The organism is Methylobacterium sp. E-066 (genome assembly GCF_022829635.1).
GTDB lineage: Bacteria > Pseudomonadota > Alphaproteobacteria > Rhizobiales > Beijerinckiaceae > Methylobacterium.
Window position 1 is genome coordinate 57672 of sequence record NZ_JAKSYO010000089.1, and the last position, 86901, is coordinate 144572.

The window sequence follows — 86901 nt, forward strand, 5'->3', positions numbered from 1 at the left end:
CGGGCGATCAGGTCGGCGCGAGCCGACGCATCGGGCAGGCTCGCGGCCTGGGCGAGCAGGGCCGCCACGGCTTTCGGCATCCCGAAGGTCGGGTGCGCGGTGAACACCACCGCGAAGGCGGTGCGGTGGATGAAGGCCGCGAAGGCCGAGAGACCCTCCGGTCCGTCCTTGGCCGCGGCCACGAGGCTGGCGGGAATCGCGGAGTGGGGATCGGACGGCCCGGCCTCCAACCCGACATAGCTGCGCAGCCGCTCCGCCCGGGCCGCGAGCGCCGCGGCGCGCAGCCGCGCGAACAGGCCGTCGAGGTCGCCCGCGGAAATCTCGTTCCGGTCGAACCGACGGGTGATCGCGAGCGTCACGGCCAGGACCGGATTGCGGAACGGGTCCTCCCGCGCCTGCTCCCGGGCATTCTCGATCAGGCCGAGGAGATGGCTCTCCAGCTCTTCGGGCTCGCGGCTCGGCTCGTGCTGCATGGATCCGTCCCGGCTCCGATCGTCTCGCCTCTACTGTTATAGGCAAGGCGTGTTCCACGCGTGACGGGGTGACGGCGCCGCCGCGGGCGGCTAGAGCTTGCCGCCTCATGGAGCGCCTGCTGATCATCCTGGCCGTGCTGATCTGTGCCGTGGCCGGGGTCGCGGTCATCGCCATGGCCGCCCGCGGCCGGCGCAAGCCGCTGCGCATGGGCTCCGAACTCGACGCCGAGGACGAGCACCTGTTGATCGGTCCGGTCGGCCCGTCGCCGAGCCTGATCGACCGGCAGGCCGAGGTGCTCGACCCGCGTCTTCTGGATGTGGAGTCGTTCGAGCTGAAACCGATCCCAGCCCCCGAGCGCACGCAGCGGATCGAGCCGCCGCGGCCCGGAACCCCGGACGCCGCGCGATGAGGCGTATCGGTCCCGGCGCGGCCCGGCTGATCCTCGCCCTCCTGGCCTGCCAGACGGCCGCCGTGGCGGCGCCGGCGCAGCAGCCTCCGGCCCAGAAAGCGCCCGTCGCCGAGCCGCCCCGGGCGCCCGACCCGTCGGCGCCCCCGGCGCCGAATCCCACGCCCGCCGCCGCGCCGACCCCGGTGCAGCCCTGCGGTGCCCGGGCGGCCCGCTACGAGAGCGGCAAGGGCTTCACCATGGTGATCACCCGGGCCGGGCAGGTGAAGACGACGAACCCGCTCCGGCCGCTGACGCCGGAGGTGAACGAGGTGTTGCAGGTGGTGATCGCCGGCAAGGTCGCGACCGCCTACGGGCCCGATTTCACCACGCTGCGGCGCGGCACGGCCCCGGCGGCGATCGAGGCGATGCTCGGTGGGCCGATCCGCTGGGAGCCGACGCTGCCGACCCTGGCGGATCCGATCGCCATCGTCACGGAGGAGGGGTCGACCCTGGCGCAGCTCACGTTCCGCACCTGCGAGGATCCCCCGGCGGTCAAGGCGCCGCCGAAGGCCCAGGCCAAGAAGAAGGCCCCAGCCAAGCGCCCGGCCCCGAAGGCCGCCGAGAAGGCGCCCCCGGGCTTCTCCATGCCCCAGGGGGCGATCGCCGAGTAGGCGGGGCAGGCTCCTGCCGCGACGCGTTCACTCCTTCGGGCGCGCAGGGGATACACAGAACGAAGTTCGGATCGTTTTCCGCGGGACGAGAAGCTGGTTGCAGCAGACACGCGCCCTCCCTCCCCCCTCTGCGGGGGAGGGAGGGCCCCGGAGGGGGTCGGGAGAGGGGAGCGACGGCGCAGGATAGGGCTTTGCCCGTTTTGCCGGTCGCGCCCTCGTCTGAACCCGGGTTCCCCTCTCCCGACCCTCGCTGACGCGAGGCCCACCCTCCCCCGCAAAGGGGGGAGGGAGACGCGCTTGGGGCCGGCCTTTGCCCTTATCCGGCACCGATATGTGAACCGCTCGCGAGCGGCAGCCCGTCGCCGCCCCCGATAAAAATCATTTCTGCTTGGCGATCACTTTGTCCTTGATCCCGTCATAGACGCTCTGCGGGATGATCTTCTTGGAGACGAGGTCGTCCTTGCCGCGATAGGGCCGGCCCTTGATGATCGCGGCGGAGCGGGCGGCGCCGATGCCCGGCAGGGCGTCGAGTTCGGCGGCGCTGGCGCTGTTGAGGTCGATCAGGGCGCCCTTGGCGGCGTTGGGCGGCCCGGCGACCGGCGCGCTCGGGGCCGCCGGCTTGGCGGGGGCGGTCGGGGTCGCGGGGCTCGAGGTCTGGGGCGACTGCGCCCAGGCGGGCGCCGCCATCAGGCTCGAGAGCAGGGCGAGGACGGCAAAGGTCGTTTTGGAGGAAGCCATGGCGTGTCTCCCGAGGGGCCGGCCCGCTCCGCGGCGCCGTCTCACCAGATGTGGTTCCGGCGACTTGAACCCGGGCTTAACGGTTGTGGTGCCGCGCCTCTAGCCAGAGGCGGGCGCCGACGCTATAAGCGCGCCCTCATCCGTATCCCGCGGTGTGCGAGGCGATCCTCGATCGAGGAGCCGCCCGCGCGCCGCTTTGCCCGCGGCATCACGAAGGATTTTTGCCATGGCCGTTCCGAAGCGCAAGACTTCCCCCTCCCGCCGCGGCATGCGCCGCTCGGCCGACGCCCTCAAGGCGCCGACCTATGTCGAGGACAAGGATTCGGGCGAGCTGCGCCGTCCCCACCACATCGACCTGAAGACCGGCATGTATCGCGGCCGTCAGGTGCTGAAGGTGAAGTCGGCCGAGGCGTAAGCTTCGGAGTCGGTTCGAGACCCAGGGAATCCCGGTCTCGGCCTCATCCTGAGATGCGCGCGCAAAGCGGGCGCCTCGATGGAGCCTTCCGGAAGCCGCAGAGATCCCTGGCCCCCTCCTTCGAGGCCCGCTGACGCGGTCACCTCAGGATGAGGGGAGGGAATAGGATGCGCGTTCAGGCTCGCATCCCGCACACCGTCATTGCGAGCGCAGCGAAGCAACCTAGGGCAGCGCGCGCTCTGCGGACGTGGCGAATCCCTGGGTTGCTTCGCTGCGCTCGCAATGACGGTGCGGGTAACCAAAAACCATCAGGCCAGCCGGCGCGCGGTCTCCGCGTAGCGCGCCGCGGCGGCACGGGTACGCTCCAGCCGCGACGGCCTGAGGGTTGGGTCGGTGGCGACCAGCAGATGGGCCACGAAGCTCGAGCAGGCCCGGCCCCCATCGAATCGGTCCACGGACACGATCGTGGCGCGCGCCTCGCGCCGTCCCCCATCCAGCACCACCAGCGCCCGGACCGGGGGGATCTCCTCGACGGACCCGACCGGCCCTGCGGCAGCCCCCGCCGGTCGCGCGGGTCTGCTCCAGGTTGCACCGGTCCGGCCGACTGTCCCGATCCGCGCCATTGCGACACCCTCCGCACGTTGCCGTGCCTGTGTTGCAAACGTGGGACCGCCGTTAAGGGTTCGTCAACTTATCGAAAACGCGTAGTCGCACCCGCCGTGATTGGTTTTGGCACAGCCAATGTCACTTTTTGGCGAGGGCCTCGAGCCGCTGCTGCATCTCCAGCATCTGCCGCTTGAGGTCGTCGAGCTCGCCGCCGGCATAGGAAGCCGGAGCGGCCGGCGGGGCAGGGGGCTGCGTCCCGACGGCGGGCGGCGCGAAGCCGGTGAACATCTTCATGGCGTCGCCGAAGAAGGTCATGTTGGTCCGCACCGACTGCTCGATCGCGTTCTGGAACGCGGCCGGCCCGAAGCTGTGGGCGAATTTTTCGCGCAGGCCGTCCTGGTCCTTGGCGAAGTTCGCCATCGAGAATTCCAGGAAACTCGGCACCATGGTGCGCATGCTGTCGCCGTAGAAGCGGATCAGCTGGCGCAGGAACGCCACCGGCAGAAGGTTCTCGGCGCCGGCCTTGTTCTCCTGCTCGAAGATGATCTGCGTCAGCACCGAGCGGGTGATGTCGTCCCCCGCGCGGGCGTCGTAGACGACGAAATCCTCGCCGTTCTGGACCATCGTGGCGAGGTCCTCCAGCGTCACGTAGGTCGACGTGCCCGTGTGATACAGGCGCCGATTGGCGTATTTCTTGATGACGGTCTGGGTGGCCTTGACGGTATCCGCCATCGGGAACGGCCTTTCTGGACTCGGGACTCAAGGGGCGTCGCAGGCACACGCGATGCGGCCCGGCGGGGATCGTCTTCGCGCCCGCAGCACGATCCTTAAAGCCTTACACGGGCGCAGAAAACAGCAAACTGCGCCTCTTCAACGCAGAATAATGCCGGGTGCCGGCCTGCACACAGGCCATTTCAGTCACTCGGCGGCGTCATGGCAGCGTTTTCAGGCTGGAACGTCGATCCTTGACTTCGCCGACCTCAGGCCCTTCATCGCGGGACAGGCTTTAGAGCGCGCCCGGACCGAGGAGGCGCGCCGGCTCGTGAGAGGAGAACGTTCACATGGCAGGCAGCGAAGAGATCGTCATCGTCGGGGCCGCGCGCACGGCGGTCGGCTCGTTCGGCGGCGCCTTCGGGGCGGTGCCGGCCCACGAACTCGGCGCCACCGCGATCAAGGCCGCCCTGGAGCGCGCCAACGTGTCCCCCGATGACGTGGACGAGGTGATCTTCGGCCAAGTGCTCACCGCGGGCGCCGGCCAGAACCCCGCCCGCCAGGCCGCGATCAAGGCCGGCATCCCCGAGAAGGCCACCGCCTGGGGCCTCAACCAGGTCTGCGGCTCTGGGCTCCGCACGGTCGCCATCGGCATGCAGCAGATCGCCAACGGCGACGCCACCGTGATCGTGGCCGGCGGCCAGGAATCGATGTCGCTCTCGCCCCACGCCCAGTACCTGCGCGGCGGCCAGAAGATGGGCGACATCAAGCTCGTCGACACGATGATCAAGGACGGGCTCTGGGACGCCTTTAACGGCTACCACATGGGCCAGACCGCCGAGAACGTCGCTCAGGCCTTCCAGCTCACCCGGGAGCAGCAGGACCAGTTCGCCACCCGATCGCAGAACAAGGCCGAGGCCGCCCGCAACGAGGGCCGGTTCAAGGACGAGATCGTCCCTGTGACGATCCCCGGCAAGAAGGGCGACACGGTCGTCGACACCGACGAGTACATCCGCGACGGCGCCACCATCGAGGCGATGGCCAAGCTGAAGCCGGCCTTCTCCAAGGAGGGCACGGTGACGGCCGCAAATGCCTCCGGCCTGAACGACGGCGCCGCGGCGCTGGTGCTGATGTCGGCCTCCGAGGCTGAGCGGCGCGGGCTGACCCCGCTCGCCAAGATCAAGTCCTGGGCGACCGCCGGCGTCGATCCGAAGGTGATGGGCACCGGCCCGATCCCGGCCTCCCGCAAGGCCCTGGAGAAGGCCGGCTGGAAGCCCTCCGACCTCGACCTGATCGAGGCCAACGAGGCCTTCGCGGCTCAGGCGCTGGCGGTGAACAAGGACATGGGCTGGGACGATGCGAAGGTGAACGTCAACGGCGGCGCCATCGCCATCGGTCACCCGATCGGTGCCTCGGGCGCCCGGGTGCTCGTTACCCTGTTGCACGAGATGAAGCGGCGCGACGCCAAGAAGGGCCTCGCCACCCTGTGCATCGGCGGCGGCATGGGCGTCGCGATGTGCCTTGAGCGGCCGTGATCGTTTTGTAACGCCAGGTTCTCCACCAATATAGACTTGAGACTGAACTCAGAAAAAATCGCGTGCGGACGCCATCCGCACGCGGCATCAGGTGATGCGAAACAGGAGGAAACAACAATGGCTCAAGGACGCGTCGCACTCGTCACGGGCGGCACGCGCGGCATCGGCGCCGCGATCTCGAAGGGCTTGCAGGCCAAGGGCTACCGGGTTGCGGCCAATTATGCCGGCAACGACGAAGCGGCCCAGGCCTTCAAGGCCGAGACCGGCATCCCGGTCTTCAAGTTCGACGTGGGTGATTACGAGAGCTGCCAGGCCGGCATCGCGGCGGTCGAGGCCGAACTCGGCCCGGTCGAGGTGCTGGTCAACAATGCCGGCATCACCCGCGACGGCGCCTTCCACAAGATGGACTTCGCCAAGTGGCAGGCGGTCATCAAGACCAATCTGGACTCGGTGTTCACCTGCACCCGGCCGGTGATCGAGGGCATGCGCAACCGCGGCTTCGGCCGGATCATCATCATCTCGTCGATCAACGGCCAGAAGGGCCAGGCCGGCCAGACCAACTACTCGGCCGCCAAGGCCGGCGTGATCGGCTTCGCCAAGGCGCTCGCCCAGGAAAGCGCCTCCAAGGGCATCACGGTCAACGTGATCGCGCCGGGCTACATCGCGACCGACATGGTGATGGCGGTGGCCGAGGACATCCGCAACAAGATCATCGCGACGATCCCCACCGGCCGCCTCGGCAAGTCGGAAGAGATCGCCCACGCGGTGGAATACCTGGCGAGCGACGAGGCGGGCTTCATCAACGGCTCGACGCTGACCGTGAACGGCGGCCAGCACTTCGTCTGATTTTTTTTCGGGTGTGATCAGCGCCCGGCTCCACTCCGACGCCGCGCCGCCCTGCCGGGCCGTGCGGCGTTTTTTGTGACCGGCGCCGGACGCCGCTTCGATCGGGGGGCCTGTTAGACGGCGCGATCGCCGTCGAAGGACGGTTCTGATCGACGGAGATCCTGATCTCTCCCCTCATCCTGAGGTGCTGCGCAGCAGCCTCGAAGGAGCCCTCCAGGGATCGCGCGGCTGGCTGGAGGGCTCCTTCGAGGGCTCCGCTTCGCTACGCCACCTCAGGATGAGGGCGAGGATGGGAATGACCGGAATTGGTTTTTCTGACTGACGCTGTCGTGCTTCACGCCGTCATTGCGAGCGCAGCGAAGCAACCCAGGGCAGCGCGCGATCCCAAACCGCGCCCCGACGCTCGCAAAACCTCTGCACGCCATCCGGCTCGGCAAGGATTTCGATCGACGAAGACTTCGCAGGCCGGGAAATCCTGACGAATCCTTTTCTGCGACGCGGATTCATCGAGTCCGCATGTGGATCTGTGCATTGCGGGTGCGGGCGCGCGAAATCGCACACGTGTTCCGACACACGAACAATTTGAGCGGACCGGGATAGCTCTCGTTTCAGCCGGACGTGGTTGTTCGCGCCAGCAAAAACGAAGGCCCCGACACGATGAACACCGCATTCACCACGCGCCGGACCGGTGAAATTCTTGCTACGGACCGGACCGTCAAGGCGCGTGGCGTCTCGATGCTCGCCAAGCTCGGTCTCGCCGCGGCTTGCACGCTGGGGCTTGCCGCCTGCGTCACCCCGCAGGAGCGGCACGCGATGGATAACGGCCAGTGCTACGAATTCGGGTTCGAGCCCGGCACCGACGCCTTCGCGCACTGCATGATGGACCTCCATGAGCAGCGCGCGCTCACCCAGGCCAACCGGGATCTGTATTGGCAGTCCCACTTCGCCGAGCAGACCCGCCGCCGCGAGGCCCAGCAGGATCTCTTCAAGCAGATGAGCCTGCAGCGCAGCGGCGACCCGCGCTTTCCCGTCTGCGGCGCCGCCTCGGATGGCGGCCTGGACCGCCGGACCATGACCTGGTTCGGCCCGAACTGCCGCGCCCGCTGATCCGGATCGAGAGGGACCCCCGATGTCCGATGTCATCACCCGCGGCCCGCGGAATCCGAGCCGGCTCATCTTCGTCATCACCGCCCTGGTCGGCGCCGCGACCGGATTCGCGACCGGCAACTTCGGATTGTTCTGCCTGGCCGTTCTCGGCTGCGCGACCCTGTTGTGCGCGAGCTACGCGCTGGTCCGGCGCTGGTTCGGTTGGGCGCCGCTGAAGGTCGACGATCTGTTCGAAATGGTGCGGCTCCTGTCGCCGCACTGAACCGCCGCTTCGAAGTCTGCGCGAAGGCAACCCGAAAGACGCCGCGCCTTTCTTCGAAGTCCAGCCCGAACCATCCCCCGCACCCGTCGCAGTTTCTACGCCCCCGAGGCCGCCATGACGCTCGCCCTGATCCTCGCCTGCATCCTCCTGGTCAATTTCTTGATGGCCGGCCTGTTCTCGCTCGTCGCCCTCTGGGCCGACTGAGCTACGGCGCGCCGACGCAATTGGCGTAGAAGGTCGTGGTCGCCGGCCAGTCGGAGAACACGCCGAGCACGCCGACCTGCCCGTGCAGCACGTCGAGCAGCCGGAGGATGTCGCCGTCGCCGGTCACCACCGGCTTGATCGACTGGTAATAATAGCCGCCGCCCTCCTTCAGCGGGCCCGAACGCTCCAGCGACCAGGCGATCAGGCCGAGCCCGGCCTTCTTCGCCTCCCGGGCGTAGGTCGAGGGCTCGATGGCGCCGTCGGGACCGGGGCGGACCAGCATCCACAGGGGCGGCGCCAGGATCTTCACGCCCTTGGCGGCGAGCTCGGCCATGCCGGGCTTCCAGGTCTCGGGCTTCTCCGGATCGAAGCCCTTGGTGGTCTCGTCGCGGTCGTCGAGGAAGATCGCCTTGCGGCCGAAATCCGGGTCCTTCTCCAGCCAGTACAGGATGTCCCGGAGCTGGAAGCTCTGCGGATAAACGTCCGAGGCCGGGATCCCGGCCTGCTTGTACTCGTCGATCAGCTGCTGAGCGTATTGGTCCTGGGTGTAGCTGCCCTCGAACGGCATCGGGACCTGGGGCGCCTTCAGCTCGGGGGTGAACTTGCGCCCCATCGCCTTCACCAGGGCGATGTATTCCTTGTGGGATAGCAGCGTGCCGGTGGTGGCGTAGAGGTCGGTCCGCCAGTGCGGCGTGGCGTTCATGTAGGCGACGACATTGGTGGCATCCGGGTCGGCCGCATCCATCTTGCCGTTGAGCGACTTGAACTCGTCCAAGGTCAGGTCGCTGGTGCAGCACGTGGCCGAGGCCTTGCGGCCGGTGGCCGGATCGGCCGGCTCGAACCCCTTGGTGCATTTGGCCGCGAGGTTCGGCCGGGCCAGGATGTCGGTGGTGGTGTGCAGGTCGCACTGGCTGTGCCGGCAGACCAGCTGGCGGTCCTTGGTGAAGGCGACATCGCACTCGATGATCCCGGCGCCCATCCGATAGGCGGCGAGCAGCCCCTCGCGGGTATGCTCCGGGAACATCATCGGTGCGCCCCGGTGCGAGATCGAGAAGGTTCGCGGCGTGTAGGGCCGGTCGACTCCGCAGGCGGCCAGGTGCTCCTTCAGCGGCCCGGGCTTCAGCTGGTCGACCAGGTAGAACGGCCGCGGCCCGAGTTGCACGCCCTCGCCGGCCAGCGCCGACCCTCCCGCCAGCAGCAGCCCGAGGACGGCCAGGATCGCGCGCATCGACAGAACTCCCACTTCGAGCTGCCCTTAGAGCGCGACGATGACAGGGTCGTGACCCCCTCTCGCCGACTCAACCGCCCGCGTGATAGCGGCGATCCATGAGCGCGACAGCCACATCTTCCAGCCGAGCCACCACACGCTCGGCCGCCACCCTGGCGGGGTTCGGGGCGATCCTGCTGTGGTCGCTGCTGGCCCTGTTCACCGCCGCCTCCGGGACGGTGCCGCCGTTCCAGCTCGCCGCCATGACGTTCGGGGTCGGCGGCCTGTGCGGCTGCGCCACCTGGATTGCTCGGCCGGCCCGGGCGCGGGCGCTGCTCCAGCCCTGGCCGGTCTGGCTGCTGGGGGTCGGCGGGCTGTTCGGCTACCACGCCCTGTATTTCAGCGCCCTGCGCCTGGCACCGCCGGCCGAGGCCGGGCTGATCAGCTATCTCTGGCCGCTGCTGATCGTCCTGTTCTCCGCCCGGCTGCCGGGCTCGGGCGGATTACGCGCCGGGCATCTCGCCGGGGCGGCTCTGGGGCTCGCCGGCGTCGCCGCTCTGTTCGTCGGCCGAGGCGAGCTCGGTTTCACCGCGGGCGCGCTCCCCGGCTACGCGGCCTCCCTGGCGGCGGCCTTCGTGTGGTCCGGCTATTCGGTGCTGTCGGCCCGGGTCGGCCAGGTGCCGACCGACGCGGTCGCGGGGTTCTGCCTGGTCACGGCGGTGCTGAGCCTGGCCTGTCATCTCGCCTTCGAGACGACGATCTGGCCCGCCGATGCCATGCAATGGGGCGCGGTGCTGTTCCTCGGGATCGGGCCGGTCGGGGGCGCCTTCTATCTCTGGGATATCGGCTGCAAGCGCGGCGATGTCCGCCTGCTCGGCGTCACCGCCTATGCGGCGCCGGTTCTCTCGACGCTGATCCTGGTGGCGACCGGCTATGCCAGCCCCGGTCCGGCGCTCGCGCTCGCCTGCCTGCTGATCGTGGCCGGCGCGCTGACGGCGGTGCGGGCCTCGCGGGCGGCGCCGACGGGGATCTAGCTTCGCGGCGTCGGCCGCCAGTCGGGCGGCGCCATCTCGAAGCCCGCGAAGTCGAAGCCCGGCGAGACCGTGCAGCCGACGAGCGTCCAGGCGCCGAGGCTGGTGGCCGTCTGCCAATGTCCGGCCGGCACCACGCATTGCGGGCGCTGGCCGGCCGCGAGGTCCGGTCCAAGGTGTTGGGCGGTGGCGTCGTGGCCGTTCGGGCTGGTGGTGATCACCAGCGGCGCGCCGGCATGCCAGTGCCAGATCTCGGTGGCGTCCACCCGGTGCCAGGCCGAGGCCTCGCCGATGTCGAGCAAAAAATAGATCGCGGTGCCGACCGAGCGGCCGTCCACGGTGCGTGGGTCGCGGAACGTCTCGCGATAATGCCCGCCCTCCGGATGAGGCTTCAGCCCCAGCGTCGCGATCACCTCGGCTGCCGTCATCATTCGCTTCTCCGTCGTTCGCTTGCCGCCACTCGACGCCGATGGTACCGGCGCAACACCCTTAAGGTCCCAAAAAAATGCCGAGCCCGATCGTACGCCTCCACCGTGGCGACCTGCCCGCCGATTACGAGGCGGGCCGGGCTGTGGCTATCGACACCGAGACGCTCGGGCTCAACCCGCATCGGGACCGGCTCTGCGTGGTGCAAATCTCCACCGGCGACGGCACGGCCGACGTGGTCCAGATTCCCCAGGATGGCCCGGAGCCGGTCGTGCTCAAGCGCGTCCTGGCGGATCCCGACGTGCTCAAGATCTTTCACTTCGCCCGGTTCGACGTGGCGGTGCTGTTCAAGGCGTTCGGAGTGATGCCGGGGCCGGTCTATTGCACCAAGATCGCCTCGAAGCTCGCGCGCACCTACACCGACCGGCACGGGCTCAAGGACGTGGTCCGCGAGCTCGTGGGCGTCGACCTGTCGAAGCAGCAGCAATCCTCCGACTGGGGCGCCGAGACCCTGACGCAGGCGCAGCAGGATTACGCGGCCTCCGACGTGCTCTACCTCCACGCCGCCCGGGAGCGGCTCGACGCCATGCTGGCCCGCGAGGGCCGCACCGATCTCGCCGCCGCCTGCTTCGCCTTCCTGCCCACCCGCGCCCGCCTCGACCTCGACGGCTGGCCGGAGTCCGACATCTTCGCGCATACCTGAGCCATGGCGCGGGACGCCGCGCGATTCCTGTGCGCTAGAAACGTATCGGCAACCGCAGCGTGATGGACCCCTGCTAGGTTGCCCGCGCCGGGGCTCGCGAGTCCTGGCCAGGCCCTCCGCGCCGGTCACCCACCCGATCAGGCCGGCACGGAGGGCCCGTCCTCAGGTCAGCACGCGCGAGCCGGAGGGCGTCGCGAATCTGGCAGTGTAGCGCAGCGCTGGGCCGGGCTCGATCCGTGGCGGGTCGGTCAGGTCGAGGCTGGCGTAGAGCGCGGCCACAGCCTCCGGCTCCGGATGGGTCAGCCGAAACTCTTCGAGCCGTGCCCCGAGATCCGGCATCGCCCTGGCCGGGTGCGGGCGGTCGCCCCAATCCATCGCGCAGGGCGCGGCGCCGTCCGCCGGCCAAGTCCCGTCCGGGCGGAGACCGAAGCGCCACGACAGCGTGCCCCGGGTCATCGTCGCCGCCGTGCCGAGCAGGTCGGGATGGGCCGCGAGCAGGGTGTCGAGATCGTCGGTGCGGGCGACGAAGCCGCGCAGCCGCCGGCCGGCCTCCCAATCCGTCCGCACCCGTGCCGCATCGCCGAGGCCGAACCAGCGGTCGCGCGCCGGCGGCGCTGCCTCGGGATCGACGGCGATCACTTCGAGGAACGTGGATGCGCCGAGGCGGAGCAGGTGGTTGCGGGTGCCCATCTCAGGATGGCGCCCGCCCTCCGGCATGTCGAGGCCGAGGCAGTCGCGGACATGGGCCACGCCCTCCGCGAGATCGGGGGCCACGACGACGAGGTGGTCGAGGGTGAGCATGGGAGGTGTCCCTAGGCGACGCCTGAACGGCGTGCCCGGCTCTGTTCCATCATAGAGCGCCGTACCGCACGAATTCGAGTGGGTTCGGATTCATCTCGTAGCGCCACGCTGCGGTCGATTGCGGCCTGATGAGCGCATCGATCGAGTCGTCGGCGATCATGTGCCTTCTTGAAAGAACCGTCAATCCTGATCGAGGCTTGCGAATGCCTCGTGCAAACGGTCGCGGCCATGTATGATTGCGAACATGCTTAGATAGGGTTGCGTCGACATCGAGCAAAATACTTTATGACGGCGCTCGGAATACAATAAAATGCTCAATCTAGATTTCAACAAAACTAATCGATTGCCAATAAAAATGTTTAAAGAATCGAATATATCTGATTTTTCCGACATGTATAGCATTCTTGGCCGCATAGCCGAACGCTGGCAGATGTATTCCTCGGTTCCGATAGATCTCACGATCACGGAACACGATGATATGCGGCATCAGTCGGATCTAAATCTCGAAGAATATCTAAATGTCGGCCTTTCAGCGGTAAAAATAATTACCGAAGCTATGATGCTGGCGGGCCGATGCGAATTCGATTCGGTGCTCGACCTGCCCTGCGGAGGCGGTCGGGTCACAAGACATTTGCGAACTTTCTTTCCTGAAAGTACATTATTTGTCGCGGACATCGACGAAAACAAAGAGCAATTCGCCGTCCGCCAATTCGGCGCCGAAAAGTTTTCTTTCCATAGGAATTATATTGGCAATCCGGGGCGAAAATTCGACTTGCTGTTTTCTGGATCTCTGCTGACGCATTTCGATCTGCCGATGTTCGACCGGGCATTGCAGTATTTCGTTGAGGCGTTGAATCACGGGGGGCTCGCGATCTTGACGCTGCATGGGCGGAACTGCGCCCGTCATGCCATGGCGCAGCATGCAGAGGCGAAAAGCCTATTTTCTACGCGGCGCAGAGCAATCAGAATTAAGAATCTTTTGTTTAGGTTTAAGTACAGCGCAAATCTTGACCCTGATATAGCTCTGAACAAACATTTTATGCGCCGCGGATTCGGATATTTTGCCTGCCCTTTGTGGACGGCCATGTATGGTCAGAGCTACGGGGGCTCATTTACGGCGCCATCCTGGGCCATCAACAGAATTGAATCCCGAGCGGACTGTCGAATTTTGGGTTATAAGGAAATGAGCTTTGCCAACTACCAAGACGTTGTAATCATTCAGAAAATTTGACCGCGTGTCGAGAAGGCGCATCGCTCCGTCTCCGTCGAGCGTAGGCTTCGCCCGGTCGCCATCCACGGAAGCGGCTGCCCCCTCCCAAGCAATCGGATTCCGGCAGCTCGCCCTCGGCTCAGCGGACCAAACCTTGGATCGCCGGAGCCTTTCGCAAGACCCCGGCGTCGTGAGTTCCAGCCGGGGCCGGGCTCCACGCCCGGCCCCTCTCACATCACAGCGAGTAATACTGCACGAACTCGATCGGGTGCGGGGTCATCTCGTAGCGCAGCACCTCGGTCATCTTCAGCTCGATGAACGAGTCGATCTGGTCGTCCGTGAACACGCCGCCCTCCTTGAGGAAGGTGCGGTCCTTGTCGAGGTTGGTCAGCGCCTCGCGGAGCGACCCGCACACGGTCGGGATCTTCTTCAGCTCCCGCGGCGGCAGCTCGTAGAGATCCTTGTCCATGGCCGGGCCCGGATCGATCTTGTTGCGGATGCCGTCGAGGCCGGCCATCAGCAGAGCCGAGAAGGCCAGGTACGGGTTGGCCATCGGGTCGGGGAAGCGGACCTCGACGCGCTTGGCGTTCGGGCTCTTGGTCCACGGGATCCGGCACGAGGCCGAGCGGTTGCGTGCCGAGTAGGCGAGCAGGACCGGCGCCTCGTAGCCCGGCACCAGCCGCTTGTAGGAATTGGTCGACGGGTTGGTGAAGGCGTTGAGCGCCTTGGCGTGCCGGATGATGCCGCCGATGTACCAGAGGCATTCCTGGCTGAGGCCAGCATATTTGTCGCCGGCGAAGACCGGCTTGCCGTCCTTCCAGATCGACTGGTGGACGTGCATCCCTGAGCCGTTATCGCCGAAGACGGGCTTGGGCATGAACGTCGCCGACTTGCCATAGCTCTGCGCCACATTGTGGATGCAGTACTTGTAGATCTGCATGTGGTCGGCGAGCTTGGTCAGCACGTCGAACTTCATGCCGAGTTCGTGCTGGGCCGAGGCCACCTCGTGGTGGTGCTTCTCGACCTTCACGCCCATGGACTGCATCGCGGCCAACATCTCGCCGCGCATGTCCTGGGCCGAATCCTGCGGCGGGACCGGGAAGTAGCCGCCCTTGGTCTGGACCCGGTGGCCGAGGTTGCCGCCCTCGTAATCGGTGAAGCCGTTGGTCGGCAACTCGGTCGAGTCGAGCTCGAAGCCGGTGCGGTAGGGGTCGGCGGCGAATTTCACGTCGTCGAACACGAAGAACTCGGCCTCGGGGCCGACATAGATCGTGTCGCCGATCCCGGTCTGCTGCAGGTAGGCCTCGGCGCGCTTGGCGGTGCCGCGGGGATCGCGCGAATAGGGCTCGCCGGTGGCGGGCTCGAGCACGTCGCAGACGATCGACAGGGTCGAGGCGGAGAAGAACGGATCGAGGCAGGCGGTGGACGGATCCGGCATCAGCAGCATGTCGGACTCGTTGATCGCCTTCCAGCCGGCGATCGAGGAGCCGTCGAACATCGTGCCCTCGGCGAAGATCTCGTCGTCGATGAGCGACACGTCGAACGTCACGTGCTGCCACTTGCCGCGCGGGTCGGTGAACCGGAAGTCCACGTAGCGTACGTCGTTGTCCCGGATATTCTTCAGAACGTCGGCCGCAGTCGTCATCGTGGGCATCCTCCAGGAAGTTCGTCGGGGATTCTCGCGCGGGGCGGGCACTTTAGGGTCGGGCCGCACCGGCCGCGCCGCTTGATATCCGCCGCGAGGCCGCCTTGCCACCCGCGGAACGGTGGAATCGCGCGCGGCGCGGGACGTTTGGCCCACAATGGCGGCCGCTCTCATATCCGTGAACGCTAGAGAACAGGAATCTCCCCCGGCCGCCGACGGGCGAAGACAGTTCTGGCATGCTCCATGCAAAGGCGGCAGCGGCCGTCGAAACGGCGGCAAGCCGTTCGCGTCGCCCGGGGGTTGACCAGGTCGCGCATCGACAACGGACGAGAGAACCGGAATGACGAAATATAAGCTCGAGTATATATGGCTCGACGGGTATACGCCGGTCCCGAATCTGCGCGGTAAGACGCAGATCAAGGAATTCGACAGCTTCCCGACCCTCGACCAACTGCCGATGTGGGGCTTCGACGGCTCGTCCACGAAGCAGGCCGAGGGCGGCAGCTCCGACTGCATGCTCAAGCCCGTGCGCCACTTCCCCGATCCGGCCCGCAAGAACGGCGTCCTGGTCCTGTGCGAAGTGATGATGCCGGACGGCAAGACCCCGCACGAGTCCAACAAGCGCGCCACCATCCTGGACGATGCCGGCGCCTGGTTCGGCTTCGAGCAGGAGTACTTCCTGTACAAGGACGGCCGCCCGCTCGGCTTCCCGGCCAGCGGCTTCCCCGCTCCGCAGGGCCCGTATTACACCGGCGTCGGCTACTCGAATGTCGGCGACGTCGCCCGCAAGATCGTCGAGGAGCATCTCGACCTCTGCCTGGACGCCGGCATCAACCACGAGGGCATCAACGCCGAGGTGGCCAAGGGCCAGTGGGAATTCCAGATCTTCGGCAAGGGCTCCAAGAAGGCCGCCGACGAGATGTGGATGGCCCGCTACCTGCTGCAGCGCCTATGCGAATCCTACGGCATCGACGTCGAGTACCACTGCAAGCCGCTCGGCGACACCGACTGGAACGGCTCGGGCATGCACTGCAACTTCTCGACCGCGTTCCTGCGGGAGCACGGCGGCAAGGCCTATTTCGAGGCGCTCATGGAGGCGTTCAAGAACAACCGCGAGGATCACATCGCCGTCTACGGTCCAGACAACCACATGCGGCTGACCGGCAAGCACGAGACCGCCTCGATCCACGAATTCTCGTACGGCATTGCCGATCGCGGCGCTTCGATCCGTGTGCCCCACTCCTTCGCCAATAACGGCTACAAGGGGTATTTGGAGGATCGCCGCCCGAACTCGCAGGGCGACCCCTACCAGATCGCCTCGCAGGTGCTGAAGACGATCTCTTCGGTGCCGACCGAGGCCGCTGTCGCCGCGTAATGCGGGTCGGGAGCCGCAAGCTCCCGCCATCGATCAACCGGAGCCGGGCTCGCGTGCCCGGCTTCTTCGCGTTTCAGGTCCGGCGCGGGCGCTCGTCGTCGCGGATTGCGGCCTCGTGGTACCAGGCGCCGCCGCCGATGCTGGGCACGGGCGCCGTCTTGATCGTCTCGATCGCCCGCGGCGTCAGTCGGGGGCGCCGAAACGCCGACAATTCGTAGATCTTGGCGGTCTCACGCCCGTCGGTACCGGCCATTATAGGGTCCTCCTGAGTGGATCAAAGCGGCCATTCCGACCGTCCGTTCCCGAGGATGTGGTGTTGCCGGCCCAGCACTCCATGGCCCGACACGCAGATGCCGGACATTCGTGCAGCGTGAATTCTTAGGCAGATCGGGAAAAGCGCCGACTTTCGGCGCGAGAATGCTGGTCATGCTCGGGATGAAGTCCCGCGATCCACAGACGCAAAGATGCGCGGATCCTCGTTCAAAGCCTGCTTGAACGCGCGAATGCCATCACATGACGGAGGCTCTGAAGTCCGTTCGCGTCACGCCGACATCGCGGGCGCTGCAACGCGACCCGAGGGGGCGCCACGGTCCGAGATCGGGTGCTTCGCTGAGCCCGCCATGACGGTGAAGCTGCGGAGAGGCCCGGAGATGTCCGAGCCTCGAAAAGCTCAGATCGCGTCCGTGCCGGTCTCGCCGGTGCGGATGCGGATCGCCTCCTCGATGGTCGAGACAAAAATCTTGCCGTCGCCGATGCGGCCGGTCTGGGCCGACTTGCGGATCGCCTCGACGGCGCCCTCGACCAGCGCGTCCGACAGTACGATCTCGAGCTTCACCTTGGGGAGGAAGTCGACCACGTATTCGGCGCCGCGATACAGTTCGGTATGGCCCTTCTGACGGCCGAAACCCTTCGCCTCGATGACGGTGATGCCCTGGAGGCCGACCTCCTGGAGCGCCTCCTTCACCTCGTCGAGCTTGAAAGGCTTGATGATCGCTTCGATCTTCTTCATGCCGCTCGGGCCTGCGCTACGCTGCCGGATATTTCTAACATCGTCGATAAGACTCCGCCACGCCGTTTTCGCGGCGGGCGCCACGTTAGTGCTCATTCGGAGCGCAGGCTACGCACATCCTTCGGGCTTTCGATGAATTTGTGGCGCTTTTTTAATCAGCGTTGTTCGGTGCACGGGCAGACGTGGAGACGAGCATGCGAGTGCTGACGGTCGCGGCGATGCGCCGGGTCGATGCGGCAGCTATCGACGGAGGGATACCGGGTATTCGCCTGATGGAGGCGGCCGGGGCCGCGGTCGCCGAGCGTGCCCGGGCCCGGCTGCCCGAGGGTGGTCGGGTCCTGATCCTGTGCGGTTCCGGCAACAATGGCGGCGACGGGTTCGTGGCCGCGCGGCTGCTGGTGGAGCGCGGCTACACGGTCGATATCCGCCTGCTCGGCGAGCGCGGAGCGCTCACGGGCGATGCCGCTCTGGCGGCCGAGGCCTGGACCGGACCGGTGCAACCGGCTGACGCCGATGCTCTGCCGCTCTGCGACCTCGTGATCGACGCGCTGTTCGGCGCCGGCCTATCGCGCGATCTCGACGGCACCGCCCGCGCCCTGGTCGAGGCGGTGAATGCCGCCGGCCGTCCGGTGCTCGCTGTGGACGTCCCGAGCGGGGTCGACGGCGATACCGGCGCCGTGCGCGGCATCGCGATCAAGGCTGTGGAGACCGTGACCTTCGTGGCGTTCAAGCCGGGACACCTGCTCCAGCCCGGCCGGAGCCTGTGCGGCCATCGCCATCTGGCCGATATCGGGGCGGGCAAGGCGGCGCTGGAGTCCGGCCTCGCCGCGGCCACCCCGCCGCTCTTCCGCAACGGACCGGATCTGTGGGCCAAAACCTTTCCCCGGCTGACCAGTGAGAGCCACAAATACACCCGCGGCCACGCCCTGGTCCTGTCGGGGCCGGCCACCAAGACCGGCGCGGCCCGGCTCGCCGCCCGGGGCGCCCTGCGGGTCGGGGCCGGGCTGGTCACCCTGGCCTCGCCCCAGGCGGCGCTGGCCGAAAACGCCGCCCAGCTCACCGCGATCATGCTGCGCCCCTGCGAGACGGCGGACGATCTCGACGACCTGCTCACCGACGAGCGCCTCAACGTCGTCCTGGCGGGACCGGGTCTGGGCACCGGCGAGCCGACTCGCGAGCGCGTCGCGGTGGCGGCTGCCGCCGGCCGCAGTCTCGTGCTCGATGCCGATGCGCTGACGAGTTTTTCAGGCCAGGCGCCGCTGCTGGCCGCCCATCTCGCCGACGGCGACGCGCATGCGGTGCTCACGCCGCATGAGGGTGAGTTCGCGCGGCTGTTCAAAGAGACGGAGGCCACCGCCGAGGGCTCCGACAAGGTCGCGCGGACCCGCTCTGCAGCCGCGCTCACCGGCGCCGTCGTGGTCCTCAAGGGGGCCGACACCGTGATCGCGAGCCCCGACGGGCGTGCGGCGATCAACGATCACGGCAGCCCCTATCTCGGCACCGCTGGCTCGGGCGACGTGCTCGGCGGCCTGATCGCCGGGCTGCTGGCGCAGGGCATGCCGCCCTTCGAGGCGGCGGCGGCCGGCGTCTGGCTTCACGGCGATGCCGGCCTGCGCCACGGCCCGGGCCTGATCGCCGAGGACATCCCGGAGCTGATGCCCGCTGTCCTGAGAGATCTTGTCGAAGCCGGGCTTATGTGACCTCGAACATCGTCCAGAGGCCGGTATCGAACCGTTCCAGCACCGTGGCGCTGATCAACCAGCGCCCCGGATTGTCGGCCAGAAAGCCGATGCGGGCGGTCCGGCCCTCCAGCAACTGGAACGTGTCGAGCCAGTAGGGCTCCCAGCCGTCGTCTAGGGGATGAAGCAGGCGGAAGCAGTGGCCGTGCAGGTGCAGGGCCTGCGGGAAGGCGGTCTCGTTGCGCAGGGCCAGCACCACCACCTGCCCGCGCTTCACCGTGAAGATCGGCTGGAGGCCCGTACTCGCGCTGGTGCCGTTCACCGCCCAGATCTTTTGGGGATCCCCCGTGTAGACCGGCTCCGGGGCTGGCTTATCCTTCGGCGCATCCTTGGCGGTCTTCGGCACGAAGGCACCGCCGGTGATCACCACGTCCCGCCGCAGGGCGTTCTGGAGCTTGATCTCCGCGGGCAGGCGCTTGTTCTCGCCGATCGGGCCGATGGGCGGCCGCGTGTCAGTGATCTTGGCGCCCTTGGTGGTCACGGTCGCCAGGGTCAGGCCCTGGCCGACGAGCGCGATGATCGAGCAGGTGGCGCCTTCCTGCTCGGGCAAGTCGACCATCAGGTCGTAGCGGGTGCCCGGGGGGAACGGCAGGGTCGCGCGCAAGGGCTCGAACGTGTCGGTCGGCTGCCCGTCCACCGCCGCCACGTAGACCTTCACGCCCTCGAACCGGAGCCGCGTGCCGCGGGCGTTGCAGGCATTGCCGAGGCGCAGGCGGACGCGCGCGCCCGGGCGCGCCTCGAACGTGTCCGGCACCGGCTTGCCGTTGACGGTCACGAGGTTGCCGAGGCGCCCGTTCGTGGCGGCGAACAGCGGCTGGCCGAACGGCATCAGGCCGGCATCGTCCTCGAGCCGCCAATCCTGCATCACCAGGCCGACATCGGCATCGACCAGCGGCGGGTTTGCCTCCTCGACGATCAGCATGCCGGCCAGACCCCGGCCGGACGGCTCGCTCGCCCCGCCGACCACGAGGGGGCGGATCAGGTAGGTCCCGGCATCCGGAGGCGTGAACTGGTACAGGAAGTCGGTACCCGGCTGGATCGGCGCCTGGGTCACGCCGCCAACGCCGTCCATCGCGTTGACGTTGCGCACCCCGTGCCAGTGCAGCGACAGCGGCTTGTCGGTGCGATTCGCGATCTTGAGCCGGACCGGCTGGCCGAGCTTGATCCGCACCAGGGGCGGCAGGGCCTTGCCGTCGAAGCACCAGACCGGGGTCTCCGCCGCGGGCTCGGGCCGCAGCCGGGCCTTTCCGGGGGCGGCCGGCAGGGCGGAAGCCGGGGCGGTGGCGTCCGCCGCCGCCGGGGTCGGCGTGGCCGCCGGCTTCTCGGAGGCCGTCCCCTGCGCCAGACCCGTCTCCGGCATCAGCCCGAACGCGGCCGCCGTGGCGAGCAGGGTCCGGCGCGACGGCGTGCCGGCGCGCGGATCGGTCGGCGGCACGGGGCGGGATGGGGGCATGGGATCTCGACGGCGGCTCGCGAAGGGCCTCGGTAGATAGCCGCGTGCCCAGGCGTGCGCCACCGCCGGCACGGGAGGTTAAGTTTTTTGCTGCGAGCCGTGCGGCCCATGCTATAGGGCGCGCTTCCGGCGGCCGGCGACGCGCCGGGTGTCGGCGCGCGCGGGCGTGGCGGAACTGGTAGACGCGCTGGATTTAGGTTCCAGTGTCGCAAGACGTGGGGGTTCGAGCCCCTCCGCCCGCACCAGGACGCTTCGAGATGGCGCGGCCCCGCTCGGGGCCGCCTCATCCCCGTATCCGACACCGTCGTATCCCGGACCGCGCGACCAAGCCGCACGACGCCGGCCCGGCCGGCGACCACAAGGTCTTTTGAAGAGCGACGACGACGATGCAGGTGACCGAGATCAACGCCCAGGGTCTGAAGCGCGAGTTTCAGGTGCTGCTGGCCGCCCAGGAACTCGAGGAGCGCCTGACGACCGAGCTCTCCGGCATGAAGGACAAGGTCCAGCTCAAGGGCTTCCGCCCCGGCAAGGTCCCGGTCGCGCACCTGCGCAAGGTCTATGGCCGCTCGGTCATGGCCGAGGTGGTGCAGAACGCCGTCAACGAGGCCAACCGCAAGATCGTGGCTGACAATGGCCTCAAGCTGGCCCTGGAGCCGCAGGTCGAGTTCCCGACCGACCAGGCCGAGGTCGAGAAGGCGCTCGATGCCAAGGCCGACCTGGCCTTCAAGGTCGCCCTCGAGGTGATGCCGAGCTTCGAGCTGGCCGACCTCTCCGACGTCAGCCTCAAGAAGCTGGTGGCCAAGCCCGAGGAATCCGAGGTTGACGAGGCCCTGCAGCGCATGGCCGGCCAGAGCCGTCCGTTCACCGAGCGTGAGGACGGCGCCGAGGCCCAGAACGGCGACCGCGTCACCATCGATTTCGCCGGCCGCATCGACGGCGAGGAATTTCAGGGCGGCAAGGGCGAGGGCATCGACCTGGAGCTCGGCTCCGGCTCGTTCATCCCGGGCTTCGAGGAGCAGCTCGTCGGCGCCAAGGTCGGCGACAAGCGGGTCGTGAAGGCGACTTTCCCGGAGGCCTACGGCGCCGAGCACCTCGCCGGCAAGGATGCCGAGTTCGACGTGACCGTCACCAAGATCCAGGCCCCGGGCGAGGCCAAGATCGACGACGAGTTCGCCAAGTCGCTCGGCATGGACTCCCTCGAGAAGCTGCGCGAGGCGATCGCCAAGGCGATCGGCGGCGACTTCGAGGCGGCCTCACGCCGCAAGCTCAAGAAGGACCTCCTGGACGCGCTAGACGGAAAGTACGCTTTCGAGCTGCCGCCGACCCTGGTCGCGCAGGAATTCGCCAGCGTCTGGGCGCAGGTGGAGCAGGACCTCAAGACCCGCGGCAAGAGCTTCGAGGACGAGGACACCACCGAGGAGAAGGCCCAGGCCGACTACCGGAAGATCGCCGAGCGTCGCGTCCGGCTCGGACTCGTGCTTGCACAGGTCGGCGAGAGCGCCGATATCAAGGTTTCCGACGAGGAGGTGAACCAGGCCCTCATCGCTCGGGTCCGGCAGTTCCCGGGCCAGGAGCAGCAGGTGTGGGACTTCTACCGCAAGAACCCGCAGGCGCTCGCCGAGCTTCGGGCGCCGCTGTTCGAGGAGAAGGTGGTTGACCACGTCCTCGGTCAGGTCAAACTCGTCGAAGAGCCGGTCTCGAAAGAGACGCTTTTCGCCGATGAGGATGACGACGACACGACCGGCGAGAAGCCGGCAGACAAGGCCGAAGCCAAGACCGAGGCAACGGCCGACTGAGCCCCGCACTGTCCCAGGACGGCGGGCATAGGGTTAGGCGATGGTTAAGCATCGCCGGTGTTCGCTGACATGCCCGGGCTGCCCTGATTCGCGGCAGCCCCGGGCCTCACTCTGGGCAGGACGAGATGAGAGATCCGATCGACGTCTACAACAACGCACTCGTGCCGATGGTCGTCGAGCAGTCGAGCCGCGGCGAGCGCGCCTTCGACATCTACTCCCGCCTCCTGCGCGAGCGCATTATCTTCCTCACCGGTCCCGTGGAGGATTACGGTGCGTCGCTGATCGTGGCGCAGCTGCTGTTTCTCGAGGCCGAGAACCCCAAGAAGGAAATTTCCTTCTATATCAATTCCCCCGGCGGCGTCGTGACCTCGGGCCTGTCGATCTACGACACGATGCAGTTCATCCGCTGCCCGGTGACGACCCTCTGCGTCGGCCAGGCCGCCTCGATGGGCTCGCTGCTGCTCACCGCTGGTGAGCCCGGCCACCGCTTCGCCCTGCCGAACGCCCGGATCATGGTCCACCAGCCCTCCGGCGGCTTCCAGGGCCAGGCCACGGACATCCTGATCCATGCCCGCGAGATCGAGGCGCTGAAGCGGCGCCTGAACGAGATCTACGTGAAGCATACCGGCCGTGACTACGCAGCCATTGAGAACGCGCTGGAGCGCGACAACTTCATGACGGCGGATGCGGCCAAGGAGTTCGGCCTCATCGACGAGGTCATCCAGAAGCGTCCCGAGCCCGCCGCCGCCTGACGGTTGCGTCGCCTGACCGCCGCGGCGTGGCCTTGATCCCGCCGCGGCAGCGTGTTTGCATCCGATGACAGGGCCCATCGGTCAAAGGCGCGCAGCATACTGTTTCTTTAAACGGGCCCCCTTACGTTGAAGCGATGCGCGTGCGCCCTTAGCCGGCTGCGTACGCGACGAATCGGAGACCGATATGAGCAAGACTGGCGGCAACGACTCCAAGAGCACGCTGTATTGCTCGTTCTGCGGCAAGAGCCAGCACGAGGTCCGCAAGCTGATCGCCGGCCCGACCGTGTTCATCTGCGACGAGTGCGTCGAGCTGTGCATGGACATCATCCGCGAGGAATCGAAATCCTCGCTGGTGAAGAGCCGCGACGGCGTCCCGACCCCGAAGGAGATCCGGCGCGTCCTCGACGATTACGTCATCGGCCAGGACTTCGCCAAGAAGGTCCTCTCGGTCGCGGTGCACAACCACTACAAGCGGCTCGCGCACGCGACGAAGCACAACGACGTCGAGTTGGCGAAGTCCAACATCATGCTGATCGGGCCGACCGGCTCGGGCAAGACGCTGCTCGCGCAGACGCTCGCTCGAATCCTCGACGTGCCGTTCACCATGGCGGACGCCACGACCCTGACCGAGGCGGGCTATGTCGGCGAGGATGTGGAAAACATCATCCTCAAGCTGCTCCAGGCCTCGGACTACAACGTCGAGCGGGCGCAGCGCGGCATCGTCTACATCGACGAGATCGACAAGATCTCGCGCAAGTCCGACAACCCCTCGATCACCCGCGACGTGTCGGGCGAGGGCGTGCAGCAGGCGCTCCTGAAGATCATGGAGGGCACCGTCGCTTCCGTGCCGCCGCAGGGCGGCCGCAAGCACCCGCAGCAGGAATTCCTGCAGGTCGACACCACCAACATCCTGTTCATCTGCGGCGGCGCCTTCGCGGGGCTGGAGCGGATCATCTCCCAGCGTGGCAAGGGCACCTCGATCGGCTTCGGTGCCAGCGTGCAGGCCCCGGACGACCGCCGCACCGGCGAGATCTTCCGCTCGGTGGAGCCCGAGGATCTGCTGAAGTTCGGCCTCATCCCCGAGTTCGTCGGCCGCCTGCCGGTCCTGGCGACCCTTGAGGATCTCGACGAGGCCGCGCTGAAGAAGATCCTTCAGGAGCCGAAGAACGCCCTGGTGAAGCAGTACCAGCGGCTGTTCGAGATGGAGAACGTCGACCTGACGTTCCAGGACGACGCGCTGTCGTTGGTTGCCCGCAAGGCGATCGAGCGCAAGACCGGTGCCCGCGGCCTGCGGTCGATCCTGGAGACGATCCTGCTCGACACGATGTACGACCTGCCGGGTCTCGAATCCGTGGAGCAGGTTGTGATCGGTCCCGAGGTGGTCGAGGGCAAGTCGCGTCCGCTCTACATCCACGGCGACCGCAACAAGGAAGCGCCCGCCAGCGTGAGCGCGTAAGCGCTTGGTAGGGTTGCGTTAAGCGCCCGGCTCCGGCCGGGCGCGCTGCGGGGAACATCTTGAAAACGCTGCCCCCCGCAGCCACCTCAGGCTCATCGCGGTGGCCGCTCGCTCCTTCGAGGAACGGTCCGCGTCGCCAGCCGCAAAGTTCACGACCATCCCGACCCTCGCGGCCCGGTCGGCCCCTGGCAGTCGGTTCGCCCCATCGCCGGGGGGACCGAAGCTGGGCGTCCCTGAGAGGAAGTCTCCTATGACACAATCGAAATCGCGCCAGCCGGTCGTCCCGGGCTCGACGGGCTCCTACGCTGTTCTCCCCCTGCGCGACATCGTCGTTTTCCCGCACATGATCGTGCCGCTGTTCGTCGGCCGTGAGAAGTCGATCCGCGCCCTCGAAGAGGCCGTGCGCACCGATCGCCACATCCTGCTCGCCACCCAGATCAACGCGGGCGACGACGATCCGGCCACCGACGCGATCTACAAGATCGGCACCCTCGCCTCGGTGCTGCAGCTCCTGAAGCTGCCCGACGGCACCGTGAAGGTGCTGGTCGAGGGCATCGGCCGCGCCAAGGTGACGGGCTTCACCCGCTCCGACGAGTATTACGAGGCCACCGCCGAGGCTCTGCACGACGAGCTCGGGGACCGCGTCGAGGCCGAGGCGCTCGCGCGCTCGGTGCTCTCGGAGTTCGAGAACTACGTCAAGCTCAACAAGAAGATCTCGCCCGAAGTCGTCTCGGCCGTGACCCAGATCGACGAGCCCTCGAAGCTCGCCGACACGATCGGCTCGCACCTGCTGGTCAAGATCTCCGACAAGCAGGGCATCCTGGAGACGCCCACGGTGGCGCAGCGCCTTGAGCGCGTGCTGTCGCTGATGGAGAGCGAGATCTCCGTGTTGCAGGTGGAGAAGCGCATCCGGACCCGCGTCAAGCGGCAGATGGAGAAGACCCAGCGCGAGTACTACCTCAACGAGCAGATGAAGGCGATCCAGAAGGAGTTGGGCGACTCCGAGGACGGCCGCGACGAGCTGGCCGAGCTCGAGGAGAAGATCGAGAAGACCAAGTTCACCAAGGAAGCCCGCGACAAGGCCACCGCCGAGCTGAAGAAGCTCCGGCAGATGTCGCCGATGTCCGCCGAGGCGACGGTGGTGCGCAACTATCTGGACTGGATGCTCGGAATCCCGTGGGGCAAGCGCTCGAAGATCAAGAAGGATCTGCTCGGCGCCCAGGTCCTTTTGGACAACGACCATTTCGGCCTGGACAAGGTCAAGGAGCGGATCGTCGAGTACCTCGCCGTGCAGCAGCGGGCGAACAAGCTCACCGGCCCGATCCTGTGCCTCGTCGGCCCCCCCGGCGTCGGCAAGACCTCGCTGGGCAAGTCCATCGCCCGGGCGACGGGTCGCGAGTTCGTGCGCATGTCGCTTGGCGGCGTGCGTGACGAGGCCGAGATCCGCGGTCACCGTCGGACCTATATCGGTTCGATGCCGGGCAAGATCGTCCAGTCGATGCGCAAGGCCAAGACCTCGAACCCGCTCATCCTGCTCGACGAGATCGACAAGATGGGCATGGATTTCCGCGGCGATCCGTCCGCGGCGCTCCTCGAGGTGCTGGATCCGGAGCAGAACGCCACCTTCAACGACCACTACCTGGAGGTGGATTACGACCTCTCGAACGTGATGTTCGTGACCACGGCCAACACCCTCAACATCCCCGGCCCGCTGATGGACCGGATGGAGGTGATCCGCATCGCCGGGTACACCGAGGAGGAGAAGGTCGAGATCGCGCGCAAGCACTTGATCCCGAATGCCCTGAAGAAGCACGGCCTCGGGACTCACGAGTGGTCGATCGATGACGACGGGTTGATGATGCTGGTCCGCCGCTACACGCGGGAGGCCGGCGTCCGTAACTTGGAGCGCGAGCTGTCCAACCTGATCCGCAAGGCGGTGAAGGAGATCCTGATCACCAAGACCAAGTCGGTCGCGGTGAACGTGGAGACTCTTCCTGTCTTCCTTGGCCCGCCGAAGTTCCGCTACGGCGAGATCGACGCCGACGATCAGGTCGGCGTGGTCACGGGTCTGGCCTGGACCGAGGTCGGTGGCGAGTTGCTGACGATCGAGGGGGTCATGATGCCCGGCAAGGGCAAGATGACCGTCACAGGCAACCTGAAGGACGTGATGAAGGAGTCGATCTCGGCGGCCGCATCCTATGTGCGCTCGCGGGCGATCGATTTCGGGATCGAGCCGCCGCTGTTCGAGCGTCGCGACATCCACGTCCACGTGCCGGAGGGTGCGACCCCGAAGGACGGGCCGTCCGCCGGCATCGCCATGGCCACCGCCATCGTCTCGACGCTGACCGGCATCGCCGTCCGCCGCGACATCGCGATGACCGGCGAGGTGACGCTGCGTGGTCGGGTCCTGCCGATCGGTGGCCTGAAGGAGAAGCTGCTGGCAGCGCTCCGCGGCGGCATCAAGACGGTGCTGATCCCCGAGGAGAACGCCAAGGACATCGCCGAGGTGCCCGACAGCGTGAAGAACGGGCTGGAGATCATCCCGGTCTCCCGGATGGATCAAGTGCTGGAGAAGGCCCTGGTGCGCGTGCCGGTCGCCATCGAGTGGGAGGAGCCCCTGCCGGTGGCTGCTAAGCCCGCCCGGACGGACGAGGAAGGCGCGGCGTTCATCGCCCACTGACCGACCCGTGACGTGACGATCGTAGCCCCCGGAGCCTGCTCCGGGGGCTTTTTCGTGGGGAGAGCCTGGTGAAGAAGCGCATCCTGCTGATCAACCCGAACACCAGCCAGGCGGTGACCGACCTCGTCGCCGGGCATGTGCGAAGTCAGATCGGGGATCGAGCGGAGCTGCGGGCGGTGACGGGTCGCTTCGGGGCCCGTTACATCGCGAGCCGCGCGGCCTCGGTGATCGCAGGCCACGCCGCCCTCGACGCCCTGGCCGAGCACGGCGACGGTTGCGATGCGGTCTACCTCGCCTGCTTCGGGGATCCCGGCCTGTTCGCCCTGCGGGAGCTGTCCCCGGTCCCGGTGATCGGCATGGCCGAGGCCGCTTGCCGCGAGGCCGCCGCCGCGGGCCGATTCGGCATCGTCACCGGCGGTGCGGCCTGGGAGCCGATGCTCCGGGAATTCGTCGGCACGCTCGGCCTGTCCAACCGCCTCGCGGCGATCAGGACGGTCGCCCCGAGCGGCGGTGCGATCGCCGAAGACCCGGACCGCGCCCTCTCCGCCCTAGCTCAGGCATGCCGCGACTGCCACGAAGCCGGCGCGGCCAAGGTGATCCTCGGCGGCGCGGGCCTCGCGGGCCTCGCCCAGCGTCTCACTTCGCAGGTCCCGTGCCCGTTGATCTGCTCGGTGGAAGCCGGCACCCGCGCGGTTCTCGCCGCCGCCGCTGCTCCTCCGGAGCCGTCGGCGCGCCCGACCCCCATGGAGAGCATCGGCCTTGCGCCCACGCTCACCCGCCGGCTCGCCGCCCCTGACGGAGCCCTCTTGCCTCACACCGACCCCATGCCGTAACGGTCGGCCGCCGGGCGGTTAGCTCAGTTGGTAGAGCGTCTCCTTTACACGGAGAGGGTCGGGGGTTCGAGTCCCTCACCGCCCACCAGCGCTGGCCGAAATCTGATCCGGGGCGAGGTCGCATCGGGAACCGGCGTAGACGGCGTGCTTCACCCGAGTTTCTGACGCTCGCGATCGATCCGCGCTGCCCTCACACTACATACCCGCGTCTGAGTGATGTGCCCGGAGATGTCGTGTGCCTGTGCGTCTGTTGAACAACGGCAATAACAAGATCCAGATCGCGCAGGATTTCCTGGACAAGTCCGATGGGACGATCACCATCAACGGCGATGGCAGCCATGTGTTGATCGGGGATGGGGCCAATGCGTTCGAGCGGATGTCGCTCACCTGCGGGCCGAGCTCCACCGTCCATATCGGGCACGGCGTGCGCTTGGCGTCCGTGCAGATCTATGTCTGCCCGCATTCGAAGCTGCTGATCGGGCATCACAGCGCGTTTGCCAACGAGGGTCAGGTCTTCGTCCATGAGACGAAGCCGATCACCATCGGGCACAATTGCCTGATCTCGGAGGGCGTCAATTTCTGGGTGAGCGACGCCCATTCGATCATCGATCTGGATTCCGGCCGGCGGATCAACCCGTCCCGGCCGATCCATGTCGGCCACCGGGTCTGGCTCGGCCGCAATGTCAGCGTGTTCAAGGGCGCGCATATCGGCGATGGCGCGATCATCGGGGCTCAGTCGATCGTCAGCGGCGTGATCCCGGGCAACACCCTGGCCTACGGGTCGCCAGCCCGGGTCGTGCGCGAGAACGTCAGCTGGGACATCAACCTGCTCCCCGATGACGGGTCCGATCCCGGCCTGTCACGCGAGAAGCCGCGGCCGGCCGATGGCTCGTCCCGGGCAGCGGATGGTCAACTCGCCCTGGCCGAGGCGAACTACCGGACGGAGGCGGTCCAGACCGTGCTGGCGGCGGTCCTCGCCTGCCAGAGCTGGCGCGGTTTGAACCGCAAGAAGTTCCGGCGGTTGATCGGCGAGGCCAGCAGCGCGATTCCTGACGAGGGACCGGCCTCGGTGCAGCACGCGGTCCTGCTCGCCGAAGCCCGCAAGGTCCTGTGGCTTGGGTGAGCGCCCCTCCGCACCGTCGGTCCACTATGTCGGCTTCCGGGACGACCGCTACTGGAACGCGGTTCGCATTTTCGGCGGCCCGCGGGTGATCCATCGGCGCTGGGATTTCTACGCCAGCCGCGATGTCGGGCCGGGCGACGTGGTGATCTTCGCCGAGGGCGACGAGACCCAGCCACTGGCCGATCGCAACGCCACCGATATCGACGAGCGCTGGCTGCTCGGGCCTCGCCCGGATCCACGCGGGGACGACTAACGCCCGATCGACAGGGCCGCGCGCACGACCGCGTCGGAGTGGGTATGCGGGAACATGTGCCCGGCCCCGGGCAGCATCTCCAGCGTCGCCGTCGGGATCATCCGGGCGGCTGCGGCCCCGTGGAGGTAGGAATTCACCACGATGTCGGCGCCGCCGCACAGGATGCGCGTGGGAGCCCGGAGGTTCGGGTAGCGCATTGCGCTGCGGGACAGCGCCGGCCAGAGCCAGGCGGCATCCTCGCCCTCGGCGGTGATCTGCGCGGCGCGGCCGGCCAGCGCGAACGGAAAATTCTGGCGGAAGCGCTGCGGCATCGCCTGGGGCAGGAACATGGCGTGCCAGAGCAGGGGCAGCAGCGCCGGATCGCTCGATGCATGCAGGATGCGGGTCAGGAGATCGCCGCCCGGCGGCAGCGCCCGCGGCCCGAACAGCAGGTGCTCCAGACGCAGCTCCGGGAAGCAGATTGGCGCCAGGGCGACGATGCCGGCGATCTCGTCCGGGTAGAGCATCCCGTAGGCCAGCGCGACCGCGCCGCCGAACGAATGGCCGAGGATCACTGGACGCTTCAAACCCAAGCGCTGGACCGCGTCTCGGATGCGCGCGGCCTGGTCCCAGATGTCGGCGCCGCGTCCCCGCGGTCGCAGGCTGAAGCCGTGGCCGGGCCGGTCGACGGCGACCACCCGAAAATGCCCGGCCAGGGCCGGCACCGGCCCGAGCCATTGGTCCTCCAGGCACATCAGCGTGCCGTGGATCGCCACGAGATCGGGGCCAGAGCCGGTCTCGGCATACGCGATGGTCCGGTCGTCCGGCAGGTGGACGAACCGGCGCGGAACGATGCGGGAATCGGCCTGCTCGTCCCGCGTCGGCTGGGCCGGACCCGGGAGGGTACGCGCGGCGAGGGCCAATTACAGGCGCTTCCTGCGGCTGGGCGCGGTCCCGATCAGCGCCAGGGCCGCCACCGTGCCGACTCCGAGCAGCCCGGCCGCCGTGGCGAGCGGGTGCAGGCTCGCCCGGGTGTAGGCGCTGGTGCGCATCACGTAGACGGGCGGGTCGCCGCGGGTGGCACCGGCCGAGACCGGCGCGTGCAAGGCTCCGGCCGGGTCGCGGGGCGGGATCCCGCGCTTCTGCATCGCGATGATCGCCGGACCCATGTAATCGTAGGCGCCCGGGGCGAATTCCTTGCCGGCGACGAAGGCCTTGCCGGCGCCGCCGACGAAGATGTCGCGCTGCGGATGCACCGCCGCGTGCAGGATCGCGTTGGCGACCTCCTCGGGCGGGTAGATCGGCGGCGGCAGGCTCGGCTCGCGGTCCATGTAGTTGCGGGCGCGCTGCGGCAGCGGCGTGTCGATCGAGGCCGGCTTGACCAGCGTCACGGAGATCGGCGCATCCTCGACCATCAGCTCCATGCGCAAAGCGTCGGTGAAGCCCTTCACCGCGTGCTTCGAGGCCGCGTACATGCCCTGGAACGGGAAGGCGAGGTCGGAGGCGATGCTGCCGACATTGATCAGCGCGCCGCCCTGCTGGTGCAGATGCTCCACGGCGACCAGCGACCCGTAGATCGTGCCCCAGAGATTGGTCTGGATCAGGCGCTGATGGTCTTCGTCGCTGATCTCGCGCAGGCGGCCGTAGATCGAGGCGCCCGCGACGTTGACCCAGGTGTCGAAGCCACCGAACGTCGCGATCGCCCGGTCGGCGATGGCCTGGACGTCGGCGCGGTTGCCGACATCGGCGACTACGTGGAGCGCTTTGCCGCCGACGCCCTCGATCTCAGCTTGAATTTTGGCCAAGGCGTCGCCGCTGCGGGCGGCCAGTACGACCCGGGCGCCGCGCTCCGCCGCCATCCGGGCGGTCGCGAGGCCGATCCCGGACGACGCGCCGGTGATCACCACGACCTGCTCGCTGAGCGGCTTATGCTTCATCGGTCTTCCCCGTCCGCGTCCACGCTCAGGGGTAGTCGCCCGACGGGCTGCCTGGTTCCGGATCGGCCACGGGTGATCGCGTCGCAGGCGCTAGAGCCGGCTGCTGGGACAGTCCGGTGCAGTAGAGACATCATCTCTCAGCCAGCCGGGCCCAACAGCCTGACCGACCGGCCGCCCGGTGCCAATCCTGCGGGGATCGCACCCCGAGCCGGGCTGGTCCTGCGCGCGGGCGTCGTTATCTCTCTGCGCTACATGACACGCTCCGCAGCACCCCGACCGACCCTCGAAGACGCCGCGGAGGCCCCGCGCCGGATCCCCTCCGTGGAGCGCCTCGTCGGCGGGGCCCCGGACGAAATTCTCGCCGCCTTTGGGCGCACGGCCGTCACGGAGGCGGTGCGCACCATCCTCGCCGGGATCCGCTCGGAGGGCGGCCCGGTGCCGGACGAGGCGGCGATCCGGTCCGCGGCGTCGGAAAAACTTGCGGCGGAACGGCAGTCGTCGCTGCGGCCGGTCTTCAACCTCACCGGCACGGTGCTGCACACCAATCTCGGCCGGGCGCTCCTCCCGCGCTCCGCCGCGGAGGCGGTGGCCGCCGTGATGGTGCAGGCGAGCAACCTCGAATTCGATCTCGCCACCGGCTCCCGGGGCGAGCGCGACGACCATGTGGAAGGGCTGATCTGCCGCCTGACCGGGGCCGAGGCCGCTATCGTCGTCAACAACAACGCCGCCGCGGTCCTGCTGGTGCTGAACGCGCTCGCCATGCGCAAGGAGGTGGTGGTCTCCCGCGGCGAACTCGTGGAGATCGGCGGCTCGTTCCGGGTGCCCGACGTGATGGCCCGGGCCGGCTGCCGGCTGCGCGAGGTCGGTACCACCAACCGCACCCATCTGCGCGACTTCGCCGAGGCGATCGGCCCGCGCACCGGCCTCGTCATGAAGGTGCATCCGAGCAATTACGCGATCACCGGCTTCACCGCCGAGGCGGAGCCGATGGCGCTCCACGCCCTCTGCCGCGAGCACGGCGTGCCGCTGGCGGAGGATCTTGGCAGTGGCAGCCTGGTCGACCTCGCCGCCTACGGCCTGCCGCCCGAGCCCACCGTTCGGGCGGCCCTGGCCCGGGCGGATGTGGTCACCTTCAGCGGCGACAAGCTGCTCGGCGCCGTCCAGTGCGGGATCGTGGCCGGGCGCAAGGACCTGATCGCCCGGGTCCGCAAGAACCCACTGAAGAGGGCCCTGCGGGTCGACAAGATGACCTACGCCGCCCTGGAGGCGGTGCTGCGCCTCTACCTCTACCCCGAGCGGCTGGCGGAGGAACTGCCGACCCTGCGCCTGCTCACTCGCCCACGGGCGGCGATCGACGCGCAGGCTCGGGCCATGGCGCCCGCGGTCGCCGAGCGGGTTGCCGGCTGGGCCAATGTCTCGGTGGCGGAGTGCATCAGCCAGATCGGCTCCGGCGCGCTGCCGGTGGAGACCCTGCCCAGCGCCGCCCTGGTGCTGGCGCCGGAGGGCGAGGGCGGGCGCCGCGGCGCCGGGGGGCGCTGCAAGCGCTTGGCCGAACGCCTGCGCGGATTGCCGGTGCCGGTGATCGGCCGCATCAGCGGCGATGCCATCGTGCTCGACCTGCGTACGCTGGAGGACGAAGCCGGGTTCTTGAACAGCCTATCGAACTTGTCATCGCCAGGTGACGGAGCGTCCGGGCGCCGTGGTTGTTGAGAAAGGGCTGGTCGCGCAGGAGCTTGCGCGCGTGGTGAGCGTGTTATGCTAGGATGACCAACCCGCGGTCGCGGTGCGAGACAAGCGGCACTCGGACCGCGATGGGCGAGACACATGTCGTATACAGTGGACACGGTCGAGACGGAGCACGTGACGGATCCGCTCCTGCTCGACAACCAGCTTTGCTACGCGCTCTACGCGGCCGCGCACCGGATGACGAAGTCTTACCGCCCGCTCCTGGAGCGGCTCGGCCTGACCTATCCGCAATATCTCGTCCTACTGGTGCTGTGGGAGCAGGACGGCGTGACGGTCTCGGAGATCGGCCGGCGGCTGCGGCTCGATTCCGGGACGCTCACGCCGGTTCTGAAGCGGCTGGAGAGCGCGGGCTTCCTGGTCCGGACCCGGCGTCAATCCGACGAGCGCGAGGTCGAGATCGCGTTGACCCCGCAGGGCGCTGCTCTGCGCTCAGAGGCCGTGACGGTGCGCGAGAGCGTGATGTGCCAGCTGGAACTCAGCGAGCCGGAGATCCAGGCCCTGCGCAAGGATCTCGGAATCCTGATCGAGCGGCTGAACGGCAACGGCAACGACTGACGGATTTCACCGGCGCAGGCGGTTGCCCAGCACGAAGCCGTAGAGCCCCATCAGGATGATGCCGACCGCGCCTTCCAGGCCGACCAGCAGGTTGGTGACCCGCCCGGTCGGCTTGAGGCCGATGTCCGGCGGGTTGGCGGTCATCATGTTGAGCGCACTGTAGCTCATCAGGTCGATGGGGTTGTAGGTCGGCCCCGCCTCAGGACCCTCCAGCACGATCAGGCCGCCCGTGAGCCCATAGAGGCCGGCGAACACGACGATCAGGAGCGCGAAGGCTCGGGCGATGCGCGACAGGCTCTCGCCGTAATCGCACAGCCATTCGACGAAGCGGTCGGCGGTCCAGCGGTAGCCGTGGCGCAGGATTCCGGCCCCGTCGCGCCCGGCCCAGGCGGCGCGCGCCTGCGCTCCGGCATGGAAGCGGCCCATCCGGCGGCCGCGCTTGTAGGCCCAGCTCGCCGCATCGTGGTTGCCGATGCTCTTCCAGTTCTGCTCCAGGGCGAGGTAGCTCGCCTGCGCCAGCTCGTAGGCGCCCGCCACTTCTTCGCCCACGGCGCCGCCGAGCTGCTCGACACTCATCCGGGTGCCGTTGAGCCAGGCGCCGGCGAAGCGGGCATGCCGCAGCCGGCAGGTGGCAAGGTTGAGCCGGACGAGGTCGGTATCCGACAGATCCGCGCCGGACAGGTCGGCGCCGTCGAGCTTCGCCCCGGTGAACTTGGCGCCGCGCAGGCGCGAGCCCGCCAGCGACGCCTTGGTCAGGCTGGCGCCCTCGAAATCGGCATGGGTCAGGTTGGCATCGGCGAGCTTGGCTTCGTCGAGCCGCGCGTCGCGGAACACGGTGTCGTCCGCGTCAGCGCCGGAGAAATCCGCGCCCCAGAGGTCGGCCTCGGTAAAATTCGCCCCGTCCAGAAGCGCCCCCGACAGGTCGGCGAAGCGCATCGCCGCCTGGCCGAAGCGGGCATCCTCCAGCATGGCGGACGCGAATTTGACCTGACCCGCCGTGACGCCGGCGAAGTCTGCTCCCGACAGGTCGGCCTCCGACAAGTCGGCCTCCTCCAGGATCGCACCGACGAAGCGGGTCGAGCGCCCGACAGCGCCGGTGAGGCTCGCCCGGCGCAGATTGGCGCCCGACAGGTCGGCCTCCTCCATGCGGGCGCGGGACAGGTCGGCCCCGGCAAGCGGAAGGCCGCCCGATTCCGCGTCGGCCGGCGCGGTCCCGCCGGCAAGCGCGGCGCCGCTCGCATCCACATGCGCGAGGTCAAGGCCCGGCTCGCGGACGGGCGTGCCGGCCGCGATCAGGTCCAGGAGCCCGCGCAGGCGCGGCTCCACGTCTCGGGGCGTGACCTGATCCATCCGGGCTCTTTGCCGGAGGGAACGGCGGCGCGCCAGATGGCTCGGATCAGGTCCTCGGCATCGACGCGCTCACCCGCACGGTGATCGCCTTGGCGGCGGGGGTCTTGGACTGCTCGTCGTGGTGCCAGAGCGGCAGCAGGACGTTCAATTCCGGGTAGTAGCCGCCACAGTTTCCCGGCGGGATGTCGTAGGCGATCACCCGCAGGCCGCCGACGCGCCGCGTAACCGCATCGCCGGCCACCGCCTCGACATCGACGGAGCCGCCATCCTTCAGCCCGAGCCGGGTGATGTCCGCCCGGTTCATGAACAGGATGTCCCGGGTGCCCTTCACGCCCCGGAAGCGGTCGTCGTAGCCGTAGACCGTGGTGTTGAACTGGTCGTTCGAGCGCAGCGTGATCAGATCGAGCACGTCCGGGCCATGCGCCGGCAGGTCGGGATCGGCCTCCAGCCCCTCCGGCACCGCGAAGTTCGCCTTGCCGGTGTCGGTCTCCCATCTCCGGTCGCGGGCGCCGAGCGGCTTGGTGATCCCGCCGGGGCGGAACATCTGTCCGTTTAGGTCGTGGAACACCTTCGGGTAGGTCGCCTCGATCGCGTCGCGCACGCGGGCATAATCGGCAACCCAGGCATCCCAGTCGATCCGCGGGTTATGCGGCAGCGCCGCCTTGGCGATCTCGGCCACGATCCAGGGCTCGGAGCGCACCTCCGGGCCGACCGGATCGGACACGCCGCGGGACCCGTGGAAGCGGGCGGTGGAATCCTCCATCGAGACCGCCTGCGGCCCGCTCGCCTGTTGGTCGATCTCGATCCGGCCGAGGCAGGGCAGCATGTAGGCGACCGTGCCGTTGACCAGATGCGAGCGGTTGAGCTTGGTCGAGATCTGCACCGTCAGACGCTGCCGGCGCCAGGCCGGCTCCATCCGGCCGGTATCGGGGATCGCACGCAAAAAGTTGCCGCCGAGGCTGACGAAGGCCCGGACGCTGCCGTCGAGGATGCCCTCGCAGGTCTCGACCGTGTTCAGGCCCTTCTCCCGCGGCGGCTCGAAATCGTAGAGTTCCTTCAGCTTGTCGAGCGGCGCCAGCTCCGGCTTCTCTGTGATGCCGACCGTGCGCTGGCCCTGCACATTCGAATGGCCGCGCACAGGGCAGATCCCGGCGCCGGGCTTGCCGATATTGCCGCGCAGCAGCAATAGGTTCACCAGCATCCGCACGGTCTCGGTGCCCTTGCGGTGCTGGGTCAGCCCCATCCCGTAGATGCCGATCACCGCCTTGGCGCGGGCATAGGCCCCGGCCGCGGCTTCGAGGGCCGGGCGGGTAAGGCCGGAGCGCCGCTCAATCGCCGCCCAATCCGCGCGATCGCAGAACGCCACGAACGCGTCGAAGCCGTGGGTGTGCTCGGCGATGAAGGCGTGGTCGAGGATGGCGGGCTTGCCCGACGCGGTGGCGTCCCGGTCCATGGCGAGCAAGGATTTGCACAACCCGGTGATCGCCGCGAGGTCGCCCCCGGCTTTGACCTGGTGATACTGCGTCGAGATCTTGGTGGCCGAGCGCGTCAGCATCTCCACCGGCGATTGCGGGTTGGTGAAGCGTTCCAGCCCGCGCTCGCGCAGCGGGTTGAAGGTGATGATCTGCGCCCCCCGGCGCCGCGCCTCCTGGAGCGGGTGGAGCATCCGCGGCGCGTTCGAGCCGACATTCTGGCCGAAAAAGAAGATCAGGTCGGTCGACTCGAAATCCTCCAGCAGGACCGTGCCGACCGGCGCACCGATCGATTGCGGCAGAGCAACCGAGGTCGGCTCGTGGCACATGTTGGAGGAGTCCGGCAGGTTGTTGTTGCCGTAGAGGCGCGCCAGCAGCGCCCACATGTAGCTGGTCTCCAGCGAGGCCCGGCCGGAGGCGTAGAACACCGCCGATTTCGGGTCCTCTTCGCGCAGCGCCTTCAGCTCCCGCCCGATCTCGGCAAATGCCTCGCCCCAGGAGACCGGCCGGTACCGGTCGGTCTCGGGATCGTAGCGCATGGGATGCGTCAGGCGGCCCTGCTCCTCAAGGGCGTAATCGCTCCAGCCGAGCAGCTCGGTGACGGTGTGGGCGGCGAAGAAGTCCGGGGTCGCCCGCCGCCGGGTCTGCTCCCAGGCGGTGGCCTTGGCGCCGTTCTCGCAATACTCGAAGGCCAGAGGCTTGGCCGGCTTCGCCCAGGCGCAGGACACGCACATGAACCCGTCCGGCTTGTTCTGCTTCAGCAGCATGGCCGAGCCGGTGACCGGAACACCCTCGCGGGTCAGAATCTCGACCAGCGAGCGGGCCGAGCCCCAGCCGCCCGCCGGGCTGTCATAGGGCTCGATCCGCACGTCGCCGGTGTTCTGCTCGGTCATGCCGCTCTCCTCCCGGCACCCTGGTGTCCGGACCGGAGGGAACGCACGAGGATGCGGGTCGGATCACGGGCGCGTCACCGCGGCGCCTCGAGCGGCGGCCCTCAGGAGACGGCCGCGAGCTTGTCGGCCATGGATTGCTCCTTGTCCCGGCGGGTCGAGAAGATCAGCGTGAAGAAGGTCCGCTCGACGCCGAGTTCGGCGAGGCGGGCCTCGCAGCGCTCCGCCAGGGCGCAGACCTCCGACAACTCGGCCTCGATGTTGGTCCCGTTCGGATGCATCGTGGCGGTCAGGCCGCTCGCCTCGATGATCGCCTTGATCTCGCGCACGTAGGGCGAGACCGACGGGCCGACGCCCATCGGTACGATGCACAGGTCGGCGGATACCTTCATGGTGATGCTTCCCTAGAAGCCGGGACGCGCCGCACTCGACGGGGCGACGGATACGAACGGGATGGGGGCGCCTGCCGGGGCTCCGCCGCCTTGATGTGAGGCAGGCGTGGAGCGGGTACCGGGAATCGAACCCGGGTATTCAGCTTGGAAGGCTGCTGCTCTACCATTGAGCTACACCCGCGCGGGCGGACCGTTAGCACGCCGTCCGGCCCGTGAGAAGACGGTCTCAGCCCAGTCCCAGCGCGGCCCGCGCCTCGGCCGGGCTCGCAACCTGGCGGCCGTGGCGGCGGACTGCATCGGCGGCGAGGGTGACCAGCTCGGCGTTGCTCGCCGCCAGCCGGTCCTTCGTGACCCGGATGTTATCCTCCAGGCCGGTGCGGACCGCGTCGGCGCCGCGGGCGAGCGCCCAGTCCATGACGATGGCTTGGTTTCGGCCGATCCCGGCGGCGGTCCAGGTGGCCTCGGGCAGGATCCGACGGGTCTCGGCGAGCAGGATGTCGAGGAGGTGCTCCTCGGCCGGCATCGCGTTCTGGACGCCCATCACGAACTGCACGTGCGGGCGCGCGTCGATCAGGCCGGCCTCGATGAGCCGCTTGGCCCCGTGCAGGTGCGACAGGTCGAAGATCTCGATCTCGGGCCGCACGCCATACTGCTTCATCTGGCCGGCGAGGTCGGTCACGAGGCTGGCGCTGTTCTCGTACACGATGGTCGGGAAGTTCACCGAGCCGGTGGAGAGCGAGGCCATGTCGGGCCGGTGCTTGAGCGAGAGCCCCCGGGCCGCAGGATCGCGCCCGCGCCCGCCGGTGGAGAACTGTACGACCATCCCGGGGCAGTGCTTGCGCAGCCCCTCCTGCACGGCGGCGAACTTGTCGGGGTCCGAGGAGGGCGACTCGTCGTCGTTGCGCACGTGGATATGGGCCAGGGTCGCGCCCGCCTCGAAGGCCTGCCGGGTCGATTCGATCTGCTCGGCCACGGTGATCGGCACGGCCGGGTTGTCTGTCTTGCGCGGCACCGAGCCGGTGATCGCCACCGCGATCACCACGGGCGCTTCGCTCGGGGATCCTGCCATCGCATCTTCTCCCTGATCGTTCGGCTGGTTCGAGACCGGGATAGCGCCGCACGTGGGGAAACTGAACCGCCGAGGCGGGGATAGGACGCCCGGGGCGGGACATCTCGGGGCCGGTGACAGGGCGAATGTGGGGACGTGTTTGACGCTCACCCAACGCACGGCCACAACGGGGCGAACTGACCCGCGCCCTCATCCTGGGGTGCCGAAGCGTAGCGGAGGCCTCCAGCCTGCCGCGCGATTTCCTGGGAGGCTCCTTCGAGGCTCGCTGCGCGCATCTCAGGATGAGGGCGTGGGTGGGAGCAAGCGAACGAAGGTCTCAGCGCATCGGGGCTTGGAGGCTGGCCGCAGAGGGCGGCGAGGAAAGCGATGATCGACACCGTCCTGGTCCTGAACGGGCCGAACCTGAACCTCCTCGGCAAGCGGCAGCCGGAGATCTACGGGCGCGAGACCCTGGCCGATGTCGAGGCCCTGTGCCGCGAGACCGCCGCCGGCTTCGGGCTCAATGTGGATTTCCGCCAGAGCAACGCCGAGCACGCGCTGATCGACGCGATCCACGCCTTCCGGGTCGAGTCCGCCGGCATCGTGATCAACGCCGGCGCCTACACCCACACCTCGGTGGCGATCCTCGACGCACTTAACACCTGCGAGGTACCGGTGATCGAGTGCCATATCTCGAACGTCCACCGGCGCGAGGCGTTTCGCCATCACTCCTACGTGTCTCTCGCCGCGACCGCAGTGCTGGCTGGCTTCGGCACGCATGGCTACGCCCTGGCGATCCGGCATCTGGCGGAGCTTCGGGCCGGGGCCGGCGCAGCCTGAGCGGCGGATAGCGTCAGCTTCAGGGTTGACGCTGGCGGAGACAGGGCGGAGGAGACCGGTCAGGCCTTCCCATCCTCGCGCTCTTCCAGGCCGGCCCCGGCGGAGAGTGCCCCAGCGGAGCGCGCACGCCGCATGACCACGTCGTTCCTGCCCATCGACCGGACGCTGATCGCCCGCGAGGCGGCCAAGATGTTCCTTGAGATCCAGGCCGTCCATTTTTACAAGGACGAGCCGTTCAAGTTCACGTCCGGGTGGGCCAGCCCGGTCTATATCGACTGCCGCAAGATCATCTCGTTCCCGCGCCTGCGCTCAACGCTGATCGACTTCGCCGCCTCCACGATCGTGCGCGAGATCGGCTACGAGTCGCTCACCCATATCGCGGGCGGCGAGACCGCCGGCATCCCGTTCGCCGCCTGGATCGCCGACCGGCTGATGCTGCCGATGCAGTACGTCCGCAAGAAGCCCAAGGGGTTCGGCCGCAATGCGCAGATCGAGGGCGAGGTGGTCGAGGGCGCCCGGACCCTGCTGGTCGAGGATCTCGCCACCGACGGGCGCAGCAAGGTCAATTTCTGCCAGGCTTTGCGGGACGCCGGCGCCAACGTCGATCACTGCTTCGTGCTGTTCTACTACGACATCTTCCCCGGCAGCGCCGCCCTGATGCAGGAGATCGGCATCAAGCTGCACTACCTCACCACTTGGTGGGACGTGCTGGCGGTGGCCAAGGAGATGGGCACCTTCGACGCCAACACCCTGGCCGAGGTCGAGCGCTTCCTCAACGCGCCGGCGGAGTGGTCGGCGGCCCATGGCGGCATCGCGTCCTTCGGTCAGGGCTGAGGAGTTTTTCGCGATGGGCGTGGCCGAGCTGTTTCCCGCCGAGCGCCAGGAGGCGAAGCCGGCCGACCGGATCACGATCCGCCGGCCGGACGACTGGCACATCCACCTGCGCGACGGCGCAATGCTGAAGGCGGTGCTGCCCTACACGGCAGCCCAGTTCGCCCGGGGCATCATCATGCCGAACCTGGTGCCGCCAGTCACGACCGTGGCGGCCGCGCGCGCCTATCGCGAGCGGATCCTGGCCGCGCTGCCGGACGGGATGGACTTCACCCCGCTGATGACCTGCTATCTGCGGGACGATACCGACCCGGACGAGATCGAGCGGGGTTTTGCGGAGAAGGTCTGGATCGCGGCCAAGCTCTACCCGGCGGGCGCCACGACGAACTCGCATGCGGGCGTCACCGACCTGATCGGGCTCGCGCCCGTGCTGGAGCGGATGGAGCGGATCGGCATGCCGCTCCTGATCCACGGCGAGGCGACCGACCCGGAGATCGACATCTTCGACCGCGAGGCCGCCTTCATGGAGGGCAGCCTGATCCCGCTGCTCGCCCGGCACCAGGGCCTGAAGGTCACCGTCGAGCACGCCACCACGGCCGAGATCCTCGACGTGGTCCGGGCCAACCGGACCCGCGTGGCGGCCACGATCACGCCCCACCACCTCGTCATCAACCGCACCCACATCTTCCAGGGCGGCCTGCGCCCGCACCTCTACTGCCTGCCGGTGGCCAAGCGCGAGCGGCACCGCCTGGCCCTGCGCGCGGCCGCGACCTCGGGTGAGGCCTGCTTCTTCCTCGGCACCGACACGGCCCCGCATGTCCGCGGCGCCAAGGAGGCGTCCTGCGGCTGCGCCGGCGTGTTCTGCGGCCCGAGTGCCCTGCAGACCTACGTGCAGGTCTTCGACGAGGAGGGCGCGCTCGATAGATTCGAGGCCTTCGCGTCGCTGAACGGCGCGCGCTTCCACGGGCTCGAGCCCAACGCGGCGACCGTCACCCTCGAGCGCCGGGAGAGCCGCGTGATCGAGGCGGTGGCCGTGGAGGACACCGCCGTGGTGGTGTTCCGGGGGGATGAGACGCTGCCTTGGGCGGTGGTCTGATAAGGCGCCGATAGGAGCTCGCACCGGCCCCACCGTCATTGCGAGCGGAGCGAAGCAACCCAGGGAAACGCCACATTCGGCGCGCGCGCGCTGCCCTGGGTTGTTTCGCTACGCTCGCAATGACGGCGCTGAGCCTGGGGACGGGATCACGAATCGACCGCGCGTCGGGCGCGACGCCGGACGCTTGTCAGGCCGCGGGAACGTCAGACGAATCCCTGCACATCTCTTGCCTCCCCAACTATCGCGAGTAGTAGACCGCCGCACGCGACCAAACGTGTGATCGGCCTCGCCAAGCCTTGGCCATGCCGGCGCGGACCGCGATAGGGAGACGATCGACCATGCAGGATGAGCGACAGGACGGCATCACGGCGCTCGGCGCCGTGGATCTCGCGGCCGCTATCCGCGGCCGGATCGTTTCCTGCGTCGAGGTGATGCGCGCCTATCTGGAGCGGATCCACCGGCTCAATCCGCAGGTCAACGCCATCGTCGGCCTTCAGGACGACGCGGCGCTTCTCCAAGAGGCCGAGGCGCGGGATGCGGCGCTCGCCCGCGGCGAAGCGGTCGGTCCGCTGCACGGGTTTCCGCTCGCCGTGAAGGATCTCGACGCGGTGCGCGGGCTGCCGTTCACCCAAGGGTCGCCGATCTTCGCCAACCGGATCGCGCAAGTCGACACGATCATGGTCGCCCGGCTGCGCGCGGCCGGGGCGATCTTCATCGGCAAGACCAACATCCCCGAATTCGGGCTCGGCTCGCACAGCTTCAACCCGGTCTACGGCACCACCGGCAACGCCTACGATCCGGAGAAGAGTGCGGGCGGATCGAGTGGCGGCGCCGCGGTGGCGGTCGCCCTGAAGTTGCAGCCGGTGGCCGACGGCAGCGATTTCGGTGGCTCGCTGCGCAACCCGCCCGCCTTCAACAATTGCTACGGCCTGCGCCCGAGCTGGGGCCGGATCCCGGTCGAGACCAAAGATGCGTTCAGCCCGGGCCTGTCGGTGCTCGGCGCCGTCGGGCGCAGCCCGGCGGATATCGGCCTGATGCTCTCGGTCCAGGCGGGCTACGATCCCCGCTGCCCGAACACGATCCGCCAGGACCCAGCGGCCTTCGCGAGCCCGCTCGCCCGGGATTTCCGCGGGACCCGGATCGCCTGGCTGGGTGATTGCAACGGACAGATCCCGTTCGATCCCGGCGTGCTCGAACTCGGCCGCGCAGCGCTCGCCACCTTCGCGGAGATCGGCTGCGTGGTCGAAGAGGCTGCGCCCCGGTTCGACATGGAGCAGCTCTGGCGCGACTTCCTGACCTTGCGGGCCCTGATGGTCGCGCCGGTGCTCCGGCCGCTCTACGACGAGCCCTCCCACCGGGCGCAGATGAAGCCCGAGGCGATCTGGGAGGCCGAGCGCGGCCTCGAACTCACCGTCGACCGGCTCACCGCCGCCCTGGAGGGGCGTACCCGCTGGTACGAGACCCTTCGCCGCTTCATGGAAAGCTACGATTACCTGGTCATGCCGAGTGCGCAGGTCTTTCCGTTCGACAAGGGCCTGCGCTGGCCCCAGGAGGTCGGCGGCCGCCCGATGGACACCTACCACCGGTGGATGCAGACAGTGATCCCGGTGACGATGTCCGGCCTGCCGGCCCTCGACGTTCCGGCGGGCTTCGGGGAGGCCGGCCTGCCGACCGGCATCCAGATCGTCGGCCGCAATCATGGCGAGCTCGCCTGCCTCCAACTCGGCGCCGCCTACGACGCGGCGAGCAACTGGGTCCGCCGCCGGCCACCGCCCCTGCGCTGAGCGCGCGTCCGATCCTCGGCAAACGCGTTGACCGGTTCCCGGGGCTCCGGTATGAGGCTCGACACTTCACGCGTGAGTCGCATGAATCCGACCCCGGATTTGGCGTTCGCCGCGAGGCAGGCTCGGATATCCGATGAACGCGGTTCTTATTGTAGCGGAAGCGTCACCGACGGAGCGGCCCTAGATCAGGGCTGCAATCCGAGCGGTGGCGCATGCAGGGTCCCTCGGGGCCCTTTTTTATTGCCCGCTGCCCGGTGACGCATCACGGCCAACGAGATCCACGCGTTCGAGATACCGACGAAGACAGTACTTTCGAGCGAGGCGGATGCCGCCTCGCGTGACGAGAGTGCAGGACGAAAGGAACCGGTCCGTCCGGCGGCGCACGACCGCCGCTGACGATCCGGGGAGCGGAGGAGGAGAGCATGGGCGGCGAGGTCATGACCGGGGCCGAGATGGTCATCCGGGCATTCCGGGATCAGGGCGTGGACACGCTGTTCGGCTATCCGGGCGGTGCCGTACTTCCGATCTACGACGCTCTGTTCCACCAGAACGCGGTGAAGCACGTGCTCGTCCGCCACGAGCAGGGCGCCGTCCACGCGGCCGAGGGCTATGCGCGCTCGTCCGGCAAGGTCGGCTGCGTGCTGGTCACGTCGGGCCCCGGCGCCACCAACATCGTCACCGGTCTCACCGACGCGCTGCTCGACTCGATCCCGCTCGTCTGCATCACCGGGCAGGTTCCGACGCATCTGATCGGCACCGACGCCTTCCAGGAATGCGACACGGTTGGCATCACGCGCCACTGCACGAAGCACAATTACCTGGTCAAATCGATCGAGGACCTGCCGCGCATCCTGCACGAGGCGTTCTACGTCGCGGCCAACGGCCGTCCCGGCCCGGTCGTGGTCGATCTGCCCAAGGACATCCAGTTCGCCTCCGGCCTCTACGAGCGCCCGGAGATCGCGAGCCACAAGACCTACCGCCCCGCCGTCAAGGGCGATGCCGACCGGATCCGCGCGGCGGTCGAATTGATGGTGACCGCGCGCCGCCCGGTCTTCTACACCGGCGGCGGCGTGATCAATTCCGGCCCGGAGGCTTCGCGGCTCCTGCGCGAGCTGGTCGCCGAAACCGGCTTCCCGATCACCTCGACTCTGATGGGGCTCGGCGCCTATCCGGGCACGGATCCGAAGTTCCTGGGCATGCTCGGCATGCACGGGACCTACGAGGCCAACCTGGCGATGCACGAATGCGACGTGATGATCTGCGTCGGCGCCCGGTTCGATGACCGGATCACCGGTCGGCTCGACGCGTTCTCGCCGTTCTCTAAGAAGATCCACATCGACGTCGATGCCTCCTCGATCAACAAGGTGGTCAAGGTCGATGTCGGGATCGTGGGCGATTGCGCCTCGGTGCTGGCCGACATGCTGGAAGCCTGGCGTGCCCTGCCGTCGCGGCCGGAGAAATCCAACCTCGACCCGTGGTTCCAGAAGATCGGAGCCTGGAAGGCGCGCGACTGCCTCGCCTACTGGCCGTCGGGGACGATCATCAAGCCGCAATACGCCGTGCAGCGCCTCTACGAGGCCTGCAAGGACCGCGAGACCTACATCACCACGGAGGTCGGCCAGCATCAGATGTGGGCGGCGCAGTACTTCAAGTACGACGAGCCGAACCGTTGGATGACCTCAGGTGGTCTCGGCACGATGGGCTACGGCCTGCCGGCGGCGATCGGCACGCAGCTCGCCCATCCGAAGGGGCTGGTGATCGACATCGCCGGCGAGGCCTCGATCCTGATGAACATGCAGGAGCTCTCGACGGCGGTGCAGTACCGGCTGCCGGTCAAGGTGTTCATCCTGAACAACGAGTACATGGGCATGGTCCGGCAGTGGCAGGAGCTGCTGCACGGCTCGCGCTACTCGCAGAGCTATTCCGAGAGCCTGCCGGACTTCGTCAAGCTGGCGGAGGCCTACGGCGCCAAGGGCATGCGCTGCGAGAAGCCGGGCGACCTCGACGGCGCGATCGCGGAGATGCTGGCCTATGACGGGCCGGTGCTGTTCGACTGCATCGTCGACAAGACCGAGAACTGCTTCCCGATGATCCCCTCGGGCAAGGCGCATAACGAGATGCTCCTGTCCGATTACCTCGGCGAGACCGGCGTCGAACTCGGCGACGTGATCTCCGAGGAAGGCAAGATGCTGGTGTGAGGTTTTCTGGTGGCGGCCCTTCGGGGCCGCTGCCCGCCGCATGGGCGGCGGCGCGCGGTCGCGCTTGCCTCGCGCAAGGCGCGCTCGGATCGCCGCCACGAGCAGGATTGGACGAGGACGAAGCCGGCGATGAACGCGATGAACACCCACTACCCCGATGCCGGCCGCGTCGAGCCGGTGAACCGGCACACGCTCGCGGTGATCGTCGACAACGAGCCCGGCGTGCTCGCGCGCATCTCCGGCATGTTCTCCGGCCGCGGCTACAACATCGAGAGCCTGACCGTCTCCGAGACCGAGGAGGCGCGCCATATCTCGCGCATCACCATCGTGACCACCGGCACAAACGCCGTGATCGAGCAGATCAAGGCGCAGCTCGATCGGCTGGTGCCGGTCCATCGGGTCGTGGACCTGACGCTCCAGGGCAATGCGCTGGAGCGCGAGATCTGCCTGGTGAAGGTCAAGGGCGAGGGCGAGCACCGCAGCGAGGCCCTGCGCCTGGCCGCCGCCTTCGGCGCCAAGACGCTGGACGCCACCCTCAACTCCTTCGTGTTCGAGCTCACCGGCGCCACCGAAGAGATCGACCGGTTCGTGCGTCTGATGAGCGTCATCGGGCTGGTGGAGATCTGCCGCACCGGCATCAGCGCCATGGGGCGGGGTTCGGAGCCGCTGTAGGAAGCGGCCAATTGAGCTATGATGTCCGGAGAGTGGGAGAAGCTCTCATGGAAGCCAAGCTCACGCGCGCCGGCGATGAATTCGTGATCCGGATCCCTGCGGGAGAAGGCGATCGGCACGGTCTGGCGGACGGCCAGACCGTCGAGATCCTGCCGCGGCGGCGAAAAGAGACGCTGCAGGACATGATCGCCGAGATGGATCGGCTCGGGCCGGCCTACCGTCCCCCCGTCGTAGATTGGGGCCCGGATGTCGGCGCCGAGATCATCCATGACGACTGGACGTGACGTCCACGACCTCCCGGAAGCCGGGGATCTCGTCTGGGTCGATCTCCGGCCAACCCTAGGGCGTGAACAATCCGGCGTTCGACCCGCGCTCGTTCTGACGAGCCGCGATTTCCATGCGCGGAACGCGACCGCCATCGTCTGCCCCGTGACGCGCAATATCGACCCGTGGCCGACGAAAGTCATGCTCCCGCAGGGGCTCGCGATCTCCGGTGCGATGCTGACCGACCAGATCCGGAACGTCGATCGCGCGGCACGCGGCTTTCGCCGCATCGACGGTGTTCCCGTTGAAACCCTCGATGCCGTCCGCCAGAAGCTCGCGAACCTCCTCGGGTTCAACCCGCCTTCCTGAAGCAAGGATACGGATCCTTTGGTACGCACCCTCTACTACGCCCCCGGCGCTTGCTCGCTCGCCGCCCACATCATCCTGGAGGAATCCGGGCTGCCCTTCGAGGGCGTCAAGCTCAACCTGGCGGCGGGGGACCAGCGGGCGCCGGAATATCTCGCGATCAACGAGCGCGGCCGTGTGCCGGCCCTGGTCGAGGACGGCTGGGTGCTGACCGAATGCGCCGCGATCCTGCGCCACGTCGCCCGGTCCGTGCCCGAGAAGGGGTTTTGGCCGACCGACCTGCGTGAGCAAGCCCGAGCCGACGAGTGGCTCGGCTGGCTCGCCGCCAACCACCACGTCACCTACGCGCATGTGCGCCGGCCGGAGCGCTACACTGCGGACGAGGACGCTTTCCCCGGCATCCGCGACAAGGCCGCCGACACCTACGGCGATCTCTGCACCATGACCGAGGTCCATCTCTCGACTGGCGACTGGGCGATTGGGGACCGGTACGGCGTGGTCGACGCCTACCTGATGGTGTTCTGGGTCTGGGCGTCCGGCTCCTCGCTCCGGTTCGACATGGCCGAGCGTTTTCCGGCCTGGCACGCGCATGCCCGCCGGGTCTCCGAGCGGCCGGCGGTGCAGGCGGTGTTCGCCCGCGAGGGGCTGAGCCTGCCGGCCTGAACCGAGCCACGCCGGGCCCCTTGCCGCACCCGACGAATCGATCTATCGAGCGTACCGTACGGTACGGTACTGGGAACGATGCGGTCGAGCCTCGCAGAGCAGCAGGAGACGAGGGAGGCGGGCGCCGCGGCGCCGGAGCCGCCATCCGTGCGCCAGCAGGCGGTGCTCGACGCCGTCCTCGCCCTGATGGTCGAGGGGGGTGAGCAACTCACCATGGACGCGGTGGCCCGCCGGGCGAGCTGCTCCAAGGAGACGCTGTACAAGTGGTACGGCGACCGCGACGGCCTGCTCACCGCGACGGTGCGGTGGCAGGCGTCCCGGGTCCATGCCGGCCGTGAGGCCGTGCAGGCGCTGGACGGGACCAGCCTGCGGGAGCATCTTCAGGACTTCGCGGTCTCGTGGCTCACGGTGATCACCAGCCGCACCTCGGTGGCGCTGAACCGGATCGCCGTGGCCCATGCGGGCTCGCGCAAGAGCAATCTCGGCGGCATCGTGCTCGCGAACGGGCGCTTCGCCATCGGCGAGCGGGTCAAGCCGGTGCTGGAGGCCGGGCGCGCGGCGGGGCTGCTCGCCTTCGCCGAAAGCGAGGCGACGTTCCGGACCTTCTTCGGCCTCGTTGGCCGGGATATCCAGATCCGATTACTGCTCGGCGAGGCGCTCGACCTCGACGCGGACGAGATCCGGCGCGATGCGGGCCGCGCCGTGGACCAGTTCCTGGCCCTGTACGGCCAGGCAAACACCTAACCCAACCCGAAACCAACCCTGAAGAGGAAACCGACATGCGGGTTTATTACGATCGCGACGCCGACCTGAACCTGATCAAGGGCAAGAAGGTCGCCATCGTCGGCTACGGCAGCCAGGGCCATGCCCACGCGCTCAACCTGCGCGACTCCGGCGTGAAGGACATCGTCATCGCGTTGCGCGAGGGCTCCGCCACCGCCAAGAAGGCCGAGCACGAGGGCTTCAAGGTCCTGTCGGTGGCCGAGGCCGCCAAGTGGGCCGACGTGGTGATGATGCTCACCCCGGACGAGCTGCAGGGCGACATCTACCGGGAGTCCCTGGAGCAGAACATGAAGGAGGGTGCCGCCCTCCTGTTCGCCCACGGCCTCAACGTCCACTTCAACCTGATCGAGCCGCGCAAGGACCTCGACGTCCTGATGGTCGCCCCGAAGGGCCCCGGCCACACCGTGCGCTCCGAGTACCTGCGGGGCGGCGGCGTGCCGACCCTGATCGCCATCGCCCAGGACGCCTCCGGCAACGCCCACGATCTCGGCCTGTCCTACGCCTCGGCCAATGGCGGTGGCCGCGCCGGCATCATTGAGACCACCTTCAAGGAAGAGTGCGAGACCGACCTGTTCGGCGAGCAGGCCGTGCTCTGCGGCGGCCTGGTCGAGCTGATCAAGGCCGGCTTCGAGACCCTGGTCGAGGCGGGCTACGCCCCCGAGATGGCCTATTTCGAGTGCCTGCACGAGGTGAAGCTGATCGTCGACCTCATCTACGAGGGCGGCATCGCCAACATGAACTACTCGATCTCCAACACCGCCGAGTACGGCGAGTACGTCACCGGCCCGCGCATCGTCACGCCCGAGACCAAGGCCGAGATGAAGCGCGTGCTCAACGACATCCAGTCGGGCACCTTCACCCGCAACTGGATGCTGGAGAACAAGGTCAACCAGACCTCGTTCAAGGCGACCCGCGCCAAGCTCGCCACCCACCCGATCGAGGAGGTCGGCACCAAGCTCCGCGCCATGATGCCGTGGATCTCCGAGAAGGCCCTGGTCGACAAGACCCGCAACTGATTTTTGGGATCTCGCGGCCGGGCTATGCTCGGCCGCACCTTCGACAGGCCGGTCACGCGAAAGCGAGGCTGGCCTTTTCTATTCCCGGTTGCCGAACGCGGGCATTCCCGGCGATAAACGCCTCAGCGGTCCCGTCTGCATGAGGACCGATGAAGGTTGGAGAGGACACGCCATGGCATCGCTCTATTCGGACGCCCACCGGGCGCTGCAGACCGAGTTCGGCACCACGAAGCTCGCCGTGCGCCTGGACGAGGATTGGGTCCATGACAGCATCCGGCCGGACGAGGGCGCCTTCATCGCGTCCCGGGACATGTTCTTCCTGTCGACGGTGGATCCCGACGGGATGCCGACCGTCTCGTACAAGGGCGGGCCCCAGGGCCTGGTGAAGGTGCTCGACGAGAACACCCTCGCGTTCCCGGGTTTTGACGGCAACGGCATGTTCTATTCGATGGGCAACATCGAGGGTCAGGCCAAGGTCGGCCTGCTGTTCATCGATTTCGAGACACCACACCGGATCCGAGTCCAGGGCCACGCGACGCTGCTGCGCGACGACGCCCTCATGGCCGAGTACACCGAGGCCAAGTACCTGGTGAAGGTCGCGGTCAAGAAGATCTGGGTCAACTGCCCGCGCTACATCCACAAGTACCAGAAGCTCGAGCAGAACAAGTACGTCCCGACCCCCGGCCGCGAGACCCCGCTCGCCTCCTGGAAGCGCCTCGACCTCGCCGGCGACGTGATCAGCGATGAGGACAAGGCCCGGGTCGCCCAGGAGGGCAAGCTCGAGGTGGCCGAGTACGAGGCGCTCGTCGCCCGCGGCGAGGCCTGAGCGAACACTCCACGCACGGCTCACCGTCATTGCGAGCGCGAGCGAAGCACCCAGGGCAGCGCACGATCCCCGGAAGGGGCGTGTCGCTGGGTCGCTGCGCACAATGACGGTCCGGGACGATCCGATGAAGCGCGCGATGTCAGCCGTGCTTGCCGAAGCCGGTGCCGCTACCCGCCCTTGCGGGCCACGATGAACACCCGCGGAAAGGCCAACAGGCGCCGCCCGTCGCTGCGCGGCGGGTAGCCGGCATCGATCGCAGCCTCATAGGCGGCCAGGAACCCGGCCGTCTGGTCCGGGTCCAGAGGGTCGAGGAACGGCCGCAGCCCGGTGGCGCTGACCCAGGCGACGATGGCGGCCGCATCCGCCATCGGGTGGTGATAGGCGGTGCGCCAGACATTCACGGTGTCGGCCAGCGGCGCCAGCAGGTCGTAATAGCCGGCCGGCTCCAGCATGCGGCCGAGACGCCCAGCGATCGCCGGATCGCCGATCGCCCCGGCCCAGGGGCCGGAAGCGGCGGTCTCGCGCATCAAGCGGTGCGAGGGCTCGGCGAGATTGTCGGGCATCTGCACGGCGAGCACGCTGCCGGGCGCCAGCAGGCCGAACAGCCGGGGCAGCAGCACCGGATGGTCGGGCAGCCATTGCAGCACCGCGTTGGCGTAGATCAGGTCCGGCGCCCGCTCGGGTGTCCAGGTCGCGGCATCGGCCAGGGCGAAGGCGAGGCGGGGCAGCCGGGTCCGGGCGCTCTCCAGCATGGCGGGCGAAGTGTCGAGGCCGATCACCTCGGCCTTGGGGAAGCGCGCCGCGATCAGCGCCGTGGAATTGCCGGGGCCGCAGCCGAGATCGTAGGCGAGGCGTGGCTCTGTAAGTGGCACTCGAGCCAGGAGCTCGGCCGCCGGGCGGGTGCGCTCGTCCTCGAAGCGGGTGTAGAGGGCGGGGTTCCAATCGGCCATCGTGTTCCCCCTCTCGCTCCGTCGTCAGCAGCCGAGCTGGTCGGCCAGATCCGCCAGGTCCCGGGCCGCGTAGGTGACCGGGACGCTGGGCGCAGTCTCGCCGCCGGCCGGCCCGTGCTCGTGCGGCCGGGCGATGTGCGCGGTGGACAGGCCGTGGCTGGCCGCCACCGCGAGATCGTTCGAATGGGCGGCGACCATCAGGGTCTCCGCCGGGGTGAAGCCGAAGGCGGCCACCGCGTCGCGGTAGAGGGCGGGTTTCGGCTTGTAGTCGCGGGAATAGCCGGCGCCCAGGATCGCGTCGAAGAGGAAGCCGTTGCGCCGGGCGAGGTCAGCCATCAGCCGGACGTGTCCGTTGGAGTTCGGCGCCAGGAGGTGCCGCTCCCGCAGCCGGCGCATCGCGTCCGGCACCTCGGGCCAGGCGTCGAGCCGGTGCCAGGCCTGGACCAGCTCCCGTCGCACATCTTCCGGCACGCTCGCGATGCCGAACTGTGCCAGCACGTCGGGCAGGGATTCCGCCTGAAGCGTGTCGAGATCGACGAACGGCCGCGCACCCGAGCGGACGGTCTCCATTGAGGGGTTGTAGCGGCCGCGCCAGGCATCCGCGAAGGCGCCGGCATCGAGCGCGGGGGCGTAGGCGCCGAGCAGGCGCGCCGCCTCCCGGGCGACCCCGGAGCGCCAGTCGACGAGCGTCCCGAAGACGTCGAAGACGAGCGCCCGGACCGTCACCGCACCGCCTGGAGGTTCGGGCTCCGGCGCACGAAGCCGACGATGTCCTTGACCGCATCAAGGGTCTGGGCCGCGATCGTCTCGGCCCGCCCGGCGCCGTCGGCCAGCACGGCATCGATATGGCCCGGATCGGCGGTCAGCCGGCGCATTTCCCCGGCGATCGGTGCCAGGCTCGCCACCGCGAGGTCGGCCAAAGCCGGCTTGAAGGTCGAGAACTGCGCCCCGCCGAAATCGCGCAGCACCTCCTCGCGGGTGATCCCAGCGAGCGCGGCGTAAATCCCGACCAAGTTGTCCGCCTCCGGCCGCTCCTTGAGCCCCGCGATCTCGGAGGGCAGCGGCTCGGAATCCGTCTTCGCCCGTCGGATCTTCTGGGCGATCGTGTCGGCCTCGTCGGTGAGGTTGATCCGCGCGTTGTCGGACGGATCCGACTTCGACATTTTTTTGGACCCATCCCGCAGCGACATGACGCGCGCAGCCGGCCCGCCGATCAGTGGTTCGGTCATCGGGAAAAACGCCTCGCCGTGGCCGTGCGCCGCGATCGAGCCCGAAAAATCGGTGTTGAACTTCTGGGCGATGTCCCGGGTCAGCTCCAGGTGCTGCTTCTGGTCCTCGCCCACGGGGACATGGGTGGCGCGGTAGGCCAGGATGTCGGCCGCCATCAGCACCGGGTAGTCGTAGAGCCCGATCGAAGCGTTCTCCCGGTCCTTGCCGGCCTTCTCCTTGAACTGGGTCATGCGGTTCAGCCAGCCGAGGCGGGCGACGCAGTTGAAGATCCAGGCGAGCTCGGCGTGCTGCGGCACCTGGCTCTGGTTGAACACGATCGCGCGCTTCGGATCGATGCCGGCGGCCAGGAACGCGGCCGTGACCTCGCGGATCTGGCCGCGCAGCGCCTCCGGGTCCTGCCAGACGGTGATCGCGTGCATGTCGACTACGCAGTACAGGCACTGCGCGTCGCGCTCCTGCATCTCCACGAAGCGCTTCACCGCCCCGAGGTAATTGCCGAGATGCAGGTTGCCGGTGGGCTGGACGCCCGAGAAGACCAATTCGGTGAACGCGGCCATCGGCGCCGATCCTGAGCAGTACATAGCCGGGGCTGCGCGCCTGCCGGGCGCCGGGTTACTCGCACCCGTGGCCCGGACCGGTCAAGGATGTCCTTACGGCTCCCGCGCGCCCGCGGCAGCGCTCGGGCAGAGATCGACCAAGACGCAGCGCCCGCAGGCCGGGCGGCGATGATGGCAGACCTGCTGGCCGTGCAGCATCAGGATCTCGTGATTGTCGTAGAGATCCTGCGCGCTCCAATCGGCAGGCAGCTGCGCGCGCAGGATCGCGTGCGAGGGCCCGACATCGATCCGCGGGCCGATCAGCCCGAGGCGCTGGGCGACCCGGTGGTGGTGGCTGTCCACCGGCAGGGCCGGCATCCGCAGCGTCGAGAACGACAGCACCGCCGCGCTGGTCTTGGGACCGATCCCCGGAATCGCCTCCAGCCAGGCGCGGGCCGCCGCGACATCCATGTCGCCTAGGAAGGCCAGATCGAGGCTGCCGCAGCGCTCGCGCACGGCGACCAGCACTTCGCGGATCCGCGGCGCCTTCAGCTCCGGCCAGGTCACGCCGGCGATTGCCACCTGGATCTCCGGCACCGCCGCGTCGATCACCGCTTCCCAATCCGGGAAGCGGGCACGCAGAGCCTTGAAGGCCCGGCCGGATTCGGCGTTGCGGGTCCGGTGCGACAGCAGCGACGAGACCAGCTCGCTCACCGGGTCGAGGCTGTGGAAGTACGGGATCGGGCAGCCATAGACCGGGCAGAGCCGGGCATGGATGGCGAGCGCCTTGTCGGCGACCGCCGGGTCGGCCGGTGACGGGGCGGCCCTGCGACGCGACGGCGGTGCGGACGTGGTCGGAAAGAGGGAGGTCGGCATGCACGTCGAATCCGCGAGCTGCCGCCGCAGTTCCGGGTCGTCCAATACAGCGGCGATCTGTCCCTGCGGTCAAGACGGCGTGACGTTCGCAGGTGGTTACTGGATCATCGCGCCAGGGAAGGGTTTTCTGACAGATCGCGGCGTCACCGAAGTCTATTCTTCGCGCGGCGATTTTTCGATGACCGAATGATTCGCAGTGTCATTCCGGGGCGCCACAGGCGAGCCCGGTCCCGAAGGGGCCGCCGACGGCGCAAGATCTTGCGCTGTCAGCGGTTATGGATCCCGGATTCCGCTTCGCGGCCCCAGGATGACAGGGCGAATAATTGGGGCCCGGCGACCTCTCGTTCGCGGAAGAGAACAAGAATTCTTTTTGCGACCGCTCTCCCGGCAGCCTACTTCACCAGCGCAAAGATATTCACGTCGAGGTTGTCGTCGGTGCCGTCCTTGAGGTCGGTGGCGTATTCCTCGACGAAGCGGTCCTGGACGACGATGTCCTTGGCGTCGAGATAGGCCGTCAGCGTCTCGTAGGTGCTATCGATCGACTCGTAGGAGCCCCGGTGGGGGAAGCGCAGGGCCTTGCCGGACGGGGTCGTGCCGAAGCGCAGGCCGTCAGCTTCCGCGGGCGCCGGACTCGGGGCTGCGGCCACCGGGATCATCGCCTCGAACTCGAAGCCGTCATCGTCCGTGCGGGTGAACACCGCCAGCGGCCGGCCCGCGGGGGCGACGCCGAGCTTGGCGAGATCCGCCTCGATCCGCGCGAAGGCTTGCGTCAGGTTGACGATGGCTTCCTCCCACTTGGTCTTACCCGAGACGATGGCGGCCGGCTTGGCCGGCAGGGTCACCTCGTCGACGTCGCCGGGCTCGCCGGGTTTTTCGATGAGGGTCGGGCGACCGGGCGTGCCCACGGCCGCCTGGCCGGCGGGCGGCGGCTTGACCGCCTGCTGAGGGGCCGGGGCGGCGCTCTTGGTCGGGTCGGGAACCGGGTTGGGCGCCGTGGTGGTCGGCAGCGGGCTGGTCTGGGCGGGCGCCGGCGCGGTGGAGGGCGGCGGCGCGGGCTGCTGCTGCGCGGCCAGCGGGCCGCCGGCGGCGAGGATCAGCGCGGTCGAGAGGGCGACGAGGGAACGAAGGCGGATCACGGGTGGCGCTCCGGTCGGGTCCCGGCGGATCGTCGCGTGGGCTCCCGCCGGCTAACCTAGTGGCGATCCGGCCCGCCCGCGAGGGCGCGGGTCACGAGAGCCGCGGGTGCGGCGCATCTGCCACGCCGCCGGCCCCCCTCGCGTCGGGCGGAGGGTTTTGCCATATAGCTGCCCGATCCCCTCAACCTCTCTGGCTGCATGAGCGCACTCGCCCATAGACGCTTCCTGAAGATGCACGGCGCCGGCAACGCGATCGTGGTGCTGGACCTGCGCGGCTCGACGGCCAAGGTCCGGCCCGAGGAGGCCCGGGCGATCGCGCAGGATCCCGGCTCGCACTTCGATCAGCTGATGGTGCTGCACGATCCCGTGAGCGTCGGCACCGACGCGTTCATGCGGATCTACAACACCGACGGCTCGGAATCCGGCGCTTGCGGCAACGGCACCCGCTGCGTCGCCTACGCGATGCTCGACGACCCGGCCATGGCCCGCCCCGCCGAGGGCGGACGACTGGTCCTGGAGACATCGGCAGGCCGCGTGGGCGTGCGCCGGGTCTCGGAGCGCGCCTTCACGGTCGATATGGGCCGGCCAAGACTCGCCTGGGACGAGATCCCCCTATCCGAACCGTTCCCCGACACGCGGCGGATCGAATTGCAGATCGGCCCGATCGACGATCCGATCCTGCACTCGCCGGGCGCCGTGAACATGGGCAACCCGCACGCGGTGTTCTTCGTGGACCGGGATCCCACCTCCTACGACCTCGCCCGGATCGGGCCGATGCTGGAGAACCACCCGCTGTTTCCGGAGCGCGCCAACATCTCGATCGCGCAGGTGACCGAGCGCGAGGCGATCACCCTGCGGGTCTGGGAGCGCGGCGCCGGGCTGACGCTCGCCTGCGGCACCGCCGCTTGCGCCACCGTGGTGGCGGCCTCGCGCCTGCGGATGATCGGACGGCAGGCCCATGTCCGGCTGCCCGGGGGCGAGCTGTTCGTGGAATGGCGCGCCGACGACCATGTCCTGATGACCGGCCCGGTCGCGCTCGTGGCTGAGGGCACGCTGGCGCCGGAGCTGTTTGCCGGCGCCGCCTGATGGGCGTCGAGACCCTCACCTTCGGGTGCCGGCTCAACACGGTCGAGTCGGAGGCCCTGCGCGTCCACGCGGCGGCCGACGGGCGCGACCGGGTCGTGGTCAACACCTGTGCTGTGACCCAGGAGGCCGGCCGCCAGGCCCGCAAGGCGATCCGCCGGATCGCCCGGGAGCGGCCCGGCACCGAGATCGTCGTCACCGGCTGCGGCGCCGAGGTCGAGACCGAAGCCTACGCGGCGATGCCGGAGGTGGCGCGCCTCGTCGGCAATGCCGAGAAGCTCAGCGCAGCTGGCTGGTCGCCCGCCGGTACCGGTCCGGGCGCCGTGATGGAGGCCCGCACGATCGCGCCAACGCGGATCGACTCCGTCACCGGCCATACGCGGGCGTTCGTGCCCGTGCAGAACGGCTGCGACCATCGCTGCACCTTCTGCATCATCCCGTTCGGCCGCGGCACCTCCCGCTCGGTGCCGGTCGCAGACGTCATCGCGCAGGTCGAGACCATCGTGGCCCATGGCGGCCGCGAGGTGGTCCTCACCGGTGTCGATCTCACGGCCTATGGCCGCGACCTGCTCGAACCGTCGCTGTCCCTCGGGGGTCTGGTGCGGGCGATCCTGCGGGGCGTGCCGGAGCTGGCGCGCCTGCGCGTCTCCTCGATCGACTCGGTAGAGGCGGACGACGCGCTGCTCGCGGCGCTCGCCGAGGAGGAGCGGCTGATGCCGCACCTGCACCTGTCCCTCCAGTCCGGCGACGACCTGATCCTCAAACGCATGAAGCGCCGGCACAGCCGTGCCGACGCGATCCGCTTCTGCGAGACGGTCCGAGCCTTACGCCCCGATGTGGTGTTTGGCGCCGACCTGATCGCGGGCTTCCCCACCGAGACCGAGGACCAGTTCCGCCGCTCCCTCGATCTGGTGGCCGAATGCGGGCTGACGCATCTGCACGTCTTCCCGTACTCGCCCCGCCCCGGGACGCCCGCCGCCCGCATGCCTCCGGTGGCGCAGGACGCGATCCGTGACCGCGCCGCCCGCCTGCGCGCAGCCGGCGCGGACGCCCTGCACCAGCATCTCGACGGGCAGGTCGGCCGCACGCTGACGGTCCTGGCGGAGCGCGGCGGCATCGGCCGGAGCGCGGATTTCACACCCGTGCGGTTGGCGGGGGATCTCGAGGCGGGGACGTTCCACGTGGTCAAAATCGCAGACCACGATGGCGCTCGGCTGATCGCCGCTTGAAGCCTCTCCGACAACGGCATTCCGAGGCGACAGAGCGAAGCGGAGCCTCGATGGCCCCACCGAGGCTCGCTTCGCTCACAGCGCAGATAAGGTCGAGGTTAGGACGACCCGTCGAACCGGTTCTACGAAAAAAGGATCGCGGCCGTCCGGACGTCCAAACTCTAACGATGCTGATAGTAATCCCAGACCAGGAACGCTGGAAATGGGATCATGATGGCGAAGAAAATCCAGTCGAACATCTGAGGCACGGCGAGATCCATTCCTTCGGGGGTCTCTGCAATCTACCGATGCGAACCGCCGAAGTTCCTGGACCGGGCACCAGCCCGCCTCGCTAGTCCCAGAAGTGAGGCCGGCTCTCTTCCAGATTTGGCCCGAGGCGCACCGCCGCGACCTTGGTGGCCAGCCCGTCCGGCCGGGTCTCCACTGCGATGCCGCAGAGCGTCGCTTCGCCGCCCGCCACTTCCCAGCGGGAGCCCGGCGTCTTCTGGATCATCCGACGGATCGGCTCGTCCTTCTGCATGCCGATCACCGAATCGTAATCGCCGCACATGCCGGCATCCGACATGTAAGCGGTGCCGCCGGGCAGGATCCGGTGATCGGCCGTGGGTGTGTGGGTGTGGGTGCCGACCACGAGGCTGGCGCGGCCGTCGAGGTAATGGCCGAAGGCCTGCTTCTCGCTGGTCGCCTCCGCGTGCACATCCACGACAACAGCGTCGGCGGCGGCCCCGAGGGGGCAGGCCGAGATCTCGCGCTCCACCGCGGTGAACGGGTCGTCCATGGCATCGAGGAACACCCGGCCCATGACGTTGACCACCAGAACCCGGGCGCCGCCCTGCGTTTCCACCACGGTGGCGCCGCGGCCGGGGGTGCCGGGCGGGTAGTTCGCCGGCCGCACCAGACGGGGCTGGCGGGCGATGAACACCAGGGCCTCGCGCTGGTCGAAGCTGTGATTGCCAAGCGTCACGGCGTCGGCGCCGGCCTGGATCAGCTCGTCGCAGATCGTCTCGGAGATGCCGAAGCCGCCGGCCGCGTTCTCGCCGTTGACCACGACGCAGTCGAGCCGCCAGCGCTCGCGCAGCTTGGGCAGACGCTCGCAGACGACGGTACGGCCCGGGCGACCGATGACGTCGCCGAGAAAAAGCAGCCGCATGGATCAGGATTTCCTGTCGAACCGGGTCACGCCCGATTCGGTGATCACGAACTGGAGCGGCCGGTCATGCGGCTCGGCCGGCACGCGATCAACCCGTTGCACGGAGAATCCGACCCCGACGGTGAGCACGGGCCGGGTGCGGGACAGGCGGCTGATCGCGCCGTCATAGTAGCCGCGGCCGTAGCCGATGCGCTGACCCGAGCCGTCGAAGGCGGCGAGCGGCACGATCAGGGCGTCGGGCTCCACCGGCGGCAGCGACGGATCGGGCTCGCTCAGGCCGAAGCGGCCGGCGACCAGCGCATCCTCGGCCCGCCATTCCCGGAAGACCAGTCCCTCGGGGGTGACATGCGGCAGGGCGATTCTCTGGCCGCGGGCCAACAGGCCCTCGGCGGCGGGACGCGGATCGACCTCGCTGCGGATCGGCCAGTAGGCGCCGACCAGCCGAGCCTCGGCGAGTTCCGGCAGGGCCAGCAGCGCCTCGACGATCCATGCGGAGGCCGCCTGTCGGGCGGGCGGCTCCAGGGCATCGCGGGCGGCGAGTGCGGCGCCGCGCAACTCGGCCTTGAGCGCCGCGTCGGTCTTGGAGGGGCCGGCTTCAGGAGAAGGAGAGTGCGGAGCCACGTGAGCCGTTGGAGGATCGATCCCGGGAAACCTACAGAGTAGGTGGGCGCCGTGTTGGCCAAGTCCAGGGACGAGGCCAGGGACAGCTCCCGAGGGAGTCGATAAGGCCCCGGGGAAAGTGCTCCTGACGAACTCTGCAGCCCCGCCTCCGCAATGTAGCGATCTCGGGGGGCTCCCGCCAGGGCCGGGGGAAGCGAAATATCGATGGGCGATCAACTCGGCAGCGTTCGCTCGGCGAAACGCTCTCAGCGCGACCGGTCGGCCGCTCCGGCGACGACCGCTCGGGTGCCGGCCAGGATCTCGGCTCGCACGGTTTCGGTCGGGGCCGCGTCCCAGAGCCGGATCAACTCGATCAGCCCGGCCTGCGGCATCGCGGCGGGGTCGGCGAAGAACGCGTCGATCGGCACGCCGATGACGGCGGCGATCCGCGAGAGCTTGGCGTTCAGGGCACGCCGCCTATGCGTTTCGGGCCGGATCGTCGCGCTCGCAGTCATGAAACAGCCACTCCGATGCATCGGAAGCCCTCGATATCAGACATCCTCCAACCAAAATACAATCTATGCAATTAATCCATATGAATTAAAGCACGCATAAGTTGCGCTATCCACCATAGGGATGCGGATCGGCCGACCGGATATCGTTTTGGCGGCTGAAATCCCGCGGCGACAAGTCGAGGCGCTAAACTCCTGACCGCTCCGGAAGCGGACACGCGTCGAGGCGGTTAGGTCCGGATCCGGGGCGCCCGGGCCGAGCCGTCTATGCATTCGATGCCGCCGCCCGTGTTCAGGGTATGGAGCCGGCTCCCGGACCAAGCCGGCCCGGGCTCGATACGGCCGATCAAGGTCTGGGCGAAGCCCTCCGGGTCGAGGCGGTCGATCCGGGCCAGACCCAGGGCGCGGCCGTAGCCCTCCGCACAATCTTGGACCGGACGGATCAGGCGGCCGCCGCGCTCGACGATGCGCCCGGCGGGCCGTGCGGTCGCAGGATCGATCAGCACCGGATTGGCCGGATGCGGCGTGTAGGGCCCACGAAAATCCGGGGCCGACCAGAGGCAGAGCGCATCATGGTAGGATCCGGAACCGGCGGGCGCATCAGGGGCGGCGTCGCGCACGGTCGCGAACATCCACCAACGGCCGGCATGCTCCAGCAGCGTCGCGTCGCTGGCGACCACACCGGAGAGCAAAGTCGCCTCCTTTATCCAGCCCCCCGGGTAACGGGTCGCGCGGTAGAGATCGACGGTGCCGGACGCGGAACTCTCCGGCACCATCCAGGCCTCGCCGTCGCGCTCGAACACGAACGGGTAGGAGAGGTGATGGGGCTCCTCCAGCACCGGCACGGGCGTACCCTCGGGGCCGTCCGGGCCGAACCGGACGGCGGAGATGATCGCCTTAGCCGTGGCGTGCGGGAATTCCTCGACGAAGACGTGCGTGCTGCCGGCATAGGCCAGCGGGAACGGGTCGGCGTAGAAGCGGTGGCCGTCATCCGGCAGGGTGGTCCAGCCGGTCTCGGGATGGCGTCCGAGGTCGAACAGGTCCGGTCCTTCGAGGCGGCGCCAGCCGCAGCGCCAGTGCGGGGCGCGATAGCAGAGATGGTACAGGCGGTGGACCACGGCGCCGGCCAGCATCCGCGCGGCCCGGGTGCCGAGCTCGGCACCCGACAGGGTCCGTCCGGAGCCGGAGGGCGGCGCAGGCTCGGCTGCGACGGGCGCCTCGCTCCCTCCCGCCGCCCGGCGCCGCAGGGCTGCCACGACCAGGGTCACCGTCCGCGCCAGCGCGTCGTCGACGCCGGCGAGCAGGATGCCCGGCCGATCGGTGCCGAGCCGGCCCTCGGCCCGGATGGTCCCGGCCTCGATCAGTGTCAGCCGCGGGACCGCCCCGGCGAGCAGGCTCGCCAGCAGGGCGCCGTCGCCGAGCCGGCCGTCATAGGCCAGGTGCCAGAGCGCGGTGGCGGCCGGGAGATCGCCGCACAGGTCGAGCACCAGATCCGGCGCCGCGTCGGGCCTGCGCCAGGGGTTGAGCGCAGTCGGCGGCAGGCGTTCGGAGCCGATTCGTGGCAGGCGGTGGATCAGCGCCTCCAGCCGGAACAGCAATTCGATCTTGTCGGGCCACCCGTCCGGGACCGCGGCGGCATCGACGCTCACGGCCCGGATGCCGGGGGTCTCGGCGATGCGCTGCAGCAGGGCGATCTGCCAACGGCGCGGTTCGGCGCCGTCCAGACGAACTCTCACATGCATGATGAGCGCCCCCGCCCAGCGCGATGTCCCGCCGGATAACGGCCGCAGATCCGATCTAATTCCCAAACGGTAACGGGAACGATAACTCTACAGGCCGTCGCGTTTGGTTGGGGGCGTTTACCAGACGCCGAGTAATCGGCGCGTGAGCCGACGACCCTCGGCAGTCTTGAGGGATTGTCAGCAGTCTGCGCGGCTCTTGCAGTAGGAGATGGAGCCCGCGAGGGATCGACCGAGTTCGAGACGATGGTGACCGATCGTGGCACAGATCGACCGTAACATTGCCGTCGCGACCTGGCTCGCGCCGGTCCATTCGGCACAACCGGAGCGGCCGGGCCCGACCCGGCCCGAGACCACCGCCGAGTTCGGCGACCTGTGGCGCATCCTGTGGCGGCGCAAGCGCACCGTGCTGGGCACCGCCCTGGTTCTTGGCCTGCTGGTCCTGGCCTATGCCCTGATCACCCCGTCCCTCTACACCGCCACCGCGCAGATCCTGATCGACCCGCGCGACCGGCAGGTGGTGCTGAACGACGTCAATCCCGGCGCCCTCTCGCCGGATGGCGGCATCGCCCAGGTCGAAAGCCAGGTGAAGGTGATCGAATCGGACGCGGTCCTCGGCCGGGCCGTGACGCAGGCGCATCTGGAGACCGAGCCGGGATTCGGTGTCGCCCAGGAGGGGTTGATGTCCCGCACCGTCGCGTCGCTGCGGGAGATGGTGCTCGGCCCCAAGCCCGAGCGACCGGTGGATTCGCGCGGCCGGGCCCTCGATCAGCTGCGGCGCAAGCTCGCGGTCAAGCGCGCCGACAAGGTGTTCGTGATCGACGTGGTCGTCACCACGGTGGATCCGGACCTGTCCGCCCGAATCGTCAACGCCATCGCCAACGCGTACCTCGCCGACCAGACCGAGGCGCGCTCCGACGCCGCCAAGCGCGCCTCGGGCGACCTGCGCGGGCGCCTCGACGAACTGCGCAACGCGGTGAACGCCGCCGACAAGAAGCTCGAGGATTACAAGGCCCGCAACGGCCTGATTGCGTCGAGCGGCCGGCTCGTGAACGAGCAGCAGCTCACGGATTCGAACGCCCGGCTGGTGGCCGCCCGGGGCCGGACCGCCGAAGCGAAGGCGCGCCTTCAGGGCATCAAGGATGCGCGCGGCCAGGCGATCGGCTCCGGGGCGATGCCGGAGGCGGTCCAATCCTCGGCGGTCGACCGGCTGCGCGGCCAGTACGCCGAGCTCACCGCCAAGGAGGCGGATCTGCGCACCAATCTGGGCGAGCGCCATCCCTACATCGCCGCGGTGCGCACGCAGATGCAGGATGTCCGCAGGCTGATCGACGCCGAATTGAACCGCATCGCCGGGGCGGCCGAGACCGAGTACCAGCGCGCCCTCGCCAACGAGAAGTCGATCGCCGCCGATCTGGAGAAGCTGCAGCGGCAATCGGCGGTGACCGCGCAATCCTCGGTGCAGCTGCGCGAACTGGAGCGAGAGGTCGAGGCGGCGCGCACGGTCTACAACACGTTCCTGGTCCGCACCCGCGAGATCAAGGAGCAGTCGGCCATCGACAGCTCGAACGCCCGGATCATCACCTCGGCCCGGCCGCCGCAGGATGCGAGCTGGCCGCCGCGGCTGATCCTGGTCGCCGCCGCCCTGGCGGGCGGCCTCGGCCTCGGCGCCGGCCTCGCGCTGACCCGGGAATACCTGGAGCCGACGGTGCTGTCGCCGCGCCAGCTGGAGCGGCTGTCGAACGCCCCCGTGGTCGCGGTAATCCCGGGGCTGCAGCCGGGCGGGGCCAGCACCGCGGCCGCGCATTTCACCCTGGACCATCTCGCCAGCGACGCGGGAACGCGCAGCCGGTCGCTGGTGCTGCTGGTCACCTCCGGCGAGGCCGAGGCGTCCGAGCGCCGGTCGGTGATCGCGCTGCTCGCCTCGGTGGCGGTGGCCCGCGGCGACCGGGTGCTGCTGATCGATGCGGACCTGCGCGCCGACGGCGCCGGCACGGCCGGCCTCCTCGACGTCCTGCGCGGCGAGCAGAGCCTCAACGCGGTGACGCAGGTCGATCCGAAGACGGGTGCCCGGAGGATCGGGCTCGGCGATACCCAGAAGCCGATGCGTGACGCGCTCGTGCCGGCCCATATCGAGCGCTTTCTCGCGGGCGTGAAAGGCCGGTTCGAGCTGGTCATCGTCGATGGCGGCGTGCTCTCCGAGAACCTGCGGCTCGGCCCGATCGCCGCGGCGGCCGACCGGCTGCTGCTGGTCGTCTGCAACGGCGCCACCCGCCAGCGCGACCTGATCGACCTCGTCGACACCTCCGAGGCCCTTGGCCGACCGGTCTCGGGCTCCCTGCTGCTCGACCGGCGCAGCGCGTGAGCACGGCGCGGCCCGCGGGTTTCGCGCATCGGCAGGCGGCGCGGACGCGGCCCGGCGCCGGCCTGGCCCGGGTGGAGTCGCTGGCCTTCGTGCTGCTGACCCTGGTGCTGGTCGGCGTGTCGGGTGGCCTGCTCTGGGCGCTCGGCCTCAACTACGACGGGATCAGCGGCTCGGCGCCCTCAAAGATCCATCCGGCGACCTACATGGCGGTCGCGCTCGTCGGCTGGACGATGCTGCGGGCCGGCAATCCGGTGATCCCGGTGGCCCAGGCGCTCAACCGCCGGCCGGCCTGCGTGCTGCTCGCCACCTGCGGCGTGCTGCTCCTCGTGCTGATCGCGGCCCGCGGCGGCACGGGACTGGCCGGCTCGATCGACACCTTCGTGCTGGCCGGGCTGATCCCGATCCTGCTGATGGATCGTGACGCCGCGACCCTGCGGCGGGTTGAGACCGTGTTCCACCTGATGATGCTCGCCAACGCGCTGCTCGGCCTGTTCGAGTTCGCCAGCGGCCAGCGCTTCTTCCCGTTCCGGTTCGACGGCATGGCGTTCGAGACCGATACGCGCTCGGCCGCACTCCAGGGCCACCCACTGGTCAACGCGACGCTCACCGCCTGCTACATCCTGGCGCTGGCGAATGGCGGTGGCCGGCTGAGTCCGGCGCTCCGGGCCGGAATGATCGCCGTGCAGCTCGTAGCGCTCGTCACGTTCGGCGGCCGGTCGGCCACGGTGACCACCCTGGCGCTCGGCGGAATGGTCGGGCTGGTCGCCCTCAACCGGACCCTGCGGAGCAACCGGATCCCCCTGATCGGCGCGGCCTGCGCCTGCTTCGTCCTGACGGCGCTGCCGGTGATGGTCGCAATCCTGGCGGCCGTGGGGTTCTTCGATACCCTGCTCAGCCGGTTCGTCTCCGATGGCGGCAGCGCCCAGGCCCGGGTCGACATGCTGGCGATCTTCGACGCCATCCCGTTCCGGCAATTGCTGCTCGCCCCGGACCTCCTGCAGGTGAGCACCCTGCGGCGGATCTACGGCCTGGAATGGGGCATCGAGAACTCGATCGTCTCCGACGTGCTCTACCACGGCATCCTGGTGACGACGCTGCTGGTCGTGGCGGTGGGGCTCTATCTCGGCGAGATCGCCCGCCATTGCCGGCGCGGCGTCTGGCTGCCGATCCTGACCTTCGTGATCCTGGTCAACACCTTCGAGGGTTTGGCGGGGAAGACCACGATGCTCGCGAAGTTCGCGATGATGCTGATCGTGTTGTTTCCGCCGGGTGCTCCGCGGGAGCGAGGCTGACACTTCGGTCGGCCCTACCCCCGGCTCCTCCCACCCACCCCCTCATCCTGAGGTGACGGAGCGAAGCGCAGGCCTCGAAGGAGCATTCCAGCCAGCCGCGCGATCCATGGAGGTCTCCTTCGAGGCTCGCTGCGCTCGCGCCTCAGGATGAGGGGGTGGGTGGGAAAAGTCCCCCCGCGCCGAACCGGCTTGCCTAATCGGCCGCCACGATCAGCCTACCTCCGCCCTCCAAGTCCGAGCGCAGCCACCAGCGCCGGATCGATGGCATGGGCGTCGTCCATCAGCCCCAGCCCGTCGAACAGGTTCCAGAATGACCAGGCGAAGCCCGCCTGTTCCGCCGCGCGCCGCACGTCGCCGAGATAGGCCGCGCGGTCCGCGGCCCGCGAGGCCGTGTAGCGAGAATCGGTTCGAAGCGCCCCGAACTCCCCCATCAGCACGTGCTGGGCCGGGATCCCGTAGAGGTCAGCCCAGGTCGAGACCGGGGCTAGCGCCGTCGCCAGGTAGGCCGGACCCGGCTCGGCCTCGCCATATTCGCGCAGCTTGGCCTCGATCACGGCGAGGTCGCGGGCTTTCTCGGCCTGCGGGACCGCACGGTCGGCCGCCATGCGCGCGCGGATCGCCGCGAGGGTCTCCGGCAGGCGCGCCGGATTACCCGGCCAGGGCACGGCATTCAGCCAGCGGTAGAACGGCTCCTCGGTGAGCCAGGTCGCCCCCTGATGCGAGAACAGGTAGGGCTCATAGAAGTGGAAGGTGTAGAGCAACGGCGCGAACCGGGCGAAGGATGCCGGGTCGAGGGCCGTCAGACCCGAGACGAGGCTGCCGCAGGCGCCGGTCGCCACGAGAGTCAGGTCCGGCGCGGCGTCCCGAGCGGCGGTTAGGAGCCCGGTCTGGACACGGTTCCAGGCGCCGGCCCCGCAGGCCTGCGGCGGCTCGTTGACCGGCTCCAGACCCACCCGGCCGGTGCCCTTCCGGGCGCAGAGCCGGGCCAGCTCGGCGATCAGCTCGCGATAGGCTGGGTAGAGCGGCGCCCGATCTGAGCCGTAGAAGGCATCCGGCGTGTAGTGGTGCGTGGCGGCATTCGCCTGGACGTTGACGAGGACGCGCATCCCGGTCGCCAGCACGTCGTCGATCGCGCTCGACAGGGTGCCGAGGAGCTCGGCGCGGCGGGCGCCTGTGAAGGCCACGAACGGTCCGGGATCCAGCGGAAGCCGCGCGAAGTCGAAACCCAGGCCGGCGAGGCGGCGCAGGTCGTCCCGGGTCGGCACGGGGCGGTCGGCCTGGAACGGCGGCCAGGCGTAGTCGATGCGCGGCGCCGGGAACTCGGTGGTGAGCGAGAACCACGGCCACAGGGCGATGCCCCGACGCAGCGGAAGCGGCTCGGGGCCGGAGGCGGCCGGCAACGCGCCGGCCCCCGCGACCGCGAGGCCGCCGGCCAGCACCTGCCGACGGCTGGCGCTGGCCCTCACCCGTCGATCTCGGCCGCCGCCTGGACCGGACTCGCCTCCGCGCTCGGTCGCGCCCGCGAAAGCCGCGGGTAGCCGCCGACCCGGCGCAGCTCGTCTTCGTAGGCGGCCAGAATATCGTCCCAACGGAAACGCTCGGCCTGCCTGCGCGCCGCTTTACCAGCGGCAACCACCGCGTCGTCATCGGCGAGGACCCGCTCGATCGCGGCGGCGCAGCTGTCGCCATCGGTGAAGTAGAACTGACCGTCGCCGGCTGTGCCGCGGTTGAACGGGTTGTCGTGGGCGATCACGGCGTTGCCGGCCCAGAGCGCCTCCACCAGCGACGGGTTGGTGCCGCCGACCGTGTGGCCGTGGAGATAGGCGCGCGCGTGGACGCGCAGGCTCTGGACCATCTCGGGATCGTAGATCGCCCCCGGCATCAGCACCTCCAGCCCGGCCGCGTCCTCGACCGCGCGGTGATAGGCGTTGCCGACCTTCAACGTTCCGAGCACCACGAGCCGCATGCCCCGCGGCTTGCGTGAGAACGTTTCGACGAGGGTCAGAATGTTGTTGTCGGGCTCGATGCGGGCGATCGAGACCAGGTAACGGCCCGGCTCGAGCCCGAGGGTCGGCGGCCCCAGATCCGCCGGCGGCGGATCGCCCCCGTAGGGAATCGTCGCGATGGCGCTGCGCGGGCGGCGGCGGGCGAGGTGGTCGGCGATGGCCGGGTGGTCGGCGACGAGCCGCTGCGACGACCACGCCGCGATCCACTCGCTCAGGTAGAAGAACGCCCGCACCGGCAGCGGCCATTTCGGCCGGCGCCACTCGATCCCGTCCATGTTGGTCAGGATCTTGGCGCCGCGCGCCCGCAGGTAGGGCAGGAACGCCGCGCCGTTATAGCCGAGCACCAGGCAGACGCCGCCCCGCGCCGCCGCGTCGTGCGCGCAGATCGCATCGAAGGCCAAGGTCGCGGCCGGCCCGCGGAGCGCCACCTCCACGGTGATCAGGTCGATGCCGTTCCAGGTCCGGGTCGAGACCCGGTTCCGCACCCGCTCGACCTCCGCTTGGCAATACACGCCGACCCGCCAGCCGCGACCAGCGAGATAGAGCGCGAGCCGTTCGGCGAAAGTCTCGAAGCCGCCATGGGCGGCCGGAATCCCGCGCGTCCCAAGAATAAGTAGTGTGGGCGCATCGACGGGCACGGCTCTTCCTTTCTTGTTAGCGGCTCATATTGTACGGAGACAGGAATAACGGTCGCCTAAACAGGCGATACAACTCACAGTTGTTATAGCCTGATAAGTATTCATCTTATGGTAGATAGCTCGATACTCGCGACACCTTCTAGCCCAGTTGGCGCCCGTGGGGCATCGCATCCGTTCGCTTTTGGGCCGGAGACCGCGCAGAACCTGCAGCGTGATGCGTTCACCGCCGAGCCGGGAGCCGCCGGGGCGGGGGGCACGTTCGCCTTTGGGCGTGCGCACGGAAGCGCGCCGGTCAATCGCATCACCTGCGTGCACCAGGGCTTCGAGCTCTACGGGTCGGATCGCTGCTTCATCGAGACGGTGCGCACCATCCGGGCCGCCCATCCGGGCGCGCGGATCGACGTGGTCCTGCCCCAGCGCGGCCCGATCGTCGCCGCGCTCGAGCCCTATGCCAGCGCCATCGTGATCGAGCCACTGTGGATCCTGCGGCGCAAGAATCTCGCCCGCCTCGCCACGCTGGGGATGATGGCGCTGCCCTTCGCGGTGGCCCGGGCGCTCCGGCGCCTCCGCGACAGCGACCTCGTCTACATCAACACCACCGTGGTGGCCGATTATCTGCTGGCCGCACGGCTGCTGCCGGGGCGCAGCATCGTGCACGTGCACGAGATCCCGGAAGGCGCCGTGCTGAAGGTCCTGCGCGGGCTGATCCGCTGGAGCGGCGCCAACGTGGTGTTCAATTCCCGCGCCACCGAGCGCGCCTACGCGTTGCCCGCGGGGGCCACGGCCCGCGTCGTCTATAACGGCATCGCCGGACCGGCCGAGCCGAACGGGCGGGCTTACGACGGAACGCGCCCCCTGCGGGTGCTGATGCTCGGCCGAATCAGCCGGATCAAGGGCCAGGACGTGCTGGTCGAGGCGCTGGCCTCGCTGCCTGAGGCAGTCCGCAGCCGGATCGAACTGAAGATCGTCGGCAGCGCCTTCGAGGACGCCGCCCGCGAGGAGGCGCTCGCCGCGCGGATCGCCGAGACTGGCCTGTCGAAGCAGGTGACGCTCCAACCGTTCGTGGACGATCCCTCCGAACTCTATCGTTGGGCCGACGTGGTGACGATGCCGTCGCAGCGTCCGGAATCGCTGGGCCGGGTGGCGATCGAGGCGATGTCCTACGGCGTGCCGCCGCTGGTCACCGATATCGGCGGCCTCCCGGAGGTCGTGGCCGACGGCAGGACCGGCTGGATCGTGCCCCCCGGCGGACCGGAGCCGATCGCCGCATTGCTCGCCCGCATCGCCACCGATCCGGCCAGTTGGCGCGGCTTCGGCCAGGCGGCCCGGACGCGCTACGAGACCCTGTTCTCGGAAGCCTCCGCCGCCGAAGGGATCGACGCCATGGTCCGGGCGATTCTGCGCGGGCCTCGCAATACTGACGCGGCGGTGACGGCGGAACGGACCGCGCGCCCGACGGCCTGACCGGAGCGCGTCCGGTCTGGGCCTAGCCGCGGCCCAGGGACCGGACTTCGTCCGCCGCCGATCTTCGGTGGACAAACACCGGTGCTGTCAAATTCAGTAAGTACCGGTCGACGATAATGCTCGCCGTACTGGACGCTGGCGGTTCGGCGGGTATCGTCGCGCCGGGTTAGGGCGGGGCGCGCTGCGTGCGTTGGGCGTCTCAGGGTAGTCCGGCGGTCACCGCCGGCGCGCAAGCCGGTCCGGCGGAGGGGAACGCCTCGTCATGGATGTCGTCGGGTTCATCACGCAGATCATCGACCGTGTCTCGGCCGAGAACCTAGTCGCCGCCGGCCTGCTGTTCGCGACCGCGTTCGGTTGCGCCCTGATCGCCTACCTGCGCACCGCCGAGCGCTACGCGTTCGCCGAGTTCTTCGAGTTCGTGCTGCCACACGAGGTGATGACCCACCCCTCCGCCCGGGCCGACCTGCTGTTCTACATCACCCGCAAGGCGATCATGCCGTTCCTGCTGATCCCGGCCGGGGTGACCTTCGTGGTGGCGGTCGGCTACGCGACCAACCGGGTGCTGGGCACGATTCTCGGCATCGACCAGCCGGTCTTCGGTTCGCCCGGGCCGGTGACCGTGGTGCTATTCACCCTCACGATGCTGCTCGCCTACGACCTGTCCTACTACCTCTACCACACGGCCCAGCACCGCTACCCGTTCCTGTGGGAGCTGCATAAGGTCCATCATTCCGCCGAGGTGATGGTCGGCATCACCAAGGACCGGGTCCACCCCCTCGACGAGCTGATGAACCGCGCCTGGGACGGAGTGATCCCCGGGATCTGCTTCGGGATCTGGAGCCTGGTCGCCCTCAACCCGGTCGAGCTGACGGTGTTCGGGATCAACGTCTACATCATGCGCAACATCCTGATGATGGATTTCGTGCGCCACACGCATTTCAAGATCTCGTTCGGCCGGCTCAACGCGGTGATCCTCTGCCCGCACTGGCACCAGCTCCACCACTCGACGGCGCCGCAGCACTACGACAAGAATTTCGGGCTGCTGTTCTCGTTCTGGGACCGCCTGTTCGGGACCCTGCACGTCCCGGATCCGAACGAGGACTTCACCTTCGGCCTCGTCGATCGGGATGTCGCCGATTATCAATCCCTCTCGGGGCTCTACCTTCTGCCCCTGAAGAAGATGGGCCGGCGGATCGCGCGTCAGGTTCGGCGCCTGCGCGGGATCCCCGCCCAGCCTCGCTCAGGCGCCTGACCCATGTCTCCGGAACGCTTCGAGATCGTCCGCACCGCCGAGCGGCTGGAAGCCGTCGGACCGGCCTGGACCGAGTTGTGGGCCCGCAACGGCGCCCTGGTCTTCCAGAGCCATGCCTGGATCTCGGCCTGGTGGGCAAGCGCCCCCGACCGCGAGCGCCGGGCGCTGGCGATCGTGCTGGCTTGGCGCGGCGATACCCTGGTCGGCATCCTGCCGCTGGCCACCGTGCGGCGAAAAGGATTCCGCGTGCTCGAATGGGCCGCCAAGGACTGCTCCGATTTCGGCGACGCCGTGCTGGCGGACCGCACGAATGCCGGGCTCGTCCGGCGGATGTGGCAGCACGCCAGCCGGGCCGGCGGCTTCGACCTCGCCTACCTGAACCGGCTCCTGCCCGACGCCGCCGCGCGGACCTTGCTCGCACCCGCAGCGGGTGGCCTCCGCCTGCGCCTCAACCACCGCGACGAGGCGAACTGGCGGGTGCGCGGCCCCTGGCCGACCGGGCAGGCCTGGTTCGACGCGCAGTCGAAGAAGACCCGCCAGAATTACCGCCGCGGTCAGAAATCCATGGGCGAGCACGGCCCGCTGACCTTCCGGCTGCTGGGCCCCGAGGAGCCGCTCGGGCCGGTTCTGGACAAGCTGACCCAGTTCAAGCGGGCGTGGCTCGCGACCCATAACCTGCCGTCCACCGCCTTCTACGACGAGGGCTCGCAGGCCCTGCCCGCGATGGTCCGGGTGCTGGCCGAGACCGGGCTGCTCCACGCCTTCGTGCTCGAATGCGGCGGAGCGCTCGTCGCCGTCTCGATCAACTTCGTCCAGGCCGGCACGATGATGGCCTTCGTCACCACCTACGATCCGGCCTTCGAGCGCGGCTCGCCCGGGATGGTGCTGATGATGGACTACATCATGTGGTCGATCGACCACGGACTGCACACGGTCGACTTCCTGTGCGGCGACGAGGGCTTCAAGGGCCGCTTCGGGACCGAGAGCCTGACCCTCGCCTCGATGATGGGCGGACGCACCCCGCAGGGCGCGGCGGCGCATCTGGTCGATCGTACCAGGCATGCGCTGCAGCAGCGATTGGGAAGGTCTGTGCCAGACAACGCTTCGGAGACCCAGGCCGCAGGGGCGGCATAACGGCGAAACGAGTGGGCGGCGGGCCTAAAATCAACAGGAAAACGCGTTGAAATTTATCATATTCCGGATGCTTACGTTCAGTAAGCGGCCAGTTTTTTCTTGTCTAAGATAAATTTAATTGCCAGCTCAACTATTTTTGATGTCTCTCGATCGGAAAATCTGTATAATTATCGTTTGATACAATGAAACATATTTCAACGCGATCGCCATCTTTCTGGGTACGATCAAATACCTCACAAGATCCAATTGTTTAAGTCCGTATTCTATGTGCGAATGCTTAAATTGATATCTGCCTTAAGACGCAATTGAGCTGGACAACACTATCTCATTCAGAATCGATTAGAGCCCGCTTCAATACTATGCGGAAATACTCGCGAGGCGATCGGGGGCGTCAGTGTCAATCTGGAGTGTGTACTGTAGCGGGTTATGTTCGGCATTGATCCCATATGAATGCAGTATGTCGCCAACGGCTTTGTCTTCATAGAGTTCGCCTTCCAGACAGCCGGGATACTTTAGATAATGAGAAGTCAGTTTTGACAAAGCTGTCTTCGACAGGAAATACAGCGGCCCATTTGCATAAGGCGCCACGAACGCTTTGCCGTAGATTGAAGATACTGAAGAGTTGCATTTACCGAAATGCCAAGTGCGATCGAAATGAGGATACCCCATTACATTCCCCATATAATCCGCAAACTTGAATGCAGAGCGCACTTCGTCGAGATTCGGAGGAAGATCTTTATTGATCGTCACATCATCATCAATTTTGATGACTCCGCACCGCGCCCCCAAGGCGTCGAATAGAGTGAAAACCTCAAGCATCTTGTAAGGAAGCCCTTCATAATCATCACTTACAGGCAGTTTGAGAATACCATCGTTGAAACTCTCGAATCCGCTATCCAATCCGCCTATAACGATAATAGGTTTGATGTTAAAATAATGCAGCTCTAATTCTCGAGCAACTCTTTTGGCTTTGTCGAGATATTTTTTGCAGGAAATTATCAGTGGCAGAGGCAGTTCTTTCTGGTTGCAGATCGATACGCGGTCTGCAACCTCCGGCATTTCTGCGCCTACATACTGGCGCACCGTATTCTTATAATTACCAATTAAATGGGCAACATTTTGCATGTATGGGCTCGACTTGATCGTAATTCTTATGAGAATTTTCATCATTTGTGAGGAATTGCCAGCCGCACTCTGCTGCCGAATCAACTCCGCACAATGGGCCCGGATTTCGTGAGCAGCCGGCCGTCGGCCAAGACGCTTCATGAAACTTGTAATTAGGTCTCGCTCGATCCTATTGCTATAAAGCATGCCCACAAGTTCTCCGCATCAATTGGTAAGTTAGGCCCCATCAAGGGGCTCTGCCTTTAAATACGTATCCGGCCCAATCAAGAGAACACGTCTCATTGCAGCGCCACAGAGGCAACATACATAATCGTTGAACACGATCAAGAAGCACGGAATATTATCCCGTCGTAACATGGGCAAATTAATATACCGATGGACGAGTCCATAAAGACTCGTTCGCCTGTCGGCATTTATCTCAATCAAGTATATTGGCCGTTTGTAATCTCGGATATTCGCAATTAACTCTGTCGCGCGAGGTAGCGAAAAATTTATTCTTATAAATTTTTTGATCTGTGTATTGATGCTCAAACCGAAACGAATATTTAACAGGTGAATATTTCAAATTAATGCTACAAAAAATCTAGAAGTAGCTTCAAATTCCGCAAGAAAATACTTCGCTACAATTGCAGATTGAAAGTAAGTTTGTCTTTCGCACTAAGAAGTAATACCTGAACGAAGTGAATCAGCAAATTCCTACCCCCGCCCGCCCCGCCAAGCGGCGAAACGCCCCCACCGACCACGCGAGCGTCGCGATCTCCGAGGCCAGGAGCCCGAGTAGCGCAGTCGCCGGCGGCAGTGTCAGAAGAAGCGGCACCATGAGGGCGAAGCCGAGCGCGCCGCTCGCAACCGCACCGGCCGTGATCGTCCGGAAGGCCGCGGAGGCTTCGAGATAGGCGCGCGGGATCGCGTAGAGCAGCGACGTCGTCACGACAGCCCAGACGCCGAGCCCGATCCAGCCCATGGCCTCGCCGGCAAAGCGCCCCTTGAACAGCACGTCCTCGATCAGCGGTAGGGTCGCGGCCATCACCAGCCCGTAGACGAGGCACGCGCAGGCGATCAGCAGGACATGGCGCATCACCAGCCGCCGGGCGGCCTGGACCTGCCCAGCGGCCAGCAGGCCGCTGATCTCGGGCAGGACCATGTTCATCAGCGCGCTCGTGGGGATGCGCAGCGGCGCGTACAGCACCAGCGTCGCGGCGATCGGCGCGTAGGCGGCCGGCCCGGCCAGCAGGGCGAACAGGAGCGTCAGGCCCTGGCCCTGCACGGTGAGGCTGGTAACGCCCGCTAGCGACCAGGCCAGGGTCCGCCAGATTGCCCGGTAGCGCGCCCGCGCCCGGGCATGGAGCGAGATCCGCAGGCGCTGGCGCAGAGCCCCGTAGGCCACCGCGATGGCGATGGCATGCGCCAGGGCGATCGCCAGGAACGCCCGGTCGAGCAAAGCCGTGCCCTCACCGTTCAGCCCCCACCAGACGAACAGGCCGCCGCAGATCGCGTAGACAAGGTCGCTCAGGCCCGCGATCCGCGGCCGTCCGCGGGCCAGCAGCACGATCCGCAGGTAGCTGCGAAAGCCGTAGAGGCCCACGAAGGCCCCGGCCGCCAGGGCGCCGAGGCCGATCACCGGCACGAGTGCCACGCCGGTGGCGAGCGTCATCAGCACGGAGACCAGGGCCGCGCCCGAGCCGAACATCACGTCGTAGCCGAGCGCCGCCGGCCGGCCGAGGCTCCGGGCGAGGTGGAGCGTCGCCGGCACCGCCACCAGGGCCCGGATATAGGTGATGCCGACCGCCCCGACCGTGAACACGATCGCGAACAACCCGTAATCGTGCGCCCCGAGTTCGCGCACCAGCAGGATGTTCAGCGCGAAGTGGAACAGGCTCTGGATCAGCTCGCCGGACAGGATGACGGCGAAGCGTCCGGACAGGCCGGCGCGGACCGTCGCGACGAGGCGCAGGCTGCGGGCCGGCATGGGAAAGGTCTCACCGGAACGCGGCATGAATCTCGGCAACATGATGGGGGTGGCCGCGTCCCCGGAACGACGGCCGCGCTTCGAAACGATGATTTAGGGGCGGTGCCCGCCGCGGCATCCGCATTCGCCCGATGGACAGACGGAATCTATCGATCGTGTGCTTCCGTTCGGTGTCCGCCCTCGTCACCGAGAACCCGTCCGAGTGCGGCGAGACAGCGCGCGATGTCGTCCTCGTCGGCCCAGACATGGGGGCTCAGGCGCAGCGCCCCCGACCGCTCGCTCGCGAATACGTTTGCCGCCTGCAAGCGATTTGCCAGGTTTTTAGGCAGTCCCCCGGGCGCACGCGCCCCGACGATGTGGCCGGCTCGTAGATGACGCGGTGCCACGGAAAGGCCCAGCTCCGCGACGCCACCAGCCAGGCGGTCGGTGAGCCCGTGCAGCCGCGCCGCAATGGACGGGACGCCCAGTTCGGCGATCAGCTCCAGGCCGGTCGCGGCCATCGACAGGGACACGGGATCGTTCAGCTCGCCCCGATCGTAGCGACGAGCCCCCGCCGTCGATGGGCGGTTCCCGGTATGCTCCTCGATCGATATTCCATCCTGCCGATGGGGGGCGGCGTACAGGAACGCGACCCCGTAGGGGCCGAGCGCCCATTTGTAGGTCGGGAAGGCGAGGAAATCGGGCCGCCAGCGGGCCACGTCCACCGGCATCGCGCCGACGGCCTGCGTCGCGTCGATCACCAGGGCGGCCCCCGCTTGGTGCACCGCCGGGGCGAGCCGGTCGAGATCGATCAGGCCGCCATCGGTCCAGTGCAGGGGCGTCAGGGTCGCGATGGCGAGGGGCGGCGCGCCCGGCCGCCGGATCGCCTCCAGCAGAGCGGTGGTCCAGTCGCCGTCCGGCGGCCGGGTGACCTCCTCGACGGAGAGATCGTGGGCGGCCGCCAGCCGGTCGAAGGCGTAGCGCAGGGACGGGAACTCGTCCGCCACCCGCAGCAGACGCCCCCCGGGCGCGGGGGCGAGGTTGCGCGCCGCGATCGCCATGGCGTGGCTCACGGAGCCCACGATCGCGACGTCGTCGGCGCCCGCTCCGATCAGCCGGGCCGCGGCTTCGCGGGTCCGCTCAGCGAGGGCCGGTATCGCCGTCCGGGGATAGGTCCAGGGCTGGCTCTTCATCAGGATGCCGGCCTCGCCGGCCTCGCCGGCCGCCCGGACCGCGCGGGGCAGCGGCGACCAGGCCGCGGCATCCAGGTAGCTGACATCCGCCGGAACCTCGAACAGGTGGCGTTGGCAGGGAATCGCTTCGACATCTGGCATGATGAGGGGAGGGTAAAGGATCAACCACGCCGCCGCCACGGTCCGGGCTTGATCGCTCAGCCCCGATGCCGCAAGCCGACAGGCCACAGCCCGCGAGGCACCCGTGCCGACCCGCTCCTTGTCCAAGATCGTCATGTCCAAGACCGCCATCGCGTCCCGATGGGACGTCTGAGCCGCGACTGCTTCGACGTGGCGCCCGCGCCGATGCGGGTCGCCGACGCGGTGGCCCTGCTTCGCGCGCGGCTGCCGGTCCTGTCGGGGATCGAATCGATCGCGATCGATCGGGCCGACGGGCGCGTGCTGGCGGAGGATCTGATCGCCCCGATCGACCTGCCGCCGTTCGATAATTCGGCCGTCGACGGCTACGCGGTCCGGGCTTGCGATCTCGCACCGACGGGCGAGACGCGCCTGCCGCTCGGCGGCCGGGTCCCGGCCGGTCACGCGCCGGCCGATCCCGGGCCGGGCTTCGCGGTGCGGATCTTCACCGGGGCGCCGATGCCGCCGGGCACCGACACGGTGGCGATGCAGGAGGATGTCCGGATCGATGGCGAAGCGGTGATCCTGCCGGCCGGCCTCGTCCCGGGCGCCAACCGCCGCCGGGCCGGCGAGGATGTGGCACGCGGCAACCGCGCGATCCCGGCCGGCACGAGGCTGGGTCCGCGCCATCTCGCGCTCGCCGCCGCGCTCGGCCTGTCCGACCTGCGCCCGCGCGCGCCGCTCAAGGTGGCGCTGTTCTCCACCGGCGACGAGTTGACCTCGCCCGGGCAGCCCCTGCCGCCCGCCGGCATCCACGACGCCAACCGGCCGATGCTCGCTGCCCTTCTGCGGCGCCTCGGGGCCGAACCCGCCGACCTCGGCATCCTGCGGGACGCGCCCGGCCCCCTGCGGCAACGCCTTGAAGCCGCGGCCGCCGGTCACGACCTGATCCTGACCTCCGGGGGGGTCTCGGTGGGCGAGGAGGATCACGTCCGCGCCGCCGTCGAGGCGTCGGGTGCGCTGACCTTCTGGCGGCTGGCCATCAAGCCCGGTCGGCCGGTGGCCTTGGGCACCGTGGCGGGCACGCCGTTCGCGGGCCTGCCCGGCAATCCGGCCGCCGCCTACGTGACTGCCCTGGCCGTCCTCCGTCCGCTGGTGCTGCACCTGTCGGGGGCGCGCGACGCGGCGCCGACGCTCACGGTGCGCAGCGGCTTCGCTCAGGAGAAACGCGCAGGCCGGCGCGAGTACCTGCGCGTCCGTCTCCGAGCCGGCACCGACGGCACGCCGGAAGCGGTGCCTGTGCCGGGAGGTGCCCTGTCCGGCCTGTCGGCCAGCGACGGGCTGGTGGAACTGGCCGAGGATCTGACCGCGATCCGGGTCGGCGATGATCTGCCCTACCGGTCGCATGGGGATCTGGGGTGAACTGTTGTTCTCGCCCGTGACTCTGTAGAGCGTCAGGCCCGATCACGCCGCCTTGTCCGAGATCCCGTGCCCCTGCTCGCCGACCGCGCCCCCGCCAAAGTCAACCTGACGCTCCATGTCCTCGGCCGGCGCGCCGGAGACGGCTATCATGAGCTGGAGAGCCTGGTCGCCTTTGCGGGCACCGCGGACCGGCTGACCCTCGATCCCGACGCACCGCTCGGCCTCACCGTCAGTGGCCCGACCGCCGGTCCGGCCGGCCCGACGGACGACAACCTCGTCTTGCGCGCCGCCCGCGGGCTCGCGGCGAAGGTGCCGTCGCTGCGGATGGGGGCCTTCCATCTGGTCAAACGCCTGCCGGTCGCGGCCGGGATCGGCGGGGGCTCGTCCGATGCCGCCGCCGGCCTGCGGCTGCTCGCGTGCCTCAACGGCCTGCCGCTCAACCACCCGGCCGTGATCGCAGCCGCGCGCGAGACCGGGGCCGACGTGCCGGTCTGCCTCGATCCGCGGGCCCGGATGATGCGTGGCGCCGGGGAAGAGATCGGCCCGGGGCTCGGCCTCGCGCCGCTGCCGGCGGTTCTGATCAACCCCGGCGTGCCGGTGCCGACCGCCCCGGTGTTCAAGGCTCTGGGCCTGACGGTCAGGCAGCGGCTCGACGGCGCGGCCCATCCCACCATCGCCGGGGGGCTCAGCGCGGACGCCCTCGTGGCGGCGCTCGCCCCGGCCCGGAACGACCTGGAGGCGCCGGCCCTCACGGTCGCGCCGGTGATCGGCGAGACCCTGTCGGCCCTGCGGGACCAGGTCGGCTGCCGGCTGGCGCGGATGTCGGGCTCGGGGGCGACGGTGTTCGCGCTGTTCACCGATCGGCGCGCGGCGGTGCGCGCCGCCGCAGCCCTGCGGGCCGCCCATCCGGGCTGGTGGGTGGCGCCGACCTTCCTGCGCTGACCGGAGGGCCGGCTCCCGTCATCCCCCGATCGAACCCGCCCGCGCCCGGCCCCGGCGGAAATACGCCCGACGCTCGGCCTCGGCGCGGACCGTCGTGGCGCGCACCTGCAGCAGATCCTTGCGGGTAATGAGCCCGACCAGCGCGCCGCTCTCCGGATCAGTGACCGGCAGACGCCCCTGTCCGGCCGAGAGCATCACGTCGAGGGCGTGCGAGACCACGTCGCCTGGGTGAACCACGGCCAGGCCGGCATCCGAGACGCGCTTGGCCAGCGTGCCGTCGGCCCTGTCATCCTCCCCGATCTCCACCGTCCAGCGGAGCGCGTCGTCGCGCGTGACCAGCCCCACCGGCCGGCGGCCACCGTCGAGCACTGGATAGGCGTGGTGGTCGCCCGAGATGATCGCGGCGAGGGCTTCGGCGAGCGGCAGGTCTCCGCTGAGGGTCGCGACATCGCGGGTCATCACCGCCTCGACCCGGGCGAGATCATACGGATCGATGCCGTATTCCCGGGTCACGTGCTGGCCGCGCCGGGCGATTTTTTCTGTCAGGATCGAGCGCTTGAGCAGCAGCACGGTCACCGCATAGGCCGCCATGGTGGCGGCGAGCAGCGGCGCCAGGGCGGCGACGTCGCCGGTCACCTCGACGGCGAACACCACCCCGGTGAGCGGCGCCGGCAGGGCCCCGCCGAGCATCGCCGCCATACCGAGCAGCGCCCAGAAGCCGTGCGCACCCGGTAAAGCGAGGCCGATCAGCCAACCGATCGCGCCACCGAGGATCAGCAGAGGCGCCAGCACGCCCCCGGAGGTGCCCGAGGACAGGGCCGCGAGCCAGATCACCGCCTTGACCACGAGGATCGTCAGCACGGCACCGGCCAGGAGATGTCCGGAGAGCAGGTCGCGGATCACGTCGTAGCCGACGCCGAGCGCCCGGGGCTCCACGAGGCCACCGAGGCCGACCACGAGGGCGCCTAGCGCCGGCCACCACATCCAATGGATCGGCAGCCGGCCGAACCCATCTTCCAGCGCGTAAAGCGCCCGGGTGAACACGCCTGAGATCAGCCCGCAGGCCACGCCGAGCAGGGCGCAAGCAGGCAGACCCCACCAGGGCAAAGCCGGGTTGTCGGTGAAGGGAAAGAGCGGCCCGGCCTCGAACAGGGCCGGGCGCCAGCACGCCGCCGTCACCGCCCCGACCGCCACCGGCACGAGGCTGCGCGGCCGCCACTCGAACAGCAGCACCTCGACGGCGAGCAGCACGGCCGCCACCGGCGTCCCGAAGATCGCCGTCATGCCGGCGGCGGCGCCCGCCACCAGCAGCGTCTTCCGCTCGGCCGCACTCAGATGGAAGAACTGCGCGAACAGCGAACCCACCGCACCGCCCGTGACGATGATCGGCCCTTCGGCCCCGAACGGGCCGCCGGTGCCGATCGCCACCGCCGAGGAGACCGGCTTGAGCACGGCCACCTTGGGCGACATCCGGCTGCCGCTGATCAGGATCGCCTCCATGGCCTCGGGAATGCCGTGGCCCCGGATCTTTTCCGATCCGTAGCGGGCCATGGCCCCGACGATCAGCGCGCCGATCACCGGGATCGCGACCATCCGCGGCCCCGGCGCGGCGCCGGCCAGGGAGGTCAGCGCAGTGTCGAAGTGGCCGTACCAGACGGCGTTGGTGACGAGGCCGATCAGCGCCAGCAGGATCCAGGCGGTGCCCGACGCGGCCGTACCGGTGATCACCGCGAGCCCAGCCAGCATCAGCACCCGCCGGTCCGCGCTGAAATCGCCGAGCGCCCGCCGCAACGGCGTCTCGCCGCCACGCTCGATGTTTGATCCGCCGTCCATAAAGTCCGCCCTCCGCCCAAGGCCATTTATATCGTAATACGATATATTCAACGACGAAACGACCGGAGCGCCCGGTGCGGCGGCGTCGGCACGGCCCTATGGATCACCGTGCGAGGCGGTCACGAAGCCCGGGATCAGGACCAGGGAGGCCAGCATGGGTGCCGACGAGCCTGAGGCCGAACCACTCTCACCGGAGCAATACGCGGCGCTGGCGGAGTTCCGTTATCGGCTGCGGCGCTTCCTGGCCTTCAGCGAGGCCGCCGCGGCCCGGGCGGGCATCCCGCCGCAGCAGCATCAAGCGCTCCTGGCCCTCGCCGGCCATGCGGGTCGCGCTCCGCCGACAGTGGGCTTGCTGGCCGAACAGCTCCTGATCGCGCCGCACAGCGCGGCCGAGCTGGTCGCCCGGATGGTCGAGGCCGGCCTGCTGACCAAGGTCCGGTCGACGGAGGATCGCCGCCGAAGCGAACTCGCTCTCACGCCCCGGGCCGAAGCGCTGCTGCGGACCCTGACTTCGGCGCACCTGGAAGAATTGCGCGGCCTCGCGCCAGCCTTGGCGGGCGCGCTCACGCCTGCGGCGTCTTGACGCGGATCGATGTGGCTGATCTGTTTGTTCCGGGGGTGACGGGATGGCGGATCGAGACGGTTCCGACGCGCGCAGCACCAAGCTTCGTTGCTTCTACGCGTCCCTCGTGGCGAACTCGAACGCGGCCGACCCGCGCATCGGGGCGGCCTTCGCGGCGGTGCCGCGGGAGCCCTTCGCCGGCCCCGGCCCCTGGTCGATCCTGGCTTCCAATGGCTGGCGGTCGCGGGACCGCGGGCCGCTCTACGTGACGACCCCGGACGACGATCCGGCCTTCCTCTATCAGGACGTGCTCATCGCCATCGACGCCGCCCGCGGCATCAATATCGGCCAGCCGAGCCTGCACGCCCTCTGCCTCGATGCGCTCGCGCCCCAGCCCGGCGAGACGGCAATCCAGGTCGGCACCGGCAGCGGATATTATACAGCGCTGCTCACCCATCTGGTCGGGCCCGACGGCTAGGTTCACGGCCGCGAGATCGATCCCGGCCTCGCCGAGCGGACGGCGTACAACCTCGCCCCCTGGCCCTGGGCGCGGGTCGAGGCGCGCTCCGGCGCGGCGGAGGGGCTGCCGGCGGTCGACGCGATCTACGTCAATGCCGGCGCGCCGCGCCCGGCCCAAGCCTGGCTCGACGCTCTGCGGCCGGAGGGGCGGCTGCTGTTCCCGCTCCAGCCGGCCGAGGACCGGGGCGGCATGCTGTTGATCCGCCGGGGCCTGGATGCCAGCGCATGGCCGGCCCGGTTCGTCTCACCCTCGATCTTCATCCCGCTCAAGGGCTTGGCCGAGGACGAGAGCGGCAGCCTGGCCAAGGCTTTCGCGCGGGGGCAGCTTAAGGCGGTGCGCGCGATCCGCTTCGACGGACCGCCCGATGCGAGCTGCTGGTACGACGGCGGCGATTGGTGGCTCTCCACGAAGGAGGCATGAGGCCGCCCGCAGCTACTGGAACGGACAGGCCTGGAAGGCCGGCAGCGCCTCGGCGCGGGCGCAGAGGGCGGCGAGGTTCGGATGCTCGGTTTCCGAGACCGCATCACCCTGGATGCTTCGCGTGAACCGGCAGACCACCGCGGTGGTGATGTCCGGCTGGAGCGGCGCCGGCCCGAACAGCCACGGCTCCTGAGACCCGATCTCCCGCTCCAGCTCCGCGTAGGCGGCGACGAGCTGACCCTGGATCCGATCAAGCCAGGGCGCGTACCGCTTCTCCTCGGGGCGCAGGTTGCGCTCGTAGGCGAGCTGCACCGTCTTGTCCGCGGCCGCCAGGGCGAGGCCGAGGAAGCGGGAGGCCCGGGCATGCGCGTCGGGCGCTGCCGGCATCAGCCGGGCACGGTCGGGATGCCGTTCGGCCAGGTGCGCCAGGATCAGCGTCGACTCCATCAGCACGATCCCGGCCTCGGTGATCAGGGTCGGCGCCTTGATCACCGGGTTGACGGCGCGGAACGCCTCGATGTCCCGCAGGATCGATAGCGGCTCGTGCGTGAACGGGATTCCGGCCATCCGCATCGTGATCGCGACGCGGCGGACATAGGGCGAATCGAGCATACCGATCAGGCGCATGGCGCATCCTTGCGTGGGCCGCATCCCTCTGTGCGGGCTGGTGGAATGTCTCCCGGCAGCGTGGCCGTTGCCAGTGGCACGATCGGCCATTACCGACGCGATCATGCCAAAGTCGCCCCGCCCCACCGTCGTCATCCTGGCTTATGACGGGCTCTGCACCTTCGAGTATGGCTGCGCGGTCAAGTTCTTTGCCCTGCCCCGGCCGGAATTCGGGGGGCGCTGGTACCGCTGCGCCATCGCGGCGGTCGAACCGGGACCGTTGCGCGGCACCGGCGGGGTGGTGGTCCAGGCCGATGGCGGCCTGGACTTGCTCGACACGGCGGGGACGATCGTCATCCCGGGTTGGCGAGGCCCGACGGGCGCGATCCCACCCGCCTTGCTCGCCGCGCTGAGGCGGGCGCACCTCCGGGGCGCGCGCCTCGTCTCGATCTGCGCCGGGGCCTTCGTGCTGGCTGAGGCCGGGCTTCTGGCAGGCCGAAGGGCCACGACCCATTGGCATTTCACCGACCAGCTCGCGGCCTACCCGGACGTCCGGGTCGCGGCCGACGTGCTGTATGTCGACGAGGGTTCGATCCTGACATCGGCCGGGAGCGCGGCCGGGCTCGATCTGTGCCTCCACGTGGTGCGGACGGATTTCGGCGCGCAGGTTGCCAACCGGGTGGCCCGGCGCATGGTGGTCCACGCCCACCGGGACGGCGGCCAGGCGCAGTTCGTGCAGCGGCCGGTGCCGAAGCGGGCCGGCGCCAAGCTGGGGCTCCTGTTCGATCGCGTCCGCGAAAACCTCGGCGCGGCCTGGACGGTCGAGCGCATGGCGACTGAGGCCGGGCTCAGCCTGCGGAGCCTCCACCGGCATGTCCGGGCCGCCACCGGCCAGGCGCCCGGGACCTGGCTCATCGCCGAGCGGGTGACCGAAGCGCGGACGATGCTCGAAGAGACGTCCCGCCCGGTGGACGAGATCGCCCGGCTGGTGGGGTTCGGCTCGGCGCCGACCCTGCGCAGCCATTTCCGCAGCCTCGTCGGCGTGACGCCCACAGCCTACCGGCGCAGCTTCACGACGCGGGCAGCCGGGCCTCTGCGGGAGGCCGCCTGAGGGGACGGTTCAGCGGGCCCGGGCGACGCAGAATTCCACGGCGCCGTTGAGCGCGGCCTTCACCGGTCCGTCCGGGAAGATGTCGAGGGCGGCGCGGGCCTGAGCGCCGTAATGGTGGGCGCGGGCCACGGTCTCCTCCAGGGCGCCGTGGCGCTGGAGCAGGTCGAGGGCGGTGTCGAGGTCGTCCGCACCGATCTCGCCCTGCTGCAGGGTCCGCCGCCAGAAGCCGCGCTCGCCCTCGCTCGCCTTGCGGTACGCCAGCACGATCGGCAGGGTGATCTTGCCCTCGCGAAAATCGTCGCCGACATTCTTGCCGAGGTCGGCCGAGGTGCCGCCGTAATCGAGCACGTCGTCGATCAGCTGGAAGGCGATGCCGAGATTCATCCCGTAGGCGCGGGCGGCTGCCTGCTCGGCCTCCGGCCGGCCGGCCAGCACCGGTCCGACCTCGCAGGCGGCAGCGAACAACTCGGCGGTCTTGCCGCGGATCACCGCCAGGTAGGCGGCCTCGTCGGTCTCCAGGTTCTTGGCGTTGGTGAGCTGCATCACCTCGCCCTCGGCGATCACCGTGGCGGCGGCGGACAGGATGTCGAGCGCCCGCAGGGAGCCGACCTCGACCATCATCCGGAAGGCTTGGCCGAGCAGGAAGTCGCCGACCAGCACCGAGGCCTCGTTGCCCCACTTGATCCGGGCGGCGACGCGGCCGCGGCGCATGTCGCTCTCGTCGACCACGTCGTCGTGCAGCAGGGTCGCGGTGTGCATGAACTCGACGCTGGCGGCGAGCTTCACGTCGCCATCGCCGGCGTAGCCGCACAGCTTGGCGCAGGCGAGGGTCAGGATCGGGCGCAGGCGCTTGCCGCCGCTGGCGATCAGGTGGTTGGCGACCTCCGGGATCATCGCCACGTCGGAGCCGGTGCGCGACAGGATCGTGGTGTTGACCCGCGCCATGCCGTCCGCCACCAGCGCGACGAGGTCGTTCAGCCCCGCCTCGACCTCGGGCTTCGGATTCTCGATGGAGAGGGCCATACCCAAGATCCGCGACCTCCAGTCCGGTTCCCCCGCAGGGAGCGGGCGATCCCTTCGCACGCGCCTCGCGGCGCCGCAACATCGGCGCGGGTGAGATATGGTGCGAACAGAACGCGCAGAGCACGCGACGAATGCGCCGGTGACCCGCCAAATCTTCGAAGAAACCCGATGATCGTCCTGATTTCCGCGAATGATCCGGTGCTGATCGGCTTCGCCCGCTCGGTGCTCGAGGCGGCCGAGATCCCGGTCCTGGTGGCCGACACCCATATGAGCGTGATGGAGGGCTCGATCGGGGCGTTCGGTCAGCGCCTGATGGTGCCGGGGGATTGGGCGACCCAGGCCCGCCGGTTGCTGACGGATGCCGGCCTCGCCCACGAGTTGCGCGACCCGTGAGCCCGGAGCCGGATGCGTTTCTCGGCGGGATCCTGCGCCTGCACCAGCCGCCCCGGGGGGCGCACCGGGCGGGAACCGACGCCGTGCTGCTCGCCCGGCTGATCGCGCCGGCGCCGGGGGACCGGCTCTGCGATGTCGGCGCCGGCACAGGCGCGGTGGGCCTGGCCTGCGCGGCGCTCCATCCCGGCACGCGCCCGACCCTGGTGGAGCGCGATCCGGAGCTGGCGGAGCTGGCCCGGGCCAACGCCGCCCTCAACGGCATCGACGCGGCGGTGATCGAGGCCGACGTGCTTGCCCCCGCGACCGAGCGCCGTGCCGCCGGGCTGGAGCCGGACAGCTTCGATCTCGTGCTGACCAACCCGCCGTTCTTCACCGCGGGCAGCCACCGTCCCTCGCCGCATCCCGGCAAGGCGACGGCGCACACGTTTCCCGAGGATGGCCTGGACCTTTGGATCCGAGCCTGCACGGCGATCCTGCGACCGGGGGGGCGGCTCGGGCTGATCCACCGGGCCGACGCTCTGCCGGCCTGCCTCGACGCGCTCAAGGGACGCTACGGCGGGATCGCGATCCGCCCGGTCCATCCCCGGGCGGAGACTCCGGCGATCCGGGTGCTGATCGCCGCGACAAGGGGCAGCCGCGCGGCACTCAGCCTGCTGCCGCCCCTGGTGCTGCAAGGCCCCGACCCGAAAGCATTCACCCCGGAGGCCGAGGCGCTCCACCGGGGCGCCCCCTGGCCGCCAGCCTGATCAGGCCGCGAGCGCGGTCGGCGCGACGTCCTGAATCCCCAAGAACCGCTCGACAGCGGGCAGGTCCGAAAACCCCAAAAATTCCGGACGGAGCGGCTCGGGCAGGCCATCGAAGTTGAGCCCCGGAAAGGTGTCGGGATGCGGGTAGAGCTGCCACTCGGCGCCCGGCTCCACCGGCGGGAACAGGATCGCGACTTTTTCCGCGCCCAGGCGCACGATCCGGGTCGGGCTGTACGACAGGGTCTCGATGGTCCAGCCCCGATGATGGTCCCGGCGGGCCTTCAGGGTCCGGTTGCGCGTCGCGCGATGCATGGCGGTCTCCTGCGGTTGGGGGATGGTGTGGGGGTGGGTCAGGCGGCGCTGCGGCGGCCGGCGCGCTTGGGCCAGCCGAGCGCCACGAGGCGCGCCTTGGCGTAGTCGCGGACCTCGTCCCGGGTGCCGGGCGGCATCGCCGCCAGGATCGCCTGGGTGGCGCCGTCGAGCATCAGATCGGTGACGGCGTTGATGGTCTCGGCCGCGTCGATCCGGCGCTTGAGGTCGCCCTCGGCTTCGGTGACCTCGTCGAAGGGCTGGGCCTCCTCGAAATCCTCGTCCACCGCCCGGACGGCGGGCAGGTGGGCGCGGAACTCGTCGGCCTCCTCCTCGGAGTAGACCAAGCCGTGAAGCTCGATCAGCTTGAGGATGACGCGGTCCTTCCCGCGCTTCTCGGCCATGGCGTAGACGTAGGCCGCCTGCTTGCCCGAGACGCGGTAGTTCACGTTCACCAGCGCCTCGCCCATCGACCACTCGATCCTGTCGGCGGCCTGTTTCGCGCCGGCCTTGGCCCCGGGCAGACGCCCGGTGACCAGCAGCACCGCCTCGTCGCGCTCGGCCCGGATGATGGTCGGCGGCTCGAACACGATCCCGGCCTGCGCGGCGATGCGCTCCAGGGTCTTGTGGTAGATCACGGCGGTGCCCTGCACGCGCCAGACGTTGCCCCCGAAGGGCTCCCCGTAGCGCACCAAGATGTCGGCGATCTGCTTGTCGGCGGTTCGCATGCGGGGCTCATTCCGGTGAGAGACGGCTGCGTCATCCACAGCTTTCTACGACGACGCTCTTTGTTCCCGTTTTGTTTCATCGTATATGCGGGATCGCGGGGTCATGCGCAAGGGTCGGGGCTGGCTGCCCGCGTTGATTGGAGGGGGCTGCGTCAGTGCGTGCGGGGGGCACGAGCGCCTGGAGAGGGCTCGGCCGTAGGTCGGATCGGGGATCGGTTTGAGGCGGGGGCGATGATGACGCGGTCGGTTCGGGTTTTTGCTTCACGGGTCAGGACGGCGACGGGTCCGAGCCCGATCACCCCTTCCTCCAACCCAACCCCCTCATCCTAAGGTGGCCGCGTCAGCGGGCCTCGAAGGAGCCCTTCAGCCAGCCGCGCGATTCCTGGAAGGCTCCTTCGAGGCCTGCTCGCGCAGGCACCTTGTATTAGCGAATCATGTCAGATTGCCCCTGTCCCGCGAGGGATGCCGGCTCTGGGGTGGCCACCCCAGAGCCGGCGGCGACTGTCGGATCGTTGGCACCTGAGCCTGTGGCCTGCGCCGCGGGCTGGTCCTGA

83 protein-coding genes, 3 tRNA genes, 1 other RNA gene and 1 pseudogene (1 of these 88 cut by a window edge) are annotated in these 86901 nt (G+C 68.6%); 50 read left to right on the forward strand and 38 right to left on the reverse strand.

Annotated features, from left to right (window positions below):
- Window positions 1-473, reverse strand: the 5' end (the start) of a protein-coding gene (locus MKL20_RS10680; protein WP_244036650.1) for a phosphoenolpyruvate carboxylase. The gene continues 2404 nt to the left of window position 1, outside the view; 473 of the gene's 2877 nt are visible here — the first part of the coding sequence; its start codon is at window positions 471-473; the stop codon falls past the left edge of the window.
- 107 nt (window positions 474-580) lie between these two features.
- Between MKL20_RS10680 and MKL20_RS10685 the strand changes: the two genes are divergently transcribed.
- Entirely contained in the window at window positions 581-883 is a 303-nt protein-coding gene (locus tag MKL20_RS10685) for a hypothetical protein (protein WP_244036651.1), read from the forward strand.
- Window positions 880-1533 (forward strand): hypothetical protein, encoded by a 654-nt coding sequence (locus tag MKL20_RS10690; RefSeq protein ID WP_244036652.1) that lies wholly within the window; start codon window positions 880-882, stop codon window positions 1531-1533. The genes MKL20_RS10685 and MKL20_RS10690 overlap by 4 nt, the downstream gene beginning before the upstream one ends.
- A gap of 378 nt (window positions 1534-1911) precedes the next feature.
- Here MKL20_RS10690 and MKL20_RS10695 read toward each other — a convergent pair whose 3' ends face one another.
- On the reverse strand, window positions 1912-2271 hold the full coding sequence (locus MKL20_RS10695; protein WP_244036653.1) for a ComEA family DNA-binding protein: 360 nt from the start codon (window positions 2269-2271) through the stop codon (window positions 1912-1914).
- 226 nt (window positions 2272-2497) lie between these two features.
- On the opposite strand from MKL20_RS10695, the gene rpmF reads away from it, so the two are divergent.
- Entirely contained in the window at window positions 2498-2686 is a 189-nt protein-coding gene (rpmF, locus tag MKL20_RS10700; RefSeq protein ID WP_003601373.1) for a 50S ribosomal protein L32, read from the forward strand.
- Window positions 2687-2994: 308 nt separating this feature from the next.
- Here rpmF and MKL20_RS10705 read toward each other — a convergent pair whose 3' ends face one another.
- Both MKL20_RS10705 and phaR read right to left on the reverse strand, forming a co-directional pair.
- Window positions 2995-3309 carry a hypothetical protein gene (locus tag MKL20_RS10705; RefSeq protein ID WP_244036654.1) on the reverse strand — a complete coding sequence of 105 codons (315 nt, stop codon included), beginning with the start codon at window positions 3307-3309 and terminating at the stop codon, window positions 2995-2997.
- Between the two features lie 121 nt (window positions 3310-3430).
- The gene (gene phaR / locus MKL20_RS10710; RefSeq protein WP_243971093.1) at window positions 3431-4024 is read right to left on the reverse strand and encodes a polyhydroxyalkanoate synthesis repressor PhaR; all 594 of its coding nucleotides are present in this window, start codon (window positions 4022-4024) and stop codon (window positions 3431-3433) included.
- Window positions 4025-4353: 329 nt separating this feature from the next.
- Between phaR and MKL20_RS10715 the strand changes: the two genes are divergently transcribed.
- The 4 genes from MKL20_RS10715 to MKL20_RS10730 all read left to right on the forward strand — a co-directional run bounded on the left by MKL20_RS10715 (window position 4354) and on the right by MKL20_RS10730 (window position 7753).
- Complete coding sequence (locus MKL20_RS10715; RefSeq protein WP_244036655.1) at window positions 4354-5538, forward strand: acetyl-CoA C-acetyltransferase; 1185 nt, start codon at window positions 4354-4356, stop codon at window positions 5536-5538.
- 117 nt (window positions 5539-5655) lie between these two features.
- Window positions 5656-6384: an acetoacetyl-CoA reductase gene (gene phbB, locus MKL20_RS10720; protein WP_243965019.1), complete on the forward strand. Its 729-nt coding sequence runs from the start codon at window positions 5656-5658 to the stop codon at window positions 6382-6384.
- Window positions 6385-7041: 657 nt separating this feature from the next.
- Complete coding sequence (locus tag MKL20_RS10725) at window positions 7042-7491, forward strand: hypothetical protein (RefSeq protein WP_244036656.1); 450 nt, start codon at window positions 7042-7044, stop codon at window positions 7489-7491.
- Between the two features lie 22 nt (window positions 7492-7513).
- Window positions 7514-7753 (forward strand): hypothetical protein, encoded by a 240-nt coding sequence (locus MKL20_RS10730; protein ID WP_244036657.1) that lies wholly within the window; start codon window positions 7514-7516, stop codon window positions 7751-7753.
- Window positions 7754-7958: 205 nt separating this feature from the next.
- Here the strand turns inward: MKL20_RS10730 and MKL20_RS10735 are convergent, their stop codons facing one another.
- Window positions 7959-9185 (reverse strand): glycerophosphodiester phosphodiesterase family protein, encoded by a 1227-nt coding sequence (locus MKL20_RS10735; RefSeq protein ID WP_244036658.1) that lies wholly within the window; start codon window positions 9183-9185, stop codon window positions 7959-7961.
- Window positions 9186-9283: 98 nt separating this feature from the next.
- Between MKL20_RS10735 and MKL20_RS10740 the strand changes: the two genes are divergently transcribed.
- On the forward strand, window positions 9284-10198 hold the full coding sequence (locus MKL20_RS10740) for a DMT family transporter (protein ID WP_244036659.1): 915 nt from the start codon (window positions 9284-9286) through the stop codon (window positions 10196-10198).
- Here MKL20_RS10740 and MKL20_RS10745 read toward each other — a convergent pair.
- Window positions 10195-10623 carry a cupin domain-containing protein gene (locus MKL20_RS10745; protein WP_007567132.1) on the reverse strand — a complete coding sequence of 143 codons (429 nt, stop codon included), beginning with the start codon at window positions 10621-10623 and terminating at the stop codon, window positions 10195-10197. The genes MKL20_RS10740 and MKL20_RS10745 overlap by 4 nt on opposite strands.
- Window positions 10624-10700: 77 nt before the next feature.
- On the opposite strand from MKL20_RS10745, the gene MKL20_RS10750 reads away from it, so the two are divergent.
- Window positions 10701-11324, forward strand: coding sequence for a ribonuclease D (locus tag MKL20_RS10750; protein WP_244036660.1), 624 nt, complete (start codon window positions 10701-10703; stop codon window positions 11322-11324).
- A 162-nt stretch (window positions 11325-11486) separates the two neighbouring features.
- On the opposite strand, the gene MKL20_RS10755 is transcribed toward MKL20_RS10750, so the two are convergent.
- Window positions 11487-12125 (reverse strand): VOC family protein, encoded by a 639-nt coding sequence (locus tag MKL20_RS10755; protein WP_244036661.1) that lies wholly within the window; start codon window positions 12123-12125, stop codon window positions 11487-11489.
- A gap of 310 nt (window positions 12126-12435) precedes the next feature.
- Between MKL20_RS10755 and MKL20_RS10760 the strand changes: the two genes are divergently transcribed.
- On the forward strand, window positions 12436-13356 hold the full coding sequence (locus MKL20_RS10760) for a class I SAM-dependent methyltransferase (RefSeq protein WP_244036662.1): 921 nt from the start codon (window positions 12436-12438) through the stop codon (window positions 13354-13356).
- Between the two features lie 214 nt (window positions 13357-13570).
- Here the strand turns inward: MKL20_RS10760 and glnA are convergent, their stop codons facing one another.
- Window positions 13571-14980: a type I glutamate--ammonia ligase gene (gene glnA / locus MKL20_RS10765; protein WP_243965005.1), complete on the reverse strand. Its 1410-nt coding sequence runs from the start codon at window positions 14978-14980 to the stop codon at window positions 13571-13573.
- Window positions 14981-15320: 340 nt separating this feature from the next.
- Between glnA and MKL20_RS10770 the strand changes: the two genes are divergently transcribed.
- A complete protein-coding gene (locus tag MKL20_RS10770) occupies window positions 15321-16355 on the forward strand; it encodes a glutamine synthetase beta-grasp domain-containing protein (protein WP_243965003.1) in 1035 nt (344 codons plus the stop codon).
- 73 nt (window positions 16356-16428) lie between these two features.
- Here MKL20_RS10770 and MKL20_RS10775 read toward each other — a convergent pair whose 3' ends face one another.
- Complete coding sequence (locus MKL20_RS10775) at window positions 16429-16608, reverse strand: DUF2735 domain-containing protein (RefSeq protein ID WP_244036663.1); 180 nt, start codon at window positions 16606-16608, stop codon at window positions 16429-16431.
- Between the two features lie 417 nt (window positions 16609-17025).
- Complete coding sequence (locus MKL20_RS10780; RefSeq protein ID WP_003600526.1) at window positions 17026-17364, reverse strand: P-II family nitrogen regulator; 339 nt, start codon at window positions 17362-17364, stop codon at window positions 17026-17028.
- A gap of 194 nt (window positions 17365-17558) precedes the next feature.
- Between MKL20_RS10780 and MKL20_RS10785 the strand changes: the two genes are divergently transcribed.
- The gene (locus MKL20_RS10785; protein WP_244036664.1) at window positions 17559-19064 is read left to right on the forward strand and encodes an NAD(P)H-hydrate dehydratase; all 1506 of its coding nucleotides are present in this window, start codon (window positions 17559-17561) and stop codon (window positions 19062-19064) included.
- Here MKL20_RS10785 and MKL20_RS10790 read toward each other — a convergent pair.
- A complete protein-coding gene (locus MKL20_RS10790; protein ID WP_244036665.1) occupies window positions 19057-20556 on the reverse strand; it encodes a multicopper oxidase family protein in 1500 nt (499 codons plus the stop codon). The genes MKL20_RS10785 and MKL20_RS10790 overlap by 8 nt on opposite strands.
- Window positions 20557-20716: 160 nt before the next feature.
- Here MKL20_RS10790 and MKL20_RS10795 point away from each other — a divergent pair.
- The 9 genes from MKL20_RS10795 (at window position 20717) to MKL20_RS10835 (ending at window position 29449) form a co-directional block, all read left to right on the forward strand.
- A tRNA-Leu gene (locus MKL20_RS10795) sits at window positions 20717-20801 on the forward strand.
- Window positions 20802-20942: 141 nt separating this feature from the next.
- On the forward strand, window positions 20943-22352 hold the full coding sequence (gene tig / locus MKL20_RS10800) for a trigger factor (protein WP_244036666.1): 1410 nt from the start codon (window positions 20943-20945) through the stop codon (window positions 22350-22352).
- Between the two features lie 125 nt (window positions 22353-22477).
- Window positions 22478-23104, forward strand: coding sequence for an ATP-dependent Clp protease proteolytic subunit (locus MKL20_RS10805; RefSeq protein ID WP_007567155.1), 627 nt, complete (start codon window positions 22478-22480; stop codon window positions 23102-23104).
- 184 nt (window positions 23105-23288) lie between these two features.
- Window positions 23289-24560 (forward strand): ATP-dependent Clp protease ATP-binding subunit ClpX, encoded by a 1272-nt coding sequence (clpX, locus tag MKL20_RS10810; RefSeq protein ID WP_007567156.1) that lies wholly within the window; start codon window positions 23289-23291, stop codon window positions 24558-24560.
- Between the two features lie 250 nt (window positions 24561-24810).
- On the forward strand, window positions 24811-27240 hold the full coding sequence (gene lon / locus MKL20_RS10815) for an endopeptidase La (RefSeq protein ID WP_243964993.1): 2430 nt from the start codon (window positions 24811-24813) through the stop codon (window positions 27238-27240).
- A gap of 68 nt (window positions 27241-27308) precedes the next feature.
- A complete protein-coding gene (locus tag MKL20_RS10820) occupies window positions 27309-28073 on the forward strand; it encodes an aspartate/glutamate racemase family protein (RefSeq protein ID WP_244036667.1) in 765 nt (254 codons plus the stop codon).
- Between the two features lie 12 nt (window positions 28074-28085).
- Window positions 28086-28161 (forward strand) — tRNA-Val (locus MKL20_RS10825).
- A gap of 147 nt (window positions 28162-28308) precedes the next feature.
- Window positions 28309-29196 (forward strand): acyltransferase, encoded by an 888-nt coding sequence (locus tag MKL20_RS10830; RefSeq protein WP_244036668.1) that lies wholly within the window; start codon window positions 28309-28311, stop codon window positions 29194-29196.
- Window positions 29189-29449 carry a hypothetical protein gene (locus MKL20_RS10835; RefSeq protein ID WP_244036669.1) on the forward strand — a complete coding sequence of 87 codons (261 nt, stop codon included), beginning with the start codon at window positions 29189-29191 and terminating at the stop codon, window positions 29447-29449. The genes MKL20_RS10830 and MKL20_RS10835 overlap by 8 nt, the downstream gene beginning before the upstream one ends.
- Here the strand turns inward: MKL20_RS10835 and MKL20_RS10840 are convergent.
- Entirely contained in the window at window positions 29446-30351 is a 906-nt protein-coding gene (locus MKL20_RS10840; RefSeq protein ID WP_244036670.1) for an alpha/beta fold hydrolase, read from the reverse strand. The two genes, MKL20_RS10835 and MKL20_RS10840, sit on opposite strands and share 4 nt — an antisense overlap.
- A complete protein-coding gene (locus MKL20_RS10845; protein ID WP_244036671.1) occupies window positions 30352-31365 on the reverse strand; it encodes an SDR family oxidoreductase in 1014 nt (337 codons plus the stop codon).
- A gap of 252 nt (window positions 31366-31617) precedes the next feature.
- On the opposite strand from MKL20_RS10845, the gene selA reads away from it, so the two are divergent.
- Together selA and MKL20_RS10855 are read left to right on the forward strand one after the other, a co-directional pair.
- A complete protein-coding gene (gene selA, locus MKL20_RS10850) occupies window positions 31618-33075 on the forward strand; it encodes an L-seryl-tRNA(Sec) selenium transferase (protein WP_244036672.1) in 1458 nt (485 codons plus the stop codon).
- 114 nt (window positions 33076-33189) lie between these two features.
- Window positions 33190-33666 carry a MarR family winged helix-turn-helix transcriptional regulator gene (locus MKL20_RS10855; RefSeq protein ID WP_244036673.1) on the forward strand — a complete coding sequence of 159 codons (477 nt, stop codon included), beginning with the start codon at window positions 33190-33192 and terminating at the stop codon, window positions 33664-33666.
- 6 nt (window positions 33667-33672) lie between these two features.
- On the opposite strand, the gene MKL20_RS10860 is transcribed toward MKL20_RS10855, so the two are convergent.
- The 5 genes from MKL20_RS10860 to MKL20_RS10880 form a co-directional block, all read right to left on the reverse strand.
- The gene (locus MKL20_RS10860) at window positions 33673-35016 is read right to left on the reverse strand and encodes a pentapeptide repeat-containing protein (RefSeq protein ID WP_244036674.1); all 1344 of its coding nucleotides are present in this window, start codon (window positions 35014-35016) and stop codon (window positions 33673-33675) included.
- Between the two features lie 46 nt (window positions 35017-35062).
- Window positions 35063-37381 carry an FdhF/YdeP family oxidoreductase gene (locus MKL20_RS10865; RefSeq protein WP_244036675.1) on the reverse strand — a complete coding sequence of 773 codons (2319 nt, stop codon included), beginning with the start codon at window positions 37379-37381 and terminating at the stop codon, window positions 35063-35065.
- Window positions 37382-37482: 101 nt separating this feature from the next.
- The gene (locus MKL20_RS10870; RefSeq protein ID WP_092043425.1) at window positions 37483-37770 is read right to left on the reverse strand and encodes an MTH1187 family thiamine-binding protein; all 288 of its coding nucleotides are present in this window, start codon (window positions 37768-37770) and stop codon (window positions 37483-37485) included.
- A gap of 107 nt (window positions 37771-37877) precedes the next feature.
- Window positions 37878-37951, reverse strand: a tRNA-Gly gene (locus MKL20_RS10875).
- A gap of 45 nt (window positions 37952-37996) precedes the next feature.
- On the reverse strand, window positions 37997-38839 hold the full coding sequence (locus MKL20_RS10880; protein WP_244036676.1) for a 3-keto-5-aminohexanoate cleavage protein: 843 nt from the start codon (window positions 38837-38839) through the stop codon (window positions 37997-37999).
- 366 nt (window positions 38840-39205) lie between these two features.
- On the opposite strand from MKL20_RS10880, the gene aroQ reads away from it, so the two are divergent.
- The 12 genes from aroQ to MKL20_RS10940 all read left to right on the forward strand — a co-directional run bounded on the left by aroQ (window position 39206) and on the right by MKL20_RS10940 (window position 50157).
- Entirely contained in the window at window positions 39206-39658 is a 453-nt protein-coding gene (gene aroQ / locus MKL20_RS10885; protein ID WP_244036677.1) for a type II 3-dehydroquinate dehydratase, read from the forward strand.
- A 132-nt stretch (window positions 39659-39790) separates the two neighbouring features.
- The gene (locus MKL20_RS10890) at window positions 39791-40492 is read left to right on the forward strand and encodes an orotate phosphoribosyltransferase (RefSeq protein WP_243973326.1); all 702 of its coding nucleotides are present in this window, start codon (window positions 39791-39793) and stop codon (window positions 40490-40492) included.
- A gap of 13 nt (window positions 40493-40505) precedes the next feature.
- A complete protein-coding gene (gene pyrC, locus MKL20_RS10895; RefSeq protein ID WP_244036678.1) occupies window positions 40506-41585 on the forward strand; it encodes a dihydroorotase in 1080 nt (359 codons plus the stop codon).
- 338 nt (window positions 41586-41923) lie between these two features.
- The gene (locus tag MKL20_RS10900; protein ID WP_244036679.1) at window positions 41924-43369 is read left to right on the forward strand and encodes an amidase; all 1446 of its coding nucleotides are present in this window, start codon (window positions 41924-41926) and stop codon (window positions 43367-43369) included.
- A gap of 422 nt (window positions 43370-43791) precedes the next feature.
- On the forward strand, window positions 43792-45567 hold the full coding sequence (locus tag MKL20_RS10905) for an acetolactate synthase 3 large subunit (protein WP_244036680.1): 1776 nt from the start codon (window positions 43792-43794) through the stop codon (window positions 45565-45567).
- A gap of 129 nt (window positions 45568-45696) precedes the next feature.
- Entirely contained in the window at window positions 45697-46239 is a 543-nt protein-coding gene (ilvN, locus tag MKL20_RS10910; protein WP_058193937.1) for an acetolactate synthase small subunit, read from the forward strand.
- Window positions 46240-46286: 47 nt separating this feature from the next.
- On the forward strand, window positions 46287-46523 hold the full coding sequence (locus MKL20_RS10915) for a MazF family transcriptional regulator (protein ID WP_243973319.1): 237 nt from the start codon (window positions 46287-46289) through the stop codon (window positions 46521-46523).
- The gene (locus tag MKL20_RS10920; protein ID WP_244036681.1) at window positions 46507-46872 is read left to right on the forward strand and encodes a type II toxin-antitoxin system PemK/MazF family toxin; all 366 of its coding nucleotides are present in this window, start codon (window positions 46507-46509) and stop codon (window positions 46870-46872) included. Before MKL20_RS10915 ends, MKL20_RS10920 begins: the two co-directional genes overlap by 17 nt.
- 18 nt (window positions 46873-46890) lie before the next feature.
- Entirely contained in the window at window positions 46891-47532 is a 642-nt protein-coding gene (locus MKL20_RS10925; protein WP_244036682.1) for a glutathione S-transferase family protein, read from the forward strand.
- Between the two features lie 78 nt (window positions 47533-47610).
- On the forward strand, window positions 47611-48276 hold the full coding sequence (locus tag MKL20_RS10930) for a TetR/AcrR family transcriptional regulator C-terminal domain-containing protein (protein ID WP_279594667.1): 666 nt from the start codon (window positions 47611-47613) through the stop codon (window positions 48274-48276).
- Window positions 48277-48311: 35 nt separating this feature from the next.
- Window positions 48312-49331 (forward strand): ketol-acid reductoisomerase, encoded by a 1020-nt coding sequence (gene ilvC / locus MKL20_RS10935; protein WP_244036683.1) that lies wholly within the window; start codon window positions 48312-48314, stop codon window positions 49329-49331.
- Between the two features lie 172 nt (window positions 49332-49503).
- Window positions 49504-50157 (forward strand): pyridoxamine 5'-phosphate oxidase family protein, encoded by a 654-nt coding sequence (locus tag MKL20_RS10940; protein ID WP_244036684.1) that lies wholly within the window; start codon window positions 49504-49506, stop codon window positions 50155-50157.
- 167 nt (window positions 50158-50324) lie between these two features.
- On the opposite strand, the gene tam is transcribed toward MKL20_RS10940, so the two are convergent.
- The 4 genes from tam to nth all read right to left on the reverse strand — a co-directional run bounded on the left by tam (window position 50325) and on the right by nth (window position 53749).
- Window positions 50325-51107: a trans-aconitate 2-methyltransferase gene (gene tam / locus MKL20_RS10945; protein WP_244036685.1), complete on the reverse strand. Its 783-nt coding sequence runs from the start codon at window positions 51105-51107 to the stop codon at window positions 50325-50327.
- 24 nt (window positions 51108-51131) lie between these two features.
- Window positions 51132-51833, reverse strand: coding sequence for a haloacid dehalogenase type II (locus MKL20_RS10950; protein WP_244036686.1), 702 nt, complete (start codon window positions 51831-51833; stop codon window positions 51132-51134).
- Window positions 51830-52894, reverse strand: a complete 1065-nt coding sequence (gene trpS, locus MKL20_RS10955; RefSeq protein WP_244036687.1) for a tryptophan--tRNA ligase — start codon at window positions 52892-52894, stop codon at window positions 51830-51832. Before trpS ends, MKL20_RS10950 begins: the two co-directional genes overlap by 4 nt.
- 93 nt (window positions 52895-52987) lie before the next feature.
- On the reverse strand, window positions 52988-53749 hold the full coding sequence (nth, locus tag MKL20_RS10960) for an endonuclease III domain-containing protein (RefSeq protein WP_244036688.1): 762 nt from the start codon (window positions 53747-53749) through the stop codon (window positions 52988-52990).
- On the opposite strand from nth, the gene MKL20_RS10965 reads away from it, so the two are divergent.
- Window positions 53748-53939 carry a hypothetical protein gene (locus MKL20_RS10965; RefSeq protein ID WP_244036689.1) on the forward strand — a complete coding sequence of 64 codons (192 nt, stop codon included), beginning with the start codon at window positions 53748-53750 and terminating at the stop codon, window positions 53937-53939. The two genes, nth and MKL20_RS10965, sit on opposite strands and share 2 nt — an antisense overlap.
- Window positions 53940-54141: 202 nt before the next feature.
- Here MKL20_RS10965 and MKL20_RS10970 read toward each other — a convergent pair whose 3' ends face one another.
- Window positions 54142-54885, reverse strand: a complete 744-nt coding sequence (locus tag MKL20_RS10970; RefSeq protein WP_244036690.1) for a GyrI-like domain-containing protein — start codon at window positions 54883-54885, stop codon at window positions 54142-54144.
- 198 nt (window positions 54886-55083) lie between these two features.
- Here MKL20_RS10970 and dapF point away from each other — a divergent pair, with 198 nt between their 5' ends.
- Window positions 55084-55971, forward strand: a complete 888-nt coding sequence (gene dapF / locus MKL20_RS10975; RefSeq protein WP_244036691.1) for a diaminopimelate epimerase — start codon at window positions 55084-55086, stop codon at window positions 55969-55971.
- Window positions 55971-57197: a tRNA (N(6)-L-threonylcarbamoyladenosine(37)-C(2))-methylthiotransferase MtaB gene (mtaB, locus tag MKL20_RS10980; protein ID WP_244036692.1), complete on the forward strand. Its 1227-nt coding sequence runs from the start codon at window positions 55971-55973 to the stop codon at window positions 57195-57197. The genes dapF and mtaB overlap by 1 nt, the downstream gene beginning before the upstream one ends.
- A 331-nt stretch (window positions 57198-57528) precedes the next feature.
- On the opposite strand, the gene MKL20_RS10985 is transcribed toward mtaB, so the two are convergent.
- From MKL20_RS10985 to MKL20_RS11005, 5 genes are all read right to left on the reverse strand, one after another.
- Window positions 57529-58347, reverse strand: a complete 819-nt coding sequence (locus tag MKL20_RS10985) for a TIGR00282 family metallophosphoesterase (RefSeq protein ID WP_244036693.1) — start codon at window positions 58345-58347, stop codon at window positions 57529-57531.
- Window positions 58348-58350: 3 nt separating this feature from the next.
- A complete protein-coding gene (locus tag MKL20_RS10990; RefSeq protein ID WP_244036694.1) occupies window positions 58351-58968 on the reverse strand; it encodes a 5-formyltetrahydrofolate cyclo-ligase in 618 nt (205 codons plus the stop codon).
- Window positions 58958-59114: non-coding RNA, 6S RNA (gene ssrS / locus MKL20_RS10995), on the reverse strand. Before ssrS ends, MKL20_RS10990 begins: the two co-directional genes overlap by 11 nt.
- Before the next feature lie 99 nt (window positions 59115-59213).
- Window positions 59214-59462 carry a hypothetical protein gene (locus MKL20_RS11000; RefSeq protein ID WP_244036695.1) on the reverse strand — a complete coding sequence of 83 codons (249 nt, stop codon included), beginning with the start codon at window positions 59460-59462 and terminating at the stop codon, window positions 59214-59216.
- A 227-nt stretch (window positions 59463-59689) separates the two neighbouring features.
- Complete coding sequence (locus MKL20_RS11005; RefSeq protein ID WP_244036696.1) at window positions 59690-61201, reverse strand: formyl transferase; 1512 nt, start codon at window positions 61199-61201, stop codon at window positions 59690-59692.
- A 256-nt stretch (window positions 61202-61457) separates the two neighbouring features.
- Between MKL20_RS11005 and MKL20_RS11010 the strand changes: the two genes are divergently transcribed.
- Together MKL20_RS11010 and MKL20_RS11015 are read left to right on the forward strand one after the other, a co-directional pair.
- Window positions 61458-63563, forward strand: coding sequence for a GumC family protein (locus MKL20_RS11010; RefSeq protein WP_244036697.1), 2106 nt, complete (start codon window positions 61458-61460; stop codon window positions 63561-63563).
- Complete coding sequence (locus MKL20_RS11015) at window positions 63560-64855, forward strand: VpsF family polysaccharide biosynthesis protein (RefSeq protein ID WP_244036698.1); 1296 nt, start codon at window positions 63560-63562, stop codon at window positions 64853-64855. Before MKL20_RS11010 ends, MKL20_RS11015 begins: the two co-directional genes overlap by 4 nt.
- Before the next feature lie 215 nt (window positions 64856-65070).
- Here MKL20_RS11015 and MKL20_RS11020 read toward each other — a convergent pair whose 3' ends face one another.
- Both MKL20_RS11020 and MKL20_RS11025 read right to left on the reverse strand, forming a co-directional pair.
- On the reverse strand, window positions 65071-66321 hold the full coding sequence (locus MKL20_RS11020) for a glycoside hydrolase family 5 protein (protein WP_244036699.1): 1251 nt from the start codon (window positions 66319-66321) through the stop codon (window positions 65071-65073).
- A complete protein-coding gene (locus MKL20_RS11025; RefSeq protein ID WP_244036700.1) occupies window positions 66318-67499 on the reverse strand; it encodes a DUF1972 domain-containing protein in 1182 nt (393 codons plus the stop codon). Before MKL20_RS11025 ends, MKL20_RS11020 begins: the two co-directional genes overlap by 4 nt.
- A gap of 108 nt (window positions 67500-67607) precedes the next feature.
- On the opposite strand from MKL20_RS11025, the gene MKL20_RS11030 reads away from it, so the two are divergent.
- The 3 genes from MKL20_RS11030 to MKL20_RS11040 all read left to right on the forward strand — a co-directional run bounded on the left by MKL20_RS11030 (window position 67608) and on the right by MKL20_RS11040 (window position 71349).
- A complete protein-coding gene (locus MKL20_RS11030; protein WP_409568141.1) occupies window positions 67608-68963 on the forward strand; it encodes a glycosyltransferase family 4 protein in 1356 nt (451 codons plus the stop codon).
- A 262-nt stretch (window positions 68964-69225) separates the two neighbouring features.
- Complete coding sequence (locus MKL20_RS11035; protein ID WP_244036701.1) at window positions 69226-70215, forward strand: sterol desaturase family protein; 990 nt, start codon at window positions 69226-69228, stop codon at window positions 70213-70215.
- A 3-nt stretch (window positions 70216-70218) separates the two neighbouring features.
- Window positions 70219-71349 carry a GNAT family N-acetyltransferase gene (locus MKL20_RS11040; RefSeq protein ID WP_244036702.1) on the forward strand — a complete coding sequence of 377 codons (1131 nt, stop codon included), beginning with the start codon at window positions 70219-70221 and terminating at the stop codon, window positions 71347-71349.
- Between the two features lie 357 nt (window positions 71350-71706).
- Here MKL20_RS11040 and MKL20_RS11045 read toward each other — a convergent pair whose 3' ends face one another.
- The 3 genes from MKL20_RS11045 to MKL20_RS11055 all read right to left on the reverse strand — a co-directional run bounded on the left by MKL20_RS11045 (window position 71707) and on the right by MKL20_RS11055 (window position 75891).
- Window positions 71707-72615, reverse strand: coding sequence for a hypothetical protein (locus MKL20_RS11045; RefSeq protein WP_244036703.1), 909 nt, complete (start codon window positions 72613-72615; stop codon window positions 71707-71709).
- 544 nt (window positions 72616-73159) lie between these two features.
- A complete protein-coding gene (locus MKL20_RS11050; RefSeq protein WP_244036704.1) occupies window positions 73160-74443 on the reverse strand; it encodes a hypothetical protein in 1284 nt (427 codons plus the stop codon).
- 146 nt (window positions 74444-74589) lie between these two features.
- Complete coding sequence (locus tag MKL20_RS11055) at window positions 74590-75891, reverse strand: aminotransferase class V-fold PLP-dependent enzyme (RefSeq protein WP_244036705.1); 1302 nt, start codon at window positions 75889-75891, stop codon at window positions 74590-74592.
- Window positions 75892-75915: 24 nt separating this feature from the next.
- Between MKL20_RS11055 and glp the strand changes: the two genes are divergently transcribed.
- Both glp and MKL20_RS11065 read left to right on the forward strand, forming a co-directional pair.
- Window positions 75916-77154, forward strand: a complete 1239-nt coding sequence (gene glp / locus MKL20_RS11060) for a gephyrin-like molybdotransferase Glp (RefSeq protein ID WP_244036706.1) — start codon at window positions 75916-75918, stop codon at window positions 77152-77154.
- A 66-nt stretch (window positions 77155-77220) separates the two neighbouring features.
- Window positions 77221-78096, forward strand: coding sequence for a 4-(cytidine 5'-diphospho)-2-C-methyl-D-erythritol kinase (locus tag MKL20_RS11065; RefSeq protein ID WP_244036707.1), 876 nt, complete (start codon window positions 77221-77223; stop codon window positions 78094-78096).
- Window positions 78097-78114: 18 nt separating this feature from the next.
- Here the strand turns inward: MKL20_RS11065 and MKL20_RS11070 are convergent, their stop codons facing one another.
- On the reverse strand, window positions 78115-79929 hold the full coding sequence (locus tag MKL20_RS11070; protein ID WP_244036708.1) for a chloride channel protein: 1815 nt from the start codon (window positions 79927-79929) through the stop codon (window positions 78115-78117).
- A 154-nt stretch (window positions 79930-80083) separates the two neighbouring features.
- Between MKL20_RS11070 and MKL20_RS11075 the strand changes: the two genes are divergently transcribed.
- Together MKL20_RS11075 and MKL20_RS11080 are read left to right on the forward strand one after the other, a co-directional pair.
- Window positions 80084-80512, forward strand: coding sequence for a MarR family winged helix-turn-helix transcriptional regulator (locus tag MKL20_RS11075; RefSeq protein WP_243973273.1), 429 nt, complete (start codon window positions 80084-80086; stop codon window positions 80510-80512).
- A 43-nt stretch (window positions 80513-80555) separates the two neighbouring features.
- Window positions 80556-81431, forward strand: a pseudogene (locus MKL20_RS11080) (protein-L-isoaspartate O-methyltransferase family protein).
- A 12-nt stretch (window positions 81432-81443) separates the two neighbouring features.
- On the opposite strand, the gene MKL20_RS11085 reads toward MKL20_RS11080, so the two are convergent.
- Window positions 81444-82058, reverse strand: coding sequence for a glutathione S-transferase family protein (locus tag MKL20_RS11085; RefSeq protein WP_244036709.1), 615 nt, complete (start codon window positions 82056-82058; stop codon window positions 81444-81446).
- 103 nt (window positions 82059-82161) lie between these two features.
- Between MKL20_RS11085 and ftrA the strand changes: the two genes are divergently transcribed.
- On the forward strand, window positions 82162-83148 hold the full coding sequence (ftrA, locus tag MKL20_RS11090) for a transcriptional regulator FtrA (RefSeq protein ID WP_244036710.1): 987 nt from the start codon (window positions 82162-82164) through the stop codon (window positions 83146-83148).
- Between the two features lie 9 nt (window positions 83149-83157).
- On the opposite strand, the gene MKL20_RS11095 is transcribed toward ftrA, so the two are convergent.
- Window positions 83158-84171 carry a polyprenyl synthetase family protein gene (locus tag MKL20_RS11095; protein WP_244036711.1) on the reverse strand — a complete coding sequence of 338 codons (1014 nt, stop codon included), beginning with the start codon at window positions 84169-84171 and terminating at the stop codon, window positions 83158-83160.
- Window positions 84172-84339: 168 nt separating this feature from the next.
- Between MKL20_RS11095 and MKL20_RS11100 the strand changes: the two genes are divergently transcribed.
- Both MKL20_RS11100 and MKL20_RS11105 read left to right on the forward strand, forming a co-directional pair.
- Window positions 84340-84564, forward strand: a complete 225-nt coding sequence (locus MKL20_RS11100) for a DUF2007 domain-containing protein (protein ID WP_244036712.1) — start codon at window positions 84340-84342, stop codon at window positions 84562-84564.
- Window positions 84561-85310, forward strand: a complete 750-nt coding sequence (locus tag MKL20_RS11105) for a tRNA1(Val) (adenine(37)-N6)-methyltransferase (protein ID WP_244036713.1) — start codon at window positions 84561-84563, stop codon at window positions 85308-85310. The genes MKL20_RS11100 and MKL20_RS11105 overlap by 4 nt, the downstream gene beginning before the upstream one ends.
- On the opposite strand, the gene MKL20_RS11110 is transcribed toward MKL20_RS11105, so the two are convergent.
- Window positions 85311-85622: a hypothetical protein gene (locus MKL20_RS11110; protein WP_244036714.1), complete on the reverse strand. Its 312-nt coding sequence runs from the start codon at window positions 85620-85622 to the stop codon at window positions 85311-85313.
- 38 nt (window positions 85623-85660) lie between these two features.
- On the reverse strand, window positions 85661-86347 hold the full coding sequence (locus MKL20_RS11115) for a trna delta -isopentenylpyrophosphate transferase (protein WP_243973256.1): 687 nt from the start codon (window positions 86345-86347) through the stop codon (window positions 85661-85663).
- Window positions 86348-86901: the final 554 nt, after the last annotated feature.

Bases quoted from the DNA above. Each gene is read 5' to 3' on its own strand.
- MKL20_RS10685 (WP_244036651.1), top strand. From the start codon at position 581: ATGGAGCGCCTGCTGATCATCCTGGCCGTGCTGATCTGTGCCGTGGCC.
- MKL20_RS10690 (WP_244036652.1), top strand. From the start codon at position 880: ATGAGGCGTATCGGTCCCGGCGCGGCCCGGCTGATCCTCGCCCTCCTG.
- MKL20_RS10695 (WP_244036653.1), bottom strand. From the start codon at position 2,271: ATGGCTTCCTCCAAAACGACCTTTGCCGTCCTCGCCCTGCTCTCGAGC.
- rpmF (WP_003601373.1), top strand. From the start codon at position 2,498: ATGGCCGTTCCGAAGCGCAAGACTTCCCCCTCCCGCCGCGGCATGCGC.
- MKL20_RS10705 (WP_244036654.1), bottom strand. From the start codon at position 3,309: ATGGCGCGGATCGGGACAGTCGGCCGGACCGGTGCAACCTGGAGCAGA.
- phaR (WP_243971093.1), bottom strand. From the start codon at position 4,024: ATGGCGGATACCGTCAAGGCCACCCAGACCGTCATCAAGAAATACGCC.
- MKL20_RS10715 (WP_244036655.1), top strand. From the start codon at position 4,354: ATGGCAGGCAGCGAAGAGATCGTCATCGTCGGGGCCGCGCGCACGGCG.
- phbB (WP_243965019.1), top strand. From the start codon at position 5,656: ATGGCTCAAGGACGCGTCGCACTCGTCACGGGCGGCACGCGCGGCATC.
- MKL20_RS10725 (WP_244036656.1), top strand. From the start codon at position 7,042: ATGAACACCGCATTCACCACGCGCCGGACCGGTGAAATTCTTGCTACG.
- MKL20_RS10730 (WP_244036657.1), top strand. From the start codon at position 7,514: ATGTCCGATGTCATCACCCGCGGCCCGCGGAATCCGAGCCGGCTCATC.
- MKL20_RS10735 (WP_244036658.1), bottom strand. From the start codon at position 9,185: ATGCGCGCGATCCTGGCCGTCCTCGGGCTGCTGCTGGCGGGAGGGTCG.
- MKL20_RS10740 (WP_244036659.1), top strand. From the start codon at position 9,284: ATGAGCGCGACAGCCACATCTTCCAGCCGAGCCACCACACGCTCGGCC.
- MKL20_RS10745 (WP_007567132.1), bottom strand. From the start codon at position 10,623: ATGACGGCAGCCGAGGTGATCGCGACGCTGGGGCTGAAGCCTCATCCG.
- MKL20_RS10750 (WP_244036660.1), top strand. From the start codon at position 10,701: ATGCCGAGCCCGATCGTACGCCTCCACCGTGGCGACCTGCCCGCCGAT.
- MKL20_RS10755 (WP_244036661.1), bottom strand. From the start codon at position 12,125: ATGCTCACCCTCGACCACCTCGTCGTCGTGGCCCCCGATCTCGCGGAG.
- MKL20_RS10760 (WP_244036662.1), top strand. From the start codon at position 12,436: ATGCTCAATCTAGATTTCAACAAAACTAATCGATTGCCAATAAAAATG.
- glnA (WP_243965005.1), bottom strand. From the start codon at position 14,980: ATGACGACTGCGGCCGACGTTCTGAAGAATATCCGGGACAACGACGTA.
- MKL20_RS10770 (WP_243965003.1), top strand. From the start codon at position 15,321: ATGACGAAATATAAGCTCGAGTATATATGGCTCGACGGGTATACGCCG.
- MKL20_RS10775 (WP_244036663.1), bottom strand. From the start codon at position 16,608: ATGGCCGGTACCGACGGGCGTGAGACCGCCAAGATCTACGAATTGTCG.
- MKL20_RS10780 (WP_003600526.1), bottom strand. From the start codon at position 17,364: ATGAAGAAGATCGAAGCGATCATCAAGCCTTTCAAGCTCGACGAGGTG.
- MKL20_RS10785 (WP_244036664.1), top strand. From the start codon at position 17,559: ATGCGAGTGCTGACGGTCGCGGCGATGCGCCGGGTCGATGCGGCAGCT.
- MKL20_RS10790 (WP_244036665.1), bottom strand. From the start codon at position 20,556: ATGCCCCCATCCCGCCCCGTGCCGCCGACCGATCCGCGCGCCGGCACG.
- tig (WP_244036666.1), top strand. From the start codon at position 20,943: ATGCAGGTGACCGAGATCAACGCCCAGGGTCTGAAGCGCGAGTTTCAG.
- MKL20_RS10805 (WP_007567155.1), top strand. From the start codon at position 22,478: ATGAGAGATCCGATCGACGTCTACAACAACGCACTCGTGCCGATGGTC.
- clpX (WP_007567156.1), top strand. From the start codon at position 23,289: ATGAGCAAGACTGGCGGCAACGACTCCAAGAGCACGCTGTATTGCTCG.
- lon (WP_243964993.1), top strand. From the start codon at position 24,811: ATGACACAATCGAAATCGCGCCAGCCGGTCGTCCCGGGCTCGACGGGC.
- MKL20_RS10845 (WP_244036671.1), bottom strand. From the start codon at position 31,365: ATGAAGCATAAGCCGCTCAGCGAGCAGGTCGTGGTGATCACCGGCGCG.
- selA (WP_244036672.1), top strand. From the start codon at position 31,618: ATGACACGCTCCGCAGCACCCCGACCGACCCTCGAAGACGCCGCGGAG.
- MKL20_RS10855 (WP_244036673.1), top strand. From the start codon at position 33,190: ATGTCGTATACAGTGGACACGGTCGAGACGGAGCACGTGACGGATCCG.
- MKL20_RS10860 (WP_244036674.1), bottom strand. From the start codon at position 35,016: ATGGATCAGGTCACGCCCCGAGACGTGGAGCCGCGCCTGCGCGGGCTC.
- MKL20_RS10865 (WP_244036675.1), bottom strand. From the start codon at position 37,381: ATGACCGAGCAGAACACCGGCGACGTGCGGATCGAGCCCTATGACAGC.
- MKL20_RS10870 (WP_092043425.1), bottom strand. From the start codon at position 37,770: ATGAAGGTATCCGCCGACCTGTGCATCGTACCGATGGGCGTCGGCCCG.
- MKL20_RS10880 (WP_244036676.1), bottom strand. From the start codon at position 38,839: ATGGCAGGATCCCCGAGCGAAGCGCCCGTGGTGATCGCGGTGGCGATC.
- aroQ (WP_244036677.1), top strand. From the start codon at position 39,206: ATGATCGACACCGTCCTGGTCCTGAACGGGCCGAACCTGAACCTCCTC.
- MKL20_RS10890 (WP_243973326.1), top strand. From the start codon at position 39,791: ATGACCACGTCGTTCCTGCCCATCGACCGGACGCTGATCGCCCGCGAG.
- pyrC (WP_244036678.1), top strand. From the start codon at position 40,506: ATGGGCGTGGCCGAGCTGTTTCCCGCCGAGCGCCAGGAGGCGAAGCCG.
- MKL20_RS10900 (WP_244036679.1), top strand. From the start codon at position 41,924: ATGCAGGATGAGCGACAGGACGGCATCACGGCGCTCGGCGCCGTGGAT.
- MKL20_RS10905 (WP_244036680.1), top strand. From the start codon at position 43,792: ATGGGCGGCGAGGTCATGACCGGGGCCGAGATGGTCATCCGGGCATTC.
- ilvN (WP_058193937.1), top strand. From the start codon at position 45,697: ATGAACGCGATGAACACCCACTACCCCGATGCCGGCCGCGTCGAGCCG.
- MKL20_RS10915 (WP_243973319.1), top strand. From the start codon at position 46,287: ATGGAAGCCAAGCTCACGCGCGCCGGCGATGAATTCGTGATCCGGATC.
- MKL20_RS10920 (WP_244036681.1), top strand. From the start codon at position 46,507: ATGACGACTGGACGTGACGTCCACGACCTCCCGGAAGCCGGGGATCTC.
- MKL20_RS10930 (WP_279594667.1), top strand. From the start codon at position 47,611: ATGCGGTCGAGCCTCGCAGAGCAGCAGGAGACGAGGGAGGCGGGCGCC.
- ilvC (WP_244036683.1), top strand. From the start codon at position 48,312: ATGCGGGTTTATTACGATCGCGACGCCGACCTGAACCTGATCAAGGGC.
- MKL20_RS10940 (WP_244036684.1), top strand. From the start codon at position 49,504: ATGGCATCGCTCTATTCGGACGCCCACCGGGCGCTGCAGACCGAGTTC.
- tam (WP_244036685.1), bottom strand. From the start codon at position 51,107: ATGGCCGATTGGAACCCCGCCCTCTACACCCGCTTCGAGGACGAGCGC.
- trpS (WP_244036687.1), bottom strand. From the start codon at position 52,894: ATGGCCGCGTTCACCGAATTGGTCTTCTCGGGCGTCCAGCCCACCGGC.
- MKL20_RS10965 (WP_244036689.1), top strand. From the start codon at position 53,748: ATGCACGTCGAATCCGCGAGCTGCCGCCGCAGTTCCGGGTCGTCCAAT.
- nth (WP_244036688.1), bottom strand. From the start codon at position 53,749: ATGCCGACCTCCCTCTTTCCGACCACGTCCGCACCGCCGTCGCGTCGC.
- dapF (WP_244036691.1), top strand. From the start codon at position 55,084: ATGAGCGCACTCGCCCATAGACGCTTCCTGAAGATGCACGGCGCCGGC.
- mtaB (WP_244036692.1), top strand. From the start codon at position 55,971: ATGGGCGTCGAGACCCTCACCTTCGGGTGCCGGCTCAACACGGTCGAG.
- MKL20_RS10985 (WP_244036693.1), bottom strand. From the start codon at position 58,347: ATGCGGCTGCTTTTTCTCGGCGACGTCATCGGTCGCCCGGGCCGTACC.
- MKL20_RS11000 (WP_244036695.1), bottom strand. From the start codon at position 59,462: ATGACTGCGAGCGCGACGATCCGGCCCGAAACGCATAGGCGGCGTGCC.
- MKL20_RS11005 (WP_244036696.1), bottom strand. From the start codon at position 61,201: ATGCATGTGAGAGTTCGTCTGGACGGCGCCGAACCGCGCCGTTGGCAG.
- MKL20_RS11030 (WP_409568141.1), top strand. From the start codon at position 67,608: ATGGTAGATAGCTCGATACTCGCGACACCTTCTAGCCCAGTTGGCGCC.
- MKL20_RS11035 (WP_244036701.1), top strand. From the start codon at position 69,226: ATGGATGTCGTCGGGTTCATCACGCAGATCATCGACCGTGTCTCGGCC.
- MKL20_RS11040 (WP_244036702.1), top strand. From the start codon at position 70,219: ATGTCTCCGGAACGCTTCGAGATCGTCCGCACCGCCGAGCGGCTGGAA.
- MKL20_RS11045 (WP_244036703.1), bottom strand. From the start codon at position 72,615: ATGAAGCGTCTTGGCCGACGGCCGGCTGCTCACGAAATCCGGGCCCAT.
- MKL20_RS11050 (WP_244036704.1), bottom strand. From the start codon at position 74,443: ATGCCGGCCCGCAGCCTGCGCCTCGTCGCGACGGTCCGCGCCGGCCTG.
- MKL20_RS11055 (WP_244036705.1), bottom strand. From the start codon at position 75,891: ATGACGATCTTGGACAAGGAGCGGGTCGGCACGGGTGCCTCGCGGGCT.
- glp (WP_244036706.1), top strand. From the start codon at position 75,916: ATGGGACGTCTGAGCCGCGACTGCTTCGACGTGGCGCCCGCGCCGATG.
- MKL20_RS11070 (WP_244036708.1), bottom strand. From the start codon at position 79,929: ATGGACGGCGGATCAAACATCGAGCGTGGCGGCGAGACGCCGTTGCGG.
- MKL20_RS11075 (WP_243973273.1), top strand. From the start codon at position 80,084: ATGGGTGCCGACGAGCCTGAGGCCGAACCACTCTCACCGGAGCAATAC.
- MKL20_RS11085 (WP_244036709.1), bottom strand. From the start codon at position 82,058: ATGCGCCTGATCGGTATGCTCGATTCGCCCTATGTCCGCCGCGTCGCG.
- ftrA (WP_244036710.1), top strand. From the start codon at position 82,162: ATGCCAAAGTCGCCCCGCCCCACCGTCGTCATCCTGGCTTATGACGGG.
- MKL20_RS11095 (WP_244036711.1), bottom strand. From the start codon at position 84,171: ATGGCCCTCTCCATCGAGAATCCGAAGCCCGAGGTCGAGGCGGGGCTG.
- MKL20_RS11100 (WP_244036712.1), top strand. From the start codon at position 84,340: ATGATCGTCCTGATTTCCGCGAATGATCCGGTGCTGATCGGCTTCGCC.
- MKL20_RS11110 (WP_244036714.1), bottom strand. From the start codon at position 85,622: ATGCATCGCGCGACGCGCAACCGGACCCTGAAGGCCCGCCGGGACCAT.
- MKL20_RS11115 (WP_243973256.1), bottom strand. From the start codon at position 86,347: ATGCGAACCGCCGACAAGCAGATCGCCGACATCTTGGTGCGCTACGGG.